114 protein-coding genes and 1 pseudogene (1 of these 115 only partly in view) are annotated in these 110,343 nt (G+C 63.2%); 68 read left to right on the top strand and 47 right to left on the bottom strand.

Annotated features, from left to right (window positions below; all coding sequences use genetic code 11):
* A protein-coding gene (locus ABIB66_RS20205; RefSeq protein WP_354209810.1) for a lytic transglycosylase domain-containing protein crosses the window boundary here: on the bottom strand, positions 1–1,692 show its 5' portion. The gene continues 498 nt to the left of window position 1, outside the view; only the first 1,692 of its 2,190 coding nucleotides appear in the window; it begins with the start codon at positions 1,690–1,692; its stop codon lies off the left edge, out of view.
* 322 nt (positions 1,693–2,014) lie between these two features.
* Here ABIB66_RS20205 and ABIB66_RS20200 point away from each other — a divergent pair, with 322 nt between their 5' ends.
* The 6 genes from ABIB66_RS20200 (at position 2,015) to ABIB66_RS20175 (ending at position 8,708) form a co-directional block, all read left to right on the top strand.
* A complete protein-coding gene (locus ABIB66_RS20200; RefSeq protein WP_354209809.1) occupies positions 2,015–3,751 on the top strand; it encodes an adenylate/guanylate cyclase domain-containing protein in 1,737 nt (578 codons plus the stop codon).
* A gap of 105 nt (positions 3,752–3,856) precedes the next feature.
* A complete protein-coding gene (locus tag ABIB66_RS20195; RefSeq protein WP_007590638.1) occupies positions 3,857–4,033 on the top strand; it encodes a hypothetical protein in 177 nt (58 codons plus the stop codon).
* 170 nt (positions 4,034–4,203) lie between these two features.
* A complete protein-coding gene (locus ABIB66_RS20190; RefSeq protein ID WP_354209807.1) occupies positions 4,204–4,395 on the top strand; it encodes a hypothetical protein in 192 nt (63 codons plus the stop codon).
* A gap of 111 nt (positions 4,396–4,506) precedes the next feature.
* The gene (locus ABIB66_RS20185) at positions 4,507–4,764 is read left to right on the top strand and encodes a hypothetical protein (RefSeq protein WP_275171214.1); all 258 of its coding nucleotides are present in this window, start codon (positions 4,507–4,509) and stop codon (positions 4,762–4,764) included.
* 1,411 nt (positions 4,765–6,175) lie between these two features.
* Complete coding sequence (ilvD, locus tag ABIB66_RS20180; protein ID WP_275171213.1) at positions 6,176–7,900, top strand: dihydroxy-acid dehydratase; 1,725 nt, start codon at positions 6,176–6,178, stop codon at positions 7,898–7,900.
* A complete protein-coding gene (locus tag ABIB66_RS20175) occupies positions 7,887–8,708 on the top strand; it encodes a tetratricopeptide repeat protein (RefSeq protein ID WP_354210098.1) in 822 nt (273 codons plus the stop codon). Before ilvD ends, ABIB66_RS20175 begins: the two co-directional genes overlap by 14 nt.
* Before the next feature lie 15 nt (positions 8,709–8,723).
* Here the strand turns inward: ABIB66_RS20175 and xth are convergent, their stop codons facing one another.
* A complete protein-coding gene (xth, locus tag ABIB66_RS20170) occupies positions 8,724–9,521 on the bottom strand; it encodes an exodeoxyribonuclease III (RefSeq protein WP_354210097.1) in 798 nt (265 codons plus the stop codon).
* 134 nt (positions 9,522–9,655) lie between these two features.
* Here xth and ABIB66_RS20165 point away from each other — a divergent pair, with 134 nt between their 5' ends.
* Positions 9,656–11,986, top strand: coding sequence for a hybrid sensor histidine kinase/response regulator (locus ABIB66_RS20165; RefSeq protein ID WP_354255350.1), 2,331 nt, complete (start codon positions 9,656–9,658; stop codon positions 11,984–11,986).
* Between the two features lie 9 nt (positions 11,987–11,995).
* Here the strand turns inward: ABIB66_RS20165 and erpA are convergent, their stop codons facing one another.
* Positions 11,996–12,325, bottom strand: a complete 330-nt coding sequence (gene erpA / locus ABIB66_RS20160) for an iron-sulfur cluster insertion protein ErpA (protein ID WP_007610737.1) — start codon at positions 12,323–12,325, stop codon at positions 11,996–11,998.
* Positions 12,326–12,459: 134 nt separating this feature from the next.
* On the opposite strand from erpA, the gene ABIB66_RS20155 reads away from it, so the two are divergent.
* From ABIB66_RS20155 to surE, 12 genes are all read left to right on the top strand, one after another.
* Positions 12,460–13,668 (top strand): deoxyguanosinetriphosphate triphosphohydrolase, encoded by a 1,209-nt coding sequence (locus ABIB66_RS20155; RefSeq protein ID WP_354255347.1) that lies wholly within the window; start codon positions 12,460–12,462, stop codon positions 13,666–13,668.
* Positions 13,669–13,677: 9 nt separating this feature from the next.
* Positions 13,678–15,468, top strand: coding sequence for an arginine--tRNA ligase (gene argS, locus ABIB66_RS20150; protein WP_354210095.1), 1,791 nt, complete (start codon positions 13,678–13,680; stop codon positions 15,466–15,468).
* Positions 15,469–15,607: 139 nt separating this feature from the next.
* A complete protein-coding gene (locus ABIB66_RS20145; RefSeq protein ID WP_354210111.1) occupies positions 15,608–17,173 on the top strand; it encodes an SPOR domain-containing protein in 1,566 nt (521 codons plus the stop codon).
* Between the two features lie 45 nt (positions 17,174–17,218).
* Positions 17,219–18,247 carry a beta-N-acetylhexosaminidase gene (gene nagZ / locus ABIB66_RS20140; protein WP_354210094.1) on the top strand — a complete coding sequence of 343 codons (1,029 nt, stop codon included), beginning with the start codon at positions 17,219–17,221 and terminating at the stop codon, positions 18,245–18,247.
* Complete coding sequence (locus ABIB66_RS20135; RefSeq protein ID WP_007590654.1) at positions 18,244–19,083, top strand: segregation and condensation protein A; 840 nt, start codon at positions 18,244–18,246, stop codon at positions 19,081–19,083. Before nagZ ends, ABIB66_RS20135 begins: the two co-directional genes overlap by 4 nt.
* 21 nt (positions 19,084–19,104) lie before the next feature.
* Positions 19,105–19,857 (top strand): SMC-Scp complex subunit ScpB, encoded by a 753-nt coding sequence (scpB, locus tag ABIB66_RS20130; RefSeq protein WP_354210093.1) that lies wholly within the window; start codon positions 19,105–19,107, stop codon positions 19,855–19,857.
* A 167-nt stretch (positions 19,858–20,024) separates the two neighbouring features.
* Positions 20,025–20,261, top strand: coding sequence for a twin-arginine translocase TatA/TatE family subunit (locus ABIB66_RS20125; protein ID WP_007610722.1), 237 nt, complete (start codon positions 20,025–20,027; stop codon positions 20,259–20,261).
* Positions 20,262–20,349: 88 nt separating this feature from the next.
* Positions 20,350–20,904, top strand: a complete 555-nt coding sequence (tatB, locus tag ABIB66_RS20120; RefSeq protein WP_354210092.1) for a Sec-independent protein translocase protein TatB — start codon at positions 20,350–20,352, stop codon at positions 20,902–20,904.
* Positions 20,901–21,713 carry a twin-arginine translocase subunit TatC gene (gene tatC / locus ABIB66_RS20115; RefSeq protein WP_354059181.1) on the top strand — a complete coding sequence of 271 codons (813 nt, stop codon included), beginning with the start codon at positions 20,901–20,903 and terminating at the stop codon, positions 21,711–21,713. The genes tatB and tatC overlap by 4 nt, the downstream gene beginning before the upstream one ends.
* 197 nt (positions 21,714–21,910) lie before the next feature.
* Positions 21,911–23,242 carry a serine--tRNA ligase gene (gene serS / locus ABIB66_RS20110; RefSeq protein ID WP_354210091.1) on the top strand — a complete coding sequence of 444 codons (1,332 nt, stop codon included), beginning with the start codon at positions 21,911–21,913 and terminating at the stop codon, positions 23,240–23,242.
* A gap of 94 nt (positions 23,243–23,336) precedes the next feature.
* Entirely contained in the window at positions 23,337–23,699 is a 363-nt protein-coding gene (locus ABIB66_RS20105; protein WP_354255344.1) for a hypothetical protein, read from the top strand.
* 104 nt (positions 23,700–23,803) lie between these two features.
* Positions 23,804–24,571: a 5'/3'-nucleotidase SurE gene (gene surE / locus ABIB66_RS20100; protein WP_354210089.1), complete on the top strand. Its 768-nt coding sequence runs from the start codon at positions 23,804–23,806 to the stop codon at positions 24,569–24,571.
* 1 nt (position 24,572) lies between these two features.
* Here surE and ABIB66_RS20095 read toward each other — a convergent pair whose 3' ends face one another.
* Positions 24,573–24,944, bottom strand: coding sequence for a response regulator (locus tag ABIB66_RS20095; protein WP_007590670.1), 372 nt, complete (start codon positions 24,942–24,944; stop codon positions 24,573–24,575).
* A 226-nt stretch (positions 24,945–25,170) separates the two neighbouring features.
* On the opposite strand from ABIB66_RS20095, the gene ABIB66_RS20090 reads away from it, so the two are divergent.
* Complete coding sequence (locus ABIB66_RS20090; protein ID WP_354210088.1) at positions 25,171–25,821, top strand: protein-L-isoaspartate(D-aspartate) O-methyltransferase; 651 nt, start codon at positions 25,171–25,173, stop codon at positions 25,819–25,821.
* Between the two features lie 109 nt (positions 25,822–25,930).
* Complete coding sequence (locus tag ABIB66_RS20085) at positions 25,931–27,319, top strand: LysM peptidoglycan-binding domain-containing M23 family metallopeptidase (protein ID WP_275171199.1); 1,389 nt, start codon at positions 25,931–25,933, stop codon at positions 27,317–27,319.
* Between the two features lie 170 nt (positions 27,320–27,489).
* On the opposite strand, the gene ABIB66_RS20080 is transcribed toward ABIB66_RS20085, so the two are convergent.
* The gene (locus ABIB66_RS20080; RefSeq protein WP_354210087.1) at positions 27,490–28,506 is read right to left on the bottom strand and encodes an ATP-binding protein; all 1,017 of its coding nucleotides are present in this window, start codon (positions 28,504–28,506) and stop codon (positions 27,490–27,492) included.
* A 180-nt stretch (positions 28,507–28,686) separates the two neighbouring features.
* On the opposite strand from ABIB66_RS20080, the gene yajC reads away from it, so the two are divergent.
* The 6 genes from yajC to ABIB66_RS20050 are packed head-to-tail and all read left to right on the top strand — an operon-like array spanning position 28,687 to position 34,328.
* Positions 28,687–29,052 (top strand): preprotein translocase subunit YajC, encoded by a 366-nt coding sequence (gene yajC / locus ABIB66_RS20075; RefSeq protein ID WP_007610701.1) that lies wholly within the window; start codon positions 28,687–28,689, stop codon positions 29,050–29,052.
* A 47-nt stretch (positions 29,053–29,099) separates the two neighbouring features.
* Positions 29,100–30,704 (top strand): protein translocase subunit SecD, encoded by a 1,605-nt coding sequence (gene secD, locus ABIB66_RS20070; protein WP_354210086.1) that lies wholly within the window; start codon positions 29,100–29,102, stop codon positions 30,702–30,704.
* 10 nt (positions 30,705–30,714) lie between these two features.
* Positions 30,715–31,734, top strand: coding sequence for a protein translocase subunit SecF (gene secF, locus ABIB66_RS20065; protein ID WP_275171196.1), 1,020 nt, complete (start codon positions 30,715–30,717; stop codon positions 31,732–31,734).
* A 60-nt stretch (positions 31,735–31,794) separates the two neighbouring features.
* Positions 31,795–32,178, top strand: coding sequence for an Mth938-like domain-containing protein (locus ABIB66_RS20060; protein ID WP_007590678.1), 384 nt, complete (start codon positions 31,795–31,797; stop codon positions 32,176–32,178).
* Positions 32,175–33,038, top strand: a complete 864-nt coding sequence (locus ABIB66_RS20055) for a phytoene/squalene synthase family protein (RefSeq protein WP_354210085.1) — start codon at positions 32,175–32,177, stop codon at positions 33,036–33,038. The genes ABIB66_RS20060 and ABIB66_RS20055 overlap by 4 nt, the downstream gene beginning before the upstream one ends.
* A gap of 45 nt (positions 33,039–33,083) precedes the next feature.
* Positions 33,084–34,328 (top strand): threonine ammonia-lyase, encoded by a 1,245-nt coding sequence (locus tag ABIB66_RS20050; protein ID WP_354210084.1) that lies wholly within the window; start codon positions 33,084–33,086, stop codon positions 34,326–34,328.
* A gap of 17 nt (positions 34,329–34,345) precedes the next feature.
* Here ABIB66_RS20050 and ABIB66_RS20045 read toward each other — a convergent pair whose 3' ends face one another.
* From ABIB66_RS20045 to ABIB66_RS20025, 5 genes are all read right to left on the bottom strand, one after another.
* Positions 34,346–35,524 carry an aminotransferase class V-fold PLP-dependent enzyme gene (locus ABIB66_RS20045; protein WP_354210083.1) on the bottom strand — a complete coding sequence of 393 codons (1,179 nt, stop codon included), beginning with the start codon at positions 35,522–35,524 and terminating at the stop codon, positions 34,346–34,348.
* Between the two features lie 78 nt (positions 35,525–35,602).
* Positions 35,603–36,181 carry a CAP domain-containing protein gene (locus ABIB66_RS20040; protein ID WP_354255340.1) on the bottom strand — a complete coding sequence of 193 codons (579 nt, stop codon included), beginning with the start codon at positions 36,179–36,181 and terminating at the stop codon, positions 35,603–35,605.
* Between the two features lie 83 nt (positions 36,182–36,264).
* Positions 36,265–37,359 carry a serine/threonine protein kinase gene (locus tag ABIB66_RS20035; protein ID WP_354210080.1) on the bottom strand — a complete coding sequence of 365 codons (1,095 nt, stop codon included), beginning with the start codon at positions 37,357–37,359 and terminating at the stop codon, positions 36,265–36,267.
* A 7-nt stretch (positions 37,360–37,366) separates the two neighbouring features.
* Positions 37,367–38,794 carry a methylenetetrahydrofolate--tRNA-(uracil(54)-C(5))-methyltransferase (FADH(2)-oxidizing) TrmFO gene (trmFO, locus tag ABIB66_RS20030; protein ID WP_354210079.1) on the bottom strand — a complete coding sequence of 476 codons (1,428 nt, stop codon included), beginning with the start codon at positions 38,792–38,794 and terminating at the stop codon, positions 37,367–37,369.
* Positions 38,795–38,920: 126 nt separating this feature from the next.
* A complete protein-coding gene (locus ABIB66_RS20025; protein WP_007590701.1) occupies positions 38,921–39,073 on the bottom strand; it encodes a DUF1127 domain-containing protein in 153 nt (50 codons plus the stop codon).
* A 626-nt stretch (positions 39,074–39,699) separates the two neighbouring features.
* Between ABIB66_RS20025 and ABIB66_RS20020 the strand changes: the two genes are divergently transcribed.
* Entirely contained in the window at positions 39,700–40,026 is a 327-nt protein-coding gene (locus ABIB66_RS20020; RefSeq protein ID WP_354059208.1) for a hypothetical protein, read from the top strand.
* Between the two features lie 66 nt (positions 40,027–40,092).
* Here the strand turns inward: ABIB66_RS20020 and ABIB66_RS20015 are convergent, their stop codons facing one another.
* Both ABIB66_RS20015 and ABIB66_RS20010 read right to left on the bottom strand, forming a co-directional pair.
* Entirely contained in the window at positions 40,093–40,917 is an 825-nt protein-coding gene (locus ABIB66_RS20015; protein WP_354210078.1) for a lytic murein transglycosylase, read from the bottom strand.
* Between the two features lie 130 nt (positions 40,918–41,047).
* A complete protein-coding gene (locus ABIB66_RS20010; protein WP_275171187.1) occupies positions 41,048–41,956 on the bottom strand; it encodes a DUF2189 domain-containing protein in 909 nt (302 codons plus the stop codon).
* Between the two features lie 331 nt (positions 41,957–42,287).
* On the opposite strand from ABIB66_RS20010, the gene ABIB66_RS20005 reads away from it, so the two are divergent.
* Positions 42,288–42,671, top strand: a complete 384-nt coding sequence (locus tag ABIB66_RS20005) for a DUF3597 domain-containing protein (RefSeq protein ID WP_275171186.1) — start codon at positions 42,288–42,290, stop codon at positions 42,669–42,671.
* A 54-nt stretch (positions 42,672–42,725) separates the two neighbouring features.
* On the opposite strand, the gene ABIB66_RS20000 is transcribed toward ABIB66_RS20005, so the two are convergent.
* The gene (locus ABIB66_RS20000) at positions 42,726–43,001 is read right to left on the bottom strand and encodes a GNAT family N-acetyltransferase (RefSeq protein WP_018458006.1); all 276 of its coding nucleotides are present in this window, start codon (positions 42,999–43,001) and stop codon (positions 42,726–42,728) included.
* A gap of 103 nt (positions 43,002–43,104) precedes the next feature.
* Between ABIB66_RS20000 and ABIB66_RS19995 the strand changes: the two genes are divergently transcribed.
* Complete coding sequence (locus ABIB66_RS19995; RefSeq protein WP_354210077.1) at positions 43,105–44,031, top strand: tetratricopeptide repeat protein; 927 nt, start codon at positions 43,105–43,107, stop codon at positions 44,029–44,031.
* Between the two features lie 63 nt (positions 44,032–44,094).
* Here ABIB66_RS19995 and ABIB66_RS19990 read toward each other — a convergent pair whose 3' ends face one another.
* Positions 44,095–44,451, bottom strand: a complete 357-nt coding sequence (locus tag ABIB66_RS19990) for a hypothetical protein (protein WP_354210076.1) — start codon at positions 44,449–44,451, stop codon at positions 44,095–44,097.
* A 179-nt stretch (positions 44,452–44,630) separates the two neighbouring features.
* Here ABIB66_RS19990 and ABIB66_RS19985 point away from each other — a divergent pair, with 179 nt between their 5' ends.
* Together ABIB66_RS19985 and ABIB66_RS19980 are read left to right on the top strand one after the other, a co-directional pair.
* Positions 44,631–46,238 carry an acyl-CoA synthetase gene (locus ABIB66_RS19985; protein WP_354210075.1) on the top strand — a complete coding sequence of 536 codons (1,608 nt, stop codon included), beginning with the start codon at positions 44,631–44,633 and terminating at the stop codon, positions 46,236–46,238.
* Positions 46,239–46,247: 9 nt separating this feature from the next.
* Positions 46,248–47,108: a PCC domain-containing protein gene (locus ABIB66_RS19980; RefSeq protein ID WP_354210074.1), complete on the top strand. Its 861-nt coding sequence runs from the start codon at positions 46,248–46,250 to the stop codon at positions 47,106–47,108.
* Positions 47,109–47,124: 16 nt separating this feature from the next.
* Here ABIB66_RS19980 and ABIB66_RS19975 read toward each other — a convergent pair whose 3' ends face one another.
* Positions 47,125–49,197: a DUF1217 domain-containing protein gene (locus ABIB66_RS19975; protein ID WP_354210073.1), complete on the bottom strand. Its 2,073-nt coding sequence runs from the start codon at positions 49,195–49,197 to the stop codon at positions 47,125–47,127.
* 271 nt (positions 49,198–49,468) lie between these two features.
* Here ABIB66_RS19975 and ABIB66_RS19970 point away from each other — a divergent pair, with 271 nt between their 5' ends.
* The 3 genes from ABIB66_RS19970 (at position 49,469) to ABIB66_RS19960 (ending at position 52,635) form a co-directional block, all read left to right on the top strand.
* Positions 49,469–50,236: an AAA family ATPase gene (locus tag ABIB66_RS19970; RefSeq protein WP_354210072.1), complete on the top strand. Its 768-nt coding sequence runs from the start codon at positions 49,469–49,471 to the stop codon at positions 50,234–50,236.
* 885 nt (positions 50,237–51,121) lie between these two features.
* Complete coding sequence (locus tag ABIB66_RS19965; RefSeq protein ID WP_354210071.1) at positions 51,122–51,679, top strand: SRPBCC family protein; 558 nt, start codon at positions 51,122–51,124, stop codon at positions 51,677–51,679.
* A 2-nt stretch (positions 51,680–51,681) separates the two neighbouring features.
* Positions 51,682–52,635, top strand: a complete 954-nt coding sequence (locus tag ABIB66_RS19960; RefSeq protein WP_354210070.1) for a YVTN family beta-propeller repeat protein — start codon at positions 51,682–51,684, stop codon at positions 52,633–52,635.
* A 72-nt stretch (positions 52,636–52,707) separates the two neighbouring features.
* Here the strand turns inward: ABIB66_RS19960 and ABIB66_RS19955 are convergent, their stop codons facing one another.
* From ABIB66_RS19955 to ABIB66_RS19940, 4 genes are all read right to left on the bottom strand, one after another.
* Positions 52,708–53,340 (bottom strand): HAD-IA family hydrolase, encoded by a 633-nt coding sequence (locus ABIB66_RS19955; protein WP_354210069.1) that lies wholly within the window; start codon positions 53,338–53,340, stop codon positions 52,708–52,710.
* A gap of 18 nt (positions 53,341–53,358) precedes the next feature.
* Positions 53,359–53,922 (bottom strand): DinB family protein, encoded by a 564-nt coding sequence (locus ABIB66_RS19950; RefSeq protein WP_354210068.1) that lies wholly within the window; start codon positions 53,920–53,922, stop codon positions 53,359–53,361.
* 47 nt (positions 53,923–53,969) lie between these two features.
* A complete protein-coding gene (gene uvrA, locus ABIB66_RS19945) occupies positions 53,970–56,957 on the bottom strand; it encodes an excinuclease ABC subunit UvrA (RefSeq protein ID WP_354210067.1) in 2,988 nt (995 codons plus the stop codon).
* A gap of 284 nt (positions 56,958–57,241) precedes the next feature.
* Complete coding sequence (locus tag ABIB66_RS19940; RefSeq protein ID WP_354210066.1) at positions 57,242–57,937, bottom strand: outer membrane protein; 696 nt, start codon at positions 57,935–57,937, stop codon at positions 57,242–57,244.
* Between the two features lie 459 nt (positions 57,938–58,396).
* Here ABIB66_RS19940 and ABIB66_RS19935 point away from each other — a divergent pair, with 459 nt between their 5' ends.
* Together ABIB66_RS19935 and gyrA are read left to right on the top strand one after the other, a co-directional pair.
* Positions 58,397–58,894 (top strand): single-stranded DNA-binding protein, encoded by a 498-nt coding sequence (locus tag ABIB66_RS19935; protein WP_007590726.1) that lies wholly within the window; start codon positions 58,397–58,399, stop codon positions 58,892–58,894.
* 372 nt (positions 58,895–59,266) lie between these two features.
* Positions 59,267–62,011 carry a DNA gyrase subunit A gene (gyrA, locus tag ABIB66_RS19930; protein ID WP_354255336.1) on the top strand — a complete coding sequence of 915 codons (2,745 nt, stop codon included), beginning with the start codon at positions 59,267–59,269 and terminating at the stop codon, positions 62,009–62,011.
* 135 nt (positions 62,012–62,146) lie between these two features.
* Here the strand turns inward: gyrA and ABIB66_RS19925 are convergent, their stop codons facing one another.
* Positions 62,147–64,000, bottom strand: a complete 1,854-nt coding sequence (locus ABIB66_RS19925; protein WP_354210108.1) for a potassium transporter Kup — start codon at positions 63,998–64,000, stop codon at positions 62,147–62,149.
* 215 nt (positions 64,001–64,215) lie between these two features.
* Positions 64,216–64,473: a hypothetical protein gene (locus ABIB66_RS19920; protein ID WP_275171173.1), complete on the bottom strand. Its 258-nt coding sequence runs from the start codon at positions 64,471–64,473 to the stop codon at positions 64,216–64,218.
* Between the two features lie 248 nt (positions 64,474–64,721).
* On the opposite strand from ABIB66_RS19920, the gene coaD reads away from it, so the two are divergent.
* From coaD to queA, 5 genes are all read left to right on the top strand, one after another.
* On the top strand, positions 64,722–65,216 hold the full coding sequence (coaD, locus tag ABIB66_RS19915) for a pantetheine-phosphate adenylyltransferase (RefSeq protein WP_275171172.1): 495 nt from the start codon (positions 64,722–64,724) through the stop codon (positions 65,214–65,216).
* A 41-nt stretch (positions 65,217–65,257) separates the two neighbouring features.
* Positions 65,258–65,821, top strand: a complete 564-nt coding sequence (locus ABIB66_RS19910; RefSeq protein ID WP_354210063.1) for a peptidylprolyl isomerase — start codon at positions 65,258–65,260, stop codon at positions 65,819–65,821.
* Positions 65,822–65,829: 8 nt separating this feature from the next.
* Positions 65,830–66,255: a UCP034077 family protein gene (locus ABIB66_RS19905; protein WP_354210062.1), complete on the top strand. Its 426-nt coding sequence runs from the start codon at positions 65,830–65,832 to the stop codon at positions 66,253–66,255.
* A complete protein-coding gene (locus ABIB66_RS19900; RefSeq protein ID WP_007590736.1) occupies positions 66,252–66,716 on the top strand; it encodes a peptidylprolyl isomerase in 465 nt (154 codons plus the stop codon). Before ABIB66_RS19905 ends, ABIB66_RS19900 begins: the two co-directional genes overlap by 4 nt.
* Positions 66,717–66,859: 143 nt before the next feature.
* A complete protein-coding gene (gene queA, locus ABIB66_RS19895; RefSeq protein ID WP_354210061.1) occupies positions 66,860–67,930 on the top strand; it encodes a tRNA preQ1(34) S-adenosylmethionine ribosyltransferase-isomerase QueA in 1,071 nt (356 codons plus the stop codon).
* 95 nt (positions 67,931–68,025) lie between these two features.
* Here the strand turns inward: queA and ABIB66_RS19890 are convergent, their stop codons facing one another.
* Entirely contained in the window at positions 68,026–69,063 is a 1,038-nt protein-coding gene (locus ABIB66_RS19890) for an aspartate-semialdehyde dehydrogenase (protein ID WP_354210060.1), read from the bottom strand.
* A gap of 218 nt (positions 69,064–69,281) precedes the next feature.
* On the bottom strand, positions 69,282–69,884 hold the full coding sequence (locus ABIB66_RS19885; protein ID WP_354210106.1) for a PepSY domain-containing protein: 603 nt from the start codon (positions 69,882–69,884) through the stop codon (positions 69,282–69,284).
* Here ABIB66_RS19885 and ABIB66_RS19880 point away from each other — a divergent pair.
* Positions 69,883–70,056 (top strand): hypothetical protein, encoded by a 174-nt coding sequence (locus ABIB66_RS19880; protein WP_354255528.1) that lies wholly within the window; start codon positions 69,883–69,885, stop codon positions 70,054–70,056. The genes ABIB66_RS19885 and ABIB66_RS19880 overlap by 2 nt on opposite strands.
* A gap of 77 nt (positions 70,057–70,133) precedes the next feature.
* On the opposite strand, the gene ABIB66_RS19875 is transcribed toward ABIB66_RS19880, so the two are convergent.
* Together ABIB66_RS19875 and ABIB66_RS19870 are read right to left on the bottom strand one after the other, a co-directional pair.
* The gene (locus ABIB66_RS19875; protein WP_354210059.1) at positions 70,134–70,880 is read right to left on the bottom strand and encodes a TetR/AcrR family transcriptional regulator; all 747 of its coding nucleotides are present in this window, start codon (positions 70,878–70,880) and stop codon (positions 70,134–70,136) included.
* Between the two features lie 134 nt (positions 70,881–71,014).
* On the bottom strand, positions 71,015–72,199 hold the full coding sequence (locus ABIB66_RS19870) for a patatin-like phospholipase family protein (protein ID WP_354210058.1): 1,185 nt from the start codon (positions 72,197–72,199) through the stop codon (positions 71,015–71,017).
* Between the two features lie 203 nt (positions 72,200–72,402).
* Between ABIB66_RS19870 and tgt the strand changes: the two genes are divergently transcribed.
* Entirely contained in the window at positions 72,403–73,551 is a 1,149-nt protein-coding gene (gene tgt / locus ABIB66_RS19865; RefSeq protein WP_354210057.1) for a tRNA guanosine(34) transglycosylase Tgt, read from the top strand.
* Positions 73,552–73,584: 33 nt separating this feature from the next.
* Here the strand turns inward: tgt and ABIB66_RS19860 are convergent, their stop codons facing one another.
* Positions 73,585–73,803 (bottom strand): hypothetical protein, encoded by a 219-nt coding sequence (locus tag ABIB66_RS19860; protein WP_275171163.1) that lies wholly within the window; start codon positions 73,801–73,803, stop codon positions 73,585–73,587.
* 223 nt (positions 73,804–74,026) lie between these two features.
* Between ABIB66_RS19860 and cysK the strand changes: the two genes are divergently transcribed.
* Both cysK and ABIB66_RS19850 read left to right on the top strand, forming a co-directional pair.
* Positions 74,027–75,004 carry a cysteine synthase A gene (cysK, locus tag ABIB66_RS19855; protein ID WP_354210056.1) on the top strand — a complete coding sequence of 326 codons (978 nt, stop codon included), beginning with the start codon at positions 74,027–74,029 and terminating at the stop codon, positions 75,002–75,004.
* Between the two features lie 3 nt (positions 75,005–75,007).
* Positions 75,008–75,250, top strand: coding sequence for a BrnA antitoxin family protein (locus ABIB66_RS19850; RefSeq protein WP_275171161.1), 243 nt, complete (start codon positions 75,008–75,010; stop codon positions 75,248–75,250).
* Positions 75,251–75,325: 75 nt separating this feature from the next.
* Here ABIB66_RS19850 and ABIB66_RS19845 read toward each other — a convergent pair whose 3' ends face one another.
* The gene (locus tag ABIB66_RS19845) at positions 75,326–76,756 is read right to left on the bottom strand and encodes a caspase family protein (protein WP_354210055.1); all 1,431 of its coding nucleotides are present in this window, start codon (positions 76,754–76,756) and stop codon (positions 75,326–75,328) included.
* A gap of 203 nt (positions 76,757–76,959) precedes the next feature.
* The gene (locus ABIB66_RS19840) at positions 76,960–77,835 is read right to left on the bottom strand and encodes a DMT family transporter (protein ID WP_354255332.1); all 876 of its coding nucleotides are present in this window, start codon (positions 77,833–77,835) and stop codon (positions 76,960–76,962) included.
* Between the two features lie 151 nt (positions 77,836–77,986).
* Between ABIB66_RS19840 and ABIB66_RS19835 the strand changes: the two are divergent.
* Positions 77,987–78,384: pseudogene (locus ABIB66_RS19835) on the top strand (RidA family protein).
* Between the two features lie 52 nt (positions 78,385–78,436).
* Here the strand turns inward: ABIB66_RS19835 and ABIB66_RS19830 are convergent.
* The 3 genes from ABIB66_RS19830 to ABIB66_RS19820 all read right to left on the bottom strand — a co-directional run bounded on the left by ABIB66_RS19830 (position 78,437) and on the right by ABIB66_RS19820 (position 80,071).
* Complete coding sequence (locus ABIB66_RS19830; RefSeq protein ID WP_275171158.1) at positions 78,437–78,982, bottom strand: hypothetical protein; 546 nt, start codon at positions 78,980–78,982, stop codon at positions 78,437–78,439.
* A complete protein-coding gene (locus ABIB66_RS19825) occupies positions 78,927–79,271 on the bottom strand; it encodes a hypothetical protein (protein WP_007610621.1) in 345 nt (114 codons plus the stop codon). Before ABIB66_RS19825 ends, ABIB66_RS19830 begins: the two co-directional genes overlap by 56 nt.
* A 212-nt stretch (positions 79,272–79,483) precedes the next feature.
* Positions 79,484–80,071, bottom strand: a complete 588-nt coding sequence (locus tag ABIB66_RS19820; protein WP_027567035.1) for a formyltransferase family protein — start codon at positions 80,069–80,071, stop codon at positions 79,484–79,486.
* A 117-nt stretch (positions 80,072–80,188) separates the two neighbouring features.
* Between ABIB66_RS19820 and ABIB66_RS19815 the strand changes: the two genes are divergently transcribed.
* Positions 80,189–80,542, top strand: coding sequence for a hypothetical protein (locus tag ABIB66_RS19815; protein ID WP_354255329.1), 354 nt, complete (start codon positions 80,189–80,191; stop codon positions 80,540–80,542).
* A gap of 338 nt (positions 80,543–80,880) precedes the next feature.
* Entirely contained in the window at positions 80,881–81,117 is a 237-nt protein-coding gene (locus tag ABIB66_RS19810) for a hypothetical protein (protein WP_275171156.1), read from the top strand.
* Positions 81,118–81,120: 3 nt separating this feature from the next.
* Here ABIB66_RS19810 and ABIB66_RS19805 read toward each other — a convergent pair whose 3' ends face one another.
* The 4 genes from ABIB66_RS19805 to ABIB66_RS19790 all read right to left on the bottom strand — a co-directional run bounded on the left by ABIB66_RS19805 (position 81,121) and on the right by ABIB66_RS19790 (position 84,282).
* The gene (locus ABIB66_RS19805) at positions 81,121–81,423 is read right to left on the bottom strand and encodes a hypothetical protein (RefSeq protein ID WP_027518070.1); all 303 of its coding nucleotides are present in this window, start codon (positions 81,421–81,423) and stop codon (positions 81,121–81,123) included.
* A gap of 92 nt (positions 81,424–81,515) precedes the next feature.
* A complete protein-coding gene (locus tag ABIB66_RS19800) occupies positions 81,516–83,564 on the bottom strand; it encodes an acetoacetate--CoA ligase (protein ID WP_354255325.1) in 2,049 nt (682 codons plus the stop codon).
* 118 nt (positions 83,565–83,682) lie between these two features.
* Complete coding sequence (locus tag ABIB66_RS19795; protein WP_275171154.1) at positions 83,683–83,910, bottom strand: hypothetical protein; 228 nt, start codon at positions 83,908–83,910, stop codon at positions 83,683–83,685.
* A gap of 84 nt (positions 83,911–83,994) precedes the next feature.
* On the bottom strand, positions 83,995–84,282 hold the full coding sequence (locus tag ABIB66_RS19790; RefSeq protein ID WP_354255322.1) for a hypothetical protein: 288 nt from the start codon (positions 84,280–84,282) through the stop codon (positions 83,995–83,997).
* Positions 84,283–84,430: 148 nt separating this feature from the next.
* On the opposite strand from ABIB66_RS19790, the gene ABIB66_RS19785 reads away from it, so the two are divergent.
* Both ABIB66_RS19785 and ABIB66_RS19780 read left to right on the top strand, forming a co-directional pair.
* On the top strand, positions 84,431–85,534 hold the full coding sequence (locus tag ABIB66_RS19785; RefSeq protein WP_354210052.1) for an AI-2E family transporter: 1,104 nt from the start codon (positions 84,431–84,433) through the stop codon (positions 85,532–85,534).
* Positions 85,535–85,679: 145 nt separating this feature from the next.
* The gene (locus ABIB66_RS19780; protein WP_027518066.1) at positions 85,680–86,066 is read left to right on the top strand and encodes an NUDIX hydrolase; all 387 of its coding nucleotides are present in this window, start codon (positions 85,680–85,682) and stop codon (positions 86,064–86,066) included.
* Between the two features lies 1 nt (position 86,067).
* On the opposite strand, the gene ABIB66_RS19775 is transcribed toward ABIB66_RS19780, so the two are convergent.
* The 4 genes from ABIB66_RS19775 to ABIB66_RS19760 all read right to left on the bottom strand — a co-directional run bounded on the left by ABIB66_RS19775 (position 86,068) and on the right by ABIB66_RS19760 (position 87,559).
* The gene (locus tag ABIB66_RS19775; protein WP_275171151.1) at positions 86,068–86,358 is read right to left on the bottom strand and encodes a Zn-ribbon containing protein; all 291 of its coding nucleotides are present in this window, start codon (positions 86,356–86,358) and stop codon (positions 86,068–86,070) included.
* A gap of 104 nt (positions 86,359–86,462) precedes the next feature.
* Entirely contained in the window at positions 86,463–86,702 is a 240-nt protein-coding gene (locus ABIB66_RS19770; protein WP_275171150.1) for a hypothetical protein, read from the bottom strand.
* A 122-nt stretch (positions 86,703–86,824) separates the two neighbouring features.
* Positions 86,825–87,067, bottom strand: coding sequence for a hypothetical protein (locus tag ABIB66_RS19765; RefSeq protein WP_007610592.1), 243 nt, complete (start codon positions 87,065–87,067; stop codon positions 86,825–86,827).
* Positions 87,068–87,388: 321 nt separating this feature from the next.
* Positions 87,389–87,559: a hypothetical protein gene (locus ABIB66_RS19760; protein WP_018457957.1), complete on the bottom strand. Its 171-nt coding sequence runs from the start codon at positions 87,557–87,559 to the stop codon at positions 87,389–87,391.
* A 487-nt stretch (positions 87,560–88,046) separates the two neighbouring features.
* Here ABIB66_RS19760 and ABIB66_RS19755 point away from each other — a divergent pair, with 487 nt between their 5' ends.
* Entirely contained in the window at positions 88,047–88,709 is a 663-nt protein-coding gene (locus tag ABIB66_RS19755) for a hypothetical protein (RefSeq protein WP_275171149.1), read from the top strand.
* A gap of 160 nt (positions 88,710–88,869) precedes the next feature.
* Complete coding sequence (locus ABIB66_RS19750) at positions 88,870–89,091, top strand: hypothetical protein (RefSeq protein WP_354255319.1); 222 nt, start codon at positions 88,870–88,872, stop codon at positions 89,089–89,091.
* A 141-nt stretch (positions 89,092–89,232) separates the two neighbouring features.
* Here the strand turns inward: ABIB66_RS19750 and ABIB66_RS19745 are convergent, their stop codons facing one another.
* Positions 89,233–90,306, bottom strand: a complete 1,074-nt coding sequence (locus ABIB66_RS19745; RefSeq protein ID WP_354210049.1) for an acyltransferase family protein — start codon at positions 90,304–90,306, stop codon at positions 89,233–89,235.
* 220 nt (positions 90,307–90,526) lie between these two features.
* On the opposite strand from ABIB66_RS19745, the gene ABIB66_RS19740 reads away from it, so the two are divergent.
* Together ABIB66_RS19740 and ABIB66_RS19735 are read left to right on the top strand one after the other, a co-directional pair.
* On the top strand, positions 90,527–92,023 hold the full coding sequence (locus ABIB66_RS19740; RefSeq protein ID WP_354210048.1) for a DUF6056 family protein: 1,497 nt from the start codon (positions 90,527–90,529) through the stop codon (positions 92,021–92,023).
* Positions 92,024–92,058: 35 nt separating this feature from the next.
* Positions 92,059–92,187, top strand: a complete 129-nt coding sequence (locus ABIB66_RS19735) for a hypothetical protein (RefSeq protein WP_354210047.1) — start codon at positions 92,059–92,061, stop codon at positions 92,185–92,187.
* Positions 92,188–93,079: 892 nt separating this feature from the next.
* Here the strand turns inward: ABIB66_RS19735 and ABIB66_RS19730 are convergent.
* From ABIB66_RS19730 to ABIB66_RS19720, 3 genes are all read right to left on the bottom strand, one after another.
* Positions 93,080–93,271 (bottom strand): hypothetical protein, encoded by a 192-nt coding sequence (locus ABIB66_RS19730; protein WP_084777559.1) that lies wholly within the window; start codon positions 93,269–93,271, stop codon positions 93,080–93,082.
* Between the two features lie 47 nt (positions 93,272–93,318).
* Complete coding sequence (locus ABIB66_RS19725; protein WP_354210046.1) at positions 93,319–93,702, bottom strand: hypothetical protein; 384 nt, start codon at positions 93,700–93,702, stop codon at positions 93,319–93,321.
* A 111-nt stretch (positions 93,703–93,813) separates the two neighbouring features.
* Positions 93,814–94,170, bottom strand: a complete 357-nt coding sequence (locus ABIB66_RS19720) for a hypothetical protein (RefSeq protein WP_275171142.1) — start codon at positions 94,168–94,170, stop codon at positions 93,814–93,816.
* 202 nt (positions 94,171–94,372) lie between these two features.
* Here ABIB66_RS19720 and ABIB66_RS19715 point away from each other — a divergent pair, with 202 nt between their 5' ends.
* The gene (locus ABIB66_RS19715) at positions 94,373–94,558 is read left to right on the top strand and encodes a hypothetical protein (RefSeq protein ID WP_275171141.1); all 186 of its coding nucleotides are present in this window, start codon (positions 94,373–94,375) and stop codon (positions 94,556–94,558) included.
* Between the two features lie 89 nt (positions 94,559–94,647).
* Here ABIB66_RS19715 and ABIB66_RS19710 read toward each other — a convergent pair whose 3' ends face one another.
* Together ABIB66_RS19710 and ABIB66_RS19705 are read right to left on the bottom strand one after the other, a co-directional pair.
* Complete coding sequence (locus ABIB66_RS19710) at positions 94,648–95,028, bottom strand: hypothetical protein (protein WP_354210045.1); 381 nt, start codon at positions 95,026–95,028, stop codon at positions 94,648–94,650.
* Positions 95,029–95,566: 538 nt separating this feature from the next.
* On the bottom strand, positions 95,567–95,878 hold the full coding sequence (locus ABIB66_RS19705; RefSeq protein ID WP_354210044.1) for a hypothetical protein: 312 nt from the start codon (positions 95,876–95,878) through the stop codon (positions 95,567–95,569).
* A gap of 607 nt (positions 95,879–96,485) precedes the next feature.
* Here ABIB66_RS19705 and ABIB66_RS19700 point away from each other — a divergent pair.
* From ABIB66_RS19700 to ABIB66_RS19685, 4 genes are all read left to right on the top strand, one after another.
* Complete coding sequence (locus ABIB66_RS19700; RefSeq protein ID WP_354255316.1) at positions 96,486–97,733, top strand: tyrosine-type recombinase/integrase; 1,248 nt, start codon at positions 96,486–96,488, stop codon at positions 97,731–97,733.
* 393 nt (positions 97,734–98,126) lie between these two features.
* Positions 98,127–98,339 carry a helix-turn-helix transcriptional regulator gene (locus tag ABIB66_RS19695; protein WP_354255312.1) on the top strand — a complete coding sequence of 71 codons (213 nt, stop codon included), beginning with the start codon at positions 98,127–98,129 and terminating at the stop codon, positions 98,337–98,339.
* Positions 98,340–98,445: 106 nt separating this feature from the next.
* Positions 98,446–99,063, top strand: coding sequence for an RNA polymerase sigma factor (locus ABIB66_RS19690; RefSeq protein ID WP_354255309.1), 618 nt, complete (start codon positions 98,446–98,448; stop codon positions 99,061–99,063).
* The gene (locus tag ABIB66_RS19685) at positions 99,060–101,285 is read left to right on the top strand and encodes an AAA family ATPase (protein WP_354255305.1); all 2,226 of its coding nucleotides are present in this window, start codon (positions 99,060–99,062) and stop codon (positions 101,283–101,285) included. The genes ABIB66_RS19690 and ABIB66_RS19685 overlap by 4 nt, the downstream gene beginning before the upstream one ends.
* Here ABIB66_RS19685 and ABIB66_RS19680 read toward each other — a convergent pair.
* Complete coding sequence (locus ABIB66_RS19680) at positions 101,260–102,021, bottom strand: potassium channel family protein (RefSeq protein ID WP_354255302.1); 762 nt, start codon at positions 102,019–102,021, stop codon at positions 101,260–101,262. The genes ABIB66_RS19685 and ABIB66_RS19680 overlap by 26 nt on opposite strands.
* Before the next feature lie 1,189 nt (positions 102,022–103,210).
* Between ABIB66_RS19680 and ABIB66_RS19675 the strand changes: the two genes are divergently transcribed.
* The 3 genes from ABIB66_RS19675 to ABIB66_RS19665 are packed head-to-tail and all read left to right on the top strand — an operon-like array spanning position 103,211 to position 104,296.
* Entirely contained in the window at positions 103,211–103,519 is a 309-nt protein-coding gene (locus ABIB66_RS19675) for a hypothetical protein (RefSeq protein ID WP_354255299.1), read from the top strand.
* Positions 103,512–103,709 carry a hypothetical protein gene (locus ABIB66_RS19670; protein WP_354255296.1) on the top strand — a complete coding sequence of 66 codons (198 nt, stop codon included), beginning with the start codon at positions 103,512–103,514 and terminating at the stop codon, positions 103,707–103,709. The genes ABIB66_RS19675 and ABIB66_RS19670 overlap by 8 nt, the downstream gene beginning before the upstream one ends.
* Entirely contained in the window at positions 103,697–104,296 is a 600-nt protein-coding gene (locus ABIB66_RS19665; RefSeq protein WP_354255293.1) for a phage tail protein, read from the top strand. Before ABIB66_RS19670 ends, ABIB66_RS19665 begins: the two co-directional genes overlap by 13 nt.
* Positions 104,297–104,676: 380 nt before the next feature.
* Here ABIB66_RS19665 and ABIB66_RS19660 read toward each other — a convergent pair whose 3' ends face one another.
* Positions 104,677–105,201: a hypothetical protein gene (locus ABIB66_RS19660; protein ID WP_354255290.1), complete on the bottom strand. Its 525-nt coding sequence runs from the start codon at positions 105,199–105,201 to the stop codon at positions 104,677–104,679.
* 190 nt (positions 105,202–105,391) lie between these two features.
* Between ABIB66_RS19660 and ABIB66_RS19655 the strand changes: the two genes are divergently transcribed.
* From ABIB66_RS19655 to ABIB66_RS19635, 5 genes are all read left to right on the top strand, one after another.
* Positions 105,392–105,901, top strand: coding sequence for a hypothetical protein (locus ABIB66_RS19655; protein ID WP_354255287.1), 510 nt, complete (start codon positions 105,392–105,394; stop codon positions 105,899–105,901).
* Positions 105,898–107,703, top strand: a complete 1,806-nt coding sequence (locus ABIB66_RS19650) for a phage terminase large subunit family protein (protein WP_354255284.1) — start codon at positions 105,898–105,900, stop codon at positions 107,701–107,703. Before ABIB66_RS19655 ends, ABIB66_RS19650 begins: the two co-directional genes overlap by 4 nt.
* Positions 107,704–107,737: 34 nt before the next feature.
* A complete protein-coding gene (locus tag ABIB66_RS19645; RefSeq protein WP_354255281.1) occupies positions 107,738–108,064 on the top strand; it encodes a hypothetical protein in 327 nt (108 codons plus the stop codon).
* A gap of 12 nt (positions 108,065–108,076) precedes the next feature.
* On the top strand, positions 108,077–109,735 hold the full coding sequence (locus tag ABIB66_RS19640; protein ID WP_354255278.1) for a phage portal protein: 1,659 nt from the start codon (positions 108,077–108,079) through the stop codon (positions 109,733–109,735).
* Positions 109,736–110,038: 303 nt separating this feature from the next.
* On the top strand, positions 110,039–110,305 hold the full coding sequence (locus ABIB66_RS19635; protein ID WP_354255275.1) for a hypothetical protein: 267 nt from the start codon (positions 110,039–110,041) through the stop codon (positions 110,303–110,305).
* The last annotated feature ends 38 nt before the right edge of the window (positions 110,306–110,343 follow it).

The following is a 110,343-nucleotide window of genomic DNA, read 5'->3' as shown; positions in this document are numbered from 1 at the left end:
ATAGATCACGCTGGGCTCGATCGCCGGCGCGACCTGCTTATGTTCAGGGATGCCGATGGTCGGGAAGGCGTAGTGATCGAGCGCGAGCCCGCGCGCCAGCGCCGACTTGCCGACCTCCAGCATCACGCGCGCATCGTTGCGCCGGCCGGCGAGCTCGCCGAGCGCTTCGAGTGCCGCCACGTCGGTACTCTCCCTGGCGAAATCCTCGGCGTAGTAAAACACCATGTCGCGCTCACCGACGCCGTACAGCATGTCGGCGGCACGTACGCGCTCGTCCGTGGGCAGCGTATCGACTGCTGCCAGCACGGGCGAGGGCGCGCGCAGCTCGATGCGGTCGAGACCGAGCCTGGCGCGGGCGAGCTGGCCGTAATAGGCGGTCGGATAGCGCGCCGCGGCCTGATAGCTCAGGCGCGCATCGGCGGTTGCGTTCATCGCCTCGGCCGTGCGGCCGCGCCAATAATGCGCGCGCGACAGCGCGATCGGGTTGGCCGAGCCTTCGTCGATCGCGGCGAAGTGCGTCATCGCCGCCTTGGGATCCTGGAGATAGCGCAGCGCGATCCAGCCGCACATGAAGTGATAGTCGACGCGATAGACTTCCATCGCGGGCACGGCCGCCGAGCGCACCAAATCATAGGCGGTTTTGAACTTGCCCTGGTCGAGCAGCTTTCGGGCGAGCAGGCGGCGCTCGCGCCACCAGGCGTCGGTGTCTTGCGCCGCCATCATATCGGGTGCGGCGGCCAGGATCACCTCGGCAGCGTCGTCGATGCGGTCATTCTGGAGATGCCATTGCGCGCGGCACAGCACATAGCCGAGGTCGCGGCGCGCCTCGGCTGAGACGTCCTCGAGATAATCCTTGGCCTTGCTGGCCTTGCCGGTGACGGCGGCGCAGGCCTTGACGATCGCGAGCGCATCCTCGCCGAGCCGCTTGGCTGCGCGCCGCGCCCCCGAATAGTCCTTGGCGCCGAGACGCTTGTCCATGCGGGCGCGATGATCCTCGGCGGTCAGGAGATCGCGGAACGCTTCGTAGGAATCTTCCTCGCTGCGCTCGGACAATTCGTCCGTGCGCCAGGCCTCGCGCACCAGACGCGCGGCCCTGTCGCTGTCGCCCTCAGTCATCAGCACGCGGGCGAGCGCGAACTTGCCCTTGGCGCTGGTCGGCCGGTCCATCGTGAATTTGTGCACGGTCGCCGCGTCGGCTTTCTCCTGCCACAGCCGCGCCTCGGCCCGGCGGCGGAGCAGCGCGCTGCTCGGCCAGTCCGGATTGGCGGCGAGGAAGGCGGCGTAGCGCTTGAAATTCGCCGTGCTCTCGGAATGGCGCAGCATGAACCAGTCGGCGAGTTTCTGTCCGGCTGGGTCGGCAATGCGGTCGCGCGCCGCACTTGCGTCTTCGGTCTTGCCCTTCCGCGCAAGATCAATGGCATCCTTCAGCGCGGCGAGGTCGCCGGTCAGCGGCGGGGCCGCCGGCTTGTCCGATGGCGCGTCGTCCTGCTTCTTCGACTTGCGCTTGGCCTCGGCATGCTTGCCGTGCCGCGCTTTGCCGGTGGAGGCGTGGCGCTGCTTGCCGGCTTTCGCCTCATGCGTCTTCTTCGGCGCGGATGATTTGTGACTGCTCTTCGCTGCCAGCTCGGTAGGGATGAAGGCCAAGGCGGCCACGGCAACGACACACGCGAGCGAGCGTAGGCACTGGTTCATTCCGTGGTCCCCCTGCGAAACCAGTACAAACCAAAGTCCGCGACGACATGCGGCTCGAGAATCAAAACGGCGTCAAAAACGGTGACACGACGTCGTTTCGCATCCTCAAGCTGTTCCAACAATGCGGCGAAATACGGATGGAGCGAGGGAACTTGTGCAACGGCGGATAGAGAAGGCTCTTAACCTCTGTTAACCATTCTGGCTCGCGCGGTGGTTGCGGGCGGCTCCTTGGCGCCACAGCGGCCTGATTGTGCGTGTTCCCTGGTCCAAATACGGTGTATTGGGGTCCATAGCCATTCCTGCAGCCCATTGCCTCACACCCATGCCCCTTTTCAATCAGTCGATCCGGCGCAAAATCGTCGGCATCGCCCTCGGATTGATCGTCCTGATGCTGGTCACCTCGATCCTGTCGATGGTGATGTCGAGCCAGGTCGGCGTCCTCCTGGACGAGCTGACCAACCGTTACATCCCGGCGTACAGCCATCTCGCCCGCGCCAATATCCGCTCGCTGGAGCGGGCGCTGGCGCTGCGGCGAATGGTCATGACCAGGATGGGATCGGCGTCGGACGAGGAGGCCTACGCGGCGCGGCTTCGCGACTTCGAAGCATTGGACCGCAAGTTCGAGGAGGAGGCCGAGACCGCGCGCAAGCTCATCAACGCCATCATCGACGACCCCAGGACCTCTTCCGACAACGCCGCGCTGGCACGGCTCGACGTTCGTATCGAGAGCGCTGTCACCGAGCTGCGGCGCAATCTGGACGAGGGCAATACGAAACTGCTCAAGCAGATCGAGGCCAAGGACATGGCCGAGGCCCGCGGCACGCTGGAACAGCTCGACTCGATGCGCGATGCGTTCAACGGGAAGGTCGACGCGATCCGCGGCGACATGCTGACGCAGGTCTTCTTCTCGACGTCGCAGGTGATCAGTCGGCAATACCAGGCGATTATCGTGTCGGGAGTCGTGACCTTGCTGGCAGCGGTGCTCGGATTTGCCTTTGCGCTCCTGGTGTCCAGCGGCATTACGCGCCCGGTGCGGCTGCTGCTCGCCGGCACCCGCGAGGTCGAGGCCGGCCGCTTCGACAAGACCATCACCGTCTCCACCCAGGACGAGATCGGCGAGCTGGCCGCAGCCTTCAACCGCATGACCGAACAGCTCAGGCATAACGAGCGCATCCGCGAGACCTTTGGCCGCTACATCGATCCCAAGGTCGTGCAGGGCCTGATCGACCGGCCGGAGGTCGCCATCGACGGCCAGCGCCGGGTCATGACCATCATGTTCTGCGACATGAGCGGCTTCACCGCGATGAGCGAGGGCATGACCCCGCGCGGCCTGGTCAGGGTGATGAACCACTATTTCACGATGATGTCCGGTCCGATCAGGAGCAACCGCGGCATCATCGACAAATATATCGGCGACGCCATCATGGCCTATTGGGGCCCGCCCTTCATCGAGGAGGACGAGCCGGCGTTGCTCGCAGGCCTTGCCGCCATCGACATGGCTGATCAGGTGCCCGCGCTGCAGAAGCAATTGCCGGATCTGCTCGGCATCCGCGCCATGCCGGCATTGTGCGATTTGCGGATTGGCATCGCGACCGGCGAGGTCCTGACCGGCAGCATCGGCTCCGAGCTGATGATGAGCTTCACCGTGATGGGCGATGCCGTGAACCTCGCCTCGCGGCTGGAGGCCGTCAACAAGACCTATGGCACGCGTATCCTCATCTCGCAGGCAACGGCGGATGCGATCGGCTCGCAGCTCGAATTGCGCGAGGTCGACCGTCTTGCGGTCGCCGGCCAGAGCGCGCCGCAAACGATCTTCGAGGTGATGGGCCGGGCAGGCGCGCTCACTGCCGCACATAAGAGCCTGCGTTCGCACTACGCCGAGGGCCTCGCCGCCTATCGCGCCCGTCGCTTCGACGAGGCCCGTGCCGCTTTCAACGCAGCACTCGAAGCCGTCCCCGGCGACGGCCCCTCGCGCGCGCTGCTCGCGCGCATTGCGCAGTTCGAGGCCAATCCGCCGGGCGAGGGCTGGGACGGCGCGTGGCGGCTTGAGCAGAAATAGCCAGCTCCGCGGGAAAAATTGATTCTACTTGATAACGATGTTCGCCGTGACCTATTTCCCGGGCTTAGGTTTGGTGTCCTTGAGGCGTTTGATGGGGACACGCCGATGACAGAACTTGAGAACAGGCTCGAACGCTTCGAGACGCTCACCGCCGAATGCGAGCTGATCGCCAGGCTTGCCACCGACAGCACCAAGCGCGAGTTTTATCTGAAGCTATCGGAGCAGTACCGCCAATTGGCGGTGGACATGCGGCAGGCCATCGCGAGCAAAGCTGCGGCCTGACGCCGGCAATCCGTTCTTAACACTTGGCGCGCATCCTCAATGCAGATGCGGGGGACGCTTACTGTGCTTCTCCGCTGAGGGAATGCCGTTGCACGTTGCGGTGCAGCGCGCCTCGCGAGATTGTTTTGTCGTGCCTCACAGGGCGATCCCATGCGCGCCTTGCGGTCATCATGTTTGGACTCATGACGGCAGCCTGCAACCAGGAGCAGGACATCACCGGCTCGACCCCGGTCTACGCGATGCGGAACTACACGTCCTTCAATCCCCGCGACATGAACCAGTGCGTCGCTGCCTGCAAGGCGTGCGACCACGGCAACACCGTCACCTGCAGCACGTCGTGCACGCTCAAGGGCGCCCACTGAGCCGCTCCGCCCCCCAATTTGGGGCCGACGGTGCCTTGACGGTGTTTTGGCACCGGAACGATTCACATGGATTAATCATTGAAGGGATGGCAGGACGCGGAGTCCTTTGGAATGGGTATGCTCGATCCCGGTCGGTTCCTGGTGTCATGCTCGCATTGCGCGGCCTGGCCGATGGCGGCCAATGTGAAACGTTCGAGCTGGTCGGCTTCGCCAAACGAGGTCCGCTTCGTGTGCCCGCGCTGCCGCCGCGAGGAGACCGCGATCATCTCCGCCTCCGGCGAGCTGACGCCGATCCGGCGCGTCGACGTCCCGCCGCGGGACGTCACCACGGCCTGGGCTCAGGCCCAGCGCGCAAGAGGGCGAGCGTAGCCCGCCCGTTCAAGGACAAGAGGGTGAGGCGCTGAGGTCGAGTCAAGGCGATGATGGAACCCAGCGCCGCAACGCGACTGCCGTCCAGACCGTTTCCGACGAACCCAAACGGCCAGGCGCCACGAAGCTGTCACGGTTGACCGTCGGGCAAAACATCTGACCAATCCTCGACACGTCAGTGTCAATGCGCATCTGCAAAAATATTCCGCTTTACCGAAATTCGGAAACGGCGTATGTGTCGCTCATCCCGGCTCATCCTTGAGGGGCGATCTTGTGGTCGTCACGTTCGCGAGCCGGGCTTGCGGTGGACGCGGCAGCGTTCGGGTGCGAGAGGTGTGGGCAGGGCGGATTGCTCTCCGTGAGCCCAAGGCTTCGTTCCGACGAGCGGCGCTGCTAGGTTTCGTCTCGTCTGTAAGTTTCCGGCTCCGTCGACAGGGCCGGGAAAACTGCGGCGAAATGGCGGGCCGTGCGTACGGCAAAACCGTGTGGTCCTGGCCGTCGTTGCTACGGTCAAGCCCTGGCGAATGCGGCATCTGCGTCAACCGGCGCGGTGTCGGTGAATTTCGCGAGGACGAGGGAGGCCAAAAGGAACTCGGCTCCCGGAGAGCACGGCATAAGCCGTCCAACCATCGCGCAGGGAAGGCCGAGTGATTGGCTACACCTGTATGCTGCTGTGTGTGCGGTTTTCCTGCGTGTGCTTTTCGCGCAGCGGACCGCGGGTGCCAGCCGGCACCCGGCCTTCCCTGCGCCCTCTTGGATAAGAGGGTGGAGGAGTGACCAGGCAAAGCTCGGGCGAAACGCGCCGCGAGGACGCGAAGCCGTGTCTGCAATTCAAAATGCGAGATGGAAGAGCGATGCGGCTACCCCTTGCTCCGTCATTGCGAGCGCAGCGAAGCAATCCAGTCTGTCGCCGCGGAAAGATTCTGGATTGCTTCGCTGCGACGATGTGGAGAGAGTGTGCGCCACACTCGCTCTCGTGCCGCCGACGCGCGCAGCAACGTCAAGCGCCCTTAGCGCATGTGGGAGACGCAGTGGGCGATGCTGAAGGCGCCGACTCACCTGGCGGGCCTCTTAGCGCGCCGAAATGAGGCGTCGCACGCGTACTGAAAACCTTAAGTTGTGGATTGTCCTCCCAAGAGGGGTATCACAGTAAGCGCGCTCGTGTCCTTCAGGCCACAATTGTGCCGTCCGCGCAACACCCGCCACGGATTTAACCATCATCTCTGTCCGTTCGCATCAACGCCGCTTTTTGGCCACACCCGAACATGAATAAAATCACTCTAATGTTTTAGCGGCAGTCGGTGGTCCTCGAAGGCGACGGGAAATCCCCAAGGTCGATCCAAAAGGTCGATTCAAATCTTGGCTCTGATTTTTCGGGTCTGAAAGGGTTGGCCGGGGAAACTGGTTTGCGATGGACGCGAAGACCGACATCAAGAAGAGGCTGCCGAGCCGTCACGTGACGGAAGGCCCTGCGCGCGCGCCCCATCGTTCCTACCTCTACGCCATGGGTCTGACCACCGAGCAGATCCACCAGCCCTTCGTCGGCGTCGCCTCGTGCTGGAACGAGGCCGCGCCCTGCAACATCTCCCTGATGCGCCAGGCGCAGGCGGTGAAGAAGGGCGTGGCAGCCGCCGGCGGCACGCCACGGGAATTCTGCACCATCACCGTGACCGACGGCATCGCCATGGGCCATGACGGCATGCGCTCCTCGCTGCCGTCACGCGAATGCATTGCCGATTCCGTCGAATTGACGATCCGCGGTCACGCCTATGACGCCCTCGTTGGCCTCGCCGGCTGCGACAAGTCGCTGCCGGGGATGATGATGGCGATGGTCCGCCTCAACGTGCCCTCGATCTTCATCTATGGCGGCTCGATCCTGCCCGGCAATTTCCGGGGCCAGCAGGTCACCGTGCAAGACATGTTCGAAGCCGTCGGCAAGCACTCCGTCGGCGCGATGTCCGACGAGGACCTCGACGAGATCGAGCGCGTGGCGTGCCCCTCGGCGGGTGCCTGCGGCGCGCAGTTCACCGCCAACACGATGGCGACCGTCTCCGAGGCGATCGGGCTGGCGCTGCCGTACTCGGCTGGAGCTCCGGCCCCCTATGAAATTCGTGACGCCTTCTGCATGACCGCGGGCGAGCAGGTCATGGAGTTGATCGCTCAAAACATCCGGCCGCGCGACATCGTCACCCTCAAGGCGCTGGAGAATGCCGCCGCCGTGGTCGCCGCGTCCGGTGGCTCAACTAATGCTGCACTGCACCTGCCGGCGATCGCGCACGAGTGCGGCATCAAGTTCGACTTGTTCGACGTCGCCGAAATCTTCAAAAAGACACCGTACGTCGCGGATTTGAAGCCGGGCGGCCGTTATGTCGCCAAAGACATGTTTGAAGTAGGTGGCATACCGCTTCTGATGAAGACGCTGCTCGACAACGGATTTCTCCACGGTGACTGCATGACCGTCACCGGTCGAACGATCGCCGAAAACCTCAAAAGCGTGAAGTGGAATCCGCACCAGGACGTGGTGCACCCGGCAGACAAGCCCATTACCGTCACCGGCGGTGTGGTTGGTCTGAAGGGCAATTTGGCGCCAGAAGGTGCGATCGTGAAAGTCGCGGGAATGTCCAACCTCAGGTTCACCGGTCCGGCCAGGTGCTTCGACCGTGAGGAGGATGCTTTCGAGGCCGTCCAGAAGCGCACCTACCGCGAAGGCGAAGTCATCGTGATCCGCTACGAGGGGCCCAAGGGCGGTCCCGGCATGCGGGAAATGCTCCAGACCACCGCGGCGCTGACCGGCCAGGGCATGGGCGGCAAGATCGCGCTCATCACCGACGGCCGCTTCTCCGGCGCCACCCGCGGCTTCTGCATCGGCCATGTCGGGCCGGAAGCCGCCATCGGCGGCCCGATCGGGCTGCTCGAGGACGGCGATATCATCGAGATCGACGCGGTCGCCGGTACCCTTAACGTAAAATTGAGCGACCAAGAGCTTGCCCAGCGCAAGACCAAATGGACCGCTCGCGCGACTAACCACACGACGGGCGCGCTCTGGAAATATGCTCAGCAGGTTGGACCAGCGGTCGGTGGGGCAGTGACCCATCCGGGCGGCGCGCACGAGAAACAGTGCTATGCGGACATCTAGGCGTACAATCGTTGCGTTTGTGTTGGGGGCCACCGCGCTGGCCGCGCCGGCGCTCGCCTTTGACGGCGCACCCGTCAGCCAGAAGGATGCGGCCATCCCGGTGGTCACGACCCTGCCGGGCGCAGCAGGCAAGGTGCGCAATGTACCGCCAGTCGTGCCCCAGGAAACCTCGCTCAGCGCCCTGCAATATGCCGCGGAGGGGGGCCACCCCATCGCGCAGTGGAAGCTCGGCCGCATGTACGCCAATGGCGACGGCGTCGCCCAGGACGATGTGCGCGCGTTCGAGTATTTCACCCGCATCGCCAACGCGCATGCCGAGGACAGCCCGTCCGCGCCGCAGGCGCAGATCGTCGCCAACGCCTTTGTGGCGCTCGGCCGCTATTATCTCAGCGGCATCCCGAATTCGAAGGTCAAGCCGGACCACGAGCGGGCGCGGGAAATGTTCTCCTATGCCGCGTCCTATTTCGGCAATGCGGATGCGCAATACGATCTCGCCCGCCTGTACCTGAAGACACCGGACGCTTCGCGCGAGGATTTCCGCTACGGCGCGCGCTGGCTTGGGCTCGCCGCGCAGAAGGGCCAGCACGAGGCCCAGGCGCTGCTCGGCCAGATGCTGTTCAACGGCGACCGCCTGCCGCGGCAGGCCGCGCGCGGCCTGATGTGGCTGACGCTGGCGCGGGACAGCGCAGGCAGCGACGAGACCTGGATCAAGGAAAACTACAACCGCGCCTTCGCAAAGGCCTCCGACGACGATCGCGCCATGTGCCTGCAAATGCTGGAGCAGTGGGTGCAAGGCCGCCGGGAGTGATGGGTCGGGGCGGCCTCACGCCGCCTCGAGATCGAGATCCGCCCACACCGGCACGTGGTCCGACGGCTTCTCCCAGCTGCGCACATAGCTGTCGATACCGACATTGGCGAGCCGGTCGCTGGCCTGTGGCGACAGCAGCAGATGGTCGATCCGCAGGCCGTGATTCTTCTGCCAGGCGCCGGCCTGGTAATCCCAGAAAGTGTAGAGCCCGGGCTCGTCGGTGACGGCCCGAAGCGCATCGGTCAGGCCGAGGCCGAGCAGGGACTGAAAACTCTCCCGCGTCTCGGCCTTGAACAGGGCGTCCTCGGTCCAGGCGGCGGGATTATGGACGTCCCGGGCATGCGGGATGACGTTGAAGTCGCCTGCGAGGATCAGCGGCTCCTCGGTCTTGAGGCGCTCCTTCGAATACTCAAGAAGCCGCGACATCCATTTGAGCTTGTAGGGATATTTCTCGGTCCCGACCGGATTGCCGTTGGGCAGATAGAGGCAGGCGATACGCAGCACTCCGCGCTTGAGCGTCACCACGCCTTCGAGGAAGCGGGCGTGCGCATCCTCGTCGTCGCCGGCCAGCCCCGACTTGGTCTCGTCGAACCGAAGCTTCGAGAGCAGGGCGACACCGTTGAACGTCTTCTGCCCATGAGTGACCACGTTGTAGCCGAGCGCCTCGATCTCCAGCCGCGGGAAGGCCTCGTCGACACATTTGATTTCCTGGAGGCAGACGATGTCCGGTTGGCACTCCTTCAGCCAGGTCAGCAACAGGTCGATCCGCTGCCGGACCGAGTTCACGTTCCAGGTGGCGATTCTGATGGGCATGTCGGCGGGCTCCTGGCAGGGGTCATGGTTAGAACAAAATGCAAACGCGCCCGTCAAGGAGGCTGCGAAATCTCCCACAAAATTAACCCGGCTTAAGTCGGGCCTGGGCCATTGATCGTGAAAAGGTTTTTCGAATGGGATGGCCGGACAAATCCATGAAGCGAACCGAGCCCCGCCACGGGTTGATCGGCGCGTTCCTGTACTGGCTCGGCGGCTACGAGATCGAGGACGGCTTGACCGCCGGTCTCAGCGAGCGCGAACTGAGCCGCATCCGCGCCAAGCAGATCGACGCGGTGATACAGCTGATCCCCGTGACGATGGCTGTCACCATGCTCAACGTTGCCGTTGTGCTGATACTGTTCTGGGGCAGGGGCTGGAACGACTTTCTCGCGATCTGGGGCATGACCCTCGCCACCGCCGCCTCGCTCGCGGTGCGCGCGTGGCGGCGCTCCCACCAGAGCCCGCCCCAGGAAGCCTCGCCCCGCGCGGCGCGGCAGATGTTGCGGCAGGCGTTTTTCCTCGCCGCGATCTGGGGCACGCTGCCAGTCGCGCTGTTCAGCCGCATCGAGCCGACCAGCCAGCTCATTCTGGCCTGCCTGATGGTCGGCATGATGTCCGGCGGCGCCTTCACGCTCTCGACCTTCCCGCGCGCGGGCCTCGTCTATCTCGCGACGACGACGATCGCCTGCGCCGGTGCGTTGCTGTTGTGCGGCACCGGGCCTTACCTCGTGACCGCGGTGTTCCTGCTGCTGTTCGCGTTCTTCATGGCGCGCAACATCGTCTCGCAAGGCAATCTGTTCCTCGGCAATCTGAAGGCCCAGCTCGAGCTCGAGCGCCAGACCGAGATCATTTCGCTGTTGCTGAAGGACTTTCAGGAGAACGCCAGCGACTGGCTGTGGCAGACCGATGCCGAAGGGCATCTGGTCGACGTGCCCGAGCGCTTCGCCGCCGTCGCACAGCTGCCACTGCCGCTGCTGAAGGGCGCGCATTTCGCCGACGTGCTCGACATGCTGTGCCCCGAAGACAAGAGTGCGGCCTACAACGTCGTCGGCCTGATGGAGCACGCCGAACCGCTGCATGAGATGAACCTCAAAGTGGTCGCCGGCGGGGAGGCGCGGCTGTGGTCGCTCACTGCGAAGCCGGCCTACGACCGCGACGGTCAATTCCTCGGCTATCGCGGCTTCGGCCGCGACGTGACCGAGCGCTGGCGCGCGGAAAAGGCCGAGGCCGAGAGCCGGGCCAAATCGGATTTCCTGGCGGTGATGAGCCACGAGATCCGCACGCCGATGAACGGCGTGCTCGGGCTTGCCAGCATGCTGCTGGAGACAAAACTCGATCCGGAGCAGCACGAGGCCGTCACCACGATCCGCGAGTCCGGCGACAATCTCCAGCGCATCCTCAACGACATCCTGGACCTCTCCAAGCTCGAGGCCGGACGCTTCGCGTTCGAGGTGATCGACTTCGCGCCGCAGGCGCTGGTCGAAGCGGTGGCGACCGTCGTGCGCGCGAGCGCCAAGAGCAAGGGGCTCGCGGTCAAGGTCGAGCTCGATCCCAACCTGCCGCCGACGCTGCGCGGCGATGTCGCGCGTATCCGCCAGGTCCTGCTCAATCTCGCTTCCAACGCGGTGAAGTTCACCGACGAAGGCGAAGTCACGATCGCGGCCGTCTGTCAGGCCCGCCGCGATCTGCTCGCCACCGTCGAATGGAGCGTGACCGACAGCGGCATCGGCATCGCCCCCGAGAAGCTTGGCCAGCTCTTCTCCGACTTCGCCCAGGCCGACGCCTCGATCAGCCGCCGCTTCGGCGGCACCGGGCTTGGGCTTGCGATCTCCCGGCGCATCATCGAGCAGATGGGCGGCACCATCGGCGTCACCTCGACGCCGGGCGAAGGCTCGACCTTCCGCTTTACGCTGGTGCTGCCGTGGAGCCAGGTGCAAACGTCCGATCACGACGCAGGCCGCGAGGAAGCCGACGATCTCAAGGCGCGCATCGCGGGCCTCGACCGACCGCTGAAGGTGCTGGTCGCCGAGGACGACGCCGTCAACCGCATGGTCGTGAGCAAGATGCTCGGTGCCTTCGATGTCGAGTTGCGCGTCGCGACCGACGGTGTCGAGGCCGTCGCGGCCGTGTCCGAAGGCGATTACGATATCGTGCTGATGGACGTCCGCATGCCCGAGATGGACGGCCTTGCCGCGACCCGCGCGATCCGCGCCGAGGGCGGACGCTTCGCGGCCTTGCCGATCGTCGCGCTGACCGCCAATGCCTTTCCCGAGGACGTCAAGATCTGTCGCGAGGCGGGGATGTCCGACTTCCTGGCCAAACCGCTGCGCAAGCCCGCGCTAGTGACGGCGCTGCTGCGCGCGCTGGACGGCCAATGGGTGTCGGAGGAGGCACCGCTTCAGCCAGAGCAGATGCCGGTCGAGGCGGACTGGACGGACGAGGAAAGGCTGATCACCGGCGCTTAGCCGGCGACGTCAGATCGAGAAGCTGGTCCCGCAGCCGCAGGACGCCGTGGCGTTCGGATTGTTGACGCGGAACGAGGCGCCGATCAGATCGTCGACGAAATCGACCTGCGACCCCGCCAGGAACGGCTGCGAGGCGGAATCGACCAGCACCACTGCATTGTCCTGCTCGATCACGAGATCGTCGTCGGTGCGGGCACGGTCAATGTCGAACTTGTACTGGAAGCCGGAGCAGCCGCCGCCCTCGACCGAGATCCGCAGCATCGCGCCAGACCCTTCGCCCTTGAGGATCTCCCCAATCCGGCGTGCGGCCTTGTCACTGATGGTCACGTCAGTCGTCATCGTTCGTCTCCGATAGCCCCGCGGGCACACCAAGGGCACCTGAAGGTCGCTTGCCCAATTCAGTTGGTATCCCGCGTCCGGCATAGTTAAGTGCCACAATACGCAGAATCAAATGGATAGGGACTAAATTCGCCGTGTCCGTCGGAATGGCTGCCCCCCACGCGCCCTATGCCTGCGATCCCGAGCGCAGTCGCGGCCGGCTGGTCGCGGAACCGCCGAGCCGGACCCGCAGCCCATTCCGGCGGGATTGCGACCGGGTGATCCATTCCACCGCGTTCCGCCGGCTGAAGTACAAGACCCAAGTGTTCGTGTTCCACGAAGGCGACCACTACCGCACCCGGCTGACCCATTCGCTGGAGGTGGCGCAGATCGCCCGGGCGCTGGCGCGGCAGCTCGGGCTGGACGAGGACCTCACGGAAACCCTCGCGCTCGCCCACGACCTCGGTCATCCGCCGTTCGGGCACGCCGGCGAGCGGGCGCTGGACGCCTGCCTGAAGGATTTTGGCGGCTTCGACCACAACGCCCAGACGCTCCGCGTCGTTGCTGCGTTGGAACACCGCTATCCCGAATTCGACGGACTCAACCTGACCTGGGAGTCGCTGGAGGGCATCGTCAAGCACAACGGTCCGCTGACCGATCGCAGCGGTGCGCCGGTCGGGCGTTATCGCGAGCACGGCATTCCCGTCGGCATCGCCGACTACATCAAGACGTACGATCTCCAACTGTGGAGTTTCGCCTCGCTGGAGGCACAGGTCGCCGCGATCGCCGACGACATCGCCTATGATGCCCACGACATCGACGACGGTCTGCGCGCCGGCCTGTTTCACCTCGACGACCTCAAGGTGATGCCCCTGACCGCGGAGATCATCGCCGAGACGTCGGCGCATTACCCCGATCTGGAAGACGTCAGGCGCGGCGCCGAGCTGGTGCGCGAGCTGATCTCGCACCTGATCGGTGCCGTGTTCGCCGAGGCGCAGAAGAGCCTCGCCGCCGTGAAACCGCAATCCGCCCAGGACGTCCGCCAGCAGAGCCGGGCATTGATCGCGTTCCCCGCCGCGGTCGCCGAGCAGGAAGCCGCCATCAAGCGCTTTCTCTATCAGCACATGTACCGCCACAAGCGGGTCATGCGGGTGATGGGCGAGGCCGAACAGATCCTGTTCGACCTGTTCGCGAAATACCTCAAATCGCCCGGCGAGCTGCCGTCGGAATGGCTGGTCGGGGCGGAGGCGGACAATGAGGGCGACCGGGCCCGCCGGATCGGGAATTTCATTGCTGGAATGACCGACCGTTTCGCCCTGACCGAGCACCAGCGGCTCTTTGACTCGACCCCGGATTTGCGTTAGGCGGCGCCCATGCCCGACACATCCTCAGCACTGCACCTGTTCGCCGACGTGCTCGCACGCGTGCACGCGGTCTGCCGCGCGCTCGCGGCGGAAGCCAGCTGGCCCGAGGGCATCGATTTCTCGCGCGTGGTGGTCGAGCCGCCGCGCGATGCCTCCCACGGCGACATGGCGACCAACGCGGCCATGGTGCTTGCGAAAGAGGCAAAGGCAAAGCCGCGCGATCTCGCCGAGCAGATCGCCGAACGGCTGCGCGCGGATGCCCTGATCGCCAAGGTCGACGTCGCCGGTCCCGGCTTCATCAACCTGACGCTGAAGCCGGCCGCATGGGCCGAGGCGCTACGGACCGTGCTGCGCGAGGGCGCCGATTACGGCCGCGTCCGCGGCGGCTCCAAGATCAACGTCGAATATGTCTCCGCCAACCCGACCGGACCGATGCATGTCGGCCATTGCCGCGGCGCCGTGTTCGGCGACGCGCTGGCGAGCCTGCTCGAGTTCGCGGGCCGTGACGTCACGCGCGAATATTACATCAACGACGCCGGCGCGCAGGTAGACGTGCTCGCCCGCTCCGCGTTCCTCAGATATCGCGAGGCGCTCGGCGAGGACATCGGCGCGATCCCGGAAGGCCTCTATCCCGGCGACTATCTGAAGCCGGTCGGGCAAGCGCTGGCGCAGGAGCACGGCGGCAAGCTCCTCGCAATGAGCGAGGGCGCGTGGCTGCCGACGGTGCGAGCCAAGGCCATCGCGATGATGATGGACGAGATCAAGGACGATCTCGCCGCGCTCAACATCCGTCACGATGTGTTCTTCTCCGAACGCTCGCTGCAGGACGCCGGCAACAACAAGGTCGCCGAGACCATCGATTTCCTGCGCGCCAAGGGCGACATCTACCAGGGCCGTCTGCCGCCGCCAAAGGGCGCCCCGGCCGAGGATTGGGAAGATCGCGAGCAGTTGCTGTTCAAGGCGACCGCCTATGGCGACGACGTCGATCGCCCGCTGATCAAGTCGGATAATTCCTACACCTACTTCGCCGCCGACATCGCCTACCACAAGAACAAGTTCGACCGTGGTTTCGCGGAGATGATCGACGTCTGGGGCGCCGACCATGGCGGCTACATCAAGCGCATGCAGGCGGCGGTGAAGGCGACGACCTCCGGCAAGGGGGCGCTCGACGTCAAGATCGTCCAGCTCGTGAAATTGCTGCGCAACGGCGAGCCGGTGAAAATGTCCAAGCGGAGCGGGGACTTCGTCACCTTGCGTGAGGTGGTGGATGAAGTCGGCCAGGACGCTGTCCGCTTCATGATGCTCTACCGCAAGAACGACGCGGTGCTCGACTTCGACCTCGCCAAGGTCATGGAACAGTCGCGCGACAACCCGGTGTTCTATGTCCAGTACGGCCACGCCCGCGGCCATTCGATCTTCCGCAACGCCCGGGCCGAGGTGTTCCCGGAACTCCCGGAGGAAACCGAAAAGCGCATCGCCTGGCTCGGTGAGTCGGCCGTGGAACGGCTGTCGGACCCGGCTGAACTCGACCTTCTTAAGCGGCTCGCAATTTTTCCGCGCATGCTGGAAGCGGCGGCAAGCGCCCACGAGCCGCACCGAATTGCTTTCTATCTCTATGACTTAGCGAGTGAATTTCACGCACTTTGGACGAAGGGGCGCGATTTGCCCTATTTACGCTTCATTATCAATAATGATGCAGATCTAACGAAGGCGCGGCTGGCCATGGTCCAGGGCGTCGTCTCTGTCCTGGCATCGGGCCTCGCCATCCTCGGCGTCCATGCTCCGGACGAGATGCGGTAGTTTGGGGCGAACTACTTAAGAGATTTCGGGGGTAACCGGCAGAAGCCGGATCGCTTAGACTTGGTTGAAAGCCTTGTGGGTCGAAGGCCGTGCCTTGGTCGAGGGGCGCGCGGCTTTCCCGAAGGGACGCATCATCACGATGGCCGAACGATATCAGGACAGACCGTTTCCTTCCGATGACTATGGTCGCGGTGGCGATCAGCATGGGGGCGGCGATCCCTTGGCCGAACTTGCCCGCCTGATCGGGCAGACCGATCCGTTCGCAGCGCAAGGGCGGCCGGGTGCGCAGCCGCCTGCACCGCCTGCGCCCGCCCAGAGCTATCAGGACGACGACTACCGCCAGGACGATGGCCAGCAGGATTATGCCGAGCAGGCGCCACCGCCCGGACCGCCCTCATGGATGCGGCGCGCCAATGTGCAGCCGCAGACGGCGCCATCTGAGCCTGCCTATCCCGCTTCCGTAAACCCGGTTCATCCACTGCATCGTTATTCAGCCCAGCCGACTGCGCCCGAGCCCGAACCTGATTTTCGTCAGCCGCAGGCCTATCCGGATCAGGCCTATCAAGCTCCTGTCTATCAAGCTCCTGCCTATCAGGATCAGGCCTACCAGCAGCACGACCAGGCTTACCAGGAGCAGGCCTATCAGCAGCCCGATCCGGCGCGCTATGACGATGCGCTCTACGGACGGCTGGAGGCGGGCGAGCAGGACTATCAGCGCGATCCCGCCTATCCCGACGATCCTTACGCATTCCAGAGCGACTACCCCGAGGCCGACCTCGACGAGCCGAAGAAGCAGCGCGGCGGCATGATGACGGTCGCGGCGATCCTGGCGCTTGCCGTGGTCGGGACCGGCGCTGCGTTCGCCTACAAGACCTATGTGGGCTCGCCCCGCAGCGGCGAGCCGCCGATCATCAAGGCCGACAACACGCCGACCAAAATCGTGCCGGCGCCGTCGGACTCCTCGGCCAAGGTGCCGGACCGCATGGTCACCGGTGATGGCACCGAGAAGATCGTGCCGCGCGAGGAGGCGCCTGTCGACGTCAATGCCAAGGCGGGAGGTCCCCGCGTGGTATTCCCTCCGCTGAACCAGAACGCGAACCCGCCACCGGTCGCGAGCGTGTCGCCGTCCAGCATCCCGGCGTCGAGTGCGGGGCCGATCCCGAGCAACGGCACGCTGCCGAACAATTCGCCACGCGCGATCAGGACTGTGGCCGTGAAGGGCGATCAGACCGATGCCACGGCGTCGCAAGCCGCCACGGCCGCGAAGCCGGCAGCTCTCCCGAAGCCCGTTGCGGCACCGGCTGCACCGCGCACGCCGCCGACCTCGGCCAATGCCAGCGCCAATCAGCCGCTCTCGCTGTCGCCGCAATCGGCGCCGGCTGCGGAGCCGCCGCAGCGGATGGCTGCGACCAATCCGACGCAAATTGCGCCCCCGAGCAGCGGTGGCGGCGGCTACGTCGTGCAGGTCTCCTCGCAGCAGACCGAGGATAGCGCCCACGCCTCCTACCGGGTGCTTCAGAGCAAGTACGGCAGCGTGCTTGGCTCCCGCGCACCGGTGGTCAAGCGGGTCGACCTGACCGACAAGGGCAAGGGAATCGTCTACCGCGCCTTCGCTGGGCCCTACGGCTCGCTCGAAGAGGCGAACCAGGCCTGCAACAGTTTGAAATCCGCTGGCCTGTCTGCCTGCTTCGTCCAGAGGAATTAACGGCCGTTTCCTTGACCCTCTCGCGGGTCAGGGTTAATCGGCCGTATGAGCACGCGGGCCTTCATTACCGGCGTTTCCGGAACGGAACTAACCGCCGCCGAGCGGGAGTTTATCCGCAGCGAACGCCCATGGGGCTTCATCCTCTTCAAGCGCAACGTCGAGACGCCGGCTCAAGTTGCTGCACTCGTTGCGGAATTGCGGGCGGTCGCAGGCTTTCCTGATGCCCCTGTCCTGATCGACCAGGAAGGCGGACGGGTGCAGCGCCTGGGGCCGCCGCATTGGCCGGCCTATCCGCCGGGCGCAATTTTCGCAGGCCTCTACGATATTGATTCGGCGCTCGGGCTGACCGCGGCGCGCCTCAGCGCCCGGCTGATCGCGGCCGATCTCGCAGATCTCGGCATTACCGTGGACTGCTTGCCGCTGGCTGACGTGCCGGTGGCTGGCGCCGACGCCGTCATCGGGAACAGGGCTTACGGCACCGAACCGGGAAAGGTCGCCGCGATCGCTCGCGCGGTCACCGAAGGCCTGGAAGAGGGTGGCGTGCTGCCGGTTCTCAAGCACATCCCCGGCCATGGCCGAGCGACGGCCGATACCCATTTCAAGCTGCCGACGGTCGACACATCGCGAGACGAGCTCGATCGCACCGACTTCGCGGCATTCAAACCGTTGGCGGATTTGCCGATGGCCATGACTGCACATGTTGTGTTTAGCGCGGTCGACCCCGCCCATCCGGCGACGACATCTGCGACAATGATCGCTGAGGTGATTCGCGGCACAATCGGGTTCCAGGGTTTGTTAATGAGTGATGACGTGTCGATGAACGCGCTGTCGGGCAATATCGCCGAGCGGACCCGCGCGATTTTTGCGGCTGGTTGCGACATGGCCCTGCATTGCAACGGCAACATCGAAGAGATGCGTGAGGTCGCCGGCCAGACACCCGAACTGGCGGGCAGGGCGCTGGAGCGCGCGAACGCCGCGCTCGCGGCGCGTAAAGGACCGCAACCGTTCGATCGCGCGGCCGCACGCGCCGAACTGGACGCATTGATCGCACGGGCAAACACGGCATCGGCATGACCGCAGAAATCCTATCGTTTGAAACCGGGCGGCCCGCAGAGCTCGCCGAGGGTGAGCCGGCTTTGGTGGTGGACGTCGAGGGCTATGAAGGTCCGCTCGACCTGCTGCTCGCGCTGGCGCGGCAGCAGAAGGTCGATCTCGCCAAGATCTCGATCCTGGCGCTCGCCGACCAGTATCTCCACTTCATCGAAGCCGCGCGAAAGATCCGCCTGGAGCTTGCCGCCGACTATCTCGTGATGGCGGCCTGGCTCGCCTTCCTGAAATCGCGCCTGCTGCTGCCGGAGCCGCCGAGTGCGGAAGGCCCCAGCGCCGAGCAGATGGCGACGGCGCTCGCCAACCGCCTGCGCCGGCTGGAGGCCATTCGTGAAGCCGCCAACCGGCTGATGAATCGGCAGCAATTGCTGCGCGACATCTTTCCGCGCGGTGAGCCCGAGCAGATCGCCGAGATCAAGCATCCGAAATACACCGCAACGCTCTATGACCTGCTCACCGCCTATGCCGCGCAGCGCCAGTCGCGCGTGCTGGCGAGCGTGCATCTGGCCAAGCGCACGGTGTGGTCGCTCGCCGAGGCGCGCGCCACGCTGGAGCGGCTGGTCGGCAGCATCAGCGAGCAAGACGATTGGGGCGTTCTCGACGATTTTCTGCTTCAGCATGTCGCCGATCCGACGCAGCGCGCGACGGTGCTCGCCTCGAGTTTCGCGGCTGCGCTCGAGCTGGTGCGCGAAGGTCAGCTCGAGCTGAATCAGAAAGAGGCGTTTGCGCCCATCTATTTCCGGAAGGGGCGCCCCAAGCCGGTCATGGACGCAGCTCCTGCGCCCGATGCGCCGGTCGCTTAAGTGCAACAAGGAGAATCTGCCATGGCAAGCCTGGCTGAAGTGCGGGTAGAAGAGGCCGAGCCGATGGAGAACGAGTCCCAGGCACGTCCCGAAGAATTGCGGCTGCTGGAAGCGCTGCTGTTCGCTTCGAATGAACCGCTGGATACCGCGACGCTGGCCAAGCGCATGCCCGAGGGCGTGGACGTGAAGGCCGCGCTCGAGCAGTTGCAGGCCGACTATTCCCTGCGCGGCGTGAATCTCGTGCGGGTCGCCAACAAATGGACCTTCCGCACCGCGGGCGATCTCGCCTGGCTGATGACCCGCGAGAGCACCGAGACCCGCCGCCTGTCGCGCGCCGCAATCGAGGTGCTGGCGATCATCGCCTATCACCAGCCGGTGACGCGCGCCGAGATCGAGGAAATTCGCGGCGTCATCACCTCGAAGGGCACCCTGGACGTGCTGCTGGAAACCGGCTGGATCAAGCCGCGTGGCCGTCGCAAGACGCCGGGCCGTCCCTTGACCTTCGGAACCACCGAGGACTTCCTGTCGCAGTTCACTCTGGAACAGCTCGGCGATCTGCCGGGTCTGGAGGAGCTGAAGGGCACGGGGCTCCTGGATTCGCGCCTGCCGACCGGATTCAGCGTGCCGACGCCGTCGGATGACCCGACTTTGCGTGAGGACGAGGATCCGTTGGAACCGGGCGAGGACCTTGATCTCGCGTTGGCGCCTGCTGTCGAGCCCGAGACGCCGCCGGAAGGCGGCAATGAGGGCGGCCAGGGCGGCAGCGAAGACTGATGTCCCGGCCTATTACGGGCCCCCTGCGACCAGTTAACACTAGCAAAATTACGTAGCGCCAACAGCGAATTGGCGCTGCCTTGGTCCTTGTTTTTGACACCTGCCAAGCCTAGGTTTCGGTGAAGATCGGCCGGGTCCCCGGCCATGCGCGTTTGGAGGGTTGCAGGATGGGTTCACTCAGCATTTGGCACTGGGTCCTGGTGATCGCAGTGGTCCTGCTGCTGTTCGGTCGCGGCAAGATTTCGGATCTGATGGGCGACGTGGCGCAGGGCATCAAGGCGTTCAAGAAGGGCATGCAGGACGACGACAAGGTCGCCGACAAGCCCGAGCCGGCCAAGTCCATCGAGCACAACAATGCCGCGCCAACCGCGGCACGGTCCGACGTCGGCAGCAAGGCCGTCTAAGCCAGAGAGCACGCGAGACGCGGGTAGCGGACCCGATCCTGCGCGCGAGGGATTGGGCCGGCTGCGGCTGGCGTGAACGGAAGACCTCATGTTCGACATCGGGTGGAGTGAACTGGTCCTGATCGGGGTCGTGGCCCTGATCGCCATCGGCCCGAAAGAGCTGCCGGGCGTGCTGCGCATGGTCGGGCAGTGGATGGGCAAGGCGCGCAAGATGGCCGCCGAATTCCAGGGCCAGTTCCAGGAAGCGATGCGCGAAGCCGAGATGGCCGACCTCAAGAAGAGCTTCGACGAGGTCAAGGAAGCGGCTTCCGGCTTTGCCGGCAACAATCTGATGACCTCGCTTCAGAAGGACGTCAGCGACGCGCTCCGCGTCGATGCGCTGGACAAGCCGGCCGAGACCTCGAGCACCACCGATATCGAACCGTCGGCGACTTCAAGCGACTTGCCGGCGACGCCCACCACACCGGAAGCGCCGACGCCCGAGACCTTCGTGGAAGCCGAGGCACATGCGGCCGTGAACGAGCCGCTCGCCATCACGCGTGAGGTCGAGCAGGCGCAGGTCGCGCAAGGTTCGGTCGCGCAAGGTTCGGTTACCCAGGACACTGCGCCGGCCGAGGCCATCAAGGACGCCAAAGCGTCATGAGCGCCGCCGATATCGAGGCCAGCAAAGCTCCCCTGATGGACCATTTGATCGAGCTGCGTTCGCGGCTGATCAAAGCGCTGCTCGGATTCGGCATTGCCTTCATCTTCTGCTTCTTCTTCGCCAAGCAGATCTACAACGTGCTGGTCTGGCCGTTCGTGTGGGTCGCTGGTCCCGAGAATTCGAAATTCATCTACACGGCGCTGCTGGAATATTTCATCACTCAGCTCAAGCTCGCGCTGTTCGGCGCCGGCTTCATCTCGTTCCCGATCGTCGCGACGCAGATCTACAAGTTCGTCGCTCCGGGCCTCTACAAGCACGAAAAGCAGGCCTTCCTGCCGTATCTGGTCGCGACCCCGTTCTTCTTCGTGCTGGGCGCAGCACTGGTCTATTTCGTCGTGCTGCCGATGCTGGTCCGCTTCTCGCTCGGTATGCAGCAGGCCGGCAGTGACGAGACCGCGCAGATTCAGCTGCTGCCCAAGGTCGGCGAATATCTGTCGCTGATGATGTCGCTGATCTTCGCCTTCGGCATCGCCTTCCAGCTTCCGGTGATCCTGACGCTGCTCGGCCGTATCGGCATCGTCACGTCAAAAATGCTGCGCGAGAAGCGCCGCTATTTCATCGTCATCGCCTTCGTCATCGCGGCCGTTCTGACCCCGCCCGACGTTCTCAGCCAGTGCTCGCTCGCGATCCCCTTGCTCTTGCTCTACGAGGGCTCGATCATCGCGGTGGGGATCGTGGAGAAGAAGGCGGCAGCTTCGCAAGCCTCTAGCGGCACCGACGTATCGACGCCGGCTAATCCGGCGGAGTAGGGGCACACCCCTCGCTGTCATTCCCCGCGCAGGCGGGGAATCCAGTACGCCGCGGCCTATCGGGGAATCAGTGATGTCTCTGGAATACTGGATCGCCCGCTTTCGCGGGCGATGACAGCCGTGCTAGGGGAAGCAGCCATTTGCATGAATGCAAATCCCGGATTTGCAGGGTTGCAACAAGCCCCAGGACCACGGCCATGCACGACATCAAATCGATCCGCGACAACCCGCAAGCCTTCGACGCCGGCCTCGCCCGACGCGGCCTGAAGCCGTTGTCGGCATCGCTGCTTGCGATCGACGAGACGCGGCGGGCGGCGATCCTGGCGTCCGAGCAGGCGCAGGCGCGGCGCAATGCGGCCTCCAAGGAAATCGGCGATGCCAAGAAGGCCAAGGACGAGGCGCGCGCGGCAATGCTGATGGCGGAGGTCGCCGAGCTCAAGACGACGATGCCGGAGCTCGAGGCAACCGCGAAGGCTGCCGACGACGAGCTAGCCAAGGAGCTGGCGGCGATCCCCAATCTGCCGCTCGCCGAGGTGCCCGATGGTGTGGACGAGCACGGCAATGTGCAGCGCCATGTCTTTGGCAAGAAGCGCGAGTACGCGTTCGCGCCAAAACCCCATGACGATCTGGGCGCCGCGCTCGGTGACATGGACTTCGAGACGGCGGCAAAGCTCTCCGGTGCGCGCTTCGTCGTGCTGAAGAAGGGGCTGGCGCGGCTCGAACGCGCTCTCGGTCAGTTCATGCTGAATCTACACGTCGACGAGCACGGCTATACCGAGATCAATCCGCCGCTGCTCGTGCGCAACGAGATCATGTTTGGCACCGGACAATTGCCGAAGTTCGAGGACGACCAGTTCTGGGCGATCAAGGGCGAATTGCTAGCCGCGCCCGACCATGAGCGGCTCCGGACCGAGCGTCTCGGGATCATTCCGACCGCGGAGGTGGCGCTCACCAATCTCGTCCGCGAATCCATCCTCGACGAAAAGCAGCTGCCGATGCGGCTGACCGCGCTGACGCCATGTTTTCGCGCGGAGGCGGGCGCCGCTGGGCGCGACACCCGAGGCATGATCCGGCAGCACCAGTTCACCAAGGTCGAACTGGTCTCGATCACGACGCCGGAGACGAGCAAGGACGAGCACGAGCGCATGCTCGCCTGTGCCGAGGAAGTGCTGCGGCGGCTCGACCTGCATTACCGCGTGATGACGCTGTGCACCGGGGATATGGGTTTTTCGTCGCAAAAAACCTATGACATCGAGGTCTGGATGCCGGGCCAGGGCGACGGCGGGGCATTCCGCGAGATCTCGAGCTGCTCCGTGTGTGGCGATTTCCAGGCCCGCCGGATGGACGCGCGCTCGCGCGGCCCCGATGGCAAGCCGCGGTTCGTGCACACGCTCAACGGCTCCGGCACCGCGCTCGGCCGCGCGCTGATCGCCGTGATGGAGACCTATCAGCAGGAGGACGGCTCGATTGCGGTCCCCAGCGTGCTCCAGCCCTATATGGGCGGGCTTAAGGTGGTCGCACGCGACTAGGCGCGTTGCCCATCTGAAATGGAGAAACGTTTGGTTGCGAAGATCGGGCGGCCGGTTATCCTGCCGGCCACCCGACAACGCGAACCCATCGTTCATGGCCTTGCACCGCGACATCTTCTGGGTCGGCAGACAATGGGCGGTGACGGGTGCCGGCATCCAGGCCGTCGATCAGCGGCTGCGTGGCGTGCTCGACATCGAGATCACGCGGCTCTGGGACGACGATCTGATCCAGAGCCGGCGGGCCAAGCCCGGTGTGAATGCCGTGGATTTCGACCAGGCACTGACGCTGGCACGCGAGCGCTTTCCGCAGGCGCCGGTGGCGGACCCGTTCGTCGCACAGCTGGAGGCGCTCGGCGTCATCGAGGCACCGATCGTGAGCCCTGTCGTGCCGGCGATGAAATTGCACGCGGAGGGCCGGCTGGCGCGCTTTCTGCCGCAATGGCGCGTCCGCCGATAGTCGGCCAAGCCGGCAACGGGGGTCCGGTCCCGGTCGGCCGGTTTGCCTGATAGGCCCCGGCCGGATAAGACGGCTGAGACCCGCTTCAGGAATCGACCTTTCCCATGCGCATTCTCTGCACCAATGACGACGGCATCCACGCCCCCGGCCTCAAGGTCCTGGAGGAGATCGCGCGCGCATTGTCCGGTGACGTCTGGGTGGTCGCGCCTGAGCTCGACCAGTCCGGCGTGTCGCATTCGCTGTCGCTGAACGATCCGCTGCGTCTGCGCGAGGTCGGTCCGCGGCACTTCGCGGTGCGCGGCACGCCGACCGACTGCGTCATCATGGGCGCGCGCCACATCCTCGGCGCCAAGCTGCCCGATGTCGTGCTGTCCGGCGTCAACAAGGGCCGCAACGTCGCCGAGGACGTGGTCTATTCCGGCACCATCGCCGGCGCGCTGGAAGGCACCATCCTGGGGCTGCCGTCGTTCGCGCTGTCGCAGGAATTCAGCGTCGAGACCCGCGACCGGCCGCTGTGGGACACCGCGCGTAAATTCGGGCCCGACATCCTGCGCAAGGTGATCGCCGCCGGGATCCCAAAGGACACCGTCATCAACGTCAACTTCCCGGCCTGCGCGCCGGAGGATGTGCTGGGCATCCGCGTGACCCGGCAGGGCAAGCGCAATCTCGGATTCCTCAAGATCGACGAGCGCAGGGACGGCCGTGGAAATCCCTATTTCTGGATCGGCTTCGAGCGCACCGCGATGATGGATACGCCGGCCGATGGCACCGATCTCGCGGCGCTCCGCGAACGCTACGTCTCCGTCACGCCGCTCAGGCTCGACCGGACCAACGAGGCGTTTTCCGAGGCGTTGAGTGCGACGCTGAAGTAGCCTAGCCGCCGCGAAGCGCGGCTTCGATGGTCTTGCCGAGGGCATCGAGCTGAAACGGCTTCTGAAGCGCCGGCCGATCGCGGTACTGCTCGGGCAGGCCGGAGGAACCGTATCCGGTGGCGAAGATGAACGGGCAGCCCTTCGCCTTGATGACATCGGCGACCGGCGAGATGACCTTGCCGTTGACGTTGACGTCGAGAATGGCAATGTCGAACTCGGTTGCCTGGGCGAGCCGCATGGCTTCGGTGATGTCGCCAGCCTCGGCCGCGATCTTGTAGCCAAGCTCTTCGAGCATGTCTGCGACCATCATCCTGATCATCACCTCGTCTTCGACGAGGAATACAGAGCGGCCGGTAAGCCCCGTCGCAGTCATGGTCGAGTCCTTGCCCATCGCCAAAAACGTTCGCAGATAACATGAATCGACGCAATGCGCGTTTCGACGAACGGATGCCTGAAAATGGCCGTCGCGGCTCGCCCGTTGCAAGCCAATTTGTGGTCAACTACGCCATCCGAAGCCTATCATGGGTTCCCTAAGCCGGAACAAGAATCTCGCGGCCTAGGTTGGCGTCCCGGACACCAAAAGACAGCGCAAGCAGGCAATGACCTCCCATCAGCACCCGCCGGAAAAGATGATGTTTCAGCTCACGCTGAGGCGTCGGGGCATCAGCGACCAGGCGGTCTTGCGGGCCATGGAGGAGGTGCCGCGCGATCAATTCGTCGACGACGCCGATCGCGACGGCGCCTATCGCGACAGTGCGCTGCCGATCGCCTGCGGGCAGACCATCAGCCAGCCCTTCGTCGTCGCCTACATGACCGAGCAGCTCCAGCTTCAGAAGAAGCACAGCGTGCTCGAAATCGGCGCCGGCTCGGGCTACCAGGCGGCGGTGCTGTCGCGGCTCGCTGGCCAGGTGTTGACGGTCGAGCGCTACCGCAAGCTTGCGGATGCCGCACGTATCAGGCTTGAAAAGCTCAACTATCATAACGTTGAGGTGATGCTGGGCGACGGACTCAATCTGCCTCCCAATATCGGACCGTTCGACCGCATCATCGTCACGGCCGCGATGGAGCAACTCCCGGACAACCTGGTCGAGCGGCTGGAGGTGGGCGGCATCCTGATCGCGCCCGTCGGCCCGCATCAGGGCGTGCAGACGCTGATCCGCCTGAGCCGGACCGAAGCCGGGATCGAGCGCAAGGAACTCGTCGAGGTCCGGTTCGTGCCGGCGCTGCCCGGCGTGGCGCGGGAGCTGTAGAATTCCGGATTGGCTGTGCTGCCAACATCTTATTGGGAGGGTTAAGCCGTTATTTACTCGGCGCGTGTTTACTTAAAACACCAGTTCTGTTGCGTACGAGTGAGTAACCATGTCCGTTGCCGCCGAGTTGCTTTACTCGCGCCGTGTGCCGCAGGTCGCGGTGCTGGCGCTGATCTCCTTCAGCTTCGCAGGGTGCAGCGCCGACATGTCGTCGCGCATGTCCCAGTCGAACTTCTCCAATCCCTTCGCGCAGGAATCGACCGGTTCGGTGCAGCAGGCACCGCCGCCGCAGCGTGAATTGCCGCAATATTCGCGGCCGCAGACGCAGCCCGGTTATTATCAGTCGCAGCCTTTGCCGCCGGCGGTGTCCGCGCCGCAATCCTATCCGGTTGCCGCAGGCGGCGTGTCCGGAGGCGGCCGCGGTGTCGGCTCCTACGCACCCCCGGCGCAGCCGCACCTCGAGACCACGGCCACCGTGCCGCCGCGCTCGGTCGCAGCCGCCCAGCCGGTCGGTGGAACCAAGATCATCGTCGGCACCAGCGATACGCTCGACCTGCTTGCCAAACGCTATCGCGTCACGCCGCAGGCGATCCTCGCCGCCAACGGTTACAAGGGGCCGCGCGCGCTCTCGCCCGGCCAGCAACTGATCATCCCGCACCCGGCTACGGCCGCCGCGCCCGCGCCGCTCATGGCTCCCGTCGCCGCTGCCCCCGCGCTGGCGCCTGCCGCGAGGCCGGTTGCGGCCGTTGCCGCGCCGTCAAGCACGCACTTCGTGAACCACGGCGACACGCTCGCCAGCATTGCCCGCAAGAACCATATCTCGGCGGCCGAATTGGCCCGCGCCAACCGCCTCGATCCCTCTGCAAAGCTCAAGCTCGGCACCAGGCTGGCCGTGCCCGGCGCCAAGACCGCCGCTGTCGCAGCACCGCTTGCCGCGGCTCCGGTCGGAGCCGCTCCCGTCGCGGGAACGCTGCAGCCCGTTGCGGCCGCGCCTGCGCCCGCCACCAAAATGGCGGCCGTCGCGCCGGTGCAAAGCGCGCGCCTGGCCCAGGCCACGGCCAATGTCGAGGAGAAGGCCGCGGAAGCTCCGGCGAAAGCTGCGGAGACCACCAGCGCGTTGCCGACTTTCCGCTGGCCGGTGCGTGGCAAGGTGGTCACGAGCTACGGCGCCAAGACCAATGGCAAGTCCAACGACGGCATCAATCTTGCGGTGCCCGAGGGTACGCCGGTCAAGGCGGCTGAAGACGGTGTCGTTGCCTATTCCGGCAACGAGCTGAAAGGTTATGGCAATCTCGTCCTGGTTCGGCACTCCAACGGCTACGTCACCGCATATGCCCATGCGAGTGAGCTGATGGTGAAGCGCGGCGATACCATCAAGCGCGGTCAGGTCATTGCCAAGTCGGGTCAATCCGGGGAGGTGGCGTCGCCGCAGCTCCACTTCGAGATCCGTAAGGGATCGAGCCCGGTTGACCCGCTTCAATTCCTGAACGGGGCGTGAGCCTGAAGTCGGGCGCGCCATCGCAACAAACACGGTGTCGTCGCACGGCTTGACCGGGCGACCCAGTACGCCGCAGCGTCTCGATCGATCAAAACCGTCTCTGGAATACTGGATTCCCCGCCTGCGCGGGGGGAATGACAGTGGTGTACAGGGCGAAAGCTCCCGACTGACTACGTCGCCGCCAGCTTCACGCCGAGCCGTCCCGCAAGCTCCTGCACGAACTGCCAGGCGACCCGGCCCGAGCGCGAGCCGCGCGTCGTTGACCATTCGAGTGCCTCGCGCTCCAGCGCGTTATCGTCGACCTTGACGCCGAAATGGCTGCAATAGCCCCGCACCATGGCGAGATATTCGTCCTGGCTGCAGCGGTGGAAGCCGAGCCATAGGCCAAAGCGATCCGACAGCGAGACCTTCTCCTCGACGGCTTCGCCGGGATTGATCGCGGTCGAGCGCTCGTTCTCGATCATCTCGCGCGCCAGCAGATGGCGGCGGTTGGAGGTGGCGTAGAGGATGACGTTCTCCGGCCGACCCTCGATGCCACCTTCGAGCACCGCCTTGAGCGATTTGTAGGATGCATCGTTGCCGTCGAAGGAGAGATCGTCGCAGAACACGATGAAGCGGAAGGACGAGGCGCGAAGCTGCTCCATGAGGGCCGGCAGGCTCTCGATGTCCTCGCGATGAATCTCGATCAGCTTCAGTCTGTCGGCCGGTTTGCGCTCGGCGTTGATGCTGGCATGCGCTGCTTTCACCAGCGACGACTTGCCCATGCCGCGCGCGCCCCAGAGCAGTGCGTTGTTGGCGGGCAATCCGTTGGCGAAGCGTTCGGTGTTCTCCATCAGGATGTCGCGCATCCGGTCGACGCCCTTGAGCAGGAACAGTTCGACGCGGCTGACACGCGGCACCGCCGCAAGGCGGCCGTCAGGATGCCAGACGAAAGCATCCGACTGCTTGAACGACTCGCGTTCGACGGCGGGCTTGCCTTGAGCGGAGAGGTGCGCCGCAATCGTCTCCAGCGCGCGAACGATGCGCTCCTGGGAAACGCTTTGGTTAGCCTTCGAAGTCGTCTTGGAAATCGTCTTGGAAGCCGCTTTGAGGGCCGCCTTGGGACGTTTTGCCGCGACGCGGGCTGGCTTCGTGGCAGGGGTTTGGGGGCCTTTGCCGGCCGGACTTTTGCTTGGTTTTTGGGGCATGTCCGAAGTTCCTGAGAATGCAGCCTTATCGGGCCTGAGCGCGCGCCGCAAGGTGGCTAAAAGGGCGGTCTGGCAGCGTTGCAATTGGGGCAATGGCCGCTATAGTCCGCGCGAATTTGACCGAACCGGTCGCCATTTGGGCCTGACCGGTTTTCCCCCGTTCTCACGAGGATCGTCCGAATGCTGATTACCCCTGCGTATGCCCAGGCTGCGGGCGCCGGCGACACCAGCGGCATGTTGATGTCGCTGCTGCCGTTCGCCCTGATCTTCGTGATCATGTACTTCCTGATTCTGCGTCCGCAGCAGAAGAAGGTCCGTGACCACGCCGACCTCGTGAAGAACATCCGCCGCGGCGACACCGTCGTGACCTCGGGCGGTCTCGTCGGCAAGGTCACCAAGGTCGTCGACGACGACCAGATCGAATTCGAGATCGCCGATGGCGTGCGCGTGCGGCAGATGCGCTCGATGGTCTCCGGCGTGCGCGCCAAGGGCGAGCCGGCCAAGGAATCCAAGGAAAGCGCCAAGGAAGACGCCGCGTCGAAGTGAGTGCTTCCGCGAGTCTCTCAAATCTCCTGATCTGACAGGTCCAGTCGATGTTGTATTTCACGCGGTGGAAGGCGCTCGGGATTATCCTGACGGCGCTGATCGTGTGCCTCTGCGCGGTCCCGAACTTCTTTCCCGAAGCGCAGGTCAAGACCTGGCCCGCCTGGGCGCAGCGTCGGCTCGTGCTCGGCCTCGATCTCCAAGGCGGCTCCTATCTGCTGCTCGAGGTCGACGGCAACTATGTGAAGAAGGAAAGGCTCGACCAGGTCCGCGACGACGTTCGCCGGACGCTGCGCGATGCCAAGATCGGCTTCACCGGCGGCGTCACCGTGCGCAACGACGCGGCCGAGGTTCGGATCACCAAGGAATCGGACCTGCAGCCTGCGCTCGCCAAGCTGCGCGAGCTGTCCCAGCCGCTGGGCGGACTGGTCGGATCCAGCGGTCAGCGCGACCTGGAGGTGACTGACGCCGGCGGCGGCGTGATCCGCCTTACCATCCCGCAGGCCGCGATGCTCGACCGCATGCGCAAGACCATCGAGCAGTCGATCCAGATCGTCGAACGCCGCGTCAACGAACTCGGTACCGTCGAGCCCGTCATCCAGCGCCAGGGCAACGACCGCATCCTGGTGCAGGTCCCCGGCCTCCAGGACCCGACCCGTCTGAAGGAATTGCTCGGCAAGACCGCGAAGATGGAATTCCGCATGGTTGATGCGTCTGTGCCGCCCGATCAGGCGCAGCAGGGACGTTTGCCGCCGGAATCCGAGCTTCTGATGAGCGCGTCGCCGCCGCCCACGCCCTATGTGGTCAAGAAGCAGGTGCTGGTCGCCGGCGGCGATCTGACCGATGCCCAGGCGAGCTTTGACCAGCGCACCAGTGAACCCGTCGTGAGCTTCAAGTTCAATACGTCGGGTGCGCGCAAGTTCTCGCAGGCCACGCAAGAGAACGTCGGGCTGCCTTTCGCGATCGTGCTCGACAACAAGGTCATCTCGGCGCCCGTGATCCGCGAACCGATCACCGGCGGACAGGGCCAGATCTCCGGCAATTTCACCGTGCAATCGGCCAACGATCTCGCGATCCTGCTGCGCGCCGGCGCGCTGCCGGCACCGCTCACGGTGGTCGAGGAACGCACCGTCGGTCCGGGCCTCGGTCAGGACTCCATCGAGAAGGGCGAGCTTGCGGCTTACGTCGGCTCGATCCTCGTCATCATCTTCATGCTTTTGACCTACCGCCTGTTCGGCGTGTTCGCCAACATCGCGGTGGCCATCAACGTCGCCATGATCTTCGGCCTCTTGTCGCTGCTCAACGCGACGCTGACGCTGCCCGGCATCGCCGGCATCGTGCTCACCGTCGGCATCGCGGTCGATTCCAACGTGCTGATCTACGAGCGCATCCGCGAGGAATTGCGTGGCGGCCGCAACGCGATCTCGGCGATCGATGCCGGTTTCAAGCGGGCGCTGGCGACCATCCTCGATTCCAACATCACCACCTTCATTGCCGCCGCGGTGCTGTTCTACATCGGCACCGGTCCGGTGCGCGGCTTCGCCGTGACGCTCGGAATCGGCATCATCACCACGGTGTTCACCGCCTTCACCCTGACCCGGCTGATCGTGGCCTGGTGGGTGCGGTGGAAGCGGCCGCAGAGCGTGCCGATCTAGGAGCCTGATCGTGAATCACACCGTTCTCATCGGGCTCGGCGTCCTGATTGCCATTCTCACCGTGGTTGCTGCATTCGGCTGGCTGCCGTCGCTGCGCATCGTCCCCGACGATACCCATTTCGACTTCACGCGGTTCCGCCGCATCAGCTTCCCGATCTCGGCGGCGTTGTCGATCGTCGCGATCACGCTGTTCTTCACCCATGGCCTGAATTTCGGCATCGACTTCCGCGGCGGCACGCTGCTCGAGGTGCAGGCCAAGTCCGGCACCGCTGATATCGCGGCGATGCGTACGACGTTGGATGGCTTGCGTCTGGGCGAAGTCCAGTTGCAGCAATTCGGTGGTCCCGCCGATGTCCTGATCCGCGTCGCGGAGCAGCCGGGCGGCGACGCCGCCCAGCAGGAGGCCGTGCAGAAGGTCCGCACCGCGCTTGGCGATTCCGTCGACTATCGCCGCGTCGAGGTGGTGGGACCGCGCGTATCGGGCGAATTGCTCGCGTACGGCATGCTCGGCCTGATGCTGGCGATCGTCTCGATCCTGGTCTACCTCTGGTTCCGCTTCGAGTGGCAGTTCGCGCTCGGCGCCATGATCGCCAACGTGCACGACATCGTGCTGACGATCGGCTTCATGTCGATCAGCCAGGTTGATTTCGACCTGACCAGCATCGCGGCGCTTCTGACCATTTTGGGCTATTCGCTGAACGACACGGTCGTTATCTACGACCGTATCCGTGAAATGCTACGGCGCTACAAGAAGATGCCGATGCCGCAGCTCCTCAACGAATCGATCAACTCGACGCTGTCGCGCTCGATCATCACCCATTTCACTGTGACGCTGGCGCTGCTGGCTCTGCTGCTGTTCGGCGGCCATGCCATCCACAGCTTCACCGCGGTGATGATGTTCGGCGTGGTGCTGGTCGGTACCTACACCTCGATCTTCATCGCGGCCCCGATCCTGATCTACCTCGGCGTCGGCGAGCATCGCGAGGATGCGGTCGATAGTGCTACGCCCGCGAAGAAAAGCAAGGCATGATCCGAACTGCGTGCCCTCGCAGGAGTTTGCGAGGGCAGTAAGCTCATTCGGACGAAGCTCATGGCCGGCGATCCCAACGCACCGCATTTCCCACGCTCGGCGCCGATCGAAGCTTACGGCAAGGGCGGCTTTGCCTTTGCCGGCATGTCGCATCGGGGATCACTGCTTTGCCTGCCCGACGCGATCTGGGCCTGGGACATAACGGACCCCGCGAAAATCGACCGCTATTCGCTGGATCGAGTTTTCAAGTCCGCCAACAGCATCGACACGCTCCTGATCGGCACCGGAACCGGGGTCTGGCTGCCGCCGGCGGAACTGCGCCAGGCGCTCAAAGCGGCGAGGGTGGTTCTGGATACGATGCAGACCGGTCCCGCCGTGCGTACCTACAACATCATGATCGGCGAACGGCGGCGCGTCGCGGCCGCGCTGATCGCCGTGCCATGAGTGGCTCCGCGCCGCCGCCGGATTCTGCTGCGTTCTGTGCTGACCTCGTGCGCAGCCACGATTTTCCGCGCTATGCCGCGACCCTGTTCGCGCCCGCTGCCGAGCGCCGCGCGCTGCTGGCGCTCTATGCCTTCAATGTCGAGATCGTCCGCGTCCGCGACCAGGTGAGCCAGCCCTTGCCCGGTGAAATCCGCCTGCAATGGTGGACCGACATGCTGTCGGGCCAGGTCCATGGCAGCGCCGAGGGCAATCCGGTGGCGGCGGAGCTGCTCCGCGCAATCCGTGATTTCGGCCTGCCGGTCGAGCCGCTGTCGCTGCTCGCCGACGAGCATCAATTCGATCTCTACAACGACCCAATGCCGACCATGACGGCTCTAGAAGGCTATCTGGCCGCGACCTGCTCGGCGTTGTTCGCTCTCGCGGCGCGGATCATGGCGTCACCCCTAGACCCAGCCGAGCATCTCGCGCGGCATGCCGGGTTGGCTCAGGGCATCGCGCAAGTCATCACGAACTTGCCGCGTGATGCGGCGCACCGGCAATTGTTCCTGCCGCAGCAGCTGCTGACCAGCCACAATTGCAACATGGAGGACGTGTTCGCCGGCAAGGAGACGCCGAATTTGCGCGCCGTCCTGGACCAGCTCGCGAGCGAGGCCAAGCAGCATTTGACCACGGCCTTGTCGCTGTTGCCCGAGGTGCCGGTGTCGGCACGGCCAGCGTTTCTGCCTTTGAGCCAGGTACGGGCCGACCTCGAGCGCCTGTCGCAGCCAGGGCGCGATCCCTTTACGCCGCAGCCATCGTCGCGGCTGCGCACGCTGTGGACGCTGTGGCGGGCCTCGCGTTCCCCAAAGTTTACCAAATAGCGGTTGGCTTATCGCCTCAAACTGCCAAATGCTCTATGCTGTCCCATGGCTGAGTTGTCCCAAAGCATCGCCACTGATCTCGGCGCCTTCCCGGTTTCGCTGAGCGACATTCATGCCGCCGCCGCGACCATCCGCGGCGCGGTGGTCGAGACGCCCTGTAGCTTCAGTCGCACGCTGAGCAGTATCTGCGGCTGCGACATCTGGCTGAAATTCGAGAACCTCCAGTTCACGTCCTCGTTCAAGGAGCGCGGCGCGCTCAACCGCCTCACGGCGCTGACGCCGGACGAGCGCGCGCGCGGCGTGGTCGCGATGTCGGCGGGCAACCACGCGCAGGGCGTCGCCTATCACGCCAAGCGGCTCGGCATTCCCGCAACCATCGTCATGCCGGTCGGCACACCCATGGTGAAGGTCGAAAACACCAGGCATCACGGTGCCGAGGTGGTGGTGACGGGCGCCACGCTGGAGGAGGCGGCCGCGTTTGCGCGCAGCCACGGCGACGCCCGCGGCATGATCTTCGTCCATCCCTATGACGATCCGCTCGTCATCGCGGGGCAGGGCACGGTCGGGTTGGAAATACTCAAGGCAGTGCCGGAGCTCGATACGCTGGTCGTCCCGATCGGCGGCGGTGGCCTGATCAGCGGGATCGCCATTGCCGCGAAATCGATCAAGCCGTCGCTGCGGATCCTCGGCGTCGAGGCCTGGCTCTACCCCTCGATGTACAACGCCATCCACGACGGCAATCTGCCGGCACGCGGCGACACGCTCGCCGAAGGCATCGCGGTGAAAACGCCCGGCAAGATCACGGCCGAAATCGTCCGCCGCCTCGTCGACGATATCGCACTGGTGAACGAAGCCGAGCTCGAGCGCGCGGTCGCTACTCTGATCTCGATCGAGAAGACGGTCGTCGAAGGCGCCGGCGCCGCCGGCCTCGCCGCGCTCATGTCCGACCCGTCCCGTTTCGCCGGCCAGAAGGTCGGGCTGGTGCTGAGCGGCGGCAATATTGACACACGTCTGATCGCATCGGTCCTGACCCGCGAGTTGGCGCGCGAGGGGCGGCTCACCCAATTGTCGCTCGACATCCCCGACAGGCCCGGCCAACTGGCTGCGGTCGCGGCACTGCTGGCCGAGGCCGGCGCCAACATCATCGAGGTCTCGCACCAGCGCACTTTCTCGGATCTTCCGGCCAAGGCGACGTTGCTGCAATTGGTGATCGAGACCCGCGACAGCGCCCATCTCGACGAGGTCATGGCGAAGCTTGGCGCATCCGGATTGAGTGCGCGCTGTACCTGAGCTCTGCGCGCCCGCCGCTATCGCGGCGTCAAACCTGCCAAATGGGCGATCAGTCGATCGATCTCGGCTTCCGTATTGTAGTAATGCGGGGAGGCGCGCACCACCGGTGGCAGCGAGCGAATTTCGGCATCGATGCGTGTGCTCGACGGATCTGAGACACCGATCGTGATGCCGGCCGCGGCCGCGTCGCTGACGACCGCTTCCGCCCCGTAGCCTTCCACCGTGAAGCTGACGATGGCTCCCGGAGCGCGTCCGAGGTCGCGAATTCTGATGCCGCGAATCGACGCAAGGCCACCCCGAAGGCGGTCCGCCAGAATGCGGCAACGCCGCTCGATCGGGCCGATCCCGATATCGAGGGCATAATCGAGAGCCGCGCCTAGCCCAAGCCGGGCTGCGTAGTTGTTCTCCCAGGTCTCGAAACGGCGCGCATCGTCACGCAGCCGATAAGCGTCCCGCGAGACCCAGGGTGCGGCGAAGTGATCGATCATTGGCGGTTCGAGCTGCTGCAGCATCGCCCGGCGGACGTAGAGAAAGCCGGTGCCGCGCGGGCCGCGGAGGAATTTGCGGCCGGTCGCCGACAGCATGTCACAGCCGATGGCCTCGACGTCGACCGCCATCTGTCCGACTGCCTGGCAGGCGTCGAGCAGATAAGGAATGCCGTGCGCCCGCGCGATCTTGCCGACGGCTGCAGCCGGATTGACCAGCCCGCCATTGGTCGGAACCCAGGTGATCGCAATCAGCTTCACGCGCTCGTCGATCATGCGTTCGAGCGCGGCGAGATCGAGCTCGCCGCTGGCATCGCTCGGCACGATGTCGATCGCGACGCCTGTGCGCTTGGCGACCTGAAGAAAGGCGACATAGTTGGCCGCGTACTCCGCCTCGGCGGTCAGGATTCGATCGCCCTCGCGAAACTGAAGCGCGTAGAAAGCCATCTGCCAGGCAACCGTCGCGTTCTCCATCAGCGCGATCTCATCAGGCGCGGCATTTAGCAGGCGGGCGACCGAGCCGTAAACGGATTCGAGTCGGCGCGACTCCCGATCGGCGGCGGCATAGCCTCCGATCTCGCACTCGAGGTCGATGTGTTCCTTCATCGCCGCAACCACCGGCACTGGCATCAGCGCCGCGCCCGCGTTATGAAGATAGGCGAGCCGAGAGGCAGCCGGCGTGTCGCGACGAATTCGGTCGATATCCATCATCCATGCCTCCGCGTCTCGCGATCCTCGTGCATGGATTAAACGGGTCGAGAGATGCGGGCAAGACGGCCGGGCTTGATCTCAGATGCAGAGGCCGAGCAGCTTGATGTGGCAGCCGCTGGATTTCGGCTTGCTCGCGGGCGCGGCCTCGCGCTTCACGGCTACCAGAGGCTCCCCGTCTTTCTTACCTTTGCCTTTGCCCTTCGGCTCGTAGTCGCCGGCGATCACCATCGCCCAATAGGTGCGCTTCCCGCTGGCGTTTTTCGCGCTCGCGATCCCGACGCGGGAAGCGTTGTGCAGCAGCAGATTCTTGCGGTGTCCCGACGAGTCGATCCACTGTCCGAGGGTCTTCTCGAAATTGTCGTAGCCGTAGGCGATGTTCTCGGCGGCGCGGCCTGCGCCGGCAGGTGCGACGCGGCGGTTGAACGGGCCGAGGGCGTCGTGACTGAGGTCGTCCTTCGTCGCCATCGCGCGCGCCTGGTCCATGGCGATGCGGTCGAGGGTCGAATCGCGGACGACGCGGACCTCACCATGCTTGAGGCGGAAGCTGGAGATCAGCTCGGCCGGAGCCTCGGCCATTGCGGGCGTGGTGGCGAGCAGCAGAAGGCCGGCGATCAGGCCGCCAACCACACGATGCATCATCGTCCCCCGAGTGCTCATGACCCCGCCAAGTCCCTCCGCCAAGCTCGAATATCGGATCGCTTCTCTATCGCCAATGTGGACGCTTCAAGGCGTGATCCACGCTAGCCCGCCGGCAGGTCGGCTTCGAAATTGAAGCGGTCGCGCAGGTTCTTGCGCTGCTCCAGGATGTCCTTGAGGAAAGCACGGTCCTGGTCGTTCTTCATCATGGGCTCGATCAGATCGAGCTGGTTCATGGCGACCAGTTGCAGGATCTCCGTGCGCGGCTTGCCGTCCGGGTTACGCGGCAGTGCGTGCACGACCTGGATGTGTTCCGGGGGCTTCGGCCCCTTTGCGGCGGTGAGCTCGTTCCGCAATTGGCCTTCGAGCGCGGCCTGATCGGCTTCGACGAAGGCATAGAGGCCGACGCCGGAGCGGCGGTCGGCAAAGGCGACGATGGCGGTGTCGCGCACGGCGGGGTTCTTGCGGATCAGTTCCGCCAGCACCGGCGCGTCGTTGACGAGGCGGCGGCCGCCGCCTTCACGGTCGGTGAAGTTGAACAGGCCGCGGGTGATTGCCCGATAGACCTTCTTTCCGGTGGCGAGCCAGAGGCTGGCGGCGAACGACTTCTTCGCCAGGATCTTGCGCTCGCGCGGCGTTAGCGCCTCGGGTGCGTAGGAGCGCTTGTGCTTGAGCAGATGCCGGAGATCTTCATAGGCGAGGATGCGATAAAGCCGGCCGCGACGGTCGAAGCAGGCCGCGAGCTGAAAATCCGTCACATAGGCGCGACCGTCGCGGCCGACCAGCCAGTTCTGTTCCTTGGCAAGATCGTTGTGGCAGATGCCGGCGCGGCGCAGCCGTCGCAGCGCGGCCTTCGCCGAGCGAAAATAGGCGAGGTCGCCATGCGGTTTCGCCAGATGCAGTGCGACACCATCGACGAAGCTGCGCACCAGCGCGCGGCGTCCGGCCCACAGCAGCTCCGGGCCGACATCGAGTCCCTTGGCGAGTGCCAGCGCATGCTTCTCGCGGGCGAACAGATGGCGCGCCAAAAGGAATGACCACCACGGCACCTCGTCGAGGCGGCGCAGCACCGCGTCGACCTCGCCGTCATCGTCGCGGAATCGGCCACGCTCGACGGTCGAGAACACGTCGCGCTTGAGCAGCACGCCCTCGGTCCAGCGCGCCGAGAGTGTTGCGGCGTCGTCTTTGGGAAGGTTCATCGAAAACTCACGCCGCGGCGGCAATGCGCAGGTGATCGGCGATCCAGCGATCGAGATCGGCGAGCGCCAGCGCGCTCATCGCCTGCTTTTTGGCCACCGTCTTCTCGTTCCCGCGCAGCCGGCTTCCGTCGGGCTTCTTCGTCGGTGCGCTGGCGAGCGGCGGGAACAGGCCGAAATTGATGTTCATCGGCTGGAACGAGCGCGTGCCGGGCTCGATGGTCTCGATATGGCCGCCGGTGATGTGGCCAAGCAGGGATCCGAGCGCAGTCGTAGCAGGCGGACTCGCAAGCGTCTCGCCGCGCACCTCCGCTGCCGCATAGAGACCGGCAATCAGGCCGACGCTGGCGGATTCCACATAGCCCTCGCAGCCCGTCATCTGGCCGGCAAAGCGCAGCCGCGGCTGCGCCCGCAGGCGCAACTGGCCGTCGAGCAGCTTTGGCGAGTTGAGAAAGGTGTTGCGATGCAGGCCGCCGAGGCGAGCAAATTCCGCCTTCTCCAGCCCCGGGATGGTGCGGAAGATGCGTTGCTGCTCGCCGTATTTCAGTTTCGTCTGGAAGCCGACGATGTTGTAGAGCGTGCCGAGCTTGTTGTCCTGGCGCAGCTGCACGATCGCGTAGGCCTTTGTGGTGGGGTCGTGCGGATTGGTGAGGCCGACCGGCTTCATCGGCCCGTGGCGAAGAGTCTCGGGGCCGCGTTCCGCCATGACCTCGATCGGCAGGCAGCCGTCGAAATAGGGCGTGTTGGTCTCCCATTCCTTGAACTCGGTCTTCTCGCCGGCGACCAGCGCTGCGACGAAGCCGTCATACTGCTCCTTTGTCATCGGGCAGTTGATGTAGTCGGCGCCGGTGCCGCCGGGGCCGACCTTGTCGTAGCGCGACTGGAACCAGGCCACCGACATGTCGATGGATTCGCGGTGCACGATAGGCGCGATCGCGTCGAAGAAGGCGAGGGCGTTCTCGTCGGTCAACTCTCTGATCGCGTCGGCCAGCGGCGCCGAAGTGAGGGGGCCGGTCGCAACGATGACGTTGCTCCACTCGGCCGGCGGCAGGCCTGCGACCTCGCCGCGGGCGATCTCGATCAGGGGATGATCGTTCAGCGCCTTGGTGACGGCCGCTGAGAAGCCGTCGCGGTCCACCGCCAGCGCGCCGCCGGCGGGCACCTGGTTGGCGTCGGCTGCGCGCATGATCAGCGAATCGAGGCGGCGCATCTCTGCGTGCAGCAGGCCGACGGCGTTGTTGGCGGCATCGTCCGAGCGGAACGAATTGGAGCAGACAAGCTCGGCAAGCCCATCGGTGCGGTGTGCCTCGGTCATGCGGGTCGGCCGCATCTCGTGCAGCACCACGGGCACGCCCGATTTGGCCACCTGCCAGACGGCTTCGGAGCCGGCAAGGCCTGCGCCGATCACGTGCACGGTATCTGATTGGAGTCCTGTCATGGGGCGGACAGGTAGCGCTTTTCGGCGATCAGTGAAATCGCCGAGATCGAGTTTTCTGCCTCCGGATGCGACAACGCCCGCACGAGGCGGGCGCTATCGGTTCGTCCGGTTTGGGGCTGAACGATATCAGCCCTGATACTGACCGGCGGCAACGCGCGGGATGTCCGAGCGATCGAGGCCGATGTCGGCCAGCTCGCGATCGCTGAGCTGGGACAGCTCGGCAACATTGCGCTGATAGTCCCGGAAAGCCTGGATCATGCGGATGAGCGAGAGCAGCATTGGTAGTCTCCTGTAGTTCGATTCAGCTCTTGCCCGAGCCTCATCGTTGAAATGAATATAGGTGAGAGTGGTGCAGTGCGAAAGTTCCGATGTTGCGATGCAGCTAAGCGCTCAATGCATGGCACTAGTAACGGACGATTAACCCGGAAGCACTCCCGCCCAAAGGGTAGGCGGAACAGGGGACATCGCGCTAAAAATGCCCGTTAATTCACGGATTTGTCTTGGCTCAGCCGGTTCCATTCAGAGGCAAATAGGCTGCTTTCCGGTCGTCGCAAGCTGATTGACTAGCTCCTATACCCAAGTCTCGCATGCGCGAATCGCATGATGGACAGAGTGAAAAAAGTGAATTTGTGTTCATCTCGCTAGCCTGTGCGGTACCTTTCCACTGCGGCCAGCGATTCACCTGGATCGACGTGACAAACGGCGGCCAGACAGGGACGAATTCATTCCGCTTGGTCAGCGCCAACCGCCGCCCGGGCGCGGTGCACACACGCCGAACGTGTGGCGTGGATTACAAACGTGTAATGAAAATCAGAAATTTTGCATGTGGCTCTGCGTGGCGCGCAACATCACGCAATACTCGCGGGGAATTCATTGCGTCAAGTTGCCGCGCCCGGAGGAAGGTGATGTCGCAGAATCCGGCAATGTCGCTGGCTCTGGCCCAAGAACAAGAGAAGGAAGGTAACGTCATGACGAAGTTACTCGGGGTTATCGCAATTGCCGCTGTCGCGTTCGCCGTCGCGCCGGCCCAAGCCGCCAAGCACGCCGCCGGCGGCTGCAGCTCGGCCAATCTGGAGAAGACCGAGACCGCGATCGAGAACATGGCCGATGGTGACGGCAAGTTCGTCGCGCAAAAGGAGATCGCAGCCGCGCAGGACTCGCTGCTCAACGGCAAAATGGGGGCGTGCGGCGCGCATCTGAACAAGGCGATGCACGCCACCATGGGCAAATAGGGGTAAAAACGCACAGAGAGGGCCGGTCGCCAGGCGATTGGCCTTCCGCGTTTTGACGAGGGGCTGCTAAGGGGCGCGCGCGAGCTGGGTGGCGAAATACGCGATGGTCTTCGAGTAGACCTCGCTTTTGTTCCACTGCTGCAGCACCGCGAAGTTTGGACTGCCCGGCTGCCAATCCTTACCCTTCTGCCAGCCATAACCGGCAAGATAGTTCGCGGTGGAGGCGAGCACGTCAGGGGCGTTGTGCAGGAGATCGCGCTTGCCATTGCCGTCGAAATCGACGGCGTATTTCATCCATGACGACGGCATGAACTGGGTCTGTCCGAGCTCGCCGGCCCAGGCGCCCTTCATGTCGGCCGGTGCGAGGTCGCCGCGCTGGACGATGCGGAGCGCATCCAACAGCTCGGCGCGAAATTGCTCGGAGCGCCGACAGTCATAGGCCAGCGTCGCCAGCGAGCGGATGGTCGCGAACTTACCGGTATTGACGCCGAAATCGGTCTCGAGACCCCAGATCGCGACCAGCACCTCGCCAGGCACGCCGTAGGTCTGCTCGATGCGCGACAGCACCGAGCCGTATTGCTTCATCATGTTGGAGCCGCGCGTCAGGCGCGGCGGCACCATGCGGCCGGAAAACTCCTCGAAGCTCTGGGTGAAGACCTTCTGCGAGCGGTCGCGGTTGAGCACGCTTTGATCGAGCGTTACACCGGCGAGCCCGGCGGAAATGGCCTGTTGCGAGACGCCTTTGGCCGCGGCGTCGGTTTTGAAATCTGCAAGCCACGCGTCGAAATTGCCTGAACCGCAGGCAACAGCGGCAAGCGCTGGCTGAGCGGATAAGATGGACGCGGTGATGGCTAAGGCTGCGAGGGCGAGACGAGAAATCGTCGGGGTCATTCGAGCAAATAAATTCCGTGAAGTGATCTGAACGGCGGGCGCAATCTCGGTGGAAACCGCGGCCAAAGCAAGGCGCATGGCGGTGCGCGATCCTGCCCGCACCGGGGCAGGATCGCACGTCACGATATCGTCAGGCGTCGGTCCGATTGCGCCAGGGGAAGAGGTTGGCGGGGAAATCGGCAGCCGGCTTGCGTGGACGATGCGGTGGAGGCGGCACCGGGCGCGCGCCCGGATCGGCCGCGATCACCTTGCGGTAGAGATGCCAGGTGGCATGGCCGAGCACGGGGACCACCACGGCAAGGCCGAGGAAGGCGGGAATCGTGCCCAGCGCCAGCAGGACGGCCACGATCAGGCCCCAGGCCGCCATCGGCACCGGGTTCTTCGCGACGACGCGCAGCGACGTCACCATTGCCTCGAACGCGCCGGCATGGCGGTCGAGCATCAGCGGGAACGACACGGCGCTGATGCAGAGCGCGGCAAGCGCGAACAGGAAGCCGGTGCCGCAGCCGACCACGATCAGCCACCAGCCTTGCCGGCTCGTGAGAACGCGCGTCAGAAAATCCGAGATCCCGGACGCGCCTTCATAGCCGAAAGCGGCGACGTAGATCGCCTGCGCGGTCGCAACCCAGGTCACAAACAGGGCCAGCAGCAGCGCGCCGAGGCCGAGCATAGCGCCGAAGGAGGGCGAACGCAGCACCTCCATGGCATCCCAGGCGCTGGCTTCTTCATAGCGCTCGCGCCGGCTGGAGAGCTCGTAGAGACCGAGAGCGGCGAACGGGCCGATCAGCGCGAAGCCCGCGGCCAGCGGAAACAACAACGGCAGCACTGAATAGCCCATCACCACGCGGGCGAGCACAAGGCCCAGCACAGGATAGATCACGCAGAGGATGATGGCGTGGCTCGGCACCGCCTTGAAATCTTCCCAGCCGCGCTTGAGCGCATCGTTCAGATCGGAGAGTTGGATGGTTCGGATCACCGGTCCAGCCGCTTCGGCGGTCTGGGCCATGGTGGGGACATTGCCCTGGTAGAGTGTGGCCATGGTCGCTAGCTCCCTTGCCATGCGGCCGCATCTGGCGCCAGCAAACGGCGCGAGCGGCCGCTGTTCTGAGTTTCGCGATCTCAACCAGACGCGATTCTGGATGGCATCGCGAACTGAACGTGAAGCGTACGCCCATTTGCGAGTCCTGTCCCTCACGCTTGGGTGAGATTCGATGCCGCAGCGCAACCTCGACGATGTCATTCGGTCGTCATTTCGCCGCAGATAAGCTGATGCTGCGTGTTGGCTCGCGGAACTTCGCGGGCGCAATGACGCAACTTGGTCTATAAGGGCCACTCAAGGCCCTTCCACGGGTCCTTTTCGGGGAGCAGACATGAGCATTTTCGGGAAAATTATGGGCGCGATCTTCGGTAGCCATCCAGCTTCCGCGGCGCCCGCAGGCAGCGCACCATCGGGCAGCGCGCCCGCGGGGGCAGCGCCGAGCGGATCGGCGCCAGCGGTGGACGTTGCCTCGATCGTCGACGCGGCGGTCGCCGCGCACAAGGGCGAAAAGCTGGAATGGCGTACCTCGATCGTCGACCTCATGAAGGCGCTCGACATCGATTCCAGCCTCGCTGCGCGTAAGGACCTCGCCAAGGAGCTCGGCTACAGCGGCGACACCAACGATTCCGCGAGCATGAACGTCTGGCTGCACAAGCAGGTGATGTCGAAGCTCGCCGCGAACGGCGGCAAGCTGCCGCCGGAGATCAAGCACTGACCGAGATCGCCGGTCGTAACCCAAGGGCCCGCGATCGCGCGGGCCCTTTTGCATTCAGGCGACGAGATCCGCATCTTCCGGATGCCTGTCGAGATAGTCGACGACAAAGCCGCAACCGGCGATCACCTTCCTGCCGTCGCGGCGGATCAATTCCAGCGCGCCCTTGACCAGCTCGGAGCCGATGCCGCGGCCGCGCAGCGCGCGCGGCGTCTCGGTGTGGGTGATGATCACCGCCGACGGCGTCAGCCGGTAATTGGCGAAGGCGATTTCACTGCCGACATCGAGCTCGAAGCGGCTTCTGTCCTTGTTGTCCCGTACCGATGGCGCCATGCAAAATCCTCCCGACATGCTGCTTGCCTCTGATTTAGGCGCCTGAACCGGCCCTTGCCAAGGTGCGACCAAGAGAGGTTGCCGCAGGGGAGATATCCGGAAAATGCGTGTCCCGCTCAGCCTCCTGGCGCTGCTCGCCGCGCTGATCTCGCCGGCGCCGGCTGCGGCAGGCGGTCCGGCCTGGGAGGCTTGCGTCGGATTGACCAGCACGCCGGACGAGCGGATCAAGGCTTGCTCGACCGTGATCGAAACGAACAGCGAGAGCGGACCTCGGCTCGCCGGCGCTTATTGCAATCGCGGTCATGGCCTCACCGAGAAGCGCGAGCTCGAGGCGGCGTTGTCCGATCTCGACGAGGCGGTCAGGCTCGACCCCGGTTATGCCTGCGCCTACAGCAATCGCGGCCGTGTCTACGGTTTCAAGCGCGACTATGATCGCGCCATTGCCGATTACGACCTGGCCATCAAGCTCGATCCCTCGCTGGCGCTGGCCTACGGCAATCGCGGCGAGTCGCGTTTCAACAAGGGCGATCTCGACGGTGCGTTCGCCGACTTTGATGCCGCGATCAAGCGCGATCCCAAATACGCCATGGCCTACGCCAATCGTGCGTTGGTGTATTACCGCAGGCACGACATGGCGCACGCCATCGCCGACTACACGACGCGGATCAAGCTCGCGCCCGATGTGCTCGCCTATATCGACCGCGGCAACGTCTATCGCGACAGCGAGCAGCTCGATCGCGCCGCCGCCGATTATGGTGCGGCGATCCGTGTTGCGCCGACCGACGCGCGGGGCTGGCGCAATCGCGGCATGATCCGGCTCTATCAGGGCGACAGCAAGGGCGGCGTTTCCGATTACGACAAGGCGCTGCAATACGATCCCTCCGACGTGTTCTCGTGGAACAACCGCGGACAGGCTAAGCTGCGGCTCGGCGACAAACAGGGCGCGATTGCCGATTTCAGGAAGGCGCTGGAATTGAAACCGGGCCTGCAGACCGCACAGGAGTCATTGCGGAAGCTCGGGGCGTTGTAGCTCTCGGTCGCTGCTCGCGACGACGGGGCTGGACTTTCTCCGGGTCCTGATAGTCCGGATGCTTCAATCGGTCGCCTTGGCGAGCCTGGAATCCTCGGGCTGCGGCTGCGGGCGCAGGCATCCCTGACAGATGACGAGGGAACGGTTGACCCTGGCGTCCTGTTCAGCCTCGATGCCGTCCTGCGCCTGCCACCATTCCTTTGAATAGGGCTGAAGCCCGGCTTGCGATCTGTTGCGCTCGGATCGGGCGGTCCGTGCTGGTTCCGAGGCAGCGCGCGGGTGATTGGGATTCTCGCCGGCGCCGTCCCAGGCATAGCGAGTAGACTTGAAGGCGGGATCGGAGGCGAAGTGCGCTTGTGGGCCCACGGCACACCCGGCAAGCGCCAGCGATAGCAGGAGGAGGGCGGGCGCTTTGACCATGATGCGGCACTCTTTACGCGAGAACTGACGAAGGTTGCGCCGATCATGTTTAAAATTTCCTGAACGGTTGGATGGGCTGCACTGCGCCCGGCAGCCTTGCAGGGGTACTGGCGATGGCGATAAATGGGCTGCAATGAGCGGGCGGTTCGTGTGCCGTCCGCCGCCGAAGAGGAAACCCGATGCAGCCCCTGCGCATGTCCCGCCGCGTCATGAATCTCGCTCACATGCTGACCCAGAATGCGCGGCGGCATGGAGCGCGTCCCGGTTTCGTCTGGGGCGACAGATCCTGGACCTGGCGCGAGATCGACGCGCAGGTCTCGGCGCTGGCCGCAGCGCTCGCGGCCCGCGGCATCGCCAAGGGCGACCGCATCCTCGTCCATTCCAAGAACGGCGACGAGATGTTCTTCTCGATGTTCGCCGCGTTTCGGCTCGGCGCCGTCTGGGTGCCGACCAATTTCCGCCTGATGCCGGACGAGGTCGCCTATCTCGCGGAGGCTTCCGGCGCGAAGGCGTTTCTGTGCCACGTCGATTTTCCCGAGCACGCGGCGGCGGTGAAGGATGGAGAGCTGGAATTCACCTGGAGCATCGACGGTCGGGCGCCATTTGCCGAGACGTCGATTGCGGATGCCGTCGCTTTGCGCGCAGGCACGGTGGTCGAGAACGTCGCGGTCGAGCACGACGATCCCTGCTGGTTCTTCTTCACATCGGGAACCACCGGCCGCTCCAAGGCTGCGGTGCTCACCCACGGTCAGATGGGTTTTGTCGTCACCAACCATCTCGCCGATCTCACCCCCGGCGTCACCGAAGCGGATGCCTCGCTGGTGGTGGCGCCGCTGTCGCATGGCGCCGGCGTGCATCAGCTGGTGCAGACCGCGCGCGGCGTGTGCACCGTGCTGTTGCCGACGGAGAAATTCGACATCGACGAGGCGTTCCGCCTGATCGAGGCGCATCGGGTCAGCAATCTCTTCGTGGTGCCGACCATTCTGAAGATGATGGTCGAGCATCCCGCCGCCGACAAATACGATCATTCCTCGCTGCGCCAGGTGATCTATGCGGGTGCGCCGATGTATCGCGAGGACCAGAAGGCTGCGCTGAAGAAGCTCGGCAAGGTCATCGTGCAGTATTTCGGCCTCGGCGAGGTGACCGGCAACATCACGGTGCTGCCGGCGGCGCTGCATGATCCCGAGGACGGGCCGCACGCGAAGATCGGCACCTGTGGCTTCGAGCGTACCGGCATGCAGGTTTCGATCCAGGACGACGAGGGCCGCGAACTCGGCGCCAACCAGAGCGGCGAGATCTGCGTAATCGGCCCCGCGGTGCTTGCCGGCTACTACGACAATCCCGATGCCAACGCGAAGGCGTTCCGCAACGGCTGGTTCCGCACCGGCGATCTCGGCCACATGGACGAGGAGGGGTTCGTCTACATCACCGGACGAGCCTCCGACATGTACATCTCCGGCGGCTCCAACATCTATCCGCGCGAAATCGAGGAGAAAATCCTGACCCATCCTTGCGTCGGCGAGGTCGCGGTGCTCGGCGTGCCCGATGCGACCTGGGGCGAGGTCGGCGTTGCCGTCTGCGTCGCCCGCGAAGGCGCGAAGCCGGTGAGCGAAGCGGAGATGGCGGCGTTCCTGTCGCCCAAAGTGCCGCGCTACAAGATGCCGAAGCGGTTCTTCTTCTGGGAGGCCTTGCCGAAATCCGGCTACGGCAAGATTCCCAAACGGATGGTTCGCGACGAGCTCGAGGCACGCGGGCTGCTCGATCTCGATAAGACACGAGTGGGCTGAGCGAAGGTCATGCGCAGCATCAAGCAGCCCGGCGCGCCGGTCGCCGAACGCATCCAATGGGTGGAGGCGAGGGGACGCGCTTTCTCCTTCACGCTTCAAGCAGGACTGCCGCTGCTGGAGGGGGCGCGCCGCGGTTTTGCCGCGGAGGGATTTGCCGGCGGTGTGCTCTGCTTCGGGCGCGGCGCGCTCAGGCCGTTCGGCTATGTCATGCCGGCGCTGTCGAAGACCAGCGAGAACGCCGCGTTCTACAGCGACACATTCCGGCCAAGCGGCGTGACGCGCACCAGGCTCGGCAGCATGACGCTGGGCATGCGCGACGGCGCGCCGTTCTTTCATTGCCATGGGCTGTGGACGGAGGCCGATGGCCGCGCCAGTGGCGGCCACATGCTGCCGGACGAGACCGATGTCGCCGAGCCGTTCGAGGTCGAGGCCTTCGGCATCGATGGTGCGATGTTTAGCGCCGAGTTCGATCCCGAGACCAACTTCAAGCTGTTCGGGCCAGTGGCGGCTGCGCGCACCGGCGCGCGCACGACCAGCCGCGCTTTCGCGCTGCGGCTGCGCCCCAATCAGGATTTTGCCGGCTGTCTCGAAGACTTCTGCCGCGCGCAGGGTATCGCGAGCGGGAAGATTCATGGCGGTGTTGGTTCGACCATCGGCGCCCGATTTACTCATGGCGGTGTGACCGAGCCCTTCGCGACCGAGCTTGCAGTAACCGCCGGCACGATTGCGGCCGGTCCCTCCGGCGCCCTCGAAGCCGCACTCGACGTCGCGCTGATCGACTACACCGGCGGCATGGCGGAGGGACGTCTGATCCGTGGCGACAATCCCGTGCTGATGACCATGGAGCTGGTGCTCGAGGTGTTGGGCTAGCCCCGAAGAGCGATCATCAGTGGGTGCGTAGCTTGGCAATGGCCAAGTATGTGGAGTCACTGATCCCCGAACCGGATCCCTGGAACAGGTTGAGCAGGGGGGATTGACCCTGCCCGGTGCTCTGGCTGTTTCTGATGTCATACATGGCGGAGAAACGGTTCAGCAGCTTTGTAACCTTCGCGGGATCGGACAGGTCCTTGATCTTCATGAATCTGTCCACGAACTTGGCCTGCTGATCGATCGGCATCGCCGCCATCGAGTCAGGCAGATCGAAGGTGGTCCTGAACACCTCCGAAAGCGCCTTGTCGGCAAGGATGTCGTACGCGGACGTGATGTCCCCCGCCTTCCGCTGGAAATAGATCGCCAGGCGCACGCCGGGATTCGCATCCCCTTGCTGCTGCTCCAGGCTTTGCTCGACATAATTCGCCTGTGTTTCCCGAAACTGATCCCGCTTCTGCGGCCCCATCATCGGAAGGCGCGCGACGTTGCCCTTGCTGTCGAAATTGAACGACGCGACGATTTCGGCAAAGCGAGGATCGTTCTCGGTGTTCGCGAAGCTCTTTGGATTGTTCAGGTCGGAGCTGAAGATCTTCTTGAGAAATTCCGTGCTGACCTTCCTGGGGTCCAAGCCCTTTGCCAGGAGGATGAAATCAACCATCGGCCTGTTTGCGAGAAGATCGGAAACACTGTCGATCCCGGTGATGGCTTGCTGATATTCCGACGCATCCTTCGTGGCCTGTGCCCGAACTGCCGCCTGCTGCTGGGGAGTTGCCGTGCTTGCGCTCTTCACCGCTGCAACGACATAGTCCTTCGCGATCTGGAGGACTTCAGCCGAGTCCTGAGCCACCAAGGGGGTCGTAAGATTGCCCTTTGCGTCGAAGTTGAAGGCGCGTGCCAGCTCCAGATATCGATTGTCCTTGAGGGTATAGACGTAGCTGTTGGGGTCGTTGAGATCGCTTTCGAGCACGGCCGTCACAGTCGCCGGCGAGACGTTTGCGGGATCGAGGCCGACGGCTCCCAGCGCAAAATCATACACGCCTGGTGTCGATACGAACGCCTGGACTGAATTGATCTTGAGGATGGCTGTTCTGAATTGCCTGATCGCAAAAGCTTCGTTCAACGGGCTCGCCGCCGAATAGACGTCGGACTTGCTGTCGTCGAACCTCTGTTTCGTGATCGTGACGTTTGCAGCACTCTGCGCGGATACGCCTGACGGAAGCGACCCGTCGGAGGAAAACTCGAACGCGCCGGCGAGGTCCACAAACCCGCCGATCGTCCCTATCTGGTCGCTGAGGCTGGAAATGCTGTTCGCATATGACTCCAGGTGATACTTTTCGACCAGGATCTGGACGTTCAACTGGGTCACGTTCGCGCCCGGTTGCGAGAGTTGGGCGGTGTAGTCGGCGATCCTTGAATTGGCTGCGGTGACATCCGATCGGGCCTGAGCAAGGTCGGCGTTGAGGCCACTCAGCTGAGAGGCGAAAGTGGTGTTGACGTAGCTGTTGGGATCGGATGGATCGCTGCGCAAGACCTGACTTATCGTGTCACGCGACCACTTGCCTTGATCGATCCCGTACGCCGAATAGACATAGTTGCGAAGACGGTCGTTGTTCAGGAGCTGGTCTGCACTGCTGATGTTGCCGATTTCGGCGCTGTAGTAATTCGAGTCGCCGGTAAGTGCATCGACCTGGCTCTTCCTGGTCGCCGTATACAGACCGATCATCTCATCCGTCTGGTTCTCCGATTGCGCAACCGGCGTGGCGCTGCCATTGAAGGAAAATGCCGCGGCGAACTCGCGGTAACGCTTGTCGACCAGCTTGTTGACAAAGCTGTTTGCGTCGGAGAGGTCGCTCTCCAGCACCTTTTTCATGAAGGCCTTGGCGTAGGCCATGTCTTCCAGGCCATATGCCTTCGTTGCATAGTGATAAAGGCGATAGTCTTTCATGAAGTCGTCGACGGACTTCACCTTGCCGATGTGGGCTTTGTAGTAGGCGGCCTCTCGCGCCACGTCCTGTTGCTGTTCGACCCGCGTCAGGGACTGCTTGAGATTGCGCGCGATGTAGCTGTAACTGAAATACGTTGATACCATCGCGCACTCCTCGCGGCTCTTACAGTCCCGGACGTCCGTCAATCATTGCGGGGTCGCGAGGTGGGGGCTGGCCTCATGCCAGGAAACTGTCTCAGCTGCGTATCCCAAGGATGAATTCGGCCCACAATCTGAGGTTATAATTTGCGTCCAAGTGGCGCATATCGGGTTTGTGCCGTTTGTTTCCATCTGTTTCTCAGATGCAGCTTTCGCGAGGGTTTCGTTCCTGATATGTTCAGGTTAAGAGATCGGTGGGAAGGGTTGAGGGCCGGGCATGAGCCGAAGACGTGGTCGAACGATCAACCTGCCGGCGCCTTATCTGAAGCGGATCTGGCTCGACCCGTTGCAGGTCCACGATCGCGAAGTCTATCCGTTTTGCCTACCCATCTTTCCGGACGATTTCGAGCTCAACTTCGACGCCGGCATCACGATCGTCGTCGGCGAGAACGGCACCGGGAAGTCGACGATCCTCGAGGGGATTGCCGCGCTCGCCGGCTACGACGATGCGGGTGGCGGGAAGGGTTATATGCCCGTCGATCACTCCGAAGCGAGGGAGACGATGGGCGGCCAACTCTCCAGGGCGCTGCGCGCAAGCTGGCTGCCGAAGATTACCAATGGCTGGTTTTTTCGCGCCGAGAGCTTTTTCTCGGTGGCGCGATATCTCGACAAGGCCGCACGTGATGCCGGGCAGGTCGGCCCCGATTTCCTGTCGCATTCCCACGGCGAAGGATTCCTGCGCTTCTTCGAGGAGCGCTGCCAGCGCCAGGGCATTTTCATCTTCGACGAGCCTGAATCGGCGTTGTCGCCTGCGCGCCAGATCGAATTTCTGAAGCTGCTGAGATGCATGGAGGAGTCCCGCATCTGCCAGGTCATCATGGCAACCCATTCGCCGATGCTGATGGCCTATCCCAACGCACAGCTGCTCCGGCTCGGGAAATACGGCCTGGAGCCGACGACGGTGGAGCAGACCGATCATTACCGGGTGATGCGGGAGTTCTATGACGACCCGCGCGGGTTCGTGGAGGCGACGCTGGGGGAGTGAGCGAGGGACGCGACAGCCACTCACTGTCTCGGTCGTCATTGCGAGGAGCGCTTGCGACGAAGCAATCCAGAGTCTCTCCGCGGAGGTACTCTGGATTGCTTCGCTGTGCTCGCAATGACGGCGCGAGAAGCGTTCGTTGTTCTCCACCAACTCGCTTCTGAATCGTAAACACATCTTCGCCTCCTCGCGGCACATCGCGCCCGAGCTTTGCCAGTACGGTCGCCCCCAAAATGCCGAGGGCGCAGGGAAGGCCGGGTGCCGGCTGGCACCCACGGTCCACTGTGCGAAGGTTGCGCTACAAGAGGCTGCACAGCGGCATACAGGTGAAGCCCAACACACGGCCTTCCCTGCGCAGTGGTTTGACGGCTTATGTCGCGCTCTCCCCGGGGAGCGATGCACTATTGCCCCCGCCGCCTTGCGGATGGCTGATGCGCGCGCCCGGTCGGGCCGCCACATCACCGCAAGACTTGGCGCACAGACCCCGGGCGCTAGGACCACACGATTTTGCCGTACGCAGGCTGCACCGGTCGTGTGCGCGACGCCATCGCTCACGGTTTCCCGCCCTGCAAAGCCCTTCGCGCCGACGCCGCCTGCGTCCACCACGTCCCATCCCGCGTTCGTGACGATCGCGATCCGCCCCTCGGCCGGGTTGGGATGGTCGTCTATACGATAAACCGAAATACGGATAAAGAGAAATATTTTTGCGAGCCGTGATTGACCCTCTGCTTGGGTGTTTTGCCCGCCGGGCGGCAAGGGGTTGTGGGGCGCCCGGACGCCCGCCGCAACGCGGCCACGAACGGGTCTCCCCTCGGCCGCAAAATGCGCTACCATGATCCCAGCGCGCTTCAAGTCGCGCATGATCAATGAGACGCATGAGGAAACGAGATGAGGGTGACGATTGGACGGCGCACGGTCCTGGCCGCGGTGCTCACTGCCGCGGGCGCGGTGGCTTTGACATCGGCCTGGGCCCACGGGCCGACCCGGCAGAAGGTGCGCGAATCCATCGAGATCAACGCTGCCCCGGCCAAGGTGTGGGCCGCAATCGGCAATTTCCAGGACATGAGCTGGCTGCCGCCTGTTACCAAGACCGAGGGCGAGAAGGGCAACGAGATCGGCGCGACGCGGAAGCTGACGCTGACGGGAGGCGCGACCGTCGACGAGGAGCTCTACAAGTTCGACGCCGCCGCGATGAGCTATTCCTACCGGATCACCAATGTGGACGTGAAGGTGCTGCCGGTGACCAATTATTCCTCGACGCTGACGGTGACGCCGAGTGCCGACGGCAAGGGCTCGACGCTGGAATGGGCCGGCGCGTTCTACCGCGGCTTTCCCAACAACGACCCGCCGCCGGAGCTGAGTGACGAAGCCGCGGTCAAGGCAGTGAAGGGGCTGTATCAGGCCGGCCTCGAGGCACTGAAGAAGAAGATCGAGAGCGGAAGCTGACGGTGCGGGCGCTGGTCCTGGCGGCGGCCGCCGCCAGCCTTTGCCTTGCCGGCATTGCCCATGTGTCCGCCGAAGAGGCTTTCGTCACCAACCAGCTCAGCGACGATCTGATGGTCGTGGACCTCGCCACGGCGCGCAGCGTCGCGACGATCCCGATCGGCGGCAAACCCGCCGGCGTCGCCGTCAGCGCGGACGGGCGCTTTGCCTATGTCACGAGCCCGGATGCCAAGGCCGTGACGGTGGTGGACGCGGCAACGCGGCAGCTTGTGGGGCGGATCGAGGTCGGCGGCGGACCGCTTGGCATTGCCGTCGCGCCGGACGGCCGCACCGTCTACGTCGCGGACTGGTACGCGGCGGCCGTGCGGGTGATCGACGCGGCGAGCCGCAGCGTCACAGCCAGCATCGCGGTCGGCGCCTCGCCGTCGGGGCTCGCAGTGACGCCGGATGGCAAGCTGCTGCTCTCGGCCGATCGCGACGATGATAGCGTCTCGGTGGCGGACACCGCGACGCGCCAGCGCAGGGCGACCATCAAGGTTGGAACGCGTCCGTTCGGCGTCACCGTCGATGCCGAGGGCAAACGCGCCTACACCGCCAATGTCGGCTCCAACGATGTCTCGGTGATCGACATCGGCGCCGGGTCCGAGACCGGCCGCGTACCGGTCGGCATGCGTCCCTATGCCGTGGCGCTGGCGCAGGGCCGCGGCTTCGTCACGGACCAGTATGGCGGCACTGTCAGCGTGTTCGACCTGGCGACGCTGAAGCCGATCAAGCGGATCAATGTCGGCGACTACCCCGAAGGCATCGCCGCGACCGCGGACGGCAAACGCGTCATCGTCGCCTGCTGGGAGAGCAATACACTCAGCATCATCGACGCGGCCGAGATGAAAGTGATCGGCGAAGTCAAGACCGGCGACGGCCCGCGCGCGTTCGGGGCGTTCTTGCGCAGGACGGAGTAGGGGCGTGTAGCCCGCATGGAGCGAAGCGGAATGCGGGGACACTTTCCCGGATTGCGCGTTGCTCCATCCGGGCTACGACGCCGGGCGCACTGTGCGCGCAATCTCATCCATCTGCTCAAACATATGATCCGGCGCCAGCGCCCGCAGCGCCGCCGGCGCCGTATAACCCCAGGCCACCGCACCGCAGGCGATCCCCACGGCCCGCGCCGCCTCGATGTCGCGCACCTCGTCGCCGATCGCGATGACCTTGCCCGGCTCCACGCCGGCACGCCGCATGACCCGTCGGAATTTCGACGGTTTGCCGAACAGCGAGGCCGCGCAGTCGAAATGCGCGAACAGCGCCGCGCAATCGCCGAGCTTCTCGCGCGCATTGGCTTCGCTGTCCGAGGTCACCAGCGCGAGCTGCACGCCGTTCTCCGTCAGCGTCCGCAGCATCGCCTCGACGCCCGCAAACAGCGAAATCTCCGCCGCAGCCTCAGCCTTCAGCCGCCGCGCATGCCGGGCGATCGCCGGCAGCTTCCACAAGGGCACCTCAAGCCACCTGAGGATCTCGCGCGACGAAGCATGCCGCAGCCCCTCGACATCCTCATCCGCGACGCGGCGGAAGCCGAATCGATCGGCGACGTCGTTGATGGTGCGCAGGAACCACGGAAAGCTGTCGGCCAGCGTGCCGTCGAGGTCGAAGATGGCGAGGGAGTAGGGCATGGAGGCGAGGCTACACCGCTAGGCTTTCCACACGGTTGCTTCGGTCCATCCCAGTTGGTCGAATTCGGAAGCCCTGAGCGGCGCCTCTCCTTCGGCGAAGAACTCGTCCAGCTGAGGCGGGCCAACGTGCGTTTCGGACAGCATGGCATGCGCCTGTCCGCGATGGTGAATTTGATGCTGGAACAGATGCATGAGCAGCCGGTCGCGACGTTCGATCTGCACGCGGGTGTCGCGATTGATCCGCACGAGACCGTCGAGAAGCTCGGGCGTCAGCGCATCGCAGACAGCAATCAAGCGCTTGTCGATCGCGGATTGCGCGGGCTTCAGCGCGGCAAGTGAAAGGTGCGGCACCTGGTTCTTCCAAGCCGCCGGTCCCAGCCATCCGCCCTCCAGCGCATCGACATAGAAGAGGTCAATGACATGGATGTGGTTGAGCGTGCGCTGCAAGCTTGGAAAGAAGCCGGTTCGTGCGGCTTCGAAGTCAGCCTGAGACAGCGCGGCGCAAGCAGTGAGCAGCCGATGGTTCGCCCAAGCATTATTGTGGGCGAACGCACGATAGGTTTGCACAAGTCCGGCAGGCAAACTCAGTCTCCCTCAGACAATGTGTCGGCATGCTCCCGCTGCGTAACCTACTCCGCCGCCTCGCTCGCCGCACGCCTTCGCTTCGGCTTCCGCGCCTTTGCCAGCACCGGGGCCAGGAACTTGCCCGTGTAGCTCCGGGGCGCTTTCGCGATGTCTTCCGGGGGGCCCCAGGCGACGATCTCGCCGCCGCCGTCGCCGCCTTCGGGGCCGAGGTCGATGACCCAGTCGGCGGTCTTGATGACTTCGAGATTGTGCTCGATGACGACGACCGTGTTGCCCTGCGCGACCAGCTCGTGCAGCACTTCCAGGAGCTTTTTGACGTCGTGGAAATGCAGGCCGGTGGTCGGCTCGTCCAGGATGTAGAGGGTGCGGCCGGTGGCGCGCTTGGACAGCTCTTTTGCCAGTTTGACGCGCTGGGCTTCGCCGCCGGACAGCGTCGTGGCCTGCTGGCCGACATGGATGTAGTCGAGGCCGACGCGATGCAGCGTCTGGAACGTCTCGCGCACGCGTGGGACCGCCTTGAAGAACTCGGCGGCTTCCTCGACGGTCATGTCGAGTACGTCGGCGATGCTCTTGCCCTTGAACAGGACTTCCAAGGTCTCGCGGTTGTAGCGCTTGCCCTTGCAGACGTCGCAGGTGACGTAGACGTCGGGCAGAAAGTGCATCTCGATCTTGATGACGCCGTCGCCCTGGCAGGCTTCGCAGCGGCCGCCCTTGACGTTGAAGGAGAAGCGGCCGGGCTCGTAGCCGCGCGCCTTCGACTCGGGGAGGCCGGCGAACCATTCGCGGATCGGCGTGAAGGCGCCGGTATAGGTCGCGGGGTTGGAACGTGGCGTGCGGCCGATCGGCGACTGGTCGATGTCGATGATCTTGTCGATGTGCTCGAGGCCCTCGATGCGGTCGTGTGGAGCCGCGCCCTCGCTGGCGTTGTTCAGCTTGCGCGCGATCGCCTTGTACAGCGTATCGATCAGCAGCGTCGACTTGCCGCCGCCGGAGACGCCCGTGACGCAGGTGAACAGGCCGAGCGGAATTTCGGCAGTGACGTTCTTGAGGTTATTGCCGCGCGCGTTGACCACCTTGATGGTGCGGCGATGGTTCGGCGGGCGCCGCTCCGGCACCTCGACCTCGAGCTCGCCGGTGAGATATTTGCCGGTCAGCGAGTTGGGGTTGCGCATGATCTCGGCGGGCGTGCCTTCGGCGATGATGTTGCCGCCATGCATGCCGGCGCCGGGGCCGATGTCGAGCACGTGGTCGGCGAGCAGGATTGCGTCCTCGTCGTGCTCGACCACGATCACGGTGTTGCCGAGGTCACGAAGTCTCTTGAGGGTGTCGAGCAGGCGCGCGTTGTCGCGCTGGTGCAAGCCGATCGAGGGCTCGTCCAACACATAGAGCACGCCTGTCAGGCCCGAGCCGATCTGCGAGGCCAGGCGGATGCGCTGGCTTTCGCCGCCGGAGAGCGTGCCGGAGGAGCGGGAGAGCGTGAGATAGTTGAGGCCGACGTCGAGCAGGAAGGTGAGGCGCTCGCGGATCTCCTTGAGGATGCGGCCGGCGATCTCGTTCTGCTGGGTGTTCAGCGCCTCCGGCACGGTCTCGAACCACGCGCCGGCGCCCTTCACCGACATCTCCGAGATATCGCCGATGTGCTTGCCGCCGATCTTGACGCAGAGCGCCTCGGGCTTGAGCCGAAAGCCGTGGCACGCCTCGCAGGGCACGTCGTGGAAGTACTTCGCGAGCTCCTCGCGCGCCCACTCGCTTTCGGTCTCGCGATAGCGGCGGTTGATGTTGGTGATGACGCCTTCGAACGGCTTTTTGGTGTCGTAGGAGCGGACGCCGTCCTCGTAGGAGAACTTGATCTCGTCCTCGCCGGACCCATGCAGGATCGCGTTCTGCGTCTTCTTGGGCAGATCCTTCCATTTGGTGGTCAGCGTGAACTTGTAGTGCTTGCCGAGCGCAGTCAGCGTCTGGATGTAATAGGGCGACGAGGATTTAGCCCAGGGCGCGATCGCGCCCTTGCCGATGGCGAGCTCCTTGTCGGGGATGACGAGGTCTTCGTCGACATGCTGCTCGACGCCGAGGCCGCCGCACGCGGGGCAGGCGCCATAGGGATTGTTGAACGAGAACAGTCGCGGCTCGATCTCGGGGATGGTGAAGCCGGACACCGGGCATGCGAACTTTTCCGAGAACAGCATGCGCTCGGGTCCGCTCTTGTCGTGGATCTTTGCGGTCTTCTTTTTCTCTTTCTCTTCCGCGGGTGCTGCCGCAGCCGGCGCGTCCGCGAATTCGATGACGGCAAGACCCTCGGCGAGCTTCAGCGCGGTCTCGAAACTTTCGGCGAGGCGCTGGCCGATGTCGGCGCGCACCACGATGCGATCGACCACGACGTCGATGTCGTGCGGGAATTTCTTGTCGAGAACAGGGGCTTCCGCGAGCTCGTGGAAGGCGCCGTCGATCTTGACGCGCTGAAAGCCCTTCTTGAGCCATTCGGCGAGTTCTTTGCGGTACTCGCCCTTGCGGCCGCGCACGACGGGCGCGAGCAGATAGAGCCGCGAGCCCTCGGGCAGCGCCAGCACGCGATCGACCATCTGCGAGACGGTCTGGCTCTCGATCGGCAGGCCGGTGGCGGGCGAATAGGGCACGCCAACGCGTGCCCACAGCAGGCGCATATAGTCGTAGATTTCGGTGACGGTGCCGACGGTGGAGCGCGGGTTCTTGGACGTCGTCTTCTGCTCGATCGAGATCGCCGGCGACAGGCCGTCGATCTGGTCGACATCAGGCTTCTGCATCATCTCCAGGAACTGGCGGGCATAGGCCGACAGCGATTCGACGTAGCGGCGTTGGCCCTCGGCGTAGATGGTGTCGAACGCGAGCGAGGACTTGCCGGAGCCCGACAGCCCCGTGAACACCACCAGCTTGTCGCGGGGAATCTCGACGTCGACGTTCTTGAGGTTGTGCTCGCGCGCGCCACGGATCGTAATTGCGCGCAGGTTTGATCCCGCGTTCTGTTGTTGGCGCTTCGCCTTGATCACTTCATCCATCCTGGTGGTCCTCAGGGAATCCAAAAGCGCGCGATCGCGCCAACGCAATAGGCGCGCTTCGCCCGGAACCGGGATCGGCGCCGATGGGTATGTAAGCGAACGTAGGAAGAACGAGGACGGATTTCCAGTGGGACTTGCGAATCGTCAACCGATTGTTGGCGCGCTGGCGGCATCTGGCAGGAGCAGGGCCTTGCGGAACTGCGCAGGAGCGGCCGGTCAAACAAAAAGGCCGGCGCAAGGCCGGCCTTTCGTAACGCGGATGGCGTTGGAGCTAAGTACTGAACTCAGTACTTGGCGACCACCGGGCCCCCGAAGTGATAGTTCACGCCGACCTGCACGGTGTGGAAGTTGAGCGTGCCGGACGGCAGCGCAGCGCCGAGGCTCGAGAAGTAGTTCTCGCTGCCGAGGCTGCGATAGAGGTACTCGCCCTTGACCGACCACTGCGGAGCGAAGAACGCTTCGACGCCCGCACCGACGGTCCAGCCGGAGTGCCACTTGCTGTCCGAAGCGGTCACGCCGAGCGCGCTGATGCTCAGCTTGTTGTCGATCCAGGCGTAACCACCGGTGCCGTAGAACAGCACCTGGTTGACGGCGTAGCCGATACGGCCGCGCACAGTGCCCATCGCATCGGTCTTCGAGCTGAAGGTGGTGCTGACGACGCCAAATCCGGGGACGGCAACTGGACCAGTCACAGACGCGTTGACGTCAGCCCAGGCGCCATCGGCCTCGATGCCGAACACGACATTGCCGGTCTGCCAATTGTAGCCGGCGGTGCCGCCGACGAAGCCGCCCTGCATCCGCGGGCTGTTCGAATCTTCCCAGGCGCCGCCACCGACGACACCGAGGTAGAAGCCGGTCCAGTTATAAACCGAAGCCATGGCCACCGGGGCCTTGGTGTAGGGGCGCGCCGCGAGATCAGCGGCCGAAGCCGGGGCAGCGAGAGCGAACAAACAGGCCGAAGCCAACAAAACCTTTTTCATTTTCAACTAATCCCAGTCCCAGTTTCTGATTGTGCCTTCCACGATAGGGAAGGGCATCGGACTCACTTGCCCAACTAAGGCCGTACTTACACCATTGAAGCCGCAAGTTGTGTCACTGGAAAGCCACAGCGGCCTGAAAATGGTGCAGTTGCTGACCTATTGTTCCCGTAGAGGGCAAGCCTTCCTTCCTTCCAGGAACCTACAAAGGTCCATTTGACGCGTGCCTTTTCACAGCACATTGGCGATCGATCCCACACATTCGGTCCTGTCATTCGCCAAGAACAAATCTGGAACGAACTGGAGGTCGATGCTATATGTGGGGATAACCGGAGGGGTGACGGACGGATCGGCGGCCGCAAGCGTTCGGCGAGCGTATAGGGTCGCCTCGACGGGCACGGCGGAACGCGGGGAGCGGACCGGCCTTCTTGAATTCAGTGGCATTCGGAGTGGAGAGCGGAGATGGCGGGAAGCGTCAACAAGGTCATTCTGGTTGGAAATCTCGGCAAGGATCCCGAAATCCGCCGCACCCAGGACGGGCGGCCGATCGCCAATCTGAGCGTCGCCACGTCGGAGACGTGGCGCGACAAGGCGACTGGCGAGCGCAAGGAAAAGACCGAGTGGCACCGCGTCGTGATCTTCAATGAAGGGCTCTGCAAGGTCGCCGAACAATATCTGAAGAAGGGCGCCAAGATTTACGTCGAGGGTGCGCTCCAGACCCGCAAATGGACCGACCAGAGCGGCGTCGAAAAGTACTCCACCGAAGTCGTGCTGCAGGGCTTCAACTCCACCCTGACGATGCTGGACGGTCGTAGCGGCGGCGGCGGAGGCGGCAGCTTCGGCGACGAGCCGGGCGGCGATTTCGGCTCCTCCGGTCCCGTCAGCAGCGCGCCGCGGCGCCCTGTAGCGGCCGGCGGCGGTGGCCGCAACAGCGACATGGACGACGATATCCCGTTCTGAGCGATACCGTTCTGAGAACGCGGCGTCTCGATGCGGACGCGCCGGCCGGATGGGCGGCGCTTCTCATCTCGTGTCAGAAAATCCCGCTAATCGGCAGGACGGGCTCGGGATTTCCGGGCCCGCTTCATGTTTGGGTTGAGTTCGGATTGCGGCTTGGCAAACGCGCTGATGGGGCAGGCTTGGCGCGCGGTTTTCCACGCGTGACCGGCAATTTTGCAAGGTCGATGCGGGGGCTGACCGAGACACTGCTCGCGAGGGCTTAAGTTATTGGAAAAATAGGCGGAAAAAGCGCTTCCCAGATCGCCGCGAGGGTGGTTATCAGAGGCTCGATGCGCTATATGATTCCCAGATAAAACCTCACCGGATTTCCCCTTGGCTGACGACGACGACAAGCCCGGCGACCAGCCGGCGCAACCCTCGGATATTCGCCCCGTCTCCATCTTCGAGGAGATGAAGAAGTCCTATCTCGACTACGCCATGAGCGTGATCGTGGCGCGGGCGCTGCCTGACGCCCGCGACGGTCTCAAGCCGGTGCATCGCCGCATCCTGTACTCGATGAACGAGCAGGGGCACACGCCGGACAAGAAGTACGTCAAGTCCGCCCGCGTGGTCGGTGACGTCATCGGTAAATATCATCCGCATGGCGACCAGTCGATCTACGACGCCATGGTCCGGATGGCGCAGGACTTCTCCATGCGCGTGCCGCTGATCGACGGCCAGGGCAATTTCGGCTCGGTCGACGGCGATCCTCCGGCGGCCTATCGTTATACCGAAGCCCGATTGACCAAGGTGGCGCTGGCTCTGCTGGCCGACATCGACAAGGACACGGTCGACTTCCAGCCGAACTACGACAACAACGAGACCGAACCGTCGGTCTTGCCGGCCAAGTTCCCGAATCTCCTCGTCAACGGCGCCGGCGGCATTGCGGTCGGCATGGCGACCAACATCCCGCCGCACAATCTCGGCGAGGTCATCGACGCCTGCGTCGCGCTGATCGACAACCCCACGCTCACCATCGACGAGCTCATCAACATCGTGCCGGGACCGGATTTCCCGACCGGCGGCGTCATCCTCGGACGGCAGGGCATCCGCGCCGCCTATCACCTCGGCCGCGGCTCCGTGATGATGCGCGGCAAGGTCGCGATCGAGACCATCCGCAAGGAGCGCGAGGCGATCATCATCACCGAGATTCCCTACCAGGTGAACAAGGCGACGATGGTTGAGCGCATCGCCGAGCTGGTCAAGGAAAAGAAGATCGAGGGCATCGGCGACCTGCGCGATGAATCCGATCGCGACGGCTACCGCGTCGTCATCGAACTGAAGCGCGATGCCGTGCCGGATGTGGTGCTGAATCAGCTCTACAGGTTCACGCCGCTGCAGACGAGCTTCGGCGTCAACATGGTGGCGCTCGACAGCGGCCGTCCGCGGATCATGCATCTGAAGGACCTGCTGGCGATCTTCGTCGACTTCCGCGAGCGCGTCGTCACGCGGCGCACCAAGTTCCTGCTCGCGAAAGCCCGCGATCGCGCCCATATCCTGGTCGGTCTCGCCATCGCAGTCGCCAATATCGACGAGATGATCCGCGTCATCCGGACCTCGCCCGATCCGACCACCGCGCGCGACACCCTGATGTCGCGCGACTGGCCGGCCCGCGACGTCGAGGACATACTGACGCTGATCGACGATCCGCGCCACCGCATCAGCGAGAACGGCACGATCCGGCTGTCGATGGAGCAGGCAAGGGCCATTCTCGATTTGCGCCTGCAACGCCTCACCGCACTCGGCCGTGACGAAATCCGCGAGGAGCTCGACAAGCTCGCCGGCGAGATCGCCGACTATCTCGACATCCTGCGCTCGCGCGACCGCGTGCTTGAAATCATCAAGTCCGAGCTTGCCGAAGTGAAGGCCGAGTTCGCGACCCCGCGCCGCACCGTCATCATCGAGCAGGAAGGCGAGGTCGAGGACGAGGACCTGATCCAGCGCGAGGACATGGTGGTCACCGTCTCCCACGCCGGCTACGTCAAGCGCGTGCCGCTGTCGGCCTACCGGGCCCAGCGCCGTGGCGGCAAGGGCCGCGCCGGCATGCAGACCCGCGACGAGGATTTTGTCAGCCGGCTGTTCGTGGCGTCCACGCATACGCCGATGCTGTTCTTCTCCTCGCGCGGCCAGGTCTACAAGATCAAGGTCTGGCGCCTTCCGATGGCCGCGCCGAATGCGCGCGGCAAGGCGCTGATCAACATCCTGCCGCTGGAGCAGGGCGAGCGCATCACCACCATCATGCCGCTGCCGGAGGACGAGTCCACCTGGGGCAATCTCGACGTGATGTTCGCCACGACAGGCGGCAACGTCCGGCGCAACAAGCTGTCCGACTTCGTCGATGTCCGCCGCTCCGGCATCATCGCGATGAAGCTCGACGACAACGAAGCTATCGTCGACGTGCAGATCTGCACCGAGCACGACGACGTGCTTTTGACCGGCGCCGGCGGCCAGTGCATCCGTTTTCCCGTCACCGACGTGCGCGTGTTCACCGGGCGCACCTCGATGGGCGTGCGCGGCATTGCGCTTGCCGAGGGCGACAAGGTGATCTCGCTGGCGATCCTGCGCCACGTCGAGACGACATCCGACGAGCGCTCGGCGTACCTGAAGATGCGTCGTGCAGTGGCCGGCGAAGCTGCGGCTGAGGAGCCGGCGGCGGATGCCGAGGCCGAGGAGACCTCCGGCAGTTTCCAGCTCGCCCAGGAGCGTTATATCGAGATGTCAGCGGCCGAGCAGGTCGTGCTGACCGTCTCCGTCAACGGCTACGGCAAGCGGACCTCGTCCTACGAGTACCGCACCACCGGCCGCGGCGGCAAAGGCATCGTCGCCATGAGCGTCAACAACCGTAACGGCAATCTGGTCGCCTCCTTCCCAGTGGAGGATGCCGATCAAATCATGCTGGTCACCGACAAGGGCCAGCTGATCCGCTGCCCGGTCGAAGGCATCCGCGTGGCCGGCCGCTCGACCCAGGGCGTAATCGTGTTCGACACCGCCGAGGACGAACACGTCGTGTCGGTCGAGCACATCACGGAAGAGGCCGAGAGCGGGAACGGGACGAATGGAGACTCAAACGGGGAGTGATGCGTCACCCCCCGTAGCCCGGATGGAGCGCGAGCGAAATCCGGGTTCTTCATTCGAACGGTTGTCTCGGATTGCGCCTTCGCTCTCCGAGCGACGGCGGACAAGTCGCTCCATCCGGGCTAGTGCACTGACCAGCTAAATCTCCAACTCTGTGCCGAACTCCACCACCTGCTTGGTCGGCACGCCGAAGAACGCGGCCGAGCGTTCGGCGTTGCGTTGCAGAAAGGCGAACACGGTTTCGCGCCAGACCCACATGCCTGGCACGTCCTCGCGCGGGATGATGGTCTCGCGGCCGACGTAATAGGTGATGTCGGAGAGGTCGATGCCGGGCAGCTTGCCGTGGCGGCAGGCCAGGGTCAGCCCGTCATAGATCGTCGGATTCTGCATGAAGCCGTAATGCAGGATGACGCGGGTAATGCCGGGAATGATCTCGATCACCTCGATGCGGTCTTCGTCGGCGATGTGAGGAAGCTCCTCGATCAACACGGTGACCAGGACGATGCGCTCGTGCAGCACGTGGTTGTGCTTGACGAACTGGGTCAGCGCCAGCGGCACGCCGCGCGGCGCCGACGCCAGGAACACGGCGGTCCCGGGGAGCCTGGCGCTGCACTTGTTGACCGCGGTCTCGATCAGATCCTCCTCGGGCTGGCGCAGCTTCGCGCGTGCCGCTTCGACTAGCTTCACGCCGCTGCGCCAGGTCAGCATCAGGAAGGCGACGAACCCCGCGAGCATCAGCGGAAACCAGCCGCCCTCGAACAGCTTGATCGAATTGGCCGAGAAGAAGATCACGTCGATCACGAAGAAGAAGCCGTTCACGGCCACCACCAGCCACGGCGAATAGCCCCACTGGATCGCGACCAGGGCAGCGAGCAGCGTCGTGATCGCCATCAACAGCGACACCGCGATGCCGTAGGCGCCGGCCAACGCCTCCGAACTGCCGAAGCTCAGCACGGCGCCGAGGGTTGCGGCGGCGAGCAGCCAGTTCACCAGCGGCACGTAGATCTGGCCGATCGCGTCGCTCGTGGTGTGACGGATCTGCATGCGCGGCAGGAAGCCGAGCTGAATCGACTGCTGGGTCAGCGAGAACACGCCGGAAATGATCGCCTGCGAGGCGATCACGGTCGCGACCGCCGAGAAGGCGACCAGCGGATAATGCAGGGCGTCAGGGCAGAGCTGGAAGAACGGATTTTCGATCATGGTGGGGTCGGTGATCAGCAGTGCGGCCTGGCCGAAATAGTTTAGCACCAGCGCGGGGAGGCAGATCGCGAACCAGGCCAGCCGGATCGGCAGGCGGCCGAAATGCCCCATGTCGGCATACATGGCCTCCCCGCCGGTCACGGCGAGGAAGGCGGCCCCCAGGATCGCGAAGGAGACATGAAAATCCTGGTGGATCAGGAAGTCGAACGCATAGAGCGGGCTCAGCGCCGCCAGCACCGCCGGCGCCTTGACGATGCCGTGGATGCCGAGCGCTGCCAGCACGAAGAACCAGGCGAGCATCACCGGTCCGAAGATGCGGCCGATGAAGCCGGTGCCCTGCTTCTGCATCATGAACAGTCCGATCAGGATGACGACGGTCACGGGCACGACCGCCGGCGCGAGCGAGGGGGCGTCGACCTTCAGACCTTCGATGGCGCTGAGCACGGAAATGGCCGGCGTGATCGCGCCGTCGCCGTACAGTAGCGCGGCGCCGACGAGGCCGACGACCAGCAGATGCGCGCGCCAGGTGCCGGGTTGGGCGTTGCGGGCATGCAGCAAGGCCAGCAGGGCGACGATGCCGCCTTCGCCGCGGTTGTCCGCACGCAGAATCAACAGCGCATATTTCAGCGAGATGATCAGCAGCAATGCCCAGAGGATTAAGGAGGCAACGCCCAGAACGGCGTCGTTCGTCAATGTGCCGCCATGGGCGGCGGCCTTGGCGGCTTCCTTCAGGGCGTAGAGGGGGCTGGTGCCGATATCGCCATAGACCACCCCGAGGGCGCCCATGGTCATCGCAAGCGGCAGTGGATCAGGTTGATGGCCGGAGGCAACCGCGGGCGTACTGGACAATGGCGACCCCCCGATGGGATCGCGCCCGACGGGTCATTCCGACGGGCGCGAGCATCAGGCAGTCTGCGACGGGACGTCGCAAATATCCATGGGTTATCTTTGGGGTTTGTCGTTGGGACTTATCGCGAGGATTCCTGACGCGAAACTGACAGACCCGGCTACGGAGTGCGGTTGGCAGTCACGAGGCGAGCCTCGCGGATATTGGCTTTGGTGCCGGCCTGCCGAAGGCAAGACGCCTCGAAGTTCGGCCAGGCCTGCTGCGAGCAGTCCTTGCCGACCGTGCGGATATCGAGCCGGTCGCTCTTGGCGAGCGGCTGCGGCACGCTCGCCTCGACGGTCGGGGCGAAGCCGGGCAGGAGGGTGAGGGCGGCAGCAACACACGCAGAGATGGCGATCGCCGAAAGAGCCTTGATCATGACAGTCCCCTGTGATGCGGCCGCTACGCCCAGTGTGCGGCCCGTCGTTCGTTGGCCGGATTAGTAACCATGGCCAGTTTCCGGACGTCTTCGCGACCGCGGGAAATGGTTTCGTTCGCGCTCCGTTTTGTTTCGTGGCCGCCCTCAGGACGAAACAATTGGGCGCATTCCGACGCGGTTCTTGCGGAAAAACCGCCAGGGAACCGGACCGGCTTGCCGGGCCGGGCAGGGCGCGGTAGGACGTGGCCATGCCCCGCATTGCCTTCTATCCAGGTTCCTTCGACCCCATCACCAACGGCCATCTGGACGTGGTCCGCCACAGCGTGTCGCTGTGCGACAGACTCGTTGTCGCGATCGGGGTGCACCCCGGCAAGAAGCCTCTGTTCTCGACTGAGGAGCGGCTGAAGATGCTCCATGACGTCTGTGGGCCGGTGGCGGCCCAGGCCGGCTGCGTGCTCGAAGCCGCGACATTTGACGATCTGTCGGTGACATCGGCGCGCAAGCACGGTGCGACGATCATGATTCGGGGCCTGCGCGACGGCACCGACCTCGACTACGAGATGCAGCTCGCCGGCATGAACGAGGCCATGGCGCCCGAGGTGCATACGGTCTTCCTGCCGGCTTCTCCCATGGTCCGCCCGATCACCGCCACTTTGGTGCGCCAGATCGCTGCCATGGGCGGGGACGTCTCGGCCTTCGTCCCGCCGCTGGTTGCGGCGCTGCTCAAGGCAAAATTCGCCTGATAACGGCGCGTTTCCTGTCTCATCTCTGATCCGGAGTTATCATGATCCGAATTCTCGCATTTGTTGCCGCGGTTCTGTTCGCGGTGCCGGCCTTCGCGCAAGCCTTGCCGGCCGGCCTCGACAAGGCCAACGCCATCGTCATCGAATCCACCAAGGGCCGCATCGTCATCAAGCTGAGGCCGGACCTTGCGCCCCAGCACGCCGAGCGCATCAAGCAGCTCGCGCGCGAGGGTTATTACAACAACGTGCCGTTCCACCGCGTCATGGATGGCTTCATGGCGCAGACCGGCGACGGTCAGAACTTCAACGGCACCGGCGGCTCGAAATATCCGAACCTGAAGCAGGAATTCTCCAAGGTGCATTTTGCGCGCGGCATCGTCGGCATGGCCCGGCGCGGCGACAGCGTCGACACCGCCAATTCGCAGTTCTTCATCATGTTCGCCGACGGCGGCAGCCTCGACAACCAGTACACCGTGATCGGCGAGGTCGTGCAGGGCATGGACGTCGTCGACAAGCTGAAGAAGGCACCTCCCGGATCAAGCGGCGGCACCGTCACCGATCCCGACAAGATGGTGAAGGTGCAGGTCGCTTCCGACATCAAGTAGGAGAGGCGATGGCGCGCAGCGGTGGCAAGCTCCTGCTAATTGCCGCGGTGCTGCTGCTCGGCGTCTCCGGCGCGGTCGCCGAGGACGCACAGGTCAACACCATCCAGGACATCTTCCGGCATCTGCGCACCTGCTGGAAGCCGCCGCCCGCCGCCAGGGCCCGCCCGATCGACATCACCGTCGTCGTGAGCTTTAACCGGGCTGGAAACATTCTGGGCCATCCGAGGATTACCTATGAATCCGCGGAGGCCTCCGACGATGACCGGCTGCAATACCGGGTAGCGGTAATGGAGGCATTGCAACGCTGCACGCCGATGCCATTTACCGATGCGATGGCCGGCGCCGCTGCGGGGCGTCCATTCGCGATCCAGTTTCGCAACCGCAAAACTTCACCTGACAGGACTTCACCCCCAACCCAAGAGAGACGAGCATGAGCGCCACCGAAAACACTTTGATCCTCGAGACCACGCAGGGCCCCGTCACCATCGAGATGCGGCCTGATCTGGCGCCCGGCCACGTCGCGCGCATCAAGGAACTCGTGCGTGAAGGCTTCTACGACGGCATCGTGTTCCATCGCGTGATCGACGGCTTCATGGCGCAGACCGGCTGCCCGCAGGGCACCGGCACCGGCGGCTCCGGCAAGAAGCTGAAGGCCGAGTTCAACAAGGAGCCGCATGTGCGCGGCACCACCTCGATGGCGCGCGCCGCCAGCCCGGATTCCGGCGACAGCCAGTTCTTTATCGTGTTCGACGACGCCCGCTTCCTCGACAACCAGTACACGGTGTGGGGCAAGGTCACCGAGGGCATGGAGAACGTCGACAAGATCAAGCGCGGCGAGCCTGTGCAGAACCCCGACAAAATCGTCAAGGCGCGGATGGCGGCTGACGCGGAGTAGGCGTTCAACCCTCATGGTGAGGAGGCGCGTAGCGCCGTCTCGAACCCATGAAGGCCGAGCTGCAGCAGCGGGGCCTTCATCCTTCGAGACGCGCGTTCTGCGCTCCTCAGGATGAGGAGTGACTGTACGGCCGTGAGCACGCGATGCGCACCGACCTCTTCGATTTCGATCTGCCCGCCGAGCGCATCGCCTTGCGCCCGGCGAGCCCGCGCGACTCCGCGAAGATGCTGGTTGTCGATCACGGCACGCTGCGCGACCAGATCGTCGCCGACCTGCCGCAATGGCTGAAGCCGGGCGACCAGCTCGTCGTCAACGACACCAAGGTGATCGCGGCGCAATTGAGAGGCCGTCGCATCGGCCGCGAGACCGAGCCGAAGATCGAGGCGACCCTGATCAAACGCCTCGACGGCTCGCGCTGGCAGGCGCTGGTGAAGCCCGCCAAGAAACTCATGGCCGGCGACCGCATCCGCTTTGGCAATGAGGGCAAGGTCTGCCTGCTCGGCCATCTCGACGCCGAAGTCGAGGCCAAGGGCGCAGAAGGCGAGGTGACGCTGTCATTTTCGTTCCACGGCCCGACATTGGATCAGGCCATCGCAGATCTCGGCAGCCCGCCGCTGCCGCCCTACATCGCCTCGAAACGCACGCCTGACGATCAGGATCTCGCCGACTACCAGACCATGTTCGCCGCGAATGAGGGCGCCGTTGCCGCGCCGACAGCCGGCCTGCATTTCACCCCGGCGCTGGAGCAGGCGCTGCACGCGCGCGGCGTCGGCATCAATCGCGTCACGCTGCATGTCGGGGCAGGGACCTTCCTGCCGGTGAAGGTGGACGACACCGAAGGGCACAAGATGCATGCCGAGTGGGGCACGCTCTCGGCCGAGACGGCGGAGCGGCTCAACACCGCGCGCAAGAACGGCGGGCGCATCATCGCGGTTGGCACCACGTCGTTGCGTCTGCTCGAAAGCGCAGCCGGCGAGGACGGCACCATTGAGCCGTTTGCCGCCGAGACGTCGATCTTCATCACCCCCGGCTATCGCTTTCGCGCCGTCGATGTCTTGCTGACCAATTTCCATTTGCCGAAGTCGACACTGTTCATGCTGGTGTCGGCGTTCTCCGGGCTGGAGACGATGCAACAGGCCTATGCACACGCGATCGCGACCGGCTATCGGTTCTATTCGTATGGCGATGCGTGTTTGTTGTTTCGGGCACCGTAGGGTGGTTAGCCGTAAGGCGTAACCCACCGCTTCTGTTTACGCGGTAGAGACAGTGGTGGGTTACGCTGTCGCTAACCCACCCTACGCACCTCCCGTTACGCCATCACCCGCTGCGGCAGCAGCTCCGCGATCTGCACCGCGTTGAGCGCTGCGCCCTTGAGCAGCTGGTCCGCCGCCACGAACATCGAGATCGAATGCCCGGAGGGGTCGCTGAGGTCCTTGCGGATGCGGCCGACCAGGACATCGTCCTGGCCCGAGGCGTCGATCGGCATCGGGAAGTAGTTCCTGGCACGGTCGTCGACGATCTTGACGCCGGGCGCTCGCGCCATGATGGCGCGGACCTGATCCTCGCTGATCGGCTTCTCGCATTCAAAGGTGATGGCCTCGCAATGAGCCCGCAACACCGGCACGCGCACGCAGGTGACGCCGATCGCGATGTTGTCGTCCTCGAAGATCTTGCGGGTTTCGTTGATGACCTTGGTCTCTTCGTCGTTGTAGCCGGTGTCGGGGTCGATCGCCGTGTTGTGGTTGAAGAGATTGAACGCGTAAGGATGCGGCATCACCTTCGGCGTATAAACCTGCCCGTTGAGGTTGGCGCGGGTGGACTCGACCAGCTCCTCCATCGCGGCAGCGCCGGCGCCGGAGGCAGCCTGGTAGGTCGAGATGATCACGCGCTTGATGCGGTTGGTCTGGTGGATCGGCCACAGCGGCACCAGCGCGGTGATGGCGGCGCAGTTCGGGTTGGCGATGATGCCCTTGTGGTCGCGGATGCGGTTCGCGTTGATCTCGGGGATCACCAGCGGCACGTTCGGGTCCATGCGGAAGGCGGAGGAGTTGTCGACGACGACGGCACCCGCCTTGACCGCGATCGGCGCGAACTTCTTGGAGATGCTGCCGCCGGCGGAGAACAGGGCGATGTCGACGCCTTCGAAGGCGCGTTCGGTCAGCTCCTCGATGACGACGTCTTGCCCGCGGAACGACACCGTCTTGCCGGCCGAGCGGGCGCTGGCCAGCGCCTTGAGCTTGCCGACGCGAAAGCCGCGCTTGTCCATGGTGGCGATGAATTCGGCGCCCACCGCACCGGTGACGCCGACAATCGCGACGACGGGATCGTTACTCACTTTGTCCTCCATTGATTTGAGAATTCAGACAACAAAAAAGCCCCGGACCAACGAGGGCGGGGCTTCGGTAGAGTGGATTGCGTTCTAGTCGACGACTACACGCGCACGCCTCCCCGGGCCCCGAAGGCCGTGGTGGTTTTGGTCGTGCGTTTGGTGGTCGTGAACATGGCGGGAGCTTATGCGGGAGAGTTTTGCGCCCGTCAATGGCTTTTCGGCGGGATTGGCCGCCGCTATTTGGTCCGGGCGCCCGGCGGTTCGAGGATGACCTCCTTGAGGTTGTCGCCACTGATGACGACGATCGCGAAATTCAGCCGGCCGCGTTCGCGCACCAGCCCGCCGCTGATCGCCTTGCCGGAGGCCGCGCGTTCGGCCACGTGCACGGCATCCGCAAGTCGGTGCTTGATGGCACCGAGCGCTGCGAGGTTGCTGCGGTCGTCGAGGTCGAGCTCGGCGAGAGGGAGGGCGGCTTCGCCGCCGACGAGCTCGCCGGTCGCGGCATTGATGGTGTGGCGCCAGATCCGGTCGTTGTGCAGGGTCTTCACCCGGTAGACCGGCACGCCGGAGGCCCCGTCGAAACTCACATCCGCCGTGGTGGCACCGGCGTGGCGGGCTTCTGCAATCGCCATGGCCTGGTTGATCGAGATCGACGAGCTGCGGAAGCGCTCGATCTCGCGACTGACCGCTTGGCGGTCGATCTCGGCGTCACCATCTGTGTCGCTGTGAAGGGCGGTCGGTGTGCCCGTGCTCAAGATCGCTCGCGCCGGCGCTGCGAGGAGGAGTGCGGACAGGGCGATCGCGAGCAATCCCGAGATCCGTCGTTTGGCTGTCGTCATGCTCGAAACCCTCGGCCAGCGAGTGTGCCGGATGATCGTAAAGAATTTGCGGCCGACCTTGGGCATCGGTCGGCCGCTGAGCGTCATGACGGGCTGTACCGCCGCGGCGATCGAGGCGGTGCGGACCTCTTTGGGGCTGGTGAAAAAGCGATCCGCATCGCCCTATAATTAAACCATACCGTATCGTTTTGTTTTGGTCAACGGCGCGGGCGCGGGATTCCTTGGAAAGATCGCAACCTCACGGAATTGTCAGCGCGACGGGCGCCGCCGCCGCGTGGTCTTGGCGGCGTCCTGGAGGCGGTCCGGGGGGCCAAGCGCACCGGCCAGGAACAGCTTGATGGCAATCCGCATGCGCTTTTCGGCGTCTTTCAGCTCGAGCGTCGTTCCGAACGTCGCCATGCGGTGGGTATGCCCCACGACGACGTCGAGAAACACCTCGGCTGCGATCGTGGTGTCTTCCATATCGAGCGCGCGTTGCTCCACCAGATGATCGAAAAAGCGTGCCGTGGTGGCGACGGCCTTGAGCCAGCCTTCTTCCTTGCCGAGCTTGGCGATATCGGGGAAGTTGATGGCCTGTGACGTCATCATGCGGCTGAAGGCGACGGCATCGGGACCGCAGGTGAAGCTCAGCATCTCGCGCCCGATCTCGACGAGCCGCTGTTCGACCGAGATGTCCGAGGCGCTGCCGAGCTGCGTCTCGGCGGCCGCGGATAGCGGTGCAAGCCATCGCGCGATCTCGCGCCGCAGCACGGCGGCGAACAATCCGCGCTTGTCTCCGTACCGGGCATAGACGGTGGGCTTGCTCACGCGCGCGGCTTCCGCGACTGCATCGAGCGAGGTGGCGTCGAAGCCGCGATCCAGGAACAGGCGGGTGGCGACCTCGATCAGCCGCTGATCGCGCTCGATAGCGGCGCTTTTCGTCGGGCGGCCGCCGCGCGATTTCGGCACCTCGCGCCGCTGAGCTGCCGGTCTTGTCTTGGTCGCAGTCAATCCCATGCCCAATGATTCCTGCGCGGTCGTGACATCAGTGATTGCTCTATAACGCGCAGCAACGGGTGCGTCATGGCTAATCTGGCCGGATGGGCCGCATCGTCAACCGTCTCGGCACCGCCCCGTTCCTCAGCGAGCGCTTACGGAGGCGTCGAAGTCCAGGCTTGGCCTGAAGCGGCCTTCTCATATCCGTACTGATACAGCGCCCGCATATAGGCGGTGTCGAACCCTTCCGAGGGGGCGGCCGGATAGTCGCGCGCGATATAGGAGAGATGGAAGCCCAGGCGGTTGCGCCTCGCGAAATCATAGGTCGAGAAGATGATCGAGCGGGTCTGCGACTGGGTGATCGAGGACAGGCTGCGTGAGGCGACGTCGATGGTGCTGTTGGAGACAAGCTCGAAATTGCGTTCGATCTTCTTGTTGACGAGGATGTAGATGTCCAGCTTCGCAGGGCCGGGAAGGCGACTGCCCTGGAAAAGCAGGGCTTCCGGCAGCGTCAGCACCGGGGCTGTCACGCCGCCGTCGACATGCATCTCCTGAAACCTGCGGCCCTCGCCTTCGGCGTCGATCATGATCGGCGGAAACACCAGCGGGATGCTGGCGGAGGCCGCCATCACGTCGCGAAACAGCTTGAGCGCCTCAGGCGTGCCGACCGCCGCGATCCTGCCCATGTCCCAGATCGCGGTGCGCTGGGTGTCGAGATCGGTCGTCACCACCAGCAGCCTTCGGCCCTTGGCGTTTTCACGCGCGACCTGCGCCATGATCTCAGGCCCGACATAGCGGGCGACGAGCTCGCGCAGCCGCGTGTTACCGAACAGGCCGGATCCGAACAGCACGCGCATGATGCTGGGATCGCTCAACAGGCTCTCGGCGACGCCGCTGGTGTAAACCTCCTTCAGCGTGTCGTCATATCGCGAGCCGAGAAACGCAAAGGGTGCAATCAGGCCGCCGGTGCTCACGCCCGAGACGACCGAGAAGGTGGGACGGGTTCTGGCCGCGGTCCAGCCGTTGAGCACGCCGACACCGTAGGCGCCATCCGCGCCGCCGCCTGACAGCGCCAGGTAGGACTTCGTCGCGGTGCTGGTGTCCTTCTCGAAGCTGAATTTCGTGATGGGTTCGTCGGCATAGCGCCGGAGCCCGTCGATATCGAGCACGCGCGATGTGCTGGCTTCGGTGGCCGTATAGGGCGTGCGGGGCAGGGAGGTGCAGGCGCCGAGCGCCAGGCTGCACGTCAGGACCAGCAATCCGAACAGGCGGGCGCCTGGGCCGGCCGTGTCAGTCGAACTTGAGGGGAAGGACATTGTCGGTGGCTGGCGATCACGCATTTACCGCCGCCGGCAACGTCGCCGCGGCAGCTCGTCCAACCCCCAAGGTAAAACTACACTGTATCGTTTTGTTTAACAAGCGCTGCGGGCGCACAATTCCGTGTCGGATATCAGTGTCCATTGTCCCAGTCTGATGCATCAGCCGGCCGAAGCATCGCCTGAGCGGGTTGATCGGCCTGCTCCGACACGCAATAAGCACCGTCATGAATCGTCCTGACACCGGTCTGCCCAATCATTTCGAACTGCTCGCCACTGATGGCGCCGCGCGCACCGGGCGCCTGACCACGCCGCACGGCGTGGTGCGCACGCCTGCCTTCATGCCGGTCGGTACCGCCGGCGCGATGAAGGGCATGCACTGGCGCGAGGTCCATGAGGCCGGTGCCGACATCGTGCTCGGCAACACCTATCATCTGATGCTGCGTCCCGGCGCCGAGCGGATCGCAGCACTTGGCGGCTTGCAGACATTCACCGGCTGGAACGGGCCGATGCTGACGGATTCCGGCGGCTTCCAGGTGATGTCGCTGGCGGATTTACGCAAGGTCAGCGAGCAGGCCGTGACGTTCCGTTCGCATATCGACGGCGCCAAGGTCGAGCTGTCGCCGGAGCGTTCGATCGAGGTGCAGCGTTTGCTCGGCTCCGACATCGCGATGCAAATGGACGAATGCGTGCGACTGCCCGCCGAGCGCGCCGACATCGACCGCGCGATGCAATTGTCGCTGCGCTGGGCCGAGCGAAGCAAGCGCGCCTTCGAGAGCGCGCCCGAAGGCTACATGCTGTTCGGCATCGTGCAGGGCGGCGACATCCCCCAGCTTCGCCATGCCAGCGCGCAAGGCCTCATCGAGATCGGTTTCCATGGTTATGCCATTGGCGGCCTCGCCGTCGGTGAGCCGCAGGCCGTGATGCTGGCGATGATCGACGAGACAGCGCCGCTGCTGCCCAGAGAGCGGCCGCGCTATCTGATGGGCGTCGGCACGCCGGACGACATCCTCGAGGCCGTCAAGCGCGGCATCGACATGTTCGATTGCGTGATGCCGACGCGCAATGGGCGGCATGGCGTTGCCTTCACACGCTTCGGCCAGGTGAATCTGCGCAACGCGCGCCACGCCGACGATCCCCGTCCGCTCGACGAAGAGAGCTCCTGGCCGTCGGCGCGCAGCTACGCGCGCGCCTATTTGCATCATCTCGTCAAGGCGGGCGAGACGCTGGGCGCGATGCTGCTGTCCGAGATCAATATCGCGTACTACCAGTTCCTGATGCAGGGCATCAGGGACGCGGTCGCACAGGGCACGTTCGAGGCGTTCTATCGGCGTACGCGCGAAGACTGGGCGAGGGGCGACATCGCCCCGCGCTAGGTCAATTCCGCAAGGTCGGATGAAGAGGAAACGTCAGTTGCAGACGATCCGCTGCTTGACGGCGTGCTTGGTCACGAAGCCGTAGCCGCAATTGTCGCAGGTCCAGAGATAGCTGATGAGGTGTTCCGACACATACGCAGAACCTTCGGCGGCGACCATGGAGTCGGCGCAGACGGGACAGGTGGGCAACTCACTGCACCGCGGAGCGCGGTTCGATGCGGCGGTCGACAACACTTCAGCGACTGCTGACATCGTGGTGACCTCTCAGCTTTGAGACCTAAGTCTAACATAAGCAGAATCAGTTGACGAGGTCGCAACACAAATGCGTTGGTTTTCTGATAATTGCAGCTCACGCGATTTTGCGATGCAGCGTATTTAACATGTACCGCAATGCCGCTTGCGTGTCGCCGCAGGCTGTCTGTAACTGCGCAAGAGCTGCAACAGAAGCGCAAATCGTCGCCACAGGGAGTTGATCATGGACGCATCGTCCACCACGGGTGCAGCGCACCAGCCCGGCCGCGGCCGGATCTACGACTCGATCGTCGATGCTTTTGGCGACACGCCGATCGTGCGCTTGCGCCGGCTGCCGGGCATGCACGGCGTGAACGCGACCATTTTGGCCAAGCTTGAATATTTCAATCCCGCCGCTAGCGTGAAGGATCGCATCGGCGCGGCCATGATCATCGCCATGGAGAAGGCCGGCATCGTCAAGCCCGACACCGTGCTGATCGAACCCACCTCCGGCAATACCGGCATCGCGCTGGCCTTCGTCGCGGCGTCGCGCGGCTATCGGCTCAAGCTGGTCATGCCGGAGTCGATGTCGATCGAACGCCGCAAGATGCTGGCTTTTCTGGGCGCGGAGCTGGTGCTGACACCGGCCGCGCAAGGCATGAAGGGCGCGATCGCGACGGCCGAAGAGCTGTTGAAGACGACGCCGAATTCGGTGATGCCGCAGCAGTTCAAGAATCTCGCCAATCCCGAGGTGCACCGCCGCACCACTGCAGAGGAGATCTGGAACGACACCGGTGGCAACATCGACTTCTTCGTCGCCGGCGTCGGCACCGGCGGCACCATCACCGGCGTCGGCCAGGTGCTGAAGCCGCGCAAGCCCTCGCTGCGCGTGGTCGCGGTCGAGCCCGAGGAAAGTCCGGTGCTGTCGGGCGGCCAGCACACGCCGCACAAGATCCAAGGCATCGGTGCGGGCTTCGTCCCTGACATCCTCGACCGCTCGGTGATCGACGAGATCGTCAAGATCAACTCGACGACCGCAATCGAGACCTCGCGGGCGCTGGCGCGACATGAGGGCATTCCGGGCGGCATCTCCTCGGGTGCCGCGATCGCCGCGGCCCTCGAGATCGGCAAGCGGCCGGAAGCTGCGGGAAAGACCATCCTGGCTATATTGCCGTCGTTCTCCGAGCGGTATCTTTCGACGGCTCTGTTTGAGGGAATTTAGGACATGGCGGATCAACCACCGAGGCGGCCGCGGACGTTGGGCGATGCCAGAACGGAGGCCGAGGCGGCGTTTAAGAAGGTGACGGCCAAGGTCGCCGCGGCGCCGCCAAAGCAGAACGTCACGCCGGGGATCAAGGAGCAGGTCACGCTGCGGATCGACCAGGACGTGCTGGAGCATTTCCAGTCCGACGGCCCCGGCTGGCAGGACCGCATCAACGAGGCGCTGCGCAAGGCCGCGGGGAAGTAGGCGCCAAAGGTTGGGCGACTCGCAACGAAAAAGCCCGGCGCGAGCCGGGCTTTTGTATTTGCGATTGGCCTCGCCTCAGCGGCGGAACATGCCGCCCATCATGCCGCCGACGACACCGCCGACGAAGGCTGCTCCGGCAGGATCGCCGCCGCTGCTGCGATGGGGGGCCGGTGCGGGCGCGCTGCTGGCCGCGGGGGCGGCGGCCCGGCGGGCTGCCTTCTGGCTGTTGTCGCTCGCGGTCGGCGGGCCCGCCACGACCTCCGAAAGCAGAGCCTTGTGCTGGAGCTTGTTCAGGTAACCTGACGCGGGATAGCCGCGCGCCGCCTGCCAGCGCTTGAGCACCGACCGGGTCTCGTCGCCGAACACGCCCGTCTGTTTGTTGTCGAAGCCGAGCCCGCCGAGGCGACGCTGAACGTCGCGGCGCTGGTTCTTGTCGAGGCCGATCTGGTCCTCGGTAAGCTGGCTGGCCTCATCGGTGAAGGTCGCGGGATCGACGCCAGCGGTGAGGGTACGCGTCGCGGTCGAGGGGCCGCTCTTGATGGCCGCGAGGCGTGCCAGCGCCAGCGCCTTGAACTGGCCGTTCGGATAGGCGGAGAGATAGGCGTTGAGCTCTTCCGACTTGTTGCTCTCCTTGACCGAGCGCCAGTATTCGAGCTCGACACCGTCCGAATTGCCGCCCGTCGCCATTGGCACGCTGCCAGCAGCCGTCGGTGCTGCATTGGCGACCTGGGTCGTCGGAGCCTGGTTGAGATAGACCGCGCCGATCAAATTGGTGTGGCCCCAGGGCAGCTGACCCTTGTGGGTCTCCTCATTGACCTGGGCGCGTACCGACGTCATCGCCTGCTGGATCTCGATGCCAGGCTTGGTGATGTTGTCGATGAGCGCACGGGTGAACGGGCTGTTGTTGCCCTCCTGACCGTCGAGCGCGGTCTGGCCCGGGCCGGTGGCGAACGCGATCAGCGTGCCTTCGCCGGATTTCATCTCGGCAAGACCGCTCTGCACGTTGACGCTGCGGGTCGCGGAGTTCGACTTGATCTTGGCGGCGAACGGATTGTCGCGGCAGGCGTCAAGGAAGACCAGCTTGACCTTGGCGTCGCCCATGGTCTGCTCAAGCGTCAGATCGATGTTGATGGCGGCACCGAGCTTGACGTCCATCTCCGATTTGATGTCGGCGTCGACAGGCAGAAGATAGTTGGAGCCGCCGACCGCGATGCCGTGACCGGCATAATAGAACACTGCGACATCGGAGCCCTGCGCCTTGCGGCCGAAGTCCAGCAGCTTCTCAGTCATCTGGTCGCGCGAGAGGTTCGAACCTTCGATCACCTCGAAGCCGACATTGCGCAGCGTTGCCGCCATCGCCTTGGCGTCGATCGGCGGGTTCGGCAATTGTGCGACGTTCTTGTAGGTGCCGTTGCCGACGACGAAAGCAACACGGCGGTCGGCCTTCGCGGCACTGATCGACAGTGCCATGCACATCAGCGACGCAAGGAGGGTGAGAGTGCGCATCTGGAATCCCCAACAGAATCGAATTGCAGGCAGCAACAAATTGGCAACGAACTTACACGAAGTGCCCGACTTGGCGCCACCAAAACGGCAGTTCGTCGCGTTCAACCCGCTGCTGTGTGGCAGAATGTGCACGATGGAATGCCGCTCCAACGTGATCCAAATCACACGGCCACTTGGTTTTGTCGCGCGAGGCGGCGCGAGGTTCAGCGTGCGGGAGCAGGAACCGGCGGAGCTGGTTTTAGATTTAGGAGATTGCCGAACAGGATCAGCGCGGCGCCGACCACCGTCCAGGTGTCAAGCCGCTCCGAATACAGCAGCCAGCCAGCGGTCGCGGTCAATGGAACCCGCAGGAAGTCCATGGGAACAACGATGGTCGCATCCGCATAGCGCATCGCACAGGCGAGGCAGTAGTGCGAAAACGTGCCGCAGACGCCGATCACGCCGACCCATGCCCAGACATAGGCGGAGGGCCACGTCCAGACGAACAGCGTCGGAATGAAGCCTGCGACCGATTGCACCACCAGCATCCAGAACAGGATCGACAGTGCACTTTCGGTGCGGGTCAGCGATTTCACCAGCACCATGGACACACCAAAGCCCATCGCGGCGCCTAGTGCGATGAGTTGACCGGGATTGATTTCGCCGGTGGCGGGTCGGACGATGACGATCACACCGATAAGGCCAAGCGCGATGGCGGCGATCTTCCACGGCGTCATGCGTTCGGAGAGGAGGCTCGCTGCGAGCAGCGCCGTCCAGATTGGCATGGTGAACTCGATTGCCACCACCTGGCCGATCGGGATCAGCGTCAGCGCGAAGAACCAGCCGAGCTGCGCAACATAGTGCACCAAATTGCGCGCGACGTGCTGCGGCAGGCGCGATGTCCTGAGCACCTTGAAGCTGCCGGCCCGATAGATGATCGGCGAAAGCAACAGGAAGCCGATCAGTGAACGCACCTCCATGATCTGAAATACATTCAGCTCGCGCGTGGTCTCGCGCCCGGCGACCGCCATGACCAGCATCAGCGACAGCCAGCCCGCCATCCACAGGGCAGCCATCGTTTTGGACGGTGTCGTGTTCATGGGCGGAGGTTTGGGAGGCGAGGGTCCTGAGGGAGGGCCGGTATCGGCGACATCGTCGCCGTTTGCAACGGCCAAATCTGCCGGTGCAGCGATGCATGGCGGCGTGCTAAGGCATCACTGAACAACGAGAAAAATCGGGAGATCTTCGCTCATGCATATCTTGCAGCCGGCCGAGTGGAAAAAACCGCGCGGCTTTTCCCATGGTGTCGTGGTCGAGGGGCCGGGTCGCTGGGTGGTGCTGGCCGGCCAGACCGGCGGCGACGAGACCGGCAATTACGCGCCTGACATGGCCGCGCAGGTCGGAACCACGCTGAAGCGGATCATCACGCTCCTGGCGAGGCCGGCGCCGGCCCCGAGCATATCGTCCGCTTGATCTGGTACCTGACCAGCCGCAGCGAATATGAAACTGCCGGGGCCGGAATTGGCGCGGCCTGGAAGGAAACGCTGGGGCGTAATTTCCCGCCCTCGACCTTGCTCTACGTCGGCGGTCTCGTGGACGACCGGGCCAAGGTCGAGATCGAGGTCACGGCGTTCGTGCCGGGCACATAAAAAATCGACCCGGCGAGATCGCCGGGTCGATTGCATGTCTACTCGTATCGGCTTAGCGCGACAGCGAGATGTTGGCGCCGCGGAACTGGCTGTCGGCGCGCATCGTGACGTTCTGCTTGTTGCCGGACGTCTTCAGCGAGATGTTGGCGTTGAAGCCGGCGGTGGAGGCGAGCAGCTCATAGTTTCCACCGGCGCCACGGCCCGAAAGGGAGCCGCTGATATTGCGGCTGGCCTCGGACCAGCTCCCCGCGATGGCGCTGCCTTCAGCCTTGACGTTGGCGCCGAGGTTGAACTTGTAGGCGTCGCTGGCGCAGGTCAGAGACAACTCCATGGTCGGTCCGATCGGAGCGTATTTGGCCCGGCAGCGGATCCGCTCGGTCGAACCGTCATCCAAGGTGACCGTGCCTGAGCCGCTCCAGCTGCCCGCCAGCGGGGCGAACGGGCCCGACTGGGCCTTGCTCTCGGAGTTGGCAATTCCGGCCGCGAACATAACGGCGGCCGCGATCAGCAGCCGCCGGCTTAGTCCACTCGTCACGATTTTTCTATTGGCGCGATGCTTCCCACCGCCCGCTGCACGGTATGCCTGCAGATGCTCCATTCCACTTCCCCGATCCGGCGTTGCCGCTGAGTTGACCGTTGGCATATGCACCATTGATCGAAACTTTCACAAGACCCTCCCGGCCGATGGTGCCGGAAACGTTAGCGCCGGGAGCAGTGATCTTGCCGTCGGCAACCGTCAGCAAGGAGCTTGCGGTCGGCTCGCAAGAACCGCTCTTGGTGACGATGGTGACCTGCCAGTTGCCGTCATAAGGAGTCTGGGCGAAAGCGGGAGCGGCGAGGGTGATAACTGAAGCGGCACAGAACGCCGCAATGCGAGCAAAACGCATAAAATCCGTCCTTGAATCTGTCTGATATGCTGACGCTTATTCGGACAAAATGTGACGGAAATTTGGTGCGGCGCCAAATTGAAAATTGTTCCTGTAGGAACAATGGTTTATTTGGGTTTCCGGCTGCAATTCTCGAAGCAGAATCAACGCCCCTTCACGTTAAGGGTAAACGTCAGGACATCGACTCAGGAAAGGGGCTCAGGAAAGAGGTCTCAGGAAAGACTTGGCGCTGAGGTCGCGAACTGCTCGTCCTGGGTCTTGGACGGTAGCGCCTTGTGGACCTTGGCGTAATCGATCACGTCAGCCAGCAATTTGAGCCCGAGCGGGGCCAGCGCGCGCTCCCACAGCTCCCGGGCCGTCTCGCCCTTCTTGACGAAGCACCACTCCTGGGCGGCGATGGCGCCGGCGTCCATGCGGTCGGCGAGGTGATAGATCGTGCCGCCGGCGATCGGGTCGCCTTCCTTGATGGTCCATTCCACGGCCGCCTTGCCGCGGTGACGCGGCAGCAGCGAAGGATGATAGCCGATCCCGCCCAGCTTCGCCGCCTCGAGCGCGTCCTTGCCGATCCGGGCGTGGCTGTGCGCGGTGACGATCAGATCGGTATCGGGGGCGATCTCGGAGGCCACCACCAGCTTGGGATTGGCCTGAACGACGACCTCGATGCCCGCCGCCTTGGCTGTCGCGGCGAGACGATCCTCGGCGTCGGCCACCACGACCCGCACGATCGAGACACCGTGCTCCCGGAGCATGTTCAGGGTGGTCACGCCGAAATGGCGGGAGCCGACGAGGGTAATGCGCATGAGTGTCCGATCCGTCTCGCAACTGCGTCATCTCCCGATAACACGTCCGGACGTCCTGTCACCACCCGCGCCGGGTTTGCGCCGGTTATCAACAATGCACCGGGCGAGGGGTGCGCGATGAATTCCGCGATTGCGGCGTCGGCCGGTCCGGTGCTTCCATGCGCGCATGGCATCGGCTCGGAGCGAACGCATGCGGAGCGCGTGGCTTGTCCTTCTCGCGGCCCTGGTCGCAACCCTTCCGGCGCGCGCCGGCGGACCACCTTATCCCGCGGTTCCGCCCGAAGTTGGGGTGGCACCCTTCCGACTTGGGACACCTATCGCTGCGCCGAAGGGCCGGTCATCAATTTCTATCACGGCGCCTATTACGGCGAGGAGCCGCCCGCTCTCTATCGCGGCTACGCGTACCGGCCGCATTACCGCTACAGCGCCTACCGCAGGCTGCCGCGCAAATATTTCTGCGTTTCTGACTAGCGTGGCCGCGCCACCACGGTCGGGCGGCAAGTGGAGATAGGCCGGTTCCTGTGTTTCGTTCTTAACAGAGAGATCCAGGATTTGCCGTTAGAAGTTGGACCCACCGGGGCTGGCGACATTTCAACCCGCATCCGTTTTCGAACCCGGATTTGGCCGCTGGCGGGATCGCCAGCGGCTTTTTCATGCACGGCCATCACGAAATCATCCGATGGTAACATGATCTCAACCAGCTTGGCGTATCGACGAATCCGTCGCGGATTTGTATTGCGTACCGCGACACCGAGATTGTCCCGCCGGCGTGGGTGCGCCGTGCGGGCTTTTTCGCCGGGACCGATTTCATGCCGAGCGCGATTGAGCAGATCGTCGACGTCTATGTCCGGCTGAAGAACCGGCGCGGCCTCGACGCGCTGATGATGCACAGACAGCGGCTTGCGGTCGATCTGAAGAGCAGGTCCGGCTACGACTTCAGCCTGCCGATCGGCCAGATCGACGAGGAGATCGCGATCATCGAAGCCGGCCTCAGCCGGCTCAAGTCGGGCGATATCGCCGCGACGGACGACGGCCGGCCAGTTTGAGGCTCAGTCGCGCCGGCCGCCGTCGATGACGGTGAATAACGGCCGTGCCTGGGTCGGCTCGACCAGCAATTCCTCCACCAGCGCGGTCGCCGCATCGACATATTTGCGCGTCGGCTTGTCGAGGGGACGCGTGGCCTCGTCGTCGAGCGCGACCTTTGCGGCCTCGACCAGCTTGCGCATTCGCGCCGCATGGTCATCGCCCGCCGTCAGCGTCGCGCGGGCCAGCGAGCGCAGCACGAACAGCTCGCCCTCGAGGCGGAGCAGACGGTCGTTGAGCCTGGTGAGGACGGCGTTGAGGTCGGCCATGGCGCGCGTTCGTTGCGGAAGATCCATCCTGCTCTAGCGGCGATCGGTGAACGGAGTCCAAACGGCTTCGGCGCAATTGGGGCGATCTCCCCTCAAGTCTCGGTCCGCGCCAGATAGTCGCGTGCGAAGGCGAGGTACCAGTCGAGGCAGGCGGGATTGGCCATCGCCTCCCGGTTGATGACCTTCTCGACCGGCTGGCCGAGCAGCAGCTTCTTGATCGGCAGCTCCTGCTTCTTGCCCGAGAGCGTGCGCGGAATTTCGGCGACCGCAAAAATCTCGTTGGGCAGGAAACGGCGGGAGAGGCCGGCCTCGACCGCCTTGTTGATTTTCGCCTGCATCGCGCCATCGAAAGCGACGCCGTCGCGCAGCACCACGAACAGCGGCATGTAGCTGTCACGGCCGAGATATTCGAGATCGACGACGAGGGAATCCAGCACCTCCGGCAAGGCCTCGATCGCGGAGTAGAGTTCGCTGGTGCCCATGCGCAGGCCGTGGCGGTTGATGGTGGCATCGCTGCGGCCATAGATGATGCAGGAGCCGTCCGGGTCGACTTTGAGCCAGTCGCCGTGCCGCCACACCGGCCCGCGGCCGCTGCCGTCGAAATTGTCCGGATAGGTCTCGAAATAGCTCGCGCGATAGCGCGCATCGCCCTCGTCGTTCCAGAAATAGAGCGGCATCGACGGCATCGGCTCGGTGCAAACGAGCTCGCCGACCTCGCCGATGACGGCGCGGCCCCGTTCGTCGAAGGCTTCCACGGCGGCACCCAGCAGACGGCACTGCATCGCGCCGGGCGTCTGCGGCAGTTCGCGATCGCCGCCAATGAAGGCGCCGGCGAAATCCGTGTCGCCGGAGATGTTGGCCCACCAGATATCAGCCTGCGCCTTGCTGCCGTTGCTCTTCGCGAGCGCCGCGAAGCGGTTGTTGAACCAGGCTTGCGTGTCGGCGCTCAGCGGAGAGCCGGTCGAGCCGAGACAACGAAGCTGTGAGAGATCGCCGGCGGCTGCGAGATTGATCTCGGCCTTGGCGCAGTTGGCGAAGAACGCCGCGCCCGCACCGAAGAAGGTCGCTTTCGATTGCGCGACGAAGCGCCACAGCGTGGTCCAGTCCGGCTTGTCCCTGGTGCCGCCGGGGCTGCCATCGAAGATGCAGCAGGTGGTGCCGCTGAGCAGGCCGCCGACCTGACTGTTCCACATGATCCAGCCGGTCGAAGAGTACCAGTGATAGCGCTCGCCGAACGAGTTCTCGTGGTAGGAGCAGCCGAGATCATTGTGCAATCCCAGCAGTGCCAGCACCACGATGACGATGCCGCCATGGCCGTGCACGATCGGCTTCGGCAGGCCGGTGGTGCCGCTGGAATAGACGATCCAGAGCGGATGATCGAACGGCAGCCACGCTGGCTCGAACGCGTCGATCGCGGCGCCCGTTGCTGCGACGATGTCGGAGAGCAGGGCGTCCGCCGCTGCGGGCGCGGCGGCCTCGCTGTGCAGGATGACGTGTTCGACCGTCGGCAGCGATCGCCGCAGTTCGGCGAGGACATCCTTGCGATCGTGCCGGCGGCCGGCATAAGTGATGGCGTCGCAGGCGATCAGCGCTTTCGGTTCGATCTGCTTGAAGCGGTCGATCACGGCTGGCGCGGCCATGTCGGGCGCGCACACGCTCCAGACCGCGCCGATGCTGGCGCTCGCCAGGAACGCGATGATGGTCTCGGGGATGTTGGGCAGATAGGCGGCGATGCGGTCGCCGGGCTTGATGCCTTTTTCTTTCAGATGCAGTGCGAGGGCAGCCGCCTTGCGCCGCAGCTCCGGCCAGCTCGTCTCGCAAAGTCTGCCGTCCTCGCCGCAGCTGACGATCGCGGGCAAGCCGGCGGCGTCGGCCGCGTCTACATGGCGGAACACCTGCCGGGCATAGTTGACCTGGGCGCCGGGAAACCAGACCGCGCCGGGCATCTTGCGCTCGGTGATCACGGCCGCGAACGGCGTTGGCGATTGCAGATCGTAATAGTCCCAGATGCTACGCCAGAAGCCGTCGAGATCGCGCACCGACCATTGCCGCATGTCCTCGTAGCTGGCGAAGGTAAGGCCGCGGTGTTCGGCGAGCCAGGTGCGGTAAAGGGCAATCTGGGGAACGAAAGCTGCGGTCATTGCGTATCGACTTCAGTTGCGGGGCGGGGAGTGTAACCGGTGCCGCAAAGTAGCAGAAGCCGCAGTTCGGGCAGGCAGCGTTGACGGGAGTAGCGGGTCTGGGTCCGCCGGAAGCAGCCTACCAGCCCGCGCCGGCCCAGCGCCTTCCGAACACGGGTGGCTTGGTCTTCACCGCTTCCCAACCGAAGAAATGGTGCTTGCCGGACCAGGTGTGCACCACACCGCTGCAGATGCTGCACTTGAAGCTGCCGGAATGTGCTTCGGCGTGCTCCTCCCTTGTCGCGGTGTAGTTCATGCCGCAACCCGCGCAGGTGAATTCTTCGATCGTCCAGATGGTATTGGCCATTGCACCAAAAGTGGTTTGGGGGACCTCGAAGGAAGCGTAGATGCCCGCCTTTGCAACGGCGTAAACCGGTCGGCCGAAATCCGGTTAATCGTCGTTAGCCAAGCCGGCCGTCGGTTGCGGGCCTTGCCGGCGCTCAATGCGCGGCGCCACCGCATCGCCGGGCCGGATGCTCCGCATGTCCCGGTCGATGCGCATCTGTACGCGCCTGATGGCGAGCAAGGGCAGCCTGCCTTGCACGCGCCCGGAGCGGGCCCTGTCGCCGACGGCATAGGCGTAGCGCCAATAGCCCGGTGCGGCGTTTGGCTTCAGTGAAAAGTGGATGCCGCGGTGAATTCCCGCATGTGCGCCAGGCTCTCTGGGACGGCGTGCCATCGTCTCGGAATGCAGAATGGCCCGATGCGTTCCTAATCGCCGGGCTCGGGCCGGCCCCGTCGTCTTGACGCCGGGTGCGCAGCTGGCAATAACGCTGGGCCGCGCAAGTGCCGGAACCCGCGTCGATGCCGCAAGGAAAGCCGTGCCCGTGAAAAGTCTGCGTCAGCTCCTGACCGGCGAGGACATCATCCAGCTCGTGATCCGCGTCGGCCTGCTCGGCCTGCTGATCATCTGGACTTTCCTCATCATCCGCCCCTTCGTGCCGATCCTTGCCTGGAGCGGCGTGCTCGCTGTCGCGTTCTACCCGGCCTTCAGCTGGGTCGCCAAAATCCTCGGCGGCCGGCCCAAGACCGCGGCGGCGATCCTGACCCTGATCACGCTCGGCATCGTCATCGGTCCTGCGACCTGGCTCGGCATCAGCGCAGTGGATGGCGTGCGCGAGCTGGCGCACCAGCTCGGCACCGGCGACCTCGCGCTTCAGTCGGCGCCGGAGCAGCTCAAGTCGTGGCCGCTCGTTGGACCCTGGCTATTCGACCTCTGGGAGCAGGCCTACAACAACATCCGCGCGGTGCTGCGCGAGGTGGCGCCGTATCTTCAGCCGTTGGCGGGACCATTGCTTGGGCTCGCGGGAGACGCCGGCGTCGGCACGCTCCAGTTCCTGGTCTCGGTGTTCGTGGCCGGCTTCCTGTTTCCGCACGGGCCCAGGCTGGTCGCGGCCGGCCGCGGCTTCCTGTTTCGCATCGTGCCCGAACAAACCGAGCATTTCCTGGGGCTCGCGGGCGCGACCATCCGCGCCGTGGCGCAAGGCGTGATCGGCGTCGCGATCGTGCAGGCACTGCTCGCCGGCATCGGCTTCAAGCTTGCCGCGGTGCCGAGCGCAGGCCTGCTCGCCTTCATCGTGCTGCTGCTCTCGATCGTGCAGATCGGCGCCTTCCTGGTGCTGCTGCCGGTGATCATCTGGATCTGGACCGCCAAAGACGTCACCACCGCGCTGCTGCTCACCGTGTTTCTCGTCGTCGTCGGCTTCCTCGACACCATGTTGAAGCCGCTGGTGATGGGGCGCGGCCTGACCACGCCCACCATCGTCATCTTCGTCGGCGTGATCGGCGGCACGCTCGCCCACGGCATCGTCGGCCTGTTCATCGGCCCGATCATCCTGTCGGTGGCCTGGGAAATGATGATGGCCTGGATCAGGACGGAGGACCGGGCTGAGGCGGGGTCGATGACGGGGACAGCGGCGGGCGAGGGCTGATCGGGCGCCTCGAACGGCGGGATCGGCCTGCCGGGTCCAATCAGACCTGATGGCCTTGCCCCGTGTGATCAAGATCCATCCCGAACTTGTCTATCCGACTAGACAAGTTACCATGGGCTCGATTCTTTTTTCGATTACGGCGGACATGGCGAAGTCTTCCAAACTGGTTGCCGCCAAGCGCGGCAAGGTATTGTTGGTCAGACGCCGGTCGGACGGCCTGTGGATGTTCCCGGGCGGCCGCAAGCGCGCGCGCGAGTCGGACAAGGACTGCCTGCGGCGGGAGATCAAGGAGGAGCTGCCCAAGCTGAAGCTCGGCCGGATCAGCCTCTGGAAGGAAGTGACGGCCAGGAACAAGCGCTCCGGCCGCAAGATGAGCGACGCGATCTTCATCGCCAAGGGCGCCAAGGGCAGGCTCGCGATCGGCGACAAGAACGAGATCGATCGCGCCGTCTGGCAGAAGCCGCGCGGCATCCGCCTGACGCCGACCTCGCGCTATATCCGCGACCGCCTGTTTCCGCGGAAGCGCGGGTGAGCTAGGCCTCGTCGTCCTCCGACGAGTGCTGTATCCGTCCGGCGACGGCCCGCGAGAAATTGCTGCGCGCTTGCGGTGCGGACACCCTGGCCATTTCGGTTTCGCGCTGCTCCTTGCGGGCCTTGCGCGCGCGCTTCATGGCCTGCTTGACCTGAGGGTTCGGCGAATCCTCCGCGAAGAACAGCACCACCTCGCAGCTCGGACATTGCCTGGAATAGCCGTCCTGCAACCGTCCCGCGCGGTCGCGGAATACGGTCTTGCAGCGCGTGCACTGAATCTGGACGAAACTCATGCGCGGTCGATCGACAATGACTGATGGAAATGGATCGTCAGGTGACCCCAATTGTCTGAAGAAAGCTTGAACGCGTCGGCGACTTCATGCCGCTCGATCGGCCGCTATTGCTTGGCCGCTATCGTGTCCAGGCAATGGTTGAGAAAGACGGTGCGATCCCTGGGCAGCACCTTCTCGAGATCCGCCTTCAGCGCGCATTCGCGCTGCCGCATCTGCTCGGCCCGCCGCTTCTCGGCTGCCTCGCGATATTCGGGAGCAACCTTGTTGGGATCGACGAGGGCCTGCGAGCGGGCGGGAGCCGTCACGGCGAGTGCAATGGCGGTGATGATAATGAACTGTTTCAAATGAGCCTCCGTAAAAGGCTCATCCTAGCGCTCGGTCCGCGAGGGCTCAAACGGCAAATTCGCCGTGTCGACCGGCAGCGAAGTTGAATTCATCTACCTGAAGTTGGAACTAGGGAGGTCCGTCACTTCGGGACGTGGTCGATCTTGTGGCCGAGATGCCCGGTGTCGTGATCGCGCCGCAACTGGCTCAGCGATGTCTCGTTCAACTGATGCAAGACCTCGCTGAGTTCAGTCGTATCCGGATAACCGGCGGCAAAACCCTTGCCGTAGATCTTGCGCAACGTACCGACCAGCGTGTTGCCGTGCTTCTTGCTGATCGCGCCATCCTTGTCGCGGTGGCGATGATCCAGGCCCGTTTCCTTCATGGCTTTCTCCCTGAGCGGCGTCTGCGCGCCTGGAGAGAGCGTGCTCCCAAACGAGTTGATTGGCAACGGCGCGGCGCGCGGCAGTTGAGCGTCTTCAAAGTGTGGAAAGATCGAAGGCCGTGTGAAGCAGTTCACAAGCGATGGTCGGGATCGCTGCTACGAAGGCGTCATTGCTTTACCGATTGATATTTTGAAAACGCCCCAGCGCTCCACCAGGCGCTGGGGTTTTCACGTTGATCACCTCAACCGCCGGAGCGCGCGATGCGCGATCGGTCGGGTGCTTTCCGAATGATGCCGAAGGCTGATGCAGAAGGCGGGCGACTATGCGGCTTGCTCCTCGAACGAGGTGTAGACCTGGCCCCCTGGACCAATCACCTGAACGCCCCAGCACCCGTCGGCGATAAGCTCCTTCGCCTTCTTGAGGGCGGCGGCGAGTGACAGCCGCTTGAGGCTGACGATTCCTGCCGTGTCGAAACCGCTGATTTCAAACATGCCGCTCCTCCCTGTTTTGTCGAATCCTACACTTTTTGAGCGGGTTGTCTCGCGGCTTTTGGGACAGGGATACCGGGCGGATGACCAGGCGCTGGTCAAAACGCGAAAACAACCCCATGCACAGTAGCTAAGTCCTGCTGGCACAACGCTTTCTTTTTGGCACACGGCGGTCCTGCATCCGGCGGAGATGCCGTTTGACGCGTCGGGCAAAACAGGGGTAACTTGCCAACTTCGGAAAATCCGCTTTGGACCGAGACGGCGTCCCGGGATCGGAGGAGCACTTGCACCGGCATGCGAGTCATGTCCGTCGCACGGACCCCGTAGTCGGCCGGGGTGGCGGAGTCTGCGGCAGGCCGCGGCCGCTAACTTGGAATTAAGCTGAAAAGCTCACAATTTTAGACAGTTGTAGATGGGTGCTGCGTAAGGGAGCCGTCGCGAGGACGTTCCGGCGACGGCTTCCTGTTGCTCGCTCATTGGGGTCAATGCCATGACCACGACTTTCGAAAGCCAAGGCCTTGTCGAACAGCTCGACCCTGCAGCACTTGCTGCGGCCATCGCGGCCCACGAACCCGAAATCTTGGACGCTCCAGAACCGATCAAGCGGTCCAGCCGGACGTCGATCATGGCGCTGTCGGTGTGTGCCCTGGCCATCAACGGCGCGGCGGCGATCTACACATGGCCGTCCGGCTTGCCATCGCTGAATCTGAGCAGCCTGGCTGATCTGCTTCCGCGGCAAGAAGCTTCGGCGCCAAAGCCGGATCCGGTTGTCGCTGCCTTGAAGGATATTCAGTCGACCCAGCAGCAACACACGGCTTCGCTGCAGGAGAGCAATCAGGCATTGCAACAAAACGCGGCTGTGCTGCAGGCGGATTCGATGGTGCTGCTTTCGCTGCGACAGAGCATCACGGACGAACGGGTCGATGTGAGGAAGGTATCTTCGCAGCTGTCCACGCTGATTGCGAAGATCGACTCGCTGCAAAATGCCATGATGTCGGACGTCACGTCCTCCGTTCGAAGAGCGCATGCTCGCTACGGACTGTCCGCAGCGATCCGCAAACGGATCGCCCGGCAGCCGAAATATATAGGGCCGGTTTCGGTGGGGGGTGCGCCGCTGAGTGTGCCTGCTCCAGTTTCGGCCCCGGAGAGCTGAAGTCAGATCGAGCAAATCACCTTCTCGGCCTCTGGGGTGTCCCTGAGGCCGCTTTTTTTGTGATATCCGGCGGTCCGCGCGCGCGGGTCTTAACCTAGCTTTAAGAAACTGTTGGACGGCGGTGCTATGTTGGATACAACAAAGCCTGTGTCAGCGTCAGTTGCGTCCGAAGGTCATGATTACGTACAAGCAGTACCATATCGAACGGTTTGAGCACGAGCCCAAGCGCTGGGTTGCTCGCATCACGCGGACAGACGGCCAGAACATCCGCACCATTCTGCCAGCAACTGAGCTCCCCTACCTCGAGACGAAGCCGACAGCGTCCGCCGCGGAAGCTGAGGCGCTTGCCAAGGAAGGCATCGATTTCGGCGGCGTGGTGTAGTCCGCCGTCGCGGTCTCCTGGCTTCGCTCGCGGCAGCGACTTTCATCCGCAGATGCGGTGCGGTGTGTGTGGGGCTTTGTCCGGTTGCTAACGCGACAAGGTGGTCCGATTGCCAAGGTCAACGTCATCGGCATCGGCATGTCAGTCGGCTGCACCAACACGCTGAACAATTCCGGTGCGGCCACTACTGGCTACATAATCGCCGACACCGTTTTCCGAGTTTACGGTGCGATTTGTTAGGCGGCGCGCCATACGATTTAGAGGCTTCTCGAAAAACACCCACGAGAGGTTGGCCAATGCCAGCACCACGAGAAACAAGCCCCAGCGCCAAAGTTCACCGGCCGCGGGGTTTGGCTTAACGATGGAAGCGGCCGTCCAATAGGAAATGCAGACCACTGGCCAATGCAATAAATAGAATCCATATGAGATATCTCCCAAGCGCACCGCCCATCCCGGGGCAGACGGCAAAAGAGCCGCGCCCATCACAGCAAGCATGCACGCTGCCGGAGTGATCAACGGGCTGTTGAAAAAACTATATGCCCACAGAAATACCGCTAGACCGGCTGCCGCAAGCGCCGCCGACAACAACCATCTTGCCATGAGAGGCAACACGGGGAGTCGTGTGACCATCATGTACGCCAAGATGCCGGCGCCGAAAGCCGCGTGATGTTCAGTGACAAAGCGCAGGATAAACGGGCTTTCCGGCAGCACCAGATAGTATAGCTCGTAAGAGGCGGCGCAGTAGGCAAGAAGGACCGCCGGCCCGCCACGCGGCAGAAGGATGGCTGCAACGAGGTAGAACGCCACCTCGTATTCCAAAGTCCATCCGACGGAGTTCACCGGTGCTTTCTGCGGCAGGATCAGGATGGACCAAATGATATGCGAGAAGCTGGTATCGTCAGATATCCGGATGTTGGCAAAACAGATGGCGGCCACAATCAGCGTGACAAGCGCGTTCAATGGATAGATGCGGAAGAACCGCTTTAACAGGAAAGAGCCGGTTGTGAAGTCGGGCCGTGCCGCCACATAGCAGACGATGAACCCAGAAATCGCGAAGAACAAATCTACCCCAGATCCGCCCTGCACGGCCAGCCAGTCGAAGGTGTGGAGGCTTGCCTTATCAAAATACGTCAGGCCGATGTAGGAATGAAAATAGAACACTGAGATCGCGGCTATCGCGCGACCCACCTGAATGCCAGGCAACTTGGAATCCATCGGCCTTCCTCAATCTCAGGATGCGCGTGTATCACTGCGAGTAGTTTTGAGCAATACCCGCTGCAGCAGCAAACGCGGCGGCCCGCCTGCATGCGCGGCTAGGCGGCAACGCAGCTCATGCACTGTGTAAGAGCGTACGCCCTTATTGACAGCTCAACCTTTAGGCGCTGTCATGCGTCATTGAACAACCAGAAGTGCGCTTTCTTTCAAAGAACAATGCATGCACACCAACGTCAATTTTGCATACGCCGATGCTCGATGTGCGCGTTTGCAACTGGCTGCGTGGACCATTGTCGTTGTTGTAGCGGGCGCGTTCATCCTGAAGCTACTAAGCTTGGCGCTATATTCGATCCCAGAGTCCGACGATTTTTGCTTCTTTTATACGAACAACCAATACGGCATCGTCGAAACGGTATCGGTATTCTACCATAGCGCGATAGGGCGTATCACACCGTTGCTGCTGATGCAGCTTCCTGCTGTCCTCCGCACCTTGACAGGCATAGATCTTTTCATCTGCTACGTGCTGATCATGGTTGCTTTCATGGTCACCTTTGTGGTGTCGATGATATTTCTCGCGCGACGGATTCAGCCTGACACAAACATCTTGCAGCAGATTGCGCTCGGGCTGGCCTTCGCGGCTGTGCTCGGGAGCGAGGCTCCGAGCCTGCAGCAAATGTTCTACTGGTTGCCAGGTGTCGCTTGTTACACCGTTGCTGCGGCGATCGTCCTCTTGATGTTTGCTGAACTCATAAATGCCACGGAAAATGGAGTAAATCTCTCGCGCGCATCGACAGCGATGATGGCGTTCGGTGGTTTGGTCGCGGCTATGTGCAATGAGTTCACGGCGGCTTGGCTGATAGGCATGATCTCCTGCTCGCTACTGGCTCGCTGGTTATTTACGCAACGCCTCCAGGTCGCTGCACATTTGTGGATTGGTCTCGCGATCCTCACTGGTCTCGCCGTCGTAGTCTCGGCGCCTGGCAATTCCGTGCGCATGAGTCAGTTTCCGATGGCGGGTGATTTTTCGAACTCACTGAAGGAGGCGTTTCTTTTCGGCTTGATCGGCTTAGGTCGCCTGTTTAGAGAGCCCGCGACGGGCACGTGGCTTTTGTTTGTAGTGTTGGTCACCACCGCATTGCCGCAGCCGAAATACGTGGATTCGAGAAACAGAAAGTTCTTGGCCGTAGGAGTTGCTTTCATTGGTATAGGCGGCGCCTATTTCGGATATTTCGTGCACCAATATGCGACCGGGAATCGTCTTGTGGAGAGGGCGCAGAATGAGGTGCTGGCCTTCGTGCTATTTAGTCTGACCATGAGCGCCACACTTTTTGCCCGATCGCATCGAGACCGAATTTCGAAGCTCCTCGCCGCCTCACCTTTGCCTCCGTCGGTCATGGGTATTGCTGTGCCTTTGATGTTCGGCGCCAGCTTGGCAGTAGCGTTGAACTACAGCAAAGTCGGCACGCAAATTCGGTCGGAGCGAGACAGCTTCAGTGTCTTTTGGCTCGAGAGCATGGAGCGTCATGCGCGTCTGACCCTGTCACCTGAGCAACGGCTGGTGGTAGCGCAGCACACGGTTCACCCAACGACGTTGATGAACAGCGATGTGACCAATGACCCCAGCCGACTTCCGAACGACTGCATCGCGAGCTTCTATCAAAAGGAGAGCATCGTAGCGGGGCCCGCCGGTACGCTTAGCGTGCAACGCGCTGAGTAGGCGACAGCGTGACCCTCGGCTTCTGGGCTTCACTTATGGATCCGAGATACAGGATCCCCAGCCTGCATGACGAGTGGGTGATCACCGATGGCTGGGGTCACGATCTCAAGATGTTCTGGCAGGTGCTCAAATTCGTGGGCCTCGCCGATCTTGCGCCATCGTAGAGCAATGTGTGGAGGCCGCGGTTGAGGCACGATTAGAAGGCAACCGAGCAAGTTAATCCTGACTTGCTCACGCAGCAATTGGGCCCGCCGGTTCACGCTGGCGGGCCATCACTCCATGGCTCAATACCGGTAGTAATACTGCGGCCTGTTCTGAAAGCGCCGGGGCACTGTTCCGGTTGGGTAGCATTGGCCGTCTCGAACGTCGAGATCAACGCCATCGCCGCCGCAGGGTACCGGGTATCTGCCGGAGCCGTAGCGGGGATAGCCGTATCCTCCATCGCCTCGGTAGTATTGCCGGCGCCCGGCTTGCTCCTCGGGTGGCAGAGCGCCATTCGGATAGCAAAGCCCGTCGCGCGAACTCAGATCCCAGCCGTGACCGCACGGGGGCGGGTGTCTGGGGATACCATATTGGATCTGCTGGATGGAAGGTCGGGGGCCCGTATCGGACGTGGCCGGTCCGATCATCAACGCGGCTGCAAGAACGGTCATAATCATCGGAAGCCTCCAGAGATCGCAGAGTGACTTGGAACGCATGAACCCGATGTGAATAGCTGAGGTTTCACCACGGCCGAGTGCCCTTCGACCTTGCACCGGCCGCGGCCCAGGCGCCGCCTTTGCAGCCGGCTTTTCACCTGAAAACTATTGTGGCTCGGCTGGCTTATCTCGCTCATGGTTCTCGGCTTCGGCGGCCGCGCACGCATCCATGCCATGACATTTGCTGAGATAGTACCGAGCGCTTGCGTAGATCGAGCAAACAATCACCACGGAAACCAGCAGGAAGATCATCCACCGTCGCTTCAACATTCCCATGACCTTCTGCACCCTCCATCCAACCGCGGCCCGTTCGCCTGACCGGCCCAACCAGGCGAGGCGAAAGGTCGATGAGCTCGAATCAGACCTTGCGCTTCGGATTCAGTCTAGCCTCACGCTCCAGCCGCTCGGACTTCAGGCGTTTGAGGTTCTCCTGAAACTCCGGAGTGGCTTGACTGTCCGCTATGGTCTGTCTCGATCCTATCGGATTGAGGGTCTTTCGATTGGCTTCGTCCGCGACTTGTTGCTCGGCCGAACGTTTGGGTTTGATCATTTGCTGTTGCCTTCAGGCCGAGATTGACCAAGCGGTCGCCGGTCAATTTATTTTCGATTTGGCCGGTCGCGTCGAACGTTCTGGAATTCCTCGGGCCCCTTGACGAGCCGCCGCTTGCGGCTGGCCTGGTCATCCGGGCTCGCTTTGTTGTCTTTGAGCTTGTCGATCGCGTTACCCGCCATTTCCCGAGCCCGCTCGGAGGAGGCCTTGGCGGCCGACGTGACCGCGACGGCCGGGGCGGGTTTGCCCAAGCCAATCGTGACCAGCCGACGAATGGATTCAGAGCGAGCCGGAGTGTCTTCCTGCCACGACGCCCAGGCGTCGATCCGAGCGACAGTCGATTCCGGCCAGCGCGTGCCGATCTGGACGCCCTGACCAGTAGCGGGGCGGCCGCGATGTTTTTTGGCACGAATCTTTTTTGCTGGTTTCATTTTATTTGGTACCAAAAAATCAAGCCGAGGGGAAGCGCGAACTTCCGATGACTGTGCCTGTCGTGCACCGTCACTGCGTTGCCACGCAACATCACGATCACAGATTTGATGTCAGGCGGCTCCCCGTAGAGGCAGCGCCAGTTGTACAGCAAAAGGTCGGGAAGCATTTGCTTGGACGAAGGCCTGCAAGGCCGGCGTGATCTCGCTACTCGTGACACGCTCGGCAAGCTCATCTGCGATCTCGCTGGTGGCATCGCGAGATCGGCCCTCGATCGCGTTGAAGGCGACAATACGGACCGGATAGGCGTACTGCCCGGAGAGCAGGTCGCGGATGATGGTCTCGACGTCGGTGTCCTGCTCGTCGGTCTCGCGCCAGGAGCAGCCGGCGCGTGCGCCGAAGTCTTCCAGCACCAGGTAAATGTCCCGGTCGAGACGATCCAGCGGCACAATCGACGGCGCATGACGCATGACGCAACTCCTACTCAAAGAGGAAGCAATCGTCCGGCCGGACGATCGTTCCGGCCCAAGGCCGTACCGGCTACGCAATCGCCTGTGAGCAGTTTCACGGGTCCAGCGAGCGGACAGAGCTGTGCTTTGCCGTGTTTCACTTGTCCGAAATGTTGGACAAGCTGGAGCGCAACTACCGAGCCGCTTGGCATGGGGAGCCTCCATGCGCCTGATCCAGCTCCTGCTCATGCGCTACCGGTTGCGGCTGACCCGCTACGCCCTAAGGGCCAGTATGTACCTTGCTCTGCTCAGCAAGCGCTGCATCGCCTTTGATGTTCCAGAAAGATACGCCGCCGGGCTCGAAATGAAGCGTCCCGGCGGCGCCCTGTACCAAACTGGGTCCTCTTAATCCCCAGCCAACTAGATATGAGCAATGCCCGTGCCACAGGGCCGCCGGTTCACGCTGGTGGGCCTACTCGTCAGTTGCCAAAGCGGGGGCTAGGCGTCTTGGCAGGGAATACCGAAGTTGTCACAAGCGAGAGCGAATGACTCTTTTGCCTTTGCATCTTCGAAGCAGAAGCGAGTGCCGATCTCCGCCTGATCGATCCACCAATCGACGTTACTGCCTTTCGCGATGCGGGAGGCTTCGCCGCGCAAAAGATCCAGCTGTCTTCCGGCAGCACGAACGATCAAGCAATTTTTCTCTTTGGACACAATACCTTCTCCATGGCACAGGACGCCGAACTCATTGGTACTAAGCGCCGTGAACACGAAGGCCGCAGCAGGGGGCTGCTGCGGCCTCATTGTCAAAAAAGCCGGGTGAAAAAGGTCTAAGTGAAATATGCAGCCAGCCCCGGTGCGATGATCGTATCGCGGCATCTCTGGCTCGCAATATGATCTATTTCACAATCGGCAGGCTCACCCGCTTGCCTAGTTTTCCCGGTCGCCTATGTTCCAGCCACAACAATTGTTATTTTGGAGTCAGAAGTTTTCGCGTTCAGGATCGCCCCTTGTGTATCGTTTGATACGTCGCGCTCGGATACGCTTTGCTACTATTTCCCGAACATGGGGCGTGGCATGGACCTACTAAAGAAAGCAATGGGGCAACTTGAACCCCCGGAGTGTCCGAATTGCCGCGTCACCATGAGATGGTTTCGCTCGGAGCTAGTCCGCGGCAAAGAGGAAGAGATCATCGCCCACCTTTTCGTCTGCCCCCACTGCAAGCGCGCTCAGCGGAACGATACAAAGTTCAATCCGGTTCGCGTGCCGCCTGACAAACTGGCGGCCCGTCGTTTTCATGTCGTGACGGGAGGAAGGTAGGCCGCCTCAGTGGGCGGCCTCTCGTATGGACGAGATTCACGCCGGCGGGCCTTATGCAAAGCAGGCGACAATGGCGAGAACCACGTCCGTGCCCAGGTCACCGGAGTACATCGTGAAAAGGACGCCGGCACCAAGAACGACTGCAAAGGTGTTGAATACGATTATTTTGAGATCCCCTCGTGGGCGAGGGGAAACTGAACCCCCAATGTTTCGTCAGTGCTTCGCGGAAGCGGCGAATGGTTTCATTCACCGAGGCGTTACCCGTGATTAGCTCAACTGCTTTAGGAACGAACTGCTTTCCTCCCGGTTGGCGCTTTTCCCGATCGCGCGGGGGTGGCGTAATGAATGCTTTGGAACAGATCGGCGAGGCAGCGCCGGAAACATCATCAAAGGCCAGATTGACGGACATCGCCATCGCCCTAACTTTCGGGTTCGGTATCCTTTTTTCCATGGCGGCTTGGCTGTACTTTTTAGGGAGCATTCTTGCACGGACGATAACTTGGGCTCTGTCCTAGCAGGTGGCCTTGAGATAGTTCTCGGGAACTTCCAGAAGCGCAGCTCGACTCGGCTCGTGCTGAATCCTCTCAGCCCATTCACGGCAGACTTGCTCCATCTGCTCGCGAGTTCGCACACGACCCCGCACCATCCGACGGATGAGCCCCACGAGCGCTGTCAAAGCTGCTCTCCCGTGTGCATGGTGTGTGCACATGATTTTCGGGAGGAGGGTAGGAGGTTTGTTTTCTCGGCTAGGCGCTTGATTTTGCTTGGTGAGCGCGCTGGGGCTCGAACCCAGGACCCCGTGATTAAAAGTCAAAAAAAGCGTGCTTTTATCTGTTCGTTGCTATCCGTCCGTATTATGAATATCAATGGCTTATGCCATTTAGTGGCTGCGACTGTTCGGATGCGTCGGAGGAGTTTGTTACCCCTGCGTTACCCGAGAGCCCTTGAAATCCGAAAAGATCATGTGCTCTAAGAGAAGCTAGAGCCCGTGATTATTGGATGGGGAGGGGGTCCTGATGAGCCGAAAAATTACCGCCGAATATCTGGAAACCGTGATTGCCCCCAAGGGCCAGCGGCTCGAAATAATGGACCCGTCCTGCAAGGGCCTTCAGATACGGATAAGCGAGGGCGCAAAGGCATTCGCCTTCGTGCATCGCCCAAAGGGCGGCAAGCCTGTGCGGACGACGCTGGGGCACTTCCCTGACATGAAGCTAGCGGCGGCGCGAAAACGCGCGGATGAGCTGCGGGCAGCCGCGGCGAATGGCCGGGACGTACATGGTGAGCATAGGGCCACGCGGGCCGCCACGGCTCTCGGCCAAGCGACTTTCGGCGATCTGGTCGGCCTCTTCATTGAACAGTGGTCGAAGGCCAGAAAGCGGAGCTGGGAGGCTGACGAGCGATACCTAGGCCGGTTCAAGGACGGATGGCCTGACAAGGCTGGGGTGAAGCGCCTCACGGCCTGGGGGCGCAGGGCTGCCAGTACGATCAGTCGCTCAGAGATCGCGGACGCCCTGAATGCCATAGCGGCTGATGCACCCGTTTCCGCAAACCGCGCCCATGCGAGCCTGCACAAGTTCTTCCGTTGGTGCGTCTCGGAAGGGAAGCTTGCAGCCAACCCAATGGCCGGGCTGGCGAAGCGCCACGACGAATCGAACAGTGAGCGCAAGCGGGCGTTGTCAGCCGCCGAGCTAAAAGCCGTTTGGGCTGAGCTTCTGAACGAGAACAGCGAGATCGGCCGAACGACCCGCGCGGCGCTCCGGTTCATGTTGTTGACGGCTCAGCGGCCCGGCGAAGTAGCAGGCATGCTTGTCGCCGAAACCAACCTTGGGACGAAAGGCGAAGAAACTTGGACGATCCCCGGCGCGCGGACCAAGAATAAGACCACCCACATTGTCCCGCTGACCGGGCCAGCGCTTCAAATCATCAATAGCGATCTAGCCGAGCGCACCGCGCCCGTTGCTGTGTTCAGATCGCGGACGTTCGGCGACCGGCCGATGAGTCGCCACACCTTAAGCCACGCCTGCGGGGACATCGCGACGAAGCTGAAGCTCGAACCCTTCACAGCCCATGATCTTCGTCGGACGGCAGCGAATCTGCTCAAGGCGAACGGCGTAGCGCCGTTCGTTGTTGAGGAGGTGCTCAACCATCTCCCGCCCAAGCTGCACCGCATCTACCAAGGCGATCAGGCGCGGCCTGAACGCCGGGCCGCCCTCGAAACGCTGGCTCGCGCGGTCAAGCAAACCACCAAACTTACGAAAGTTTAACCGGATGTCTGCGCTTGAAGTCCTGATATGGGGCGTTGAACGTATGTGCCCGGCCTTGGCAGCGCAGAGCGAAAACTGCACGGTTCTGTGTGTCCATTAAGTTGATGATCTATCGAGCTACCGATATATGCAAAGTAGGGCCTCACGTAACGCGGAATGTGCGCGGGGCTAGACCAGAGAGGTTCGGCGCGTCTCTGGCGTCAGACGGAAGCGACACGTCGCCCCGGTCGGGTTCTAACCCGGTCGAGTCAGGGTCAAGACCTGATTGATAAGGGTTCCCGCTCAGCGGGCTTTGCCGAATATAGCACCGGGTTGCGGCTCGGCTCCGATGAATCAACAGCCCCCAACTGCGGGGTGAATCGGAGTCTAACTACCATGTCAACCGGTGACTGCATGACCATGCTTGACCTTCGCCAGCACTATGCGAGCGGCGGCAAGCTCGCTTCCCGATCCTTCATCTATGCCCTCGAAGCGCAAGGCGAGCTTCCGCCGTCCGTCCTGCTGGGCGGCAAGCGTGTTTGGTCGCGCCACGCGGTTCTCGAACGCGATGCTGCACGCTTCCGCAAAGCTGAAGAGCGCGCCGCGGCGAGCGGCAAGGCTGCCTAACCCTTCATCCTAAAAACCCGCCAATAGACCATAACTCGTGCAGTCGTGACATGCCCTTCGACGGGCGCTCCCGCTGCGCGAACCGGTCGACATCCGAGGACTGAACTTGAAACACATTCCGCCCGACACGCTTTGTCGTGTCGCTACGCATGTCCCCACCGCGTCAGCGTTCCGCAAGGATTTGCTGAAGTGCGCACCCGCTCTCCGTCGATATGCGCGCAAGCTAGGTGGTGCTGATCTTGCAGACGACCTTTTGCAGGCGACGCTTGAGCGCGCTCTTACGCGCGAAGCGATCTATACGGCGCAGGGGGCGATGGCCGCATGGTTGCGGCAAATCATGAGAAACATCGCCTGCGATCAGCATGAGAAGCGTCAACGCTATGACCTCTTTTGCGATCTCGCCGCTGACGCAGCCGACGACGATTCTACCGAAGCAGAGGACTACGACTCGACCGTTCCTGATGAATCCACTTACGGCGAAAGGGAGAAGCAACTCGATGCGAAAAACTTTATCGAGCTTGCTGCAAAAGTTATCGGTCCGGAAATCTGGCGATGCCTGGAGCTAACGGGGGCTGGCTTCTCCTCAGAAGAGATCGCAGCCGAACTTGGCATCAGCGCCGCAGGCGTGCGGCAGAACGTGTCGCGTGGCCGCAGGGCAATGGGAGCTCTGCGCGCGGCCCCCAAGCACAACGTCTGTAAGTCTATCAGGAAGAAGTCACGATGAAGCCGGGGCAGGTTGACAACTCGGGCGCGCGGCGCAGCCGGAACCGGAAGAACGCGTTTCAGTTCGCACAGGTCGGTCTCTACGTCTTCCCGAGCGACGGCAAGGTCCCGCTGATCCCGCGCTACAATCGCGCGGACACGTCGCTCACCAGGGCCGACGTTGAAGCCGCCGTCGAAGAGTACATTGAGAAGCACGAGGTTGAGCCCGCGCATGTCGGCGCCACTCGTGACATCGAAGTTATCAAAAAGCTGTGGCGCAAATTCCCTGATGCTGTGCCGTCGATCTCGTGCGGTCCTTCCAAGCTTGTCGTGCTCGATGCCGACCAGAAGGACGACGGCCCTGCCAAGATGGCAGAGCTGTTCGCAGAGATCGGCGGCGTGCCGGAGGGCGTGCCCGTCAACCCGACAAAGTCAGGTGGCGCCCATTACGTTTTCTCCGACCCGACCGGATCGTTCACCAACAGGGCCGGGCTGCTCAAAAAGCAATACGGGACCGACGTGCGCGGCACCGGAGGCCAATTTGTGGCCCCTGGATCAATCCGCGAGGATGGCGCCACGTACGGCAGCGACGCCGACCGCTTGAACTTCCTGCGCGCGATCACCAGCGGCAAAATCCCGACGCTGCCCGAAGAGATCGTCGAGCTGATCGGCGCGTCGGCTGAAGCCGAAACGCCCCTCAGTGACAAGGCGACAGAAGTAAAGAAATGCATGGAAGAACTTGAAAGCGGTGAGCGCGAAGAACATGCCGCGCTTTTCGATTCGGCAGTCGGGAAGTTTCCGCTGGATTATATTCGCGAATGTAGGCCCGACTTTGCATTTGCATATGATCACCCGGGCGAAGATCGGTCGGCCAATCGGATGCAAGCTGCGACATTTCTTGTGGGCGCTTATCCTGAATTGAGCGTGAATGACTATGCTGTGTTTTGTGATGGTTGGGACGGCGCAGGCGAGTACGACTATCGCCAGCTAGCTCGCGAGTTCACGCGCGCGAAGATGAGACCCGCGAATGTGTCCAAGCCGAGCGACGGGAGCGCATTCGAACCGGTTGATGATGACGAACAAGAAACGGAGGGCGTGTCTTCCCAGCTCACAAAGCGGTTTATCTTCATCGAGAAGATACGGGGAGCAACTCAGCGGCTGCTCGATTGGGCCGTCAAGTTCTTCATCGCTAGAGGGACAACTTCGGTCGCAACCGGAATGTGGGGCGCGGGCAAAACGGCGGTCTTTAGTGACATCGGGCTGCATATCGGCCACGGCTTCGATTGGCGTGGACGCAAAGTTAAGCAGGGTGTCGTGATCTACGTCGCGCTCGAAAATTCTCAGGACGTGGAGCGGCGCGTCGCAACGTGGTGTGATGAAATGGAGAAGGCGGGCCGTGACGTGAGCGGCGGTGCGTTTGTTGTGCACAGAGGCCCTTGCCGCCTCTACGACGCGAGTGGCAGGCCCACCCAGGATGAGAAGGAGCTGATCAAGATCGCCAAGTTCGCGGCCGAGCACTATGGGTTGCCTGTGGCAATGATCGTTATTGACACTCTTGCTCAAAGTATCATGCCGGGCAACGACAATGATGCGAAAGACGCGGGCATATATACCGCGAGCATGCAGCGAATCGCGTTGGCAACGGGTGCAAACGTCACGGCGCTAGCCCACCCCACAAAGACCGGGGAGGGCGTGCGCGGTAGCGGCGCACTGCAAGCCAATGTTGATACTGTTATTGAGTTGAGCCGGGACAAGACGACTGGCGTTGGCAAAATCAAAGCGGGTTCGAAGTTTCGTATCGGCGATCCGGCAAAGGTGAACTTCTATTACCGGCTGAAGTCACACTGCGTGGGGGTGGATGAAGACGGAGACGAGATTAGTGTGGTCTTGGCGGCGGATCGGCCTGGGGTCGATTTAGCCGTTGACGATGCCGATGAAGATGCGCTGCCGGTCCCCCCTGACGGGCCGTCCGACAAGCTCTCAGCGACGCTGCGGGTGTTTCGGGAGCGGGCGGAAAGCATCGCTGCCGAGACGGGCGACGCGGTCGAAGAAATCGGTTTGGCCTCGAAGGACGTGTTGGAAGCCCTGAACATCGAACGGAAGCGGAGTGGCCTGGGCGAACTTAAAGAGCGCACGGCCGTCCCGCGACTGTTGGCAAAGTTGGTGGAAGCGGGTGAGTTGGTTAAGTCGGGAGATAACAGGCGGACAGAATACAGGCTCAATCGCGATTCGCGATGGCGTTGATAAATAGACCGGCAAGCACCACTCCGAGTATCGCTTCGACTGCAACCCAAAGCCGGGCTGCAGTCGTTATCGGAACGATGTCGCCGAAGCCCACAGTGGTAATCACCACAACACTGAAATAGAGCATCCGAAAATAGCTGTTGCTAATGCTCAGTGCGTCTCCCTGGAGCCCGTCAAGATAGTTTACGAGGACGGGTATGTCCTCTGTCGCGATATCTACAAGGAGGGTCGGAAATATTAATTGCCGCAGAATGCCGCCGAATGGCTCACTCACCGAGGACAAATGTGGGGCGAGTTTGACAAAACTTCTCGACTGGACCTTTTCCGACCTGAAGACGAATAGCGTAGCTTCAACAGGAACGCCCCTTTCGGTTTCCGAATTGCTGCTCAAGAAGATCATAAGTTGGAGCCGAATCGTGTTCTCATCGGAATTGGACAACAGCCACGCTGTAGTCTTTTGCGTCAGTGAAATCGCCCATCCGTCGGCGGTATAGTTCTCATCCACTTTTCGTCTTTTGTCGATCAGCGATTGCGCATAGCGGTCTACTGTGTTTCCGACAATCTCAGCAACAGCGTCGGAATCGGTTCGCGCGCTGGATTCTAGTTTAGCGTATGGCGCATAGAAACCTCCCGGCAGATTCCAATAGATCAGCGCAAAAGCAGGCACGCACATCAAGTAGGCGAAGAGAAAATAGAGAGGGTCAAGGAGTCGGAGCCACTTGAACAGCTGGTCCATGATATCCTCGTGGATTTCTCATGAGGCGACGAAAAGCAAACCTGCGGATCAAAATCCTTCGTGCAGACGACCGTGCACCGGCTCACCGGGCACGGTTGCTGCACGGTCGTGTGCACGGTCAGCCTACACGGTCCGTGCACGGTCTGATGCACGGTTCTTCTGGAGGTTTATCAATCACTTAGCGCGACCGTGCAATGACCGTGCAGCACCGTGCACAGCTGTTCCCCATCAACCGTGCACGTCTCTCCCTCCCTATAGGGAGGGAGACGGCAGGAGGGGCTACTAGTCCGTTCGGGAAGAAGTCGCCTGGGACCGTTGTCCGAATCGAAGAAACGAAGGGTTGCAAATCCGTAAGGTCTGAACCTGTCACAGATGGAACCGTTCAGCCGTTACATCAGTAGGAGCCGCTATGGGCGCCTTCAATCTCCCCGGCCGCTCGGGCAACGGCCATCCAAAAAGAGCACCCGAACGCATCCCATCGCATGGGGCGCACGCTTCCACCCCCGGCGCGCACAACGGCGTGTCGCGCTGGCTCGGTGGGGCAGGCAGCCTCCCTCGGATTTCCAACACCGAGCAGCAGCTCATCAGCCGCAAGGCTGGCCTAGCAGATAAGCCCCGGTCGAATTGCGGGGCTCACAGGGAGACGAAGGGTCGCGCAAAGAGCGCTCCAAGAGATTTTGTTCGGGAAGGTCGCAAGGGCTAGCGGGAGCCTGACCTCCACCCGGAAGCGCCGCGCTCGGGGCCGAAATGAACCTCGGGGTCATTGAGCGCGGCGCATTCCGCACTCAAAAGAAAGCTGTGCGCCGACACCTGTCCTACTCAAGTTCGCTGCGTTCAAATGCGGCTGACCTCGCAAGGCCTTCATACTCCTCCGTCAAATCCTCGAGTCTGTGCGTAAATTCCGAGTCTCCGGCAGCTTCTGCGAGTTGACGCAACCAAATGGCTCTCTGACGCGACCTTTTGGTGTCAAGGCAAGCTGGCGCTTTCGGATGCATTCGATCTCCCTCCTATGACAGAAAGGCCACCCCGAAGAGCGGCCCTTCCATTCTTGGGACTGATTGTGTGCGGCCCATTCGAAGCCGTCTTTTTTGGCAGACGCTGAAGATTACTCACAAGTGTGCGGCAATTACTATCGTGCAGCGCACAAAATACGCACTCGCAAACCCGCGCCACCAGAGAGGAACCACTGATGACTACACAATTTGACCAGACCATCGGTCTGACCGATCTGCTTGCGCTGTCCGAAGATGCTCGCCTGGGGCGTGCCGCGGACGCGCTCGAAAAGATCGCTGCCGCAGCGCCTCAGCTTGAGCGCCTAGCCGACGCTATGGAGACATTGACCGCTTTGCTCGCGAGCTGCATCGGCATCGGGGCCGCTCGCTGCTACGCCGAAGGCGAGCGCCTTGGCAACCATGTTCCGCTCAACTATCTGCGCACCGGCAACGGCGCCAAGCCCTTTGCGTGCGACGCTGATAACGCGGAGAACGGAATTGACTGATCGCGCCATGATTACTGCACTGAACGAACTTGCCGACACGCTTACCGAAGCAGCGGCAAAGCTAGACGCGATTAGCCGCATGCAAGCCGGTTCACCGCTCGCGCGCATGATCGAACAAGGCGAACAGTTCGCCAAGATCATGCCAAAGCCGAGCGAACCCACGACGTGGAAGCCCGAATGGCCGAGCTGACAGTAACCATTGACGGCAGCAAGCTGGAGAAGTGGGCGACGGAGTTGTCGGCCCGTGGCATGCGGAACGCCATTAGGCGGGCTGTCGATAAGTCAGCCACGGCCGCTCGGAAGATTGCTCTCGATATCATCGCCAAAGACATTGGCGTGCCTAAGGCGCGTATCAAAGACGGAGTGAGCAAGGTCAAGCGCACGACGCAGACCAACCTCTCAGCGTCGTTCACAGCGAACAAGATGCGCATTAACATGCTCGCAACGGGCGCAAACGTTAGCCGCCCTGGCGGCATGACCGGAAGCACGTATCGGCTCACGGGCGGCGGCTCAGCAAGCCTGAGCATCCGCGATGCGTTCTTAGTATCGGCAAACGGTGGCACGTTTATTGCGATTAGGCGCAGCAAGTCGAGACTTCCCATCAAAGGCGTGTTTGCGGAGACACCGAGCACGGCGCTCGGGCAGGACGGAGCAGCCGCCCGCAAGGCGTGGGATAAGGCAGCCAACAGCGAGTTGGCGACGCGCTTACCTCAAGAGATACAGAAGCAGCTCTTGGCCGAAGGGCTGCCATACTCTGTCCCGCCCGACTCTGACTAGCATCGCAGAACCGTCGCTGAAGCACCGGCGACGATTAGCGCGCCGGGTCTGGTAGACGCGGGAGTGAGACGACGCCCTGTTGGGCGCGGCGCGCGTCTGTAATGCCGATCAGCGGCACAATTCATCATTGCGGGCGTCTAACGCAGCGCTTGGGTCCTAGGAAGGCCCAGGCCGCGGTGCTCCGCGGTGCGCTGCCGCAGTATTCTCGTTCAAAATTGAACAGAATTCGATAGCAGAGTCGGGCCTCAGGAGGTGAGCGAGGCAAGCAACGTACGCTTTACCCAAAGAGCGATCAATTTTGCGCGGCAATGCAATATGTCGCGTGGGCAAAAACGGCCACCGAAGTAGGTTCGAACGTCCGAAGGTATTAAACAGCGGTGCTATCGAACGCCGCCCGGCTGGTCAGCGCCGCATTTTCCCTGACCCGCTGGCGTCTTCTTACCGCATTGCCACACCACTCCATCTGACATGCATCCTGCTCTATCCTCGCTTGCTAATCGGAGGCGCACTTCAATGAGAGAGCGAGGCGAATCTCTAGACTGGTCGCCGTGAAATCCCCCATGAGTTCCTTGTGCATCCAAATAGGTCATGGATACGCCGTTTGCTTGGATGAAGCCGTTGAACGTAGCGCCCTTGGGAATCCTGGTCTTTTCCCCCACGATGTTAATAGAGCAAACAAAATAGTCAGGAGGAGGAAAAAGAGTTCCAATACGATCCGTATTCGTCCACCTATCTGACCGATGGGACATAGCAAGAGGTGGTTGACGTGGTTGCTGGTTGATTTGATTGCCCGGAACATTGTTGTTGCTGCGGTAGTCAATCAGGATCAGTTCTTCTGCAAAGGTCGGAAGGGACTGTACACCGTAGCAAAGTACAATGGCGATCATGTGCGCCTGCACCTTCATCGATACCTCCTCCATCTGATGGGAGACGGAGCGTAGACCCGCATTTTCCATCCCCGGTAGTGACAAAACGCCACGCCGAGACTTGATTCATATTTGAGGTCCGCTTTTGACGCGAAAGCGTCAGACTGGCTCCGCGGGCCTGCTCGATCTTCTGAGCCACAGACCCGTTTTCACCAAAGAGGAACAGTGAATGAGAGGAATGATCCGCCGCGTTGCGGATGCGGTCGGATTCGATCAGGCAACCGTGCGGCGGGCCATCGAGGCTGCCGGACTTGATCCCAAAGATGTCGATTTTGATCAAGCCTTGCATTTGGCTCGGTCGATTGCCGATCCGGCTCGCATCGTTGGACATGCAGCGAACGGCAGAGGGGAGGGTGGGCACAGCGCCCTGACCGACACTCTGGCAGAAGCCAAGGCCCATGCTGAGCGACTGAGAGCCCGAAAGATTGAGCTTCTGAACGCCAAACTTGAAGGCTCGCTCATACCGCGGGAGGCCGTGACCGCTACGGGCGCTCGCATTCTCGCGGAAGCGCGCACGTCGCTCCTTTCGCTAGGCCATCGCCTCGCCCCCAAGGTGGCGGGAAAGACTGACACGCGGGAGATCGCGCGCATCGTCGAAACGGAAGTCCGTGACGTGCTTGGCGCGCTTTCGGATGACCAAAGATTCTTTGCAGACTTGGAGGCCGAAGCCCTTTCATGATTGACGAGCAGCTAGCGCGCGGCTGGTTGCGCGCGCTGGCACCGCCGCCCGTCGTCGCGCCGACCACTTTTGCCGAGACCCAAATAATCCTACCGGGCTCGGCCAACGCAATCCCGGGGCCTCTCAGGCTAACATCCTATCAGCGCGAGCCCATAGACGCGATTGCAGACGATGACGTTGAAATCATCGTTCTCATGCTGGCATCGCAGACCGGCAAGTCGACAGTAATCAACGCGATCATGGGGCATTGCGTTGCCGCTGACCCTGGTCCGATGCTTCACGTTTCGCCTACCGGTGCGCGCTCGGAAGAGTTCGTGCGGGAACGGTTCGATCCGCTCGTCTCTTCATCGCCTGCGCTGAGAGAGCTGATCGGCAAGGGCCAAGATACCCGGAAGGGAAGTAGCGGGGGCACAAACTCGCTTGCGGCCAAAACCTTTCCCGGGGGCCAGCTCAGCTTCGCATCGTCCTTCAAGGCTGATGAGCTAGCCGCGCGCGCAATCAAGTATCTGTTTCTTGATGAAATCGACAGGTTCGCAGCGTCTGCTGGCCCTGAGGGCGATCCTATCGGCCTTGCGATAAAACGGACAAAGACGTTTGAGGGCAAGGGCCGCAAGATCGTCATCGTATCGACGCCTACCTCCCGCGTCGGCTCCCGGATAAATCAATGGTACTTGCGCGGCGATCAGCGGCGCTTCGTCGTGACGTGCTCCGACTGCGGACACTCAGCGCCGCTCGCTTTCGAGAACCTCAAATGGGACGAAGGGAAGCCCGCGACCGCGCACCTCTCGTGCGACGGCTGCGGAGTCGTTATCGATGAGGCCAAACGTCGGGCGATGATAGAAGGCGGCCGTTGGGAAGCGACTGCAACTGGTGAGCGGGGCATTCGCTCCTATCATATCACGGAGCTGTCTTCGCTGTTCTCGACAATGGCTTCCGTGGCCCAAAACTTCGAAGCGGCGATCACGCCTGAAGCCAAACAAGTCTTCTACAACACGACGCTGGCGCAGGTGTACGACGCGGGCACCGAGGTTGAGCTGTCTTCGTCTGAGCTGCAACAACGTGCGGAAAAGATTGCGCCACCCTATGCGCTCAATCTTGTGTTCGTTTCGGCGGGCGTCGACGTTCAGGCGGATCGTCTCGAATGCACGTTTTTGGGTCACCACGCTGACGAGACGCTCAGTGTCCTCAATCACTTCAAGCTAATCGGGGATACCAGCGGCGATGCCGTATGGCGGCAACTCGATGACTCAATGGCGACGACCTTTGCGACCGCGGGCGGGCGAGCGCTGCCGGTGTACGCGCAAGCGATTGACTCCGGCTTCAACGCCGATCAGGTCTCGAAGTTCGTTCAGGCTCAGCGGCGGAAGTCCCGCGCGGCATACGCCGTAAAGGGTGTATCCGGCTTTGATAGGCCAATCATCGCGCGCGGCGGCCGATTGCGCGGGCAGGTTGGTCTCATGCTGGTAGGTGCGGACAGCGGCAAGCTTGCCGCGCAGAAGGCGCTTGCCCTCGATGAGAGCGGCCCCGGCTTTATCCGTCTGCCGGACCATTTGGACGCGGACTACTTCGAGGGCCTTGCGTCCGAAGAGCTGCGAGTCCGATACGTCAAAGGCGCACCGCGCTACGCATATCATCGCACTATCAAGCGAAACGAACCGCTTGATTGCTTGGTCTATGCCCTCGCCATCGGGAGGCATGCCCAGGCGTTGACGGCTAACAAGTCGTCCGCACCGACACAACCCACACCATCACTCAGAGAGTCGGCCCGACGATTGGCCGCGCTCTCCCAACCCACAAGGTAATGAAAGCATGCGAGCACAAAGGAAGCCGGTCATCGTGACCGGTGAGGAGAATGCAGCCATCACGAGCGAGCGGCTGCGGATCACGGGCATCATCATGAGTGCCGAAGGCCGACGCAATCCCGAACTTGCACTTGAGATGGCAGAGTCCGGTCTTGATGTCGAAACAGCCAAGCGTCTGTTGGCCAAGGCGCCCCCCGCCAATCCCTATATCGCCGCGATGGATCGCGAAGGGCAAATCGGCCTTAGCGCCGCGACCGTGGATGTCACAAGCGACCCCAAGACCGCGCGGCTGAAAGAGCTAGAGGTTAGCGTGGCGGCGTTCAATGCCGAGCGAGGCTGGACCAAAAAGGCCCAAAGCTGAGGACTGAGAGCGATGTCTTTCACAGATAAGATTCGCGCCCTTTGGGGCGGGAACGCCAAGCCCAACGCGATTGCGCCCATCGCGAGCCCGCAAGCGGGCATTATGGACGGAACGGACGGTAAGCCGTCGCTTGTGTGGGCTCGATACGATGCGCGCCCCTTCACCGCGGCTTATCTGTCCGGCTGGCAGCCGAGCTTCGGGACTCCCGGTTCGGAGATCAGCCGCGAGCGGTCGCTTGTGGCATCGATCAACCTTGACCTCTTGTTCTCGAATCCTGTCGTAGCTGCCTTGGTCGAGACTTTCGCTACTTACGCGATTGGGACCGGGCTCACTCTTTCTTCGCGTCCAAATGCTGAGACCCTGGGCATTTCGCCCGAAGACGCCCGCGCGCTCGCCCACCAAATCGAAACGGCTTGGGCCGCTTGGGCGGGCAACGCCGTTGAGTGCGATGCATCCGGCAGACATACACTGCACCAATTGGCGACGGCTAATTTCAAGTCCTACTTGCTCACGGGCGAGGCGGTCTTTTTGGTCGATTGGAAGCGAGGGGCAGGAGCGGCAACAGGAACGAAAATCAACCTGCTGGACTCCCGGCAGCTCGACCAGAGCCTCACGCGAGTCGTCGAAGGCGGTAGCATTACGCAAGGCTGTCAGTTCGATAAGAGCGGGCGGATTGAGGGCTATTGGATAAGGCCCTTCGTGCTCGGGAACGTGAACTCCGCGCCTCAGCCGGTGTTCGTCAGAGCCCGTACGTCTTGGGGCCGTCCGCGCGTTGGACATCTCTTTGACATGATCGCCCCGGGTCAAGTCCGCGGTGTCTCGCCTTTGGCTGCCGCGCTTTCATCCGCACATTCAAAAAGGACCTTGCAAGAGTTCAATCTTGCGGCTGCTCTGGTGCAGAGCATGACAGCTACCACCGTCGAGTCCGACTTGCCGCGTGACGCGGCCCTGAGGTCGATTGCAACAGACGACCCATTGGGGACGCAAGCTCCCCCAGGCGTCTCACCTGAAGCTTGGGCGAAGGCGCAGACTGACTATTACGGTGGCGATGAGGGCGTAAAGGTCAATCTTCAGCCGGGTGTCATCACCCATATGATGAAGGGCGACAAGCTGGTCATGCATCGCGCGCAGGCGCCCAACTCCACTTACGACGCCTTCGACAAGTCACTCAACCGTGAGGCGGCCAAGGCGGCGGGCGGCAGCTATGAGGATGCTAGTGGCGACTACTCGAACACGTCGTTCAGCGCGGCGCGATTGGCTCAAGAGCTGCCTTGGAGGATCAACAAGCGAAGGCGCGCGGCTATAGTCGAGCCGTTTTATCGCGCGGCGTTCGTCGCGTGGCTTGAAGAGGCTTTCGAAACTGGCAGGATCAAGCTTCCGAACGGTGCGCCCGCGTTTTGGGAAGCATCGGACGCCTATGCGAACGCCGTTTGGCGCGGTGAGGGTAAGCCCGTTGCCGATCCGCTGAAGGCCGCTCAGGCTGACATTTTGGAGATTGAGAACGGGCTCTCAACTCTAGAAGCCAAGCTGGGCGAGCGCGGATATGACTTCGAGGAGGTAGCGGCTCAGCGCAAGGCTGAGAAGGACCAACTGACGGCCGCAGGCTTGCCGTATCCGGTTCCTAAGAACCGCGAAGACTTCGCACCCGAAGACGACACGTCGTCGAAATAGAGGCAATACGAAATGAACAACTGCACTCCCAGCGGGGGCACGCCCCCCGCTGTCGACAACCCTTGCGCCATGCTTCCGCAGCTTCGGGCGGCGCTGTACCAGCTCATGGCCGGGCAAGCTCGCGCTGAGGTTCGTCACGGCGAGCAATGGCTGCGCTGGCAGCGCTCCGACGTGAAGGCGCTTCAACATGAAGTGCGGAGACTCGAGATCATTTGCGAGTCGGGCATCAACGCGGGGCGGGCAGTACGGGTCGGACCGTATGTTGCCCATGGCTACCGCCATCGACGGTAACGGACAATCAACATGAACGACAAGATCGCAATCCCGCTCGACGGGGCTCCTGGCGTTGTGCTGCTCGACAATGGCGAGCGGATGACGCGCCGCAACGCCCTAAAGGCGGGATATCGCATAGCCGACGCAGCGACGTTGGCAAAGGCCGATGCGGAGGCCAGCGGGGCGCACATCCTCCCCGTTTGGCGCTCTCAGGTCTCCTGCCTGCCTGAAGCGCAAGGGTGTCATTCGGCTTGCAATATTGACCCCCTAAGCCGGGGGATCGGCGTCCAAAATTGACCCCCTATAGGTTGGTCTGTTGCGCTGCCTGCTTCGTA

The sequence above is a fragment of the Bradyrhizobium sp. F1.13.3 genome (assembly GCF_040548265.1).
GTDB lineage: Bacteria > Pseudomonadota > Alphaproteobacteria > Rhizobiales > Xanthobacteraceae > Bradyrhizobium.
The sequence above is the reverse complement of the archived record's forward strand: the minus strand, read 5'-3'. Positions and strand labels throughout refer to the sequence as shown.

Coding starts and splice junctions, on each gene's coding strand:
- ABIB66_RS19725 (WP_354210046.1), bottom strand. CDS start 93,702: ATGAAACCAGCAAAAAAGATTCGTGCCAAAAAACATCGCGGCCGCCCC.
- ABIB66_RS19715 (WP_275171141.1), top strand. CDS start 94,373: ATGCGCCTGATCCAGCTCCTGCTCATGCGCTACCGGTTGCGGCTGACC.
- ABIB66_RS19795 (WP_275171154.1), bottom strand. CDS start 83,910: ATGGCCAATACCATCTGGACGATCGAAGAATTCACCTGCGCGGGTTGC.
- ABIB66_RS19775 (WP_275171151.1), bottom strand. CDS start 86,358: ATGAGTTTCGTCCAGATTCAGTGCACGCGCTGCAAGACCGTATTCCGC.
- ABIB66_RS19685 (WP_354255305.1), top strand. CDS start 99,060: ATGAAGCCGGGGCAGGTTGACAACTCGGGCGCGCGGCGCAGCCGGAAC.
- nagZ (WP_354210094.1), top strand. CDS start 17,219: ATGAGCACGCGGGCCTTCATTACCGGCGTTTCCGGAACGGAACTAACC.
- ABIB66_RS19970 (WP_354210072.1), top strand. CDS start 49,469: ATGAGCCGAAGACGTGGTCGAACGATCAACCTGCCGGCGCCTTATCTG.
- ABIB66_RS19830 (WP_275171158.1), bottom strand. CDS start 78,982: ATGGAGCATCTGCAGGCATACCGTGCAGCGGGCGGTGGGAAGCATCGC.
- ABIB66_RS20200 (WP_354209809.1), top strand. CDS start 2,015: ATGCCCCTTTTCAATCAGTCGATCCGGCGCAAAATCGTCGGCATCGCC.
- queA (WP_354210061.1), top strand. CDS start 66,860: ATGCGCACCGACCTCTTCGATTTCGATCTGCCCGCCGAGCGCATCGCC.
- ABIB66_RS19705 (WP_354210044.1), bottom strand. CDS start 95,878: ATGTCCGTCAATCTGGCCTTTGATGATGTTTCCGGCGCTGCCTCGCCG.
- ABIB66_RS20035 (WP_354210080.1), bottom strand. CDS start 37,359: ATGAACCTTCCCAAAGACGACGCCGCAACACTCTCGGCGCGCTGGACC.
- ABIB66_RS19820 (WP_027567035.1), bottom strand. CDS start 80,071: ATGCGCATTACCCTCGTCGGCTCCCGCCATTTCGGCGTGACCACCCTG.
- ABIB66_RS19805 (WP_027518070.1), bottom strand. CDS start 81,423: ATGGCCGACCTCAACGCCGTCCTCACCAGGCTCAACGACCGTCTGCTC.
- ABIB66_RS19850 (WP_275171161.1), top strand. CDS start 75,008: ATGGCGGATCAACCACCGAGGCGGCCGCGGACGTTGGGCGATGCCAGA.
- ABIB66_RS20145 (WP_354210111.1), top strand. CDS start 15,608: ATGGCCGAACGATATCAGGACAGACCGTTTCCTTCCGATGACTATGGT.
- ABIB66_RS19655 (WP_354255287.1), top strand. CDS start 105,392: ATGAGAGGAATGATCCGCCGCGTTGCGGATGCGGTCGGATTCGATCAG.
- ABIB66_RS19800 (WP_354255325.1), bottom strand. CDS start 83,564: ATGACCGCAGCTTTCGTTCCCCAGATTGCCCTTTACCGCACCTGGCTC.
- ABIB66_RS19755 (WP_275171149.1), top strand. CDS start 88,047: ATGACCACGACTTTCGAAAGCCAAGGCCTTGTCGAACAGCTCGACCCT.
- ABIB66_RS19680 (WP_354255302.1), bottom strand. CDS start 102,021: ATGGACCAGCTGTTCAAGTGGCTCCGACTCCTTGACCCTCTCTATTTT.
- ABIB66_RS19845 (WP_354210055.1), bottom strand. CDS start 76,756: ATGCGCACTCTCACCCTCCTTGCGTCGCTGATGTGCATGGCACTGTCG.
- argS (WP_354210095.1), top strand. CDS start 13,678: ATGCCCGACACATCCTCAGCACTGCACCTGTTCGCCGACGTGCTCGCA.
- ABIB66_RS19980 (WP_354210074.1), top strand. CDS start 46,248: ATGCGCAGCATCAAGCAGCCCGGCGCGCCGGTCGCCGAACGCATCCAA.
- xth (WP_354210097.1), bottom strand. CDS start 9,521: ATGCCCATCAGAATCGCCACCTGGAACGTGAACTCGGTCCGGCAGCGG.
- ABIB66_RS20175 (WP_354210098.1), top strand. CDS start 7,887: ATGCGGACATCTAGGCGTACAATCGTTGCGTTTGTGTTGGGGGCCACC.
- ABIB66_RS20020 (WP_354059208.1), top strand. CDS start 39,700: ATGTCGCAGAATCCGGCAATGTCGCTGGCTCTGGCCCAAGAACAAGAG.
- ABIB66_RS19885 (WP_354210106.1), bottom strand. CDS start 69,884: ATGACGACAGCCAAACGACGGATCTCGGGATTGCTCGCGATCGCCCTG.
- ABIB66_RS19900 (WP_007590736.1), top strand. CDS start 66,252: ATGAGCGCCACCGAAAACACTTTGATCCTCGAGACCACGCAGGGCCCC.
- ABIB66_RS19990 (WP_354210076.1), bottom strand. CDS start 44,451: ATGGTCAAAGCGCCCGCCCTCCTCCTGCTATCGCTGGCGCTTGCCGGG.
- ABIB66_RS19675 (WP_354255299.1), top strand. CDS start 103,211: ATGACTACACAATTTGACCAGACCATCGGTCTGACCGATCTGCTTGCG.
- ABIB66_RS19815 (WP_354255329.1), top strand. CDS start 80,189: ATGAATTCCGCGATTGCGGCGTCGGCCGGTCCGGTGCTTCCATGCGCG.
- scpB (WP_354210093.1), top strand. CDS start 19,105: ATGGCAAGCCTGGCTGAAGTGCGGGTAGAAGAGGCCGAGCCGATGGAG.
- coaD (WP_275171172.1), top strand. CDS start 64,722: ATGCCCCGCATTGCCTTCTATCCAGGTTCCTTCGACCCCATCACCAAC.
- cysK (WP_354210056.1), top strand. CDS start 74,027: ATGGACGCATCGTCCACCACGGGTGCAGCGCACCAGCCCGGCCGCGGC.
- ABIB66_RS20055 (WP_354210085.1), top strand. CDS start 32,175: ATGAGTGGCTCCGCGCCGCCGCCGGATTCTGCTGCGTTCTGTGCTGAC.
- ABIB66_RS19955 (WP_354210069.1), bottom strand. CDS start 53,340: ATGCCCTACTCCCTCGCCATCTTCGACCTCGACGGCACGCTGGCCGAC.
- ABIB66_RS20005 (WP_275171186.1), top strand. CDS start 42,288: ATGAGCATTTTCGGGAAAATTATGGGCGCGATCTTCGGTAGCCATCCA.
- ABIB66_RS20185 (WP_275171214.1), top strand. CDS start 4,507: ATGGGTATGCTCGATCCCGGTCGGTTCCTGGTGTCATGCTCGCATTGC.
- surE (WP_354210089.1), top strand. CDS start 23,804: ATGCGCATTCTCTGCACCAATGACGACGGCATCCACGCCCCCGGCCTC.
- ABIB66_RS19700 (WP_354255316.1), top strand. CDS start 96,486: ATGAGCCGAAAAATTACCGCCGAATATCTGGAAACCGTGATTGCCCCC.
- ABIB66_RS20105 (WP_354255344.1), top strand. CDS start 23,337: ATGGCCTTGCACCGCGACATCTTCTGGGTCGGCAGACAATGGGCGGTG.
- tgt (WP_354210057.1), top strand. CDS start 72,403: ATGAATCGTCCTGACACCGGTCTGCCCAATCATTTCGAACTGCTCGCC.
- serS (WP_354210091.1), top strand. CDS start 21,911: ATGCACGACATCAAATCGATCCGCGACAACCCGCAAGCCTTCGACGCC.
- ABIB66_RS19665 (WP_354255293.1), top strand. CDS start 103,697: ATGGCCGAGCTGACAGTAACCATTGACGGCAGCAAGCTGGAGAAGTGG.
- ABIB66_RS19760 (WP_018457957.1), bottom strand. CDS start 87,559: ATGTTTGAAATCAGCGGTTTCGACACGGCAGGAATCGTCAGCCTCAAG.
- ABIB66_RS19910 (WP_354210063.1), top strand. CDS start 65,258: ATGATCCGAATTCTCGCATTTGTTGCCGCGGTTCTGTTCGCGGTGCCG.
- ABIB66_RS19740 (WP_354210048.1), top strand. CDS start 90,527: ATGCACACCAACGTCAATTTTGCATACGCCGATGCTCGATGTGCGCGT.
- ABIB66_RS20040 (WP_354255340.1), bottom strand. CDS start 36,181: ATGAGCACTCGGGGGACGATGATGCATCGTGTGGTTGGCGGCCTGATC.
- ABIB66_RS20095 (WP_007590670.1), bottom strand. CDS start 24,944: ATGACTGCGACGGGGCTTACCGGCCGCTCTGTATTCCTCGTCGAAGAC.
- ABIB66_RS19890 (WP_354210060.1), bottom strand. CDS start 69,063: ATGGAGGACAAAGTGAGTAACGATCCCGTCGTCGCGATTGTCGGCGTC.
- ABIB66_RS19660 (WP_354255290.1), bottom strand. CDS start 105,201: ATGAAGGTGCAGGCGCACATGATCGCCATTGTACTTTGCTACGGTGTA.
- ABIB66_RS19870 (WP_354210058.1), bottom strand. CDS start 72,199: ATGCGTGATCGCCAGCCACCGACAATGTCCTTCCCCTCAAGTTCGACT.
- ABIB66_RS19650 (WP_354255284.1), top strand. CDS start 105,898: ATGATTGACGAGCAGCTAGCGCGCGGCTGGTTGCGCGCGCTGGCACCG.
- ABIB66_RS19765 (WP_007610592.1), bottom strand. CDS start 87,067: ATGAAGGAAACGGGCCTGGATCATCGCCACCGCGACAAGGATGGCGCG.
- ABIB66_RS20010 (WP_275171187.1), bottom strand. CDS start 41,956: ATGGCCACACTCTACCAGGGCAATGTCCCCACCATGGCCCAGACCGCC.
- ABIB66_RS20165 (WP_354255350.1), top strand. CDS start 9,656: ATGGGATGGCCGGACAAATCCATGAAGCGAACCGAGCCCCGCCACGGG.
- ABIB66_RS19860 (WP_275171163.1), bottom strand. CDS start 73,803: ATGTCAGCAGTCGCTGAAGTGTTGTCGACCGCCGCATCGAACCGCGCT.
- ABIB66_RS19735 (WP_354210047.1), top strand. CDS start 92,059: ATGGATCCGAGATACAGGATCCCCAGCCTGCATGACGAGTGGGTGATC.
- ABIB66_RS19875 (WP_354210059.1), bottom strand. CDS start 70,880: ATGGGATTGACTGCGACCAAGACAAGACCGGCAGCTCAGCGGCGCGAG.
- ABIB66_RS19810 (WP_275171156.1), top strand. CDS start 80,881: ATGCCGAGCGCGATTGAGCAGATCGTCGACGTCTATGTCCGGCTGAAG.
- ABIB66_RS19905 (WP_354210062.1), top strand. CDS start 65,830: ATGGCGCGCAGCGGTGGCAAGCTCCTGCTAATTGCCGCGGTGCTGCTG.
- ABIB66_RS20045 (WP_354210083.1), bottom strand. CDS start 35,524: ATGATGGATATCGACCGAATTCGTCGCGACACGCCGGCTGCCTCTCGG.
- ABIB66_RS20000 (WP_018458006.1), bottom strand. CDS start 43,001: ATGGCGCCATCGGTACGGGACAACAAGGACAGAAGCCGCTTCGAGCTC.
- ABIB66_RS19840 (WP_354255332.1), bottom strand. CDS start 77,835: ATGAACACGACACCGTCCAAAACGATGGCTGCCCTGTGGATGGCGGGC.
- ABIB66_RS19635 (WP_354255275.1), top strand. CDS start 110,039: ATGAACGACAAGATCGCAATCCCGCTCGACGGGGCTCCTGGCGTTGTG.
- ABIB66_RS20190 (WP_354209807.1), top strand. CDS start 4,204: ATGTTTGGACTCATGACGGCAGCCTGCAACCAGGAGCAGGACATCACC.
- ABIB66_RS19695 (WP_354255312.1), top strand. CDS start 98,127: ATGACCATGCTTGACCTTCGCCAGCACTATGCGAGCGGCGGCAAGCTC.
- ABIB66_RS20125 (WP_007610722.1), top strand. CDS start 20,025: ATGGGTTCACTCAGCATTTGGCACTGGGTCCTGGTGATCGCAGTGGTC.
- ABIB66_RS19920 (WP_275171173.1), bottom strand. CDS start 64,473: ATGATCAAGGCTCTTTCGGCGATCGCCATCTCTGCGTGTGTTGCTGCC.
- ABIB66_RS19720 (WP_275171142.1), bottom strand. CDS start 94,170: ATGCGTCATGCGCCGTCGATTGTGCCGCTGGATCGTCTCGACCGGGAC.
- ABIB66_RS19995 (WP_354210077.1), top strand. CDS start 43,105: ATGCGTGTCCCGCTCAGCCTCCTGGCGCTGCTCGCCGCGCTGATCTCG.
- ABIB66_RS19790 (WP_354255322.1), bottom strand. CDS start 84,282: ATGGCACGCCGTCCCAGAGAGCCTGGCGCACATGCGGGAATTCACCGC.
- ABIB66_RS19985 (WP_354210075.1), top strand. CDS start 44,631: ATGCAGCCCCTGCGCATGTCCCGCCGCGTCATGAATCTCGCTCACATG.
- ABIB66_RS19710 (WP_354210045.1), bottom strand. CDS start 95,028: ATGCCGCGATACGATCATCGCACCGGGGCTGGCTGCATATTTCACTTA.
- ABIB66_RS20025 (WP_007590701.1), bottom strand. CDS start 39,073: ATGCTGCTCTCGCTCATCCGCATGATCCAGGCTTTCCGGGACTATCAG.
- ABIB66_RS20090 (WP_354210088.1), top strand. CDS start 25,171: ATGACCTCCCATCAGCACCCGCCGGAAAAGATGATGTTTCAGCTCACG.
- erpA (WP_007610737.1), bottom strand. CDS start 12,325: ATGACGACTGACGTGACCATCAGTGACAAGGCCGCACGCCGGATTGGG.
- ABIB66_RS19730 (WP_084777559.1), bottom strand. CDS start 93,271: ATGATCAAACCCAAACGTTCGGCCGAGCAACAAGTCGCGGACGAAGCC.
- ABIB66_RS19640 (WP_354255278.1), top strand. CDS start 108,077: ATGTCTTTCACAGATAAGATTCGCGCCCTTTGGGGCGGGAACGCCAAG.
- ABIB66_RS19935 (WP_007590726.1), top strand. CDS start 58,397: ATGGCGGGAAGCGTCAACAAGGTCATTCTGGTTGGAAATCTCGGCAAG.
- ABIB66_RS20135 (WP_007590654.1), top strand. CDS start 18,244: ATGACCGCAGAAATCCTATCGTTTGAAACCGGGCGGCCCGCAGAGCTC.
- ABIB66_RS19925 (WP_354210108.1), bottom strand. CDS start 64,000: ATGACCATGGGCGCCCTCGGGGTGGTCTATGGCGATATCGGCACCAGC.
- ABIB66_RS19745 (WP_354210049.1), bottom strand. CDS start 90,306: ATGGATTCCAAGTTGCCTGGCATTCAGGTGGGTCGCGCGATAGCCGCG.
- ABIB66_RS19880 (WP_354255528.1), top strand. CDS start 69,883: ATGCTCGAAACCCTCGGCCAGCGAGTGTGCCGGATGATCGTAAAGAAT.
- ilvD (WP_275171213.1), top strand. CDS start 6,176: ATGGACGCGAAGACCGACATCAAGAAGAGGCTGCCGAGCCGTCACGTG.
- ABIB66_RS20060 (WP_007590678.1), top strand. CDS start 31,795: ATGGCCGGCGATCCCAACGCACCGCATTTCCCACGCTCGGCGCCGATC.
- ABIB66_RS19780 (WP_027518066.1), top strand. CDS start 85,680: ATGGCGAAGTCTTCCAAACTGGTTGCCGCCAAGCGCGGCAAGGTATTG.
- tatC (WP_354059181.1), top strand. CDS start 20,901: ATGAGCGCCGCCGATATCGAGGCCAGCAAAGCTCCCCTGATGGACCAT.
- ABIB66_RS19940 (WP_354210066.1), bottom strand. CDS start 57,937: ATGAAAAAGGTTTTGTTGGCTTCGGCCTGTTTGTTCGCTCTCGCTGCC.
- yajC (WP_007610701.1), top strand. CDS start 28,687: ATGCTGATTACCCCTGCGTATGCCCAGGCTGCGGGCGCCGGCGACACC.
- ABIB66_RS20015 (WP_354210078.1), bottom strand. CDS start 40,917: ATGACCCCGACGATTTCTCGTCTCGCCCTCGCAGCCTTAGCCATCACC.
- secD (WP_354210086.1), top strand. CDS start 29,100: ATGTTGTATTTCACGCGGTGGAAGGCGCTCGGGATTATCCTGACGGCG.
- ABIB66_RS19975 (WP_354210073.1), bottom strand. CDS start 49,197: ATGGTATCAACGTATTTCAGTTACAGCTACATCGCGCGCAATCTCAAG.
- ABIB66_RS19965 (WP_354210071.1), top strand. CDS start 51,122: ATGAGGGTGACGATTGGACGGCGCACGGTCCTGGCCGCGGTGCTCACT.
- ABIB66_RS19825 (WP_007610621.1), bottom strand. CDS start 79,271: ATGCGTTTTGCTCGCATTGCGGCGTTCTGTGCCGCTTCAGTTATCACC.
- uvrA (WP_354210067.1), bottom strand. CDS start 56,957: ATGGATGAAGTGATCAAGGCGAAGCGCCAACAACAGAACGCGGGATCA.
- ABIB66_RS20195 (WP_007590638.1), top strand. CDS start 3,857: ATGACAGAACTTGAGAACAGGCTCGAACGCTTCGAGACGCTCACCGCC.
- trmFO (WP_354210079.1), bottom strand. CDS start 38,794: ATGACAGGACTCCAATCAGATACCGTGCACGTGATCGGCGCAGGCCTT.
- ABIB66_RS20080 (WP_354210087.1), bottom strand. CDS start 28,506: ATGCCCCAAAAACCAAGCAAAAGTCCGGCCGGCAAAGGCCCCCAAACC.
- tatB (WP_354210092.1), top strand. CDS start 20,350: ATGTTCGACATCGGGTGGAGTGAACTGGTCCTGATCGGGGTCGTGGCC.
- ABIB66_RS20085 (WP_275171199.1), top strand. CDS start 25,931: ATGTCCGTTGCCGCCGAGTTGCTTTACTCGCGCCGTGTGCCGCAGGTC.
- ABIB66_RS20050 (WP_354210084.1), top strand. CDS start 33,084: ATGGCTGAGTTGTCCCAAAGCATCGCCACTGATCTCGGCGCCTTCCCG.